Source organism: Methylobacterium sp. Leaf466, assembly GCF_001425565.1.
Taxonomy (GTDB): Bacteria; Pseudomonadota; Alphaproteobacteria; order Rhizobiales; family Beijerinckiaceae; genus Methylobacterium.
Genome location: NZ_LMRC01000004.1, coordinates 1 through 91,756 on the forward strand (window position 1 = coordinate 1; position 91,756 = coordinate 91,756).

General features: G+C 71.7%; 87 protein-coding genes, 3 tRNA genes and 1 pseudogene. 52 read left to right on the forward strand and 39 right to left on the reverse strand.

The genetic code is table 11. The annotated features are described in order from the left end of the window. Positions 1-569: 569 nt before the first annotated feature. Positions 570-890: a thioredoxin gene (trxA, locus tag ASG59_RS03500; protein WP_055886110.1), complete on the reverse strand. Its 321-nt coding sequence runs from the start codon at positions 888-890 to the stop codon at positions 570-572. Positions 891-1,253: 363 nt separating this feature from the next. Between trxA and ASG59_RS03505 the strand changes: the two genes are divergently transcribed. Then, on the forward strand, positions 1,254-2,408 hold the full coding sequence (locus ASG59_RS03505; protein WP_056407107.1) for a PQQ-dependent sugar dehydrogenase: 1,155 nt from the start codon (positions 1,254-1,256) through the stop codon (positions 2,406-2,408). A 51-nt stretch (positions 2,409-2,459) separates the two neighbouring features. Here ASG59_RS03505 and addA read toward each other — a convergent pair whose 3' ends face one another. The 5 genes from addA to ASG59_RS03530 form a co-directional block, all read right to left on the reverse strand. Further along, the gene (gene addA, locus ASG59_RS03510; protein WP_056407036.1) at positions 2,460-5,924 is read right to left on the reverse strand and encodes a double-strand break repair helicase AddA; all 3,465 of its coding nucleotides are present in this window, start codon (positions 5,922-5,924) and stop codon (positions 2,460-2,462) included. A 4-nt stretch (positions 5,925-5,928) separates the two neighbouring features. After that, positions 5,929-9,042, reverse strand: a complete 3,114-nt coding sequence (addB, locus tag ASG59_RS03515; protein WP_056407038.1) for a double-strand break repair protein AddB — start codon at positions 9,040-9,042, stop codon at positions 5,929-5,931. A 68-nt stretch (positions 9,043-9,110) separates the two neighbouring features. Further along, positions 9,111-9,854: a nucleotidyltransferase family protein gene (locus ASG59_RS03520; RefSeq protein WP_056407039.1), complete on the reverse strand. Its 744-nt coding sequence runs from the start codon at positions 9,852-9,854 to the stop codon at positions 9,111-9,113. A 26-nt stretch (positions 9,855-9,880) separates the two neighbouring features. After that, positions 9,881-11,401, reverse strand: coding sequence for a tRNA (adenosine(37)-N6)-threonylcarbamoyltransferase complex ATPase subunit type 1 TsaE (gene tsaE / locus ASG59_RS03525; RefSeq protein WP_055886460.1), 1,521 nt, complete (start codon positions 11,399-11,401; stop codon positions 9,881-9,883). Positions 11,402-11,717: 316 nt separating this feature from the next. After that, a tRNA-Lys gene (locus tag ASG59_RS03530) sits at positions 11,718-11,793 on the reverse strand. 270 nt (positions 11,794-12,063) lie between these two features. Between ASG59_RS03530 and ASG59_RS03535 the strand changes: the two genes are divergently transcribed. Continuing rightward, positions 12,064-12,879, forward strand: coding sequence for a phosphodiester glycosidase family protein (locus ASG59_RS03535; RefSeq protein ID WP_082528604.1), 816 nt, complete (start codon positions 12,064-12,066; stop codon positions 12,877-12,879). Positions 12,880-12,901: 22 nt separating this feature from the next. Here ASG59_RS03535 and ASG59_RS03540 read toward each other — a convergent pair whose 3' ends face one another. Further along, positions 12,902-13,606 carry a glutathione binding-like protein gene (locus ASG59_RS03540; RefSeq protein WP_056407041.1) on the reverse strand — a complete coding sequence of 235 codons (705 nt, stop codon included), beginning with the start codon at positions 13,604-13,606 and terminating at the stop codon, positions 12,902-12,904. 181 nt (positions 13,607-13,787) lie between these two features. Between ASG59_RS03540 and ASG59_RS03545 the strand changes: the two genes are divergently transcribed. The 3 genes from ASG59_RS03545 to ASG59_RS03555 all read left to right on the forward strand — a co-directional run bounded on the left by ASG59_RS03545 (position 13,788) and on the right by ASG59_RS03555 (position 14,562). Continuing rightward, positions 13,788-14,021 (forward strand): hypothetical protein, encoded by a 234-nt coding sequence (locus ASG59_RS03545; RefSeq protein WP_055886130.1) that lies wholly within the window; start codon positions 13,788-13,790, stop codon positions 14,019-14,021. 105 nt (positions 14,022-14,126) lie between these two features. Further along, positions 14,127-14,203 (forward strand) — tRNA-Pro (locus tag ASG59_RS03550). 47 nt (positions 14,204-14,250) lie between these two features. Continuing rightward, entirely contained in the window at positions 14,251-14,562 is a 312-nt protein-coding gene (locus ASG59_RS03555; RefSeq protein ID WP_055886133.1) for an ETC complex I subunit, read from the forward strand. Between the two features lie 7 nt (positions 14,563-14,569). Here ASG59_RS03555 and ASG59_RS03560 read toward each other — a convergent pair whose 3' ends face one another. The 3 genes from ASG59_RS03560 to ASG59_RS03570 are packed head-to-tail and all read right to left on the reverse strand — an operon-like array spanning position 14,570 to position 16,994. Next, a complete protein-coding gene (locus ASG59_RS03560) occupies positions 14,570-15,037 on the reverse strand; it encodes a nucleoside deaminase (RefSeq protein ID WP_056282192.1) in 468 nt (155 codons plus the stop codon). A 53-nt stretch (positions 15,038-15,090) separates the two neighbouring features. Continuing rightward, entirely contained in the window at positions 15,091-16,158 is a 1,068-nt protein-coding gene (locus ASG59_RS03565) for a spore photoproduct lyase family protein (RefSeq protein ID WP_055886136.1), read from the reverse strand. Between the two features lie 26 nt (positions 16,159-16,184). Then, positions 16,185-16,994: an SHOCT domain-containing protein gene (locus ASG59_RS03570; RefSeq protein WP_056407043.1), complete on the reverse strand. Its 810-nt coding sequence runs from the start codon at positions 16,992-16,994 to the stop codon at positions 16,185-16,187. Positions 16,995-17,215: 221 nt separating this feature from the next. Between ASG59_RS03570 and glgX the strand changes: the two genes are divergently transcribed. From glgX to ASG59_RS03585, 3 genes are all read left to right on the forward strand, one after another. Further along, positions 17,216-19,495 (forward strand): glycogen debranching protein GlgX, encoded by a 2,280-nt coding sequence (gene glgX / locus ASG59_RS03575; protein WP_055886469.1) that lies wholly within the window; start codon positions 17,216-17,218, stop codon positions 19,493-19,495. A gap of 249 nt (positions 19,496-19,744) precedes the next feature. Continuing rightward, the gene (locus ASG59_RS03580; protein ID WP_055886139.1) at positions 19,745-21,370 is read left to right on the forward strand and encodes a hybrid sensor histidine kinase/response regulator; all 1,626 of its coding nucleotides are present in this window, start codon (positions 19,745-19,747) and stop codon (positions 21,368-21,370) included. A 135-nt stretch (positions 21,371-21,505) separates the two neighbouring features. Next, positions 21,506-21,775, forward strand: a complete 270-nt coding sequence (locus ASG59_RS03585) for a hypothetical protein (RefSeq protein ID WP_055886142.1) — start codon at positions 21,506-21,508, stop codon at positions 21,773-21,775. Between the two features lie 12 nt (positions 21,776-21,787). On the opposite strand, the gene ASG59_RS03590 is transcribed toward ASG59_RS03585, so the two are convergent. Together ASG59_RS03590 and crtD are read right to left on the reverse strand one after the other, a co-directional pair. Next, complete coding sequence (locus ASG59_RS03590; RefSeq protein ID WP_056407111.1) at positions 21,788-22,651, reverse strand: carotenoid 1,2-hydratase; 864 nt, start codon at positions 22,649-22,651, stop codon at positions 21,788-21,790. After that, positions 22,648-24,207, reverse strand: a complete 1,560-nt coding sequence (crtD, locus tag ASG59_RS03595; protein WP_056407045.1) for a 1-hydroxycarotenoid 3,4-desaturase CrtD — start codon at positions 24,205-24,207, stop codon at positions 22,648-22,650. The genes ASG59_RS03590 and crtD overlap by 4 nt, the downstream gene beginning before the upstream one ends. A gap of 99 nt (positions 24,208-24,306) precedes the next feature. On the opposite strand from crtD, the gene ASG59_RS03600 reads away from it, so the two are divergent. From ASG59_RS03600 to ASG59_RS03685, 18 genes are all read left to right on the forward strand, one after another. Then, the gene (locus tag ASG59_RS03600) at positions 24,307-25,188 is read left to right on the forward strand and encodes a polyprenyl synthetase family protein (protein ID WP_056407047.1); all 882 of its coding nucleotides are present in this window, start codon (positions 24,307-24,309) and stop codon (positions 25,186-25,188) included. Between the two features lie 7 nt (positions 25,189-25,195). Beyond that, on the forward strand, positions 25,196-26,356 hold the full coding sequence (locus ASG59_RS03605; RefSeq protein WP_056407049.1) for a methyltransferase: 1,161 nt from the start codon (positions 25,196-25,198) through the stop codon (positions 26,354-26,356). A gap of 131 nt (positions 26,357-26,487) precedes the next feature. Next, entirely contained in the window at positions 26,488-27,426 is a 939-nt protein-coding gene (gene bchC / locus ASG59_RS03610; RefSeq protein ID WP_056282082.1) for a chlorophyll synthesis pathway protein BchC, read from the forward strand. Then, entirely contained in the window at positions 27,423-28,439 is a 1,017-nt protein-coding gene (locus ASG59_RS03615; RefSeq protein WP_056407051.1) for a chlorophyllide a reductase iron protein subunit X, read from the forward strand. Before bchC ends, ASG59_RS03615 begins: the two co-directional genes overlap by 4 nt. Before the next feature lie 7 nt (positions 28,440-28,446). After that, entirely contained in the window at positions 28,447-30,024 is a 1,578-nt protein-coding gene (gene bchY / locus ASG59_RS03620) for a chlorophyllide a reductase subunit Y (protein ID WP_056407053.1), read from the forward strand. Further along, positions 30,024-31,490 (forward strand): chlorophyllide a reductase subunit Z, encoded by a 1,467-nt coding sequence (gene bchZ, locus ASG59_RS03625; protein ID WP_055886160.1) that lies wholly within the window; start codon positions 30,024-30,026, stop codon positions 31,488-31,490. The genes bchY and bchZ overlap by 1 nt, the downstream gene beginning before the upstream one ends. Before the next feature lie 98 nt (positions 31,491-31,588). Further along, positions 31,589-31,813 (forward strand): hypothetical protein, encoded by a 225-nt coding sequence (locus ASG59_RS03630; protein ID WP_055886163.1) that lies wholly within the window; start codon positions 31,589-31,591, stop codon positions 31,811-31,813. 117 nt (positions 31,814-31,930) lie between these two features. Further along, complete coding sequence (pufB, locus tag ASG59_RS03635) at positions 31,931-32,161, forward strand: light-harvesting antenna LH1, beta subunit (RefSeq protein WP_055886165.1); 231 nt, start codon at positions 31,931-31,933, stop codon at positions 32,159-32,161. 13 nt (positions 32,162-32,174) lie between these two features. Then, a complete protein-coding gene (gene pufA / locus ASG59_RS03640) occupies positions 32,175-32,360 on the forward strand; it encodes a light-harvesting antenna LH1, alpha subunit (RefSeq protein WP_055886168.1) in 186 nt (61 codons plus the stop codon). Between the two features lie 176 nt (positions 32,361-32,536). Further along, positions 32,537-33,361 carry a photosynthetic reaction center subunit L gene (gene pufL / locus ASG59_RS03645; protein WP_055886171.1) on the forward strand — a complete coding sequence of 275 codons (825 nt, stop codon included), beginning with the start codon at positions 32,537-32,539 and terminating at the stop codon, positions 33,359-33,361. A 24-nt stretch (positions 33,362-33,385) separates the two neighbouring features. Then, a complete protein-coding gene (gene pufM, locus ASG59_RS03650) occupies positions 33,386-34,363 on the forward strand; it encodes a photosynthetic reaction center subunit M (RefSeq protein WP_056407054.1) in 978 nt (325 codons plus the stop codon). Next, on the forward strand, positions 34,360-35,475 hold the full coding sequence (gene pufC / locus ASG59_RS03655) for a photosynthetic reaction center cytochrome PufC (protein ID WP_055886176.1): 1,116 nt from the start codon (positions 34,360-34,362) through the stop codon (positions 35,473-35,475). The genes pufM and pufC overlap by 4 nt, the downstream gene beginning before the upstream one ends. Before the next feature lie 366 nt (positions 35,476-35,841). Further along, positions 35,842-37,590 (forward strand): type I secretion system permease/ATPase, encoded by a 1,749-nt coding sequence (locus ASG59_RS03660; protein WP_056407056.1) that lies wholly within the window; start codon positions 35,842-35,844, stop codon positions 37,588-37,590. A 22-nt stretch (positions 37,591-37,612) separates the two neighbouring features. After that, complete coding sequence (locus ASG59_RS03665) at positions 37,613-38,965, forward strand: HlyD family type I secretion periplasmic adaptor subunit (RefSeq protein ID WP_056407058.1); 1,353 nt, start codon at positions 37,613-37,615, stop codon at positions 38,963-38,965. A 10-nt stretch (positions 38,966-38,975) separates the two neighbouring features. Further along, positions 38,976-39,302 (forward strand): YciI family protein, encoded by a 327-nt coding sequence (locus ASG59_RS03670; protein ID WP_055886185.1) that lies wholly within the window; start codon positions 38,976-38,978, stop codon positions 39,300-39,302. 223 nt (positions 39,303-39,525) lie between these two features. After that, the gene (gene ykgO, locus ASG59_RS03675; protein ID WP_055886195.1) at positions 39,526-39,651 is read left to right on the forward strand and encodes a type B 50S ribosomal protein L36; all 126 of its coding nucleotides are present in this window, start codon (positions 39,526-39,528) and stop codon (positions 39,649-39,651) included. Positions 39,652-39,739: 88 nt separating this feature from the next. Then, a complete protein-coding gene (locus tag ASG59_RS03680; protein ID WP_055886198.1) occupies positions 39,740-40,348 on the forward strand; it encodes a tetratricopeptide repeat protein in 609 nt (202 codons plus the stop codon). Positions 40,349-40,355: 7 nt separating this feature from the next. Beyond that, positions 40,356-41,366 carry an alpha/beta fold hydrolase gene (locus ASG59_RS03685; RefSeq protein WP_056407061.1) on the forward strand — a complete coding sequence of 337 codons (1,011 nt, stop codon included), beginning with the start codon at positions 40,356-40,358 and terminating at the stop codon, positions 41,364-41,366. A 151-nt stretch (positions 41,367-41,517) separates the two neighbouring features. Here ASG59_RS03685 and ASG59_RS03690 read toward each other — a convergent pair whose 3' ends face one another. Then, positions 41,518-41,868, reverse strand: a complete 351-nt coding sequence (locus tag ASG59_RS03690) for a hypothetical protein (protein ID WP_055886203.1) — start codon at positions 41,866-41,868, stop codon at positions 41,518-41,520. A gap of 265 nt (positions 41,869-42,133) precedes the next feature. Here ASG59_RS03690 and ASG59_RS03695 point away from each other — a divergent pair, with 265 nt between their 5' ends. After that, positions 42,134-42,598, forward strand: coding sequence for a DUF805 domain-containing protein (locus tag ASG59_RS03695; protein ID WP_056407064.1), 465 nt, complete (start codon positions 42,134-42,136; stop codon positions 42,596-42,598). On the opposite strand, the gene cmk is transcribed toward ASG59_RS03695, so the two are convergent. Together cmk and aroA are read right to left on the reverse strand one after the other, a co-directional pair. Then, positions 42,590-43,222: a (d)CMP kinase gene (gene cmk / locus ASG59_RS03700; RefSeq protein WP_055886208.1), complete on the reverse strand. Its 633-nt coding sequence runs from the start codon at positions 43,220-43,222 to the stop codon at positions 42,590-42,592. The genes ASG59_RS03695 and cmk overlap by 9 nt on opposite strands. Before the next feature lie 5 nt (positions 43,223-43,227). Continuing rightward, on the reverse strand, positions 43,228-44,577 hold the full coding sequence (aroA, locus tag ASG59_RS03705; protein ID WP_056282096.1) for a 3-phosphoshikimate 1-carboxyvinyltransferase: 1,350 nt from the start codon (positions 44,575-44,577) through the stop codon (positions 43,228-43,230). A gap of 293 nt (positions 44,578-44,870) precedes the next feature. Between aroA and ASG59_RS03710 the strand changes: the two genes are divergently transcribed. From ASG59_RS03710 to ASG59_RS03720, 3 genes are all read left to right on the forward strand, one after another. Next, positions 44,871-45,263, forward strand: coding sequence for a TIGR02300 family protein (locus ASG59_RS03710; protein WP_082494409.1), 393 nt, complete (start codon positions 44,871-44,873; stop codon positions 45,261-45,263). A 187-nt stretch (positions 45,264-45,450) separates the two neighbouring features. Then, a tRNA-Ala gene (locus ASG59_RS03715) sits at positions 45,451-45,526 on the forward strand. Positions 45,527-45,659: 133 nt separating this feature from the next. After that, entirely contained in the window at positions 45,660-46,034 is a 375-nt protein-coding gene (locus tag ASG59_RS03720) for a lysozyme inhibitor LprI family protein (protein ID WP_200938177.1), read from the forward strand. 11 nt (positions 46,035-46,045) lie between these two features. Here ASG59_RS03720 and hisG read toward each other — a convergent pair whose 3' ends face one another. The 3 genes from hisG to hemH form a co-directional block, all read right to left on the reverse strand. Beyond that, complete coding sequence (hisG, locus tag ASG59_RS03725) at positions 46,046-47,047, reverse strand: ATP phosphoribosyltransferase (RefSeq protein WP_055886480.1); 1,002 nt, start codon at positions 47,045-47,047, stop codon at positions 46,046-46,048. A 13-nt stretch (positions 47,048-47,060) separates the two neighbouring features. Then, positions 47,061-48,188: an ATP phosphoribosyltransferase regulatory subunit gene (locus ASG59_RS03730; protein ID WP_055886218.1), complete on the reverse strand. Its 1,128-nt coding sequence runs from the start codon at positions 48,186-48,188 to the stop codon at positions 47,061-47,063. 308 nt (positions 48,189-48,496) lie between these two features. After that, positions 48,497-49,564, reverse strand: a complete 1,068-nt coding sequence (hemH, locus tag ASG59_RS03735) for a ferrochelatase (protein WP_056407112.1) — start codon at positions 49,562-49,564, stop codon at positions 48,497-48,499. A 185-nt stretch (positions 49,565-49,749) separates the two neighbouring features. On the opposite strand from hemH, the gene ASG59_RS03740 reads away from it, so the two are divergent. From ASG59_RS03740 to ASG59_RS03750, 3 genes are all read left to right on the forward strand, one after another. Then, on the forward strand, positions 49,750-50,703 hold the full coding sequence (locus tag ASG59_RS03740; protein WP_055886222.1) for a class I SAM-dependent methyltransferase: 954 nt from the start codon (positions 49,750-49,752) through the stop codon (positions 50,701-50,703). Between the two features lie 195 nt (positions 50,704-50,898). Further along, positions 50,899-52,431 (forward strand): bifunctional UDP-sugar hydrolase/5'-nucleotidase, encoded by a 1,533-nt coding sequence (locus tag ASG59_RS03745; RefSeq protein ID WP_056407067.1) that lies wholly within the window; start codon positions 50,899-50,901, stop codon positions 52,429-52,431. Continuing rightward, positions 52,428-53,120 carry a uracil-DNA glycosylase gene (locus ASG59_RS03750; protein WP_055886227.1) on the forward strand — a complete coding sequence of 231 codons (693 nt, stop codon included), beginning with the start codon at positions 52,428-52,430 and terminating at the stop codon, positions 53,118-53,120. Before ASG59_RS03745 ends, ASG59_RS03750 begins: the two co-directional genes overlap by 4 nt. A 229-nt stretch (positions 53,121-53,349) precedes the next feature. On the opposite strand, the gene ASG59_RS03755 is transcribed toward ASG59_RS03750, so the two are convergent. Beyond that, positions 53,350-54,834, reverse strand: a complete 1,485-nt coding sequence (locus ASG59_RS03755) for a glucan biosynthesis protein (RefSeq protein WP_055886482.1) — start codon at positions 54,832-54,834, stop codon at positions 53,350-53,352. Between the two features lie 261 nt (positions 54,835-55,095). Then, positions 55,096-55,746 carry an SIMPL domain-containing protein gene (locus tag ASG59_RS03760; protein WP_056407069.1) on the reverse strand — a complete coding sequence of 217 codons (651 nt, stop codon included), beginning with the start codon at positions 55,744-55,746 and terminating at the stop codon, positions 55,096-55,098. A gap of 269 nt (positions 55,747-56,015) precedes the next feature. Between ASG59_RS03760 and mdoH the strand changes: the two genes are divergently transcribed. Further along, complete coding sequence (gene mdoH / locus ASG59_RS03765) at positions 56,016-57,944, forward strand: glucans biosynthesis glucosyltransferase MdoH (RefSeq protein WP_082528608.1); 1,929 nt, start codon at positions 56,016-56,018, stop codon at positions 57,942-57,944. A gap of 15 nt (positions 57,945-57,959) precedes the next feature. On the opposite strand, the gene ASG59_RS03770 is transcribed toward mdoH, so the two are convergent. Then, entirely contained in the window at positions 57,960-58,388 is a 429-nt protein-coding gene (locus tag ASG59_RS03770) for a hypothetical protein (RefSeq protein ID WP_055886233.1), read from the reverse strand. A 59-nt stretch (positions 58,389-58,447) separates the two neighbouring features. Beyond that, a complete protein-coding gene (locus ASG59_RS03775) occupies positions 58,448-59,617 on the reverse strand; it encodes an aminotransferase class V-fold PLP-dependent enzyme (RefSeq protein WP_056407071.1) in 1,170 nt (389 codons plus the stop codon). Between the two features lie 157 nt (positions 59,618-59,774). Here ASG59_RS03775 and ASG59_RS03780 point away from each other — a divergent pair, with 157 nt between their 5' ends. Continuing rightward, entirely contained in the window at positions 59,775-60,290 is a 516-nt protein-coding gene (locus ASG59_RS03780) for a TspO/MBR family protein (RefSeq protein WP_056407072.1), read from the forward strand. A 120-nt stretch (positions 60,291-60,410) separates the two neighbouring features. Here ASG59_RS03780 and ASG59_RS03785 read toward each other — a convergent pair whose 3' ends face one another. Further along, positions 60,411-60,833: an organic hydroperoxide resistance protein gene (locus ASG59_RS03785; RefSeq protein WP_056407074.1), complete on the reverse strand. Its 423-nt coding sequence runs from the start codon at positions 60,831-60,833 to the stop codon at positions 60,411-60,413. Between the two features lie 596 nt (positions 60,834-61,429). On the opposite strand from ASG59_RS03785, the gene ASG59_RS03790 reads away from it, so the two are divergent. Beyond that, a complete protein-coding gene (locus ASG59_RS03790; RefSeq protein ID WP_082528609.1) occupies positions 61,430-61,936 on the forward strand; it encodes a MarR family transcriptional regulator in 507 nt (168 codons plus the stop codon). 133 nt (positions 61,937-62,069) lie between these two features. Here the strand turns inward: ASG59_RS03790 and ASG59_RS03795 are convergent, their stop codons facing one another. Then, positions 62,070-62,429: a cytochrome c family protein gene (locus ASG59_RS03795; RefSeq protein ID WP_056282113.1), complete on the reverse strand. Its 360-nt coding sequence runs from the start codon at positions 62,427-62,429 to the stop codon at positions 62,070-62,072. A 365-nt stretch (positions 62,430-62,794) separates the two neighbouring features. Between ASG59_RS03795 and ASG59_RS03800 the strand changes: the two genes are divergently transcribed. After that, positions 62,795-64,228, forward strand: coding sequence for an FAD-linked oxidase C-terminal domain-containing protein (locus ASG59_RS03800; protein ID WP_056282115.1), 1,434 nt, complete (start codon positions 62,795-62,797; stop codon positions 64,226-64,228). A gap of 248 nt (positions 64,229-64,476) precedes the next feature. Beyond that, on the forward strand, positions 64,477-65,706 hold the full coding sequence (gene chrA, locus ASG59_RS03805; protein ID WP_200945924.1) for a chromate efflux transporter: 1,230 nt from the start codon (positions 64,477-64,479) through the stop codon (positions 65,704-65,706). A gap of 16 nt (positions 65,707-65,722) precedes the next feature. Here chrA and rlmJ read toward each other — a convergent pair whose 3' ends face one another. The 5 genes from rlmJ to ASG59_RS03830 form a co-directional block, all read right to left on the reverse strand. Next, a complete protein-coding gene (gene rlmJ / locus ASG59_RS03810; protein WP_056282121.1) occupies positions 65,723-66,568 on the reverse strand; it encodes a 23S rRNA (adenine(2030)-N(6))-methyltransferase RlmJ in 846 nt (281 codons plus the stop codon). A gap of 4 nt (positions 66,569-66,572) precedes the next feature. Then, positions 66,573-67,211, reverse strand: coding sequence for a ribonuclease T2 (locus ASG59_RS03815; protein ID WP_244475621.1), 639 nt, complete (start codon positions 67,209-67,211; stop codon positions 66,573-66,575). A gap of 32 nt (positions 67,212-67,243) precedes the next feature. Then, on the reverse strand, positions 67,244-67,711 hold the full coding sequence (locus tag ASG59_RS03820) for a hypothetical protein (protein WP_055886259.1): 468 nt from the start codon (positions 67,709-67,711) through the stop codon (positions 67,244-67,246). Positions 67,712-67,900: 189 nt separating this feature from the next. Continuing rightward, on the reverse strand, positions 67,901-68,839 hold the full coding sequence (locus ASG59_RS03825) for a hypothetical protein (protein WP_156399097.1): 939 nt from the start codon (positions 68,837-68,839) through the stop codon (positions 67,901-67,903). A gap of 209 nt (positions 68,840-69,048) precedes the next feature. Continuing rightward, positions 69,049-70,044, reverse strand: coding sequence for an extensin family protein (locus tag ASG59_RS03830; RefSeq protein WP_055886262.1), 996 nt, complete (start codon positions 70,042-70,044; stop codon positions 69,049-69,051). A gap of 114 nt (positions 70,045-70,158) precedes the next feature. On the opposite strand from ASG59_RS03830, the gene ASG59_RS03835 reads away from it, so the two are divergent. From ASG59_RS03835 to glnT, 7 genes are all read left to right on the forward strand, one after another. Further along, positions 70,159-71,391 carry an amidase gene (locus ASG59_RS03835; RefSeq protein ID WP_056407083.1) on the forward strand — a complete coding sequence of 411 codons (1,233 nt, stop codon included), beginning with the start codon at positions 70,159-70,161 and terminating at the stop codon, positions 71,389-71,391. Between the two features lie 28 nt (positions 71,392-71,419). Further along, the gene (locus ASG59_RS03840; RefSeq protein ID WP_056407084.1) at positions 71,420-72,037 is read left to right on the forward strand and encodes a LysE family translocator; all 618 of its coding nucleotides are present in this window, start codon (positions 71,420-71,422) and stop codon (positions 72,035-72,037) included. 143 nt (positions 72,038-72,180) lie between these two features. Then, complete coding sequence (locus ASG59_RS03845; RefSeq protein WP_056407086.1) at positions 72,181-72,939, forward strand: methyltransferase domain-containing protein; 759 nt, start codon at positions 72,181-72,183, stop codon at positions 72,937-72,939. Between the two features lie 129 nt (positions 72,940-73,068). Then, a complete protein-coding gene (locus ASG59_RS03850; RefSeq protein ID WP_056407088.1) occupies positions 73,069-73,959 on the forward strand; it encodes a glutamine amidotransferase family protein in 891 nt (296 codons plus the stop codon). Positions 73,960-74,015: 56 nt separating this feature from the next. After that, positions 74,016-74,705, forward strand: a complete 690-nt coding sequence (locus tag ASG59_RS03855; protein WP_056407090.1) for a protein glxC — start codon at positions 74,016-74,018, stop codon at positions 74,703-74,705. Then, complete coding sequence (locus ASG59_RS03860; RefSeq protein WP_055886279.1) at positions 74,705-76,027, forward strand: FMN-binding glutamate synthase family protein; 1,323 nt, start codon at positions 74,705-74,707, stop codon at positions 76,025-76,027. Before ASG59_RS03855 ends, ASG59_RS03860 begins: the two co-directional genes overlap by 1 nt. A 57-nt stretch (positions 76,028-76,084) precedes the next feature. Continuing rightward, the gene (gene glnT / locus ASG59_RS03865) at positions 76,085-77,383 is read left to right on the forward strand and encodes a type III glutamate--ammonia ligase (RefSeq protein ID WP_056407092.1); all 1,299 of its coding nucleotides are present in this window, start codon (positions 76,085-76,087) and stop codon (positions 77,381-77,383) included. A gap of 25 nt (positions 77,384-77,408) precedes the next feature. Here the strand turns inward: glnT and ASG59_RS03870 are convergent, their stop codons facing one another. The 3 genes from ASG59_RS03870 to ASG59_RS03880 all read right to left on the reverse strand — a co-directional run bounded on the left by ASG59_RS03870 (position 77,409) and on the right by ASG59_RS03880 (position 81,032). Continuing rightward, positions 77,409-78,008, reverse strand: a complete 600-nt coding sequence (locus tag ASG59_RS03870) for a hypothetical protein (protein ID WP_056407116.1) — start codon at positions 78,006-78,008, stop codon at positions 77,409-77,411. Between the two features lie 56 nt (positions 78,009-78,064). Beyond that, positions 78,065-78,712 (reverse strand): DUF1214 domain-containing protein, encoded by a 648-nt coding sequence (locus ASG59_RS03875; protein ID WP_056407094.1) that lies wholly within the window; start codon positions 78,710-78,712, stop codon positions 78,065-78,067. Between the two features lie 91 nt (positions 78,713-78,803). Next, the gene (locus ASG59_RS03880; RefSeq protein WP_056407095.1) at positions 78,804-81,032 is read right to left on the reverse strand and encodes a PBP1A family penicillin-binding protein; all 2,229 of its coding nucleotides are present in this window, start codon (positions 81,030-81,032) and stop codon (positions 78,804-78,806) included. 337 nt (positions 81,033-81,369) lie between these two features. Here ASG59_RS03880 and ASG59_RS03885 point away from each other — a divergent pair, with 337 nt between their 5' ends. Continuing rightward, the gene (locus tag ASG59_RS03885) at positions 81,370-81,585 is read left to right on the forward strand and encodes a hypothetical protein (RefSeq protein ID WP_055886291.1); all 216 of its coding nucleotides are present in this window, start codon (positions 81,370-81,372) and stop codon (positions 81,583-81,585) included. A 100-nt stretch (positions 81,586-81,685) separates the two neighbouring features. Here ASG59_RS03885 and ASG59_RS03890 read toward each other — a convergent pair whose 3' ends face one another. Further along, positions 81,686-81,910 carry a hypothetical protein gene (locus tag ASG59_RS03890; protein ID WP_055886294.1) on the reverse strand — a complete coding sequence of 75 codons (225 nt, stop codon included), beginning with the start codon at positions 81,908-81,910 and terminating at the stop codon, positions 81,686-81,688. Between the two features lie 177 nt (positions 81,911-82,087). Here ASG59_RS03890 and ASG59_RS03895 point away from each other — a divergent pair, with 177 nt between their 5' ends. Together ASG59_RS03895 and ASG59_RS03900 are read left to right on the forward strand one after the other, a co-directional pair. Beyond that, positions 82,088-82,627, forward strand: coding sequence for a YcgN family cysteine cluster protein (locus ASG59_RS03895; protein WP_055886490.1), 540 nt, complete (start codon positions 82,088-82,090; stop codon positions 82,625-82,627). A gap of 129 nt (positions 82,628-82,756) precedes the next feature. Beyond that, positions 82,757-83,263, forward strand: coding sequence for a ferritin-like domain-containing protein (locus ASG59_RS03900; protein ID WP_056282164.1), 507 nt, complete (start codon positions 82,757-82,759; stop codon positions 83,261-83,263). Between the two features lie 85 nt (positions 83,264-83,348). Here the strand turns inward: ASG59_RS03900 and ASG59_RS03905 are convergent, their stop codons facing one another. The 6 genes from ASG59_RS03905 to ASG59_RS03930 form a co-directional block, all read right to left on the reverse strand. Then, positions 83,349-84,023 (reverse strand): NrsF family protein, encoded by a 675-nt coding sequence (locus ASG59_RS03905; RefSeq protein ID WP_347379668.1) that lies wholly within the window; start codon positions 84,021-84,023, stop codon positions 83,349-83,351. Next, positions 84,016-84,585, reverse strand: a complete 570-nt coding sequence (locus tag ASG59_RS03910) for a sigma-70 family RNA polymerase sigma factor (protein WP_055886493.1) — start codon at positions 84,583-84,585, stop codon at positions 84,016-84,018. Before ASG59_RS03910 ends, ASG59_RS03905 begins: the two co-directional genes overlap by 8 nt. A gap of 111 nt (positions 84,586-84,696) precedes the next feature. After that, entirely contained in the window at positions 84,697-85,389 is a 693-nt protein-coding gene (locus tag ASG59_RS03915) for a DUF1223 domain-containing protein (RefSeq protein ID WP_056407098.1), read from the reverse strand. A 64-nt stretch (positions 85,390-85,453) separates the two neighbouring features. Then, a complete protein-coding gene (locus ASG59_RS03920) occupies positions 85,454-86,242 on the reverse strand; it encodes a creatininase family protein (RefSeq protein ID WP_056407100.1) in 789 nt (262 codons plus the stop codon). 123 nt (positions 86,243-86,365) lie between these two features. Beyond that, on the reverse strand, positions 86,366-86,836 hold the full coding sequence (locus ASG59_RS03925) for a CsbD family protein (protein WP_055886311.1): 471 nt from the start codon (positions 86,834-86,836) through the stop codon (positions 86,366-86,368). 144 nt (positions 86,837-86,980) lie between these two features. Continuing rightward, complete coding sequence (locus ASG59_RS03930; RefSeq protein ID WP_055886314.1) at positions 86,981-87,193, reverse strand: CsbD family protein; 213 nt, start codon at positions 87,191-87,193, stop codon at positions 86,981-86,983. Positions 87,194-87,572: 379 nt separating this feature from the next. Between ASG59_RS03930 and ASG59_RS03935 the strand changes: the two genes are divergently transcribed. The 4 genes and pseudogenes from ASG59_RS03935 to ASG59_RS21165 form a co-directional block, all read left to right on the forward strand. Next, a complete protein-coding gene (locus tag ASG59_RS03935; RefSeq protein WP_056407101.1) occupies positions 87,573-88,337 on the forward strand; it encodes a fumarylacetoacetate hydrolase family protein in 765 nt (254 codons plus the stop codon). 333 nt (positions 88,338-88,670) lie between these two features. After that, positions 88,671-89,681: a 2-dehydropantoate 2-reductase gene (locus ASG59_RS03940; protein ID WP_055886319.1), complete on the forward strand. Its 1,011-nt coding sequence runs from the start codon at positions 88,671-88,673 to the stop codon at positions 89,679-89,681. 190 nt (positions 89,682-89,871) lie between these two features. Beyond that, on the forward strand, positions 89,872-91,401 hold the full coding sequence (locus tag ASG59_RS03945) for an acyl--CoA ligase (protein WP_056407103.1): 1,530 nt from the start codon (positions 89,872-89,874) through the stop codon (positions 91,399-91,401). A 229-nt stretch (positions 91,402-91,630) separates the two neighbouring features. Then, positions 91,631-91,756 (forward strand): annotated as a pseudogene (locus ASG59_RS21165) (flagellin); the annotation flags it as partial.

Consider the following 91,756-nt stretch of genomic DNA (forward strand, 5'->3'; position numbering starts at 1 on the left):
TGCTCGCGCACCGCGTCGAGCAGCGTCGTGCGCGTGTCGAGCGCGAGCGCGTGACGCTCGCCGTTCACCGTCAGGGCGACTTCGGTCACCACCGGCGCGCCGGCCGACGCGGGTGCGGCCCCCGCAACCGTCGGGACGGCGCCAAGGGTCGCGGCAGCCGACGCTCCAACCATCAGGTCTCTCCGATTCACGTCGCTGTCTCCAGGCCTTCGCATCTCGCTGTCCGGCCCCATGACGGGGGGCGACGGACAGGGCGCGGGCCCAGCCGTCGACGTCGGATGCCCGGGGGAAACACGGATATCTTGGATTGGCTCCAAGGTACCGGGAAGACTTTCGTCGATCGGGCCGGTCGCGCCGCCGCCGGCGGCGCCGGGGCAGCGGCGCACACTCTGCGCGGTAAGGGACCGGCGCGCCTCCGCCATCCGGTGCCAACTCCGCGAGACCGCCCTCCCTCGCCCGGCATCCATCCCTGCGCCGCGGACGATCGCAATCGGGCATGAAAAAATCGGGCATGAAAAAACCCGGCTCGAAGGCCGGGTTCGCATTCTCGTGCTGCCGGAGGGAAGCGGTTACGCGCTCGCCTGGATCCAGCGGGACAGGTCGCCCTTGGGGGCGGCGCCGACCTTCTGGCTCGCCAGCTGCCCGTCCTTGAAGATCAGGAGCGTCGGGATCGACCGGATGCCGTACTGGGCGGCGATGCCGGGATTCTCGTCGACGTTGACCTTGGCGATCTTCACGCGACCCTGAAGATCGGTGGCAATTTCCTCCAGCGCCGGACCGATCTGACGGCACGGGCCGCACCACTCGGCCCAGAAATCCACGACCACGGGCTCGACGGACTTCAGGACGTCCTGTTCGAAGCTCGCGTCGGTCACCTTTACCGTCGCCATCACGCAATCCCTTTCCGATTTCACGGACGGCCTCTCATCCATCGGCCGCCGCGACTGACGAGGAACGTGGCGATGCGACCGGACCGGGTCAAGGCGCTTGCCGGCCGGGGCGTGAGTGATGGCGCACCCGGCGGCGGTTTCCCCCAACCGGCGACCCGCCGGACGCGGTATCGGCGCGACGGGGGTCGAAGCGGAGCCCCGACCGCCCCATCTCTGCGTGACGTCGCGCCCTCGACGGCCCCGGTGGGGACGAGGCGCGAGCCCCGCCGCGGGCGGCCGCCACGGCCGCATGGAGGACCATCCCACGTGAAGCATCTCACACAGATCCTGCTCGCCACCTGCACCATCCTCGGCTCCGCGGCGATGGCCCAGGCCCAGGGTACGCCGGCGGAGACCGAAAGCCCGAACACCTCCTACACGCCGATGACCCCCGGCCAGACCCGTGCGCCCAAGCCCGCGACAGAGACCAAGGTCGCCACCGCCACCGCCGCGCAGGGCATCGCCAGCGGCTGGGCCTTCGAGTTCCTGCCCGACGGCCGCATGATCCTCACCGAGAAGGCCGGCACCCTGCGCCTGATCGCCAAGGACGGCACCCTCGGCAAGCCGATCGCCGGCGTGCCCAAGGTCGATGCCCGCGGCCAGGGCGGCCTCCTCGACGTGGCCCTCAGCCCCGGCTTCGCCTCGGACAAGATGGTCTACCTGAGCTACGCCGAGCCGCGCGAGAAGGGCAACGGCACCACCGTTGCCAGGGCCAAGCTGGTGGAGGACGGCGGCGGCGCCAAGCTCGACGACCTCAAGGTGATCTTCCGCCAGACCCCGGCCTACGAGGGCGACAAGCACTATGGCTCGCGCCTCGTGTTCGCGCCGGACGGCAAGCTGTTCATCACGGTGGGCGAGCGCTCCGACAAGGGCCCCCGCGTGCAGGCGCAGGACCTCGCCAGCGGCCTGGGCAAGGTGTTCCGGGTCGATCCCGACGGCAGCGTGCCCAAGGACAACCCCTTCGCGGGCAGCGACAAGGGCAAGCCCGAGGTCTGGTCCTACGGCCACCGCAACGTCCAGGGTATCGCCCTCGACGCCGAGGGCCGGGTCTGGACGGCCGAGCACGGCCCGCGCGGCGGCGACGAGCTCAACCGGCCCCGTGCCGGGCTGAACTACGGCTGGCCCGACGCGAGCTACGGCATCGAGTACGACGGCGGCAAGATCGGTGCGGGCAAGACCCAGGCGCCCGGCACCGTGCAGCCGGTCTACTACTGGGACCCGGTGATCGGTCCCTCGAGCCTGACGCTCTACCAGGGCGCGCTGTTTCCGGCGTGGTCGGACGCCTTCCTGCTCGGCGGCCTCGTCAGCGGCGGCCTCGTGGTGGTGAAGCTCGACGGCGACACGGTGGCCACCGAGGAGCGGGTGCCCCTGAACGAACGCATCCGCGACGTGAAGGTCGGCCCGGAGGGCGCCGTCTATGCCCTCACCGATGGCCCGGACGGCAAGATCCTCAAGCTGACGCCGGCCTCGGGGAACTGATCCCCTCGGGGCGAGGGCGCGGTCGTCGACAGGGAGCTCCAGCCGCGCTTCTCAGCTTTCGCGTTCCGCGAGAGCCTGCAGGGCCGCCGCCACCGCCGCCGCATCGAGGCGGCGGATGGTGGGGCCCGAGGTCCAGACCAGCATCGGCTTGACGGTGCGGCCCGGATAGATCTCCCCGAGCAGGGCCGCATAAAGCGCGATCTGGCCCGCCTCCGCCGGGGGTGGGCCGGCGTCGTCCGGCGGAGGCCGGCCGGTCTTGAAGTCGGCGAGCCAGACCTCGCCCTCCGTCACAGCCAGGCGATCGACCCGGCCGACGACCGGGCGCAGGCGCCCCCCCACCGTCACACGACCGGTGAGCGTCACCTCCGCCCGGGCCTCGCGGGCAAACAGCGGCGCGAGGTCGGGCTCCTCGATGAGCCGCAGCACCGCTGCGACGATGGCCCTGCGGGTATGGTCGTCGAGGGCGGGTGCGCGTGCCCGCACGAAGGCGGTGGCGGCGTCGCGGCGGAGGGCGGGGTCGAGGCGGGGGAGATGTTCGAGCAGGGCGTGGATGAGAACGCCGCGCCGGCGCGGTTCCGGGTCCGCCTGGCGCCGGGCCGGCATGCGCTGCCCGTCGGCGGCGGCGAGCGCGCCCGAGGGGCTCAAGGGCGGCGCGACCGCGATCTCGTCGGGTGCCGGCGCCGAGAGCCAGGCCGGCGCGTCCACCTCTGCCGCCGGCAAGAGAATGTCCGTTTCCGTCGACGCGGCGCCCTCGCCCTCGCGCCAGAGGGTCGCCGGCCCGTGGGGGGTCTCGATGGCCTGCCCGGCGCCGCGAGCGGATTCGAGGCCGGTGCGGATCATCTCGCACCAGGCCGCCGGTTCGGCGGCGGTACGCCCGCGATAGGGCGCGACCACGAGGCGGTCGGCGGCCCGGGTCATCGCCACGTAGAGGAGGCGGTTGTGCTCCTCGCGGGCCCGGGCCTGCAGGTCGGCCCTGGCGGTGGCCGCGGCCTCGCAGTCCTGGCTCTTGCTCGACCACACCGGGGGCAGCGCCTCGTCCCGGGCGGCCGACATCGGCAGCAGCGGCGGATCGTTGCCGCCCGGCTTCTCGCAACCGTCGATGATCACCACGAGGGGCGCCTCCAGCCCCTTGGCGCCGTGGACGGTCATGACGCGGACTTCGTCGCGGCCGGATTCGAGGTCGCGCTTGACGGTGTGGCCGGCCTCGCCGCGCCCGGAGGCCGCGAGGTAGCGCGTCAGGAACCCGCCGAGCGAGGGCGCGTCGCTGCCCTGCTCCACCTGCGCGGCGGCGGCCAGGAACACGTCGATGGCGTCGCCCGCCTCCTCGCCGAGACGTGCCACCAGGGCACGGCGCCCGCCGTGGGGCCCGAGGATCGCCGCGTAGAACCCGAACGGGCCGCTGGTGGCGGAGAGATCGATCCAGAGGCGCAGCGCGGCCACCGCCCGCAGCGCGGCGGGATCGCCGGCGGCGGCGTGGCGGTGGAGGGCGTCCTCCAGGGTCTCGGATTCCTCGCGCCGGGCGGCGAGCCGCACGAGGTCGTCGTCGTCGAGGCCGACCAGAGGCGTCTTGAGGGCCCCGGCCAGGGTCAGGTCGTCGGCCGGCAGCAGCCCGGCCCGACCCGCCGCAACGAGGTCGTTGACGGCGATATGGGCGGCGATGTCGAGCCGGTCCTGGCCGGCCACCGGCACGCCCAGGGCCTTCATGGCGCGGATCACCTCCTCGAAGGCGGCCGAGCGCTTGCGCACCAGGATCAGGATCTCGCCCGGCCTCCAGACGCGGCCGGTTTCGTCGCCGTGCAGGGTCCAGCCCCGCACCGCCCTGGCGATGCGACGAGCCGTGACGATAGCCGGCGCGTTGGCCTCCGGCGCATCCACCGGGGCCGCCCAGGCATCGGGCTCGACCTCGTCCACCGGCTCGACGATCGGCCAGAGTTCGACGGCACCGGGGGCGCCCCGGCGGGCCGTGGTGTGGATCGTGCCGGGCTTCGTCGCGTCGTCGAAGGCCAGCCCCTGGTAGTGGTCGGGCAGCGCGAAGGTGGCGTCCACGGCGCCCAGGATGCCCAGCGTCGAGCGGAACGAGAGCTGCAGCTCGACGTCCTCGAAGGCAAGTCCGGCCTTCTGCGCCGCCCCTCGCCATTCCTGCCGCACCGCCTCGAAGGCGCGCGGCTCAGCCCCCTGGAAGCTGTAGATCGACTGCTTGGGGTCGCCCACGGCGAAGCGCGTCCGCAGGCGGTCGCGCGCACCCTCGCCGGCGGCGAACTCGGCGGTGACGAGGCGCAGGATCTCCCACTGCTGCGGGTTGGTATCCTGCGCTTCGTCGACGAGGACGTGGTCGACGCCGCGGTCGAGCTTGTACAGCACCCAGGCCGCACCGGTCCGCGACAGCAGGTCGAGGGTCTTGTGGATGAGGTCGTCGAAGTCGAGCGCGCCGAGACGCGCCTTCTGGGCCTCGACACGGCGGTGGATCTCCCGCGCCAGGGTGAACAGGGCCTGCGTCCGCTCCAGGGTCCGCGCCGCGCGCAGGGTATCGAGCAGCAGCGCCAGCCGGTCGCGCTCGGCCAGGAGGTCCTGCTTCACGTCCTCGGGCACGCCCTTGGTGCCGAGGCTGCGGTCGGCCTTGGACGTCCCCTCGCCGTCCTTGGTGAAGAACACGCAGCGGTACAGGCCGAGCGCCGCGGGCGTTCCCCGCGCCGCCTCGGCCTGGACCAGGAGGTCGGCGAGCTGCTCGTCGGTGGATTTGCCCGTGCGCAGGCGGGCGGCGAGGCCGGGCCAGTCGGAAAGCCCGTCGTCGAGCATGCGCCGCTCGATCTCCGGGGCCGTGTCGCCGGCGCCGAGACCGAGGCTGCGGGCGAGCGCGGAGAAGGCGGCGTCGAGACCGCGCGGGTCGCCGATCACCCGGCGCGCACGGATCGCGTCGCGGATGACCTTGCGCAGGGCGTCGCCCGTGGCCTCGGGCCCGACCACGGCGAGGGCGGCCCCGAGATCGGAAGCGCGGGCGCCGATGGCGTCGGCGAGCACGTTGTCGGTCTCGATGGCAAAGGCGTCCCGCGATTGGTCGTCGTCGAGGACAACGAAGCGGGCCGGGACGTTGGCCTCGAAGGGAAACAGGTGCAGCAGCCGCTCGCACAGCGCGTGCAGGGTCTCGATCTTGAGCCCGCCCGGCGTCTCGACGGCGCGGGCGAACAGCCGGCGGGCGAGGTTGACGGTCTCGCGCCGGGGCACCTGCCCGGTGAGTTCCGCCAGCTCGGCCGACAACGCCGCCTCGTCGAGGGTGACCCAGCGCCCGAGCCGCTGGAACACCCGGATCGACATGTTGGCGGCGGCCGCCTTGGTGAAGGTGAGGCACAGGATGCGGGCCGGCGCCGCCCCGTCGAGGAGGAGGCGCACGACCCGGTCGGTGAGCACCTTGGTCTTGCCCGTCCCGGCATTGGCCGAGACCCAGGCGGAGGCGCGCGGATCGGCGGCGCGCCGCTGCTTGTCCTTGGTGAGGGCGTCGACGACGAAGGCGCGGTTCATGGGCCTAGTCCTCCTCGCCGCCGAGCGACCATTCCAGCACCCGGGCGAGGTGGTCGTAATCGCCGTAGGATTTGGCGTATTTCGGGTAGGGCCGCGAGGTGTAGGCGGCCTCGCCGGACAGGAAGCGGGCGAGCAGGCCGCGCAGGCGGGCGGTGTGCTCCTCGACGATGCCCTCGACCCCGCGGGCATCGCCGCGCGGCGGTTTGAGGGGCCGTGGCACGAACGGGTCGCGCCCGCCCGACGCGTGGACGTAGAGCAGGTCCGGCGTTCCCGCGGAGGCGGCGATCCCCGCGAAGGCACCGGCCTTGAGCATCGCCGCCTCCAGGGTGAGCTGTGGCGAGAACCCGGCGAAGACCTCCCTGTTGCTCGGCGGCGCCCCGGTCTTGAAGTCGACGATGCAGGCGGTCCCGTCGCGCGCCAGCTCGATCCGGTCGGCGCGGGCGCGCAGGGTGACGCTGTCGGTCCCCAGGGGGATCACCCACTTGCCCGACACCTCCGGATGGATGCGCCTCAGGCCGGGCCGGCGCTGCGCCTCCCAGTCGAGGAAGCGGCCGGCCATGCGCTCGTAGCGCGGCCACCACTCCGCGTAGAGCTCGGGATAGGTGTCGGCGATGCTTCCGAAGGCGTCGAGCGCCAGGGCGTAGAGGCGCTCGGGGGCATCGGCGGGCAGCGCCTCGGGGTGGTCGTCCGCGAACCGGCCGAGGATGTCGTGGACCAGGGTGCCGCGCTCGGCCGCACCCGGCATCGCCGCCACCGGCTCCAGCGGTTCGAGCCCGAGCACGTGGCGGGCGAAGATGACGTAGGGGTCGCGCACCAGCGTCTCGATCTCGGTGACGCTGAGGGAGCGCGGGAACAGGGCCGGATCGGGCCGTGGCCGCGGCTGGGCCAGCCGCGGCGGCGGCGGGCCGCCGTGGTCGAGCCTGTCGGCGAAGCCCGCGAGGCGCCGTCCCTGCCCCAGCGCCGTCTCCCAGCGCGCATCGCCGACGAAGGCGCGCAGGCGCTGGAGAAAGCGCGAGGGCACCGTCGGCGAACCGTCGCGCTTGCCCGCCCGCGTGATCACCGCGTCGCGGCAGCCCAGCGCCTGGACGAAGTCGTGGGCGCTCTGGCCGATCCGGCGCTCGGGCGGGTTCAGGCCCACCCGCTCGCGCATCGGCCGGTTGAGGAAGGAATCGGTCACCGTGCGCGACGGCCACACCCCCTCGTCGAGGCCGCCGAGCACGACGCGGTCGACGTCCATCAGGCGGGATTCGAGGAGGCCGAGGATGCGCACGCGCGGGTGCGGCGCCGGCCCGCCGCAGGTGACGACCCGCTCGGCGCAGAGCGCGGTGAAGAAGGCGGGGTACTCGGCGAAGGTGCCCGGCATCAGGCCGGGCTCGGCCATGGCGAGGTCGTCGAACAGGGTGTCGAGCCCCTCCAGCGACCCGTCGGCGGGCATCTCGGTCTCGGGGCAGGCCAGCAGCCGGTCGCAGGCGGCCCGGTGCCGGCCGGCGATCGCCACGAGGTTTTCGGGCGCGGAGACGTCGGGGACCACGAAGTCGGCCAGGGCGTCGGTCAGGCGGGCGATCAGCTCGGCGGCCAGGTCCCAGTCCCGGTCGGCGAGGCGGCGCTTGGGCCTCGGCCGGCGGCCGGTGGCGGCGCGCTGGTCGTCCAGCGCCTTGGCGATGCCGACAAGGCCCGGCCCCGGCGCGGGGCCGCGCAGCACGCCGATCTCCAGGGCGGCGGCGGCGCGCACCACGTCCGAGCGCGGCATGGCGAGGCGGACGTAGGGATGCGCCAGCAGGGCGATGAGCTTTGCCGGCTTCAGGTCGGTCGCGAGTTCCGCCACGAGGCGGGCGAAGCGCCCCGCCTGGCTGCGCGAGAGGGGTTCGCCCGCCGAATCCTCCGCCACGATGCCCCAGCGGCCGAGCTCCGCCGCGACCCGGATGGCGAGGTTGCGGTCGGGGGTGACGAGGGCGGCCGTGGCACCGGGGGTCTCCAGGGTCTCGCGCAGGGCGATGGCCGCGACCAGGGCCTCCTGGCGCTCGTCGGCGGCCTCCACCACCGCGAGCCCGGCGAGTCCCCGGCGGGCGAGATCGTCACGCACGGAGGCGGCGAGATCGGCCCAGGCGTCGGTGGTCTCGGCCGGGCGCAGGGCCTGGGACAGCAGCGCCGCGCGGGCGCGGGCCTCCTGCGAGGGCGCGCCGAGGACGACGACCTCGCTGCGGTCGAGGGCGAGCCCGCGCGGCCCGAGCAGGCGGTGCAGGATCGCCTGCGGATGGCCGTGGGCGATCTCCCGCTCCGCGCCCTCGCCGGTGTCGATGGCGGTCCAGCCGGGGGCGTCGAGGTCCTGGTCGAGCCCCGGCAGCACCACCGCCCCGCGCGGCAGGGCGGCCACCGCGGCGATGAGCCGGGCGGTGGCCGGGACCGAGCCGGTGGAGCCGGCCACGATCACCGGACCGGCCAGGGGCTCGCGCCCCAGGCGGTCGGCCTCGGCCATCACCATCAGGCGCGAGCGCACCACCGGGTCGCCGAGGCCGCGGTCATGCAGGATCGCCGGCCAGTTCTCGGCGGCGATACGCACGAAATCGAGGGTGAGCCCGAAATAGCGCGAGTATTCCGCCTCGACGGCCCCGGCGATCTCGGCCCAGGGCAGGCCCTCCACGGTGAGCGCGTCCATCAGGCGTTCGAGGTCGCCGGCCAGGGCCACCGCGTCCGCGGGGGAGGACGGCACCAGGAAGGGCACGTCGTCGTCGATGGGCAGGAGGGCGCGGTCCACGGTCTCGGCCCAGGACTGGACCAGGCGCGCCAGGATCAGGCGCCGCTCCAGGGGCGGCATCGCCGGGGCGAGCGGATCGGGGCCGTTCTCGAGGAGCGGCGTCGCGGCGAGGTCGAGTTCGGCCTCGTCGGCCTCGCCCAGCGGGATCATCCGCGGCAGCAGGGCGGCCCCGCCGAGGCGCTCGGCGAGGCACCCCGAGAGCGCCCGCGCCGCGCGGCGCGTCGGCAGGTAGAGGGTGACGCCGGCCAGCGCCAGGGGATCGCCCCCGAGGTCGCCCACCAGCCGCCCCCCGACGAGGGCCTCGGCGAGGGTCGGGAGGAAGGGGACTCCGGGGGGAATCGTGAAGACGCGGGAGGCGGGCATGATGACCTGTCATTCGGCCAAAGAGGGCCGGCGCGACGACTATTCCGGACGTGGCACCGCCTTCATCCTCACGGCACCCGCGCGCTCGCCTTCACCCGTGCCTCGGCCGCGACGATCGCCTGGGGCGTGCCGACGTGGAGCCATTGGCCGTCGAGGCGCAGTCCGAACAGGCGCTCGCGCTCGGCGGCGCGGTCGAACAGCAGGTTGAGGGAAAACGGGCCGTCGGGCGTGTCGGCGAACAGCTCGGGCTTCAGGATGGCGACGCCGGCATAGATGAAGGGGGCGACCTGGCGTTCGCCGCGGCGCTGCAGCCGGCCCTCGGCGTCCATCACGAAGTCGCCGTTACCGTCGTAGCCCAGGCTGGTGGCGGCGGAGGCGACCAGGAGTAGGATGTCCATGTCCTGCGGGCGCCAGGCGGCGATCTGGCGGGCGAGGTTCGAGCGTGGCCCCTCCAGCCAGAACGAATCGGAGTTGAACACCACGAAGGGGTCGGCGCCCACCAGCGGCAGCGCCTTCTTGATGCCGCCGCCGGTCTCCAGGAGCGCTTCGCGCTCGTCGGAGACCGTCACCGCGGGCGGCGCGGCACGGCGGGCCAGATGCGCCTCGACGAGGTCGGCGAGGTAATGGACGTTGACCACCGCGTCGGTGATCCCGCCTTCCGCGGCCCGGTCGAGGGCGTGGTCGATGAGCGCGCGGCCGGCCACCGGGACGAGGGACTTCGGGAGCGTGTCGGTGACCGGGCGCATCCGGGTGCCGAGGCCGGCGGCCAGGACGAAGGCGCGGGTGATCGCGGGGGCGGCGGGCTCTGGCATGCGGGTCCTGCCGTATCGGTGTGGGATCAGGGGGTCGGCGTCGCGTCGCGGGGGGCCAGCAGCGCGGGCAGGTGTTCCTCGTGCCAGAGGCGCAGGCGTGTCAACGCCGGATGCGCGAGGTTGCGGGCGAGATACCGCTCGATGCGCGGCAGGTGGGCGAGATAGCCGGGCTTGCCGTCGCGGCGGTCGAGGCGGGCGAAGATGCCCAGGATCTTGGTGGCCCGCTGCGCGGCCAGCACCGCATAGGCGCGGGCGAAGTCCTCGACGTCGAACTCCGGCTCGCGGGCGCGGCGCTCGCGGGCATAGAGGCCGAGCAGCCGCAGCTCGAGGTCCGGGCTGGCGTCGACCCGGGCGTCCTGCAGCAGCGAGGCGACGTCGTAGGCCGGGTGGCCGAGCACCGCGTCCTGGAAGTCGATGAGCCCGATCCGCTCCAGCCCCTCGCGGCCGGGCAGCCAGATCAGGTTGGGGGAGTGATAGTCGCGCAGCGTCCAGGTCGGGCGCGCGGGCACGACGGTGCGCAGCACCTCGGCCCAGAGGGCGACGAACTCGGAGCGGGCGGGCACCGGCAGGCTGGCCCCGCGCATCGCCGGGCAATACCAGTCCGGCAGGAGCTCGGTCTCGAACAGCAGGGCTTCGAGGTCGTAGTGGGGCAGGACGTGGTCGATCCCGTCCGCGACCGGCAGCACGCCGGGCAGCTGCGTCCCGTGCAGGCGCGCCAGCAGCCGCGTCGCCTCGGCGTAGCGCTCCGGCCGCGGGCCGTTGGCGTCGGTCACCGGCTCGGCCCCGAGATCCTCCAGGATCAGGAGGCCGGCGGCGAGGTCCTCGCCGTAGATCTTGGGCGCCGAGAAGCCCAGCGCCCGCAGGCCCCGGTCCACCGCGACGAAGGCGTGGACGCTCTCGGCGAGCTTGACGATGGCGCTGTAGGGCTTGCCGTTGCGCACCGGCGGCCCGTCGGCCCGGGCCGGCGAGATCATCAGCACCGCCTTGGCGCCGTCGGCCTTCACGAGGCGTTCGTAGGCCCGCGAGGAGGCATCGCCCTGCATCGGCAGGCGGGTGGCCTCGTCCCAGCCGCTGCGCTCGAGCAGGGTGCGCAGGGAGCGCGCGCGCAGGAGCCGGCCGCGCATGCCGCCGGTGCCGTCCATGCGGGCGAACCGGGCGCCGTCGCCGAACTGCGGCCGCAGCGACAGGTCGACCGACAGGACCGGGCCTTCGCGAAACCCCAGCCGCTCGGGCCATTCCACCAGGGTGATGGCCCCCTCCGTCATCTCGTCGAAGCCCAGCTCCACGAGTTCGTCGGCGCTGCGCAGGCGGTAGAGGTCGGCGTGCACGATGGCGCGCCCGTGTCGGCCCTCGTAGGGCTGGACGAGGGTGAAGGTCGGGCTCGGCACGTCGAGGGCGGGGTCGCCGGTCAGCTCGCGGATGATGGCGCGCGCGAGCGTGGTCTTGCCGCCGCCCAGGCCGCCGGAGAGGGCGACGATGTCGCCGGGCTGGAGCAGCTCGGAGAGGAAGCGGCCGAGGTCCTCGGTGGCGCCCTCTTCGGTCAGCATGATTTCCCAGGCCGCCGGGGCTTGCGCCTCCGGTCCCGCCGGGCCGTGGCCGTCGTCACTCACCCGCTCGATCCTCCAAGGCCCGCCTCCAACGCCCGTCGCTTCGTGAGGTGCAACGCACCAGGCCCCGCGGCGATACCGAACCCACGCGAGCAAATCGGACCCGCGCCACGCGGAGGCCGGAAGCCCCCATGCGGCGATCATGGTAACCGAGCTTCCTTAACCTGGGCTTGCCCCACCCTTCCGGCGGCGAAGCGGCGAAGAAGGATTTTGGTCCCTCGCGTCTCACGAGGACGATCCGAGCGACGGAAAAGATTGGTGAGCGCGTTGGGGTTCGAACCCAAGACCTACAGATTAAAAGTCCGTTGCTCTACCAGCTGAGCTACGCGCTCGCGTCCCCATGACGGACGGGCCTGGCGGCGGCCGCGGGTCCTGCGCATGGGGAAGCGGGCCTGCAATAGGGGGTGGGCGGAATGAGGTCAACCGGGCCGACCGGGCCGTGACGGATCGGCCGATCCGGGACGGCCGGCGGCGTGCCGCGAACCGCGCGGCGGCGATTGAGCCGGGGTCGCAGCCTTGCTATCGCAGGCCCGTTCGCATCGCCCGTCTGGCTGCGGAGCGGATCGCGACGCGGCAGGACTCATGCGGCAGGACCCATCCCGATGATCGCAGGCCCCATCCCGTCCCAGGCACTCGCGCCGGCCCGGCGGGTCGCGACTCCCGAACGCCCAGGGCGGGTCCGGCGGCGGCGGGCCGGGTGGGTCGCGGTGGTCGTCCTGACCCTGGCGCCGATCTCCTCCGGCCAGGCGGCGACACCGTGCAAGCCGGTCCAGTCCGACGGCGAGACCTTCACGGTCTGCACGGTGGACCTGCGCCGCGAGCGCCTGCGCCTGTTCTGGCTGGACGCGGACGGGCTGCCCTATTCGTCGCTCTCGACCCTGGCCACCAAGCAGGGGAGCCAGCTCGGCTTTGCGATGAATGCCGGCATGTACGACAAGGGCCAGGCGCCGGTGGGGCTCTACGTGGAGGAGGGGCGCGAGCTGAAGGGGGTGTCCACCGCCAACGGCCCGGGCAACTTCCACCTCAAGCCCAACGGCATCTTCTACGTGAAGGGCGAGCGCGCCGGGGTGATGGAGACCGGCCGCTACCTCAAGACTAACCCGAAACCCGACTTCGCCACGCAATCGGGCCCGATGCTGGTGGTGGACGGCAAGATCCATCCGAAGATCTCGACGGACGGCCCCTCGCAAAAGATCCGCAACGGGGTCGGCGTGCGCGAGGACGGCCGCACCGCGGTGTTCGCGATCTCGGAGCGGCCGGTGACGTTCGGCGCCTTCGCGCGCCTGTTCAAGGACGATCTGGGCTGCCGCAACGCCCTGTTCCTCGACGGCAGCGTGTCGAGCCTCTACGCCCCGAGTCTGGGCCGCTCGGACCTTAGCCGGCCGCTCGGGCCGATGGTGGGGGCGGTGGCGCGGTAAGGCCGCCCGCCCCCCTCCTCGGTCAGCCGTCGCGTTTGGCGGTCTGGCCGAACATCACCTTCTTGGCATCCTCGCTCATCGGCTTGCCGTGGTCGGGGTTGACGGCCGCCGCCCTGGCGTAGGCCGCCTTGGTGGCCGGGCGCCCGGCGATGTCGGCGAACCAGCGCGACAGGTGCGGGAAGTCGGACAGCGTCTGGCCCTGCTTCTCCCACGGCACGATCCAGGGGTAGGACGCCATGTCGGCGATGGAATAGGCGTCTCCCGCCACATAGGCGCGGTCGGCCAGCCGCCGGTCGAGGACGCCGTAGAGGCGGTTGGTCTCCTTGACGTAGCGGTCGATGGCGTAGGGAACCGGCTCGGGCGCGTATTGCGAGAAATGGTGGTTCTGGCCGAGCATCGGCCCAAGGCCGCCCATCTGCCAGAACAGCCATTGCAGCACCTCGGCGCGGCCGTGCAGGTCGGCGGGGATGAACCGCCCGGTCTTCTCGGCGAGGTAGAGCAGGATCGCGCCGGATTCGAACAGGGCGACCGGCGCGGTGCCCGAGGCCGGGGCGTGGTCGACGATGGCCGGCATGCGGTTGTTGGGGGCGATCGCCAGGAAGTCGGGCGCAAATTGCGCCCCCTTGCCGATGTCCACCGGCTTGATGGCATAGGGCAGGCCGGCCTCCTCGAGGAACAGCGTCACCTTGTGGCCGTTCGGGGTCGGCCAATAATAGAGGTCGATCATCGCGTCTCCTTGGACGTGCACCGTCCGCACCCTCAGGGCGCGCAGGTGGGCTCGGCGACGGCCGAGGTCAACGCCCCTCGTCGAACGAAGGCCCGCATCGATCGAATGCGACGGACATTGCTGACGCTCGCTTCACGGCCGGCGTGGCAGGGTCGTCCCCGGAGCGGCCGGGGACAGGGCGATGATCAGCGCGGTATCGATTTCGGCGGGCGGGCTGGCGGCGGCGACGCAACGCTATTCCGCGGCGGCCGAGACCGTCGCCACCCTCGGCACCAGCCTGCCGCAGGCCTCGCAGGTCGATCTCTCGACGACCGCAATCGAGCTCATCGAATCGAAGGCCGCCGTCGCACTCAACACAGCGGTCATGAGGTCCTCCATCGAGACCGAGAAGCGCGTCCTCGACATGCTGGTCTGACCGCGCTCGCGCGCCTGGGATGCCGAGGCTACCCGGCCCGCTTGGGCGAACGCCGCTTGCCCAGAGGGGGCGAAAACTCTATGCCCCAGGAGCGCGCGAGCGTGTCGGGGTGTAGCGCAGTCTGGTAGCGCATCTGGTTTGGGACCAGAGGGTCGTAGGTTCGAATCCTATCGCCCCGACCATTCGCCGCCTGTCCGTCCGTTGGTCTCTCGAAGGCTTGAACCGTCCGATGTCGAGCGCGCGCATTTACCGGCCCGCCAAGGATGCCTCCCAGTCCGGGCTCGCCCGCACGCACCGGTGGATCCTCGAATTCGACCGGACCGAGCCGCGCGAGACCGATCCGCTCATGGGCTGGACCGGCTCGGGCGACATGCTGCAACAGGTGCGGCTCACCTTCGACACGCAGGAGGAGGCGGTGGCCTATGCCACCCGCGCCGGCCTGTCCTACCGGATCGACGAGCCGCAGAAGGCGATCCCGCGCAAGGGATTGTCATACTCCGACAATTTCAAGTTCAGCCGCACCGCGCCCTGGACGCACTGAAGCGCACTCACGGCTTGGCTGGGTGGCGCGCCCGAAAGGCGGCATAGGGCTCGGCCGCGTCCGGCACGTCGAGATGCACGAGGCGCATCGGCTGCTCGTCGAGCGGCCGGCACAGTTCGGCGTAGATCTCGGCACCGAGGAGCCCGAACCCGGCGGCGGTCTCGGCGGAATTGGCGAAATAGCCCTCGCGGATACCCGCCAGACGCATCGCCGCATGGCACATCGGGCAGGGACGCCCGCTCGCGTACATCACCGCGCCCTCGAGCTTCGGAGTGCCGAGCGCCTGGCCCGCCTCGCGCAGGGCCCGCAGTTCGGCATGGTCGGTGGGATCGTTGGTGAGGTGGATGCCGTTGGCCGCGCGGGCGATCACCGCGCCGTCCCGGACGAGGACGGCGCCATAGGGCCGGCCGCCCTGCGCGACGTTCGCGGCGGCGAGTTCCACCGCCTCGCGCAGGTAATTCTCATGCGTGCTCATCGGCGGCGTGTTCATCGACGGGTCTCCTTCTTCGATCGGACAGCTTAGCGGGCTCAGAACGCGTAGCGGACCTGGCAATAGGGGATGCGCTCGGCCATCAACGCCTTGAAGCGCGCGATCCACTGGGCCTTCCAGCGGGCACGGTAGCGCAGGTTGTCGCCCCCGCCCTCCGACCTCTTGGCCTCCTGGATATCGGGGCGCCACAGCAGCGCCTCGGCCTTGGGGTGCCAGCCGAGGTTGACCGCGTGGAGCCCGGCATTGTGGGTGAGCAGGATGACCTCGGCCTTGAGCTGGGCCTTGGCCGCCGGCCCGATGCCGGCGTCGAGGGCCTCGAACAGCGCGCCCCAATCCGCCTCCCAGCCCTCGTAGAGGATCACCGGCGAGAAATTCACGTGGACCTCGTAGCCGGCGGCCACGAAGTCGTCGATGGCCGCGATCCGCTCCATGATCGGCGCGGTGCGCACGTCGACGATCCGGGCGATGCCCTCGGGCATCAGCGAGAACCGGATGCGGGTCTTGCCCCGGGGCTCGTAGGCGAGGAGGTCGCGGTTGACCGCCTTGGTGGCGAAGGAGGCCTTGGCGTTGGGGATGTCGCGGAACAGGGCGACGAGGTCGCGCACGCCGTCCCCGAGGAGGGCGTCCACGGAAAGGTCGCCGTTCTCGCCGATGTCGTAGACCCACCGCTCCGGGTCGATCGTGTCGGGGGCGGTGAGCGGCCCCTGCTTGCCGGCGTGGCGCCGGATCGCCTCGCCGATCGCCTCGACGTTGACGAACAGCGAGATCGGGTTGGCGAAGCCCTTGCGCCGGGGCACGTAGCAATAGGCGCAGGCCATGGCGCAGCCGTTCGAGGTCGAGGGCGCGATGAAGTGGGCGCTGCGGCCGTTGGGGCGCAGGCTCAGGCCCTTCTTGACCCCGAGCACCAGGGTCGAGCGCTTGATGCGGACCCAATCCTCCACCGCGCCCGCGTTGCCGTGGAGGGTGGGGATGTTCCAGTGCGAGGGCACTTCGATCCGGGCCGCGTCCGGAAACCGGTCGAGGATGGCCCGGCCATGCGCGAAATCCGCCACCACGGGCTCATGGTAGATGGTGGCGACGTCGATGAGGTCGCGCGGCAGGTCCATGGCGTCGCCAGGAGGTCCGTCTCGGATCAGAGCCGGGCCAGCAGTTCGGCCTTCTTGGACGAGAACTCGGCCTCGGTGAGGACGCCCTTGGCGTGAAGCGCCGCGAGCTTCTCCAGGGTGGCGAGGACGTCGCCGCCCGCCGTCTCGGGCGCCGGCGCGGGCTCGGGGGGCGCCTCGGGGGCCGGCGCCATCGGCACCACCGGGTCGGGATAGAACGGACGCGGCTCGGGCGGGCGGGACTCGGGTGGACGGGACTCGGGCGGGCGGGACTCGGGCGGGCGGGACTCGGGCGGGCGCGGCGGCGTCTGGCCGTCGAGGCGCGTCAGCTGGTCGAGCTCGACGGGGCCGCCGCGGCCGCTGAAGCGCAGCCTGGTGCCGCCGCCCTGCGACAGCGAGACGCCGGAGATGTCGTGGATGCCGGTGTCGTAGAGCGAGAGCGCGCCGTCTGACTCGACGGCCAGGCGCCGGCTCTCGGGGAAATACGCGTAGCGCAGGCCGTTCTGGGCGCCGGAGGTGGAGGGCCGCCCGAGGTTGGCGGGCCACCACTGGCCCGCCGCGCCTCCCGTCCGGCCCGGCGCCGGCAGGGACCGGCTGAGCTCGTCGCACAGGGCGGCGACGCGGGCCTTGAGGGCGGTATCGAACATCTGCCCGATCATGATCATGCCGCCCGCCGACCATTGCCCGAAGCCGCCGAGGTCGGGATGGTTGAACTGGGCCATGGCGCCGTGGCCCGCCTCCAGCGCCTGGGCCAGGTGGCGGACCGCATCGAGCCCGACGCCGTGCCGATCGGCCAGCGCCTGGAGTTCGCCCGCCGCCTCGAAGCTCTGATCGGTCATGACTCGTCTCCTCCCCCGAGGCCGTCGCGACCCGCGCGCGGTCCTTACGGGACGTCGGTTCTCAGGACTGGACGAAAGCCCGGACGGCCGCAATCGTCCCCGGTGCGACGCAGCAATAATTTCTCGTGCGCGGGAGCTTCGGCATGGCGGGACGCGTTCACGTCGGATTCAGGCTCGCGTCCGCCGCCCGGAGCGGAACGGAGCCGACCTTCGGAGCAATGATGGCCGACGATTCGACGTTCCAGGCAGCCAAGGCGTCCACGCAGACCCGTTCGGCCCGTTCCCGCATCCGCGAAGGCGCACCCTACCCCCTCGGGGCCACCTGGGATGGGCTGGGCGTCAACTTCGCGCTGTTCTCGGCCCACGCTACCAAGGTCGAGCTGTGCCTGTTCGACGAGGCCGGCGAGCAGGAGATCGAGCGGATTGAGCTGCCGGAATACACCGACGAGATCTGGCACGGCTACCTGCCCGACGCCCGGCCCGGCACCATCTACGGCTACCGCGTCCACGGCCCCTACGAGCCCAAGGCCGGCCACCGCTTCAACCACAACAAGCTCCTGATCGACCCCTACGCCAAGGGCCTGGTCGGCTCCATCACCTGGAACCCGGCCCTGTTCGGCTACCAGATGGAGACCGGCGACGACCTGACCTTCGACGAGCGCGATTCCGCGCCGTTCACCCGCCGCAGCCGCGTCATCGACCCGGCCTTCACCTGGGGCCGCGACCGCAAGCCCAACGTGCCGTGGGAGAAGACCGTCTTCTACGAGACCCACGTGAAGGGCTTCACCAAGACCCATCCGCTGGTGCCCGAGCGCCTGCGCGGGACCTATGCCGGCCTCGGCAACCCGGCGGTGCTGGACTACATCAAGTCGCTGGGCGTGACCTCGGTGGAGCTGCTGCCCGTCCATGCCTTCGTGCAGGACGACTACCTCCAGGAAAAGAACCTGGTGAACTACTGGGGCTACAACACGATCTCGTTCTTCACGCCGGCGCGGCGCTACGCGGCGGTGCCGGACTTCGCCTTCTCCGAGTTCAAGGAGATGGTGGCGCGCATGCACGGGGCCGGCCTCGAGGTCATCCTCGACGTGGTGTACAACCACACCGCCGAGGGCAACGAGAAGGGCCCGACCCTGTCGTTCAAGGGCGTCGACAACGCCTCCTACTACCGGCTTCTGCCGGGCCAGGAGCAGTTCTACATCAACGACACCGGCACGGGTAACACCTTCAACCTGTCGCATCCCCGCGTGCTGCAGCTCGTCACCGATTCGCTGCGGTACTGGGCGACGGAGATGCGGGTCGACGGCTTCCGGTTCGACCTGGCCACCATCCTGGGCCGCGAGGCGCATGGCTTCGACGAGGGCGGCGGCTTCCTCGACACCTGCCTGCAGGATCCCGTGCTGAACCAGGTCAAGCTCATCGCCGAGCCGTGGGACTGCGGCCCGGGCGGCTACCAGGTCGGCGGCTTCCCGCCCGGCTGGGCCGAGTGGAACGACCGCTTTCGCGATGACGTGCGCGGCTACTGGCGCGGCAACGAGGGCCTGCTGCCGTCGCTGGCCTCGCGCATCACCGGCTCGGCCGACAAGTTCAACAAGCGCGGGCGCAAGCCTTGGGCGTCGGTGAACTTCATCTCGGCCCACGACGGCTTCACGCTCAACGACACGGTGTCGTACGACGAGAAGCACAACGAGGCCAACGGCGAGGGCAACCGGGACGGCCACGGCCACAACCTCTCCTACAACTACGGCGTCGAAGGCCCCACCGACGATCCGGCGATCAAGGCGGTGCGCAACCGCCAGATGCGCAACATGCTGGCGACCCTGTTCCTCTCGCGCGGCACCCCGATGCTGCTGGCCGGCGACGAGTTCGCCCGCACCCAGCGCGGCAACAACAACGCCTACTGCCAGGACAACGAGGTCTCGTGGATCGACTGGGAGGCGATCGGCTCGGACGAACGCGACCTCGCCGAGTTCACGCAGCGCCTGATGCACCTGCGCACGGCGCTGCCGATCCTCACCCGCGGCCGGTTCCTGACCGCGGCCTACGACGAGGACCTCGGCGTCAAGGACGTGACCTGGCTGCGGCCCGACGGGGCCGAGATGAGCACCGAGAACTGGGGCCAGGGCGACGCCCGCGCCATCGCGGTGCTGCTCGACGGCCGGGCCCAGGCCTCGGGCATCCACCGGCGCGGCGGCGATGCGACGCTGCTGTTCCTCTACAACGCGTACCACGACATGGTGTCGTTCATCCTGCCGGGCTCCGTCGGCGGCGCCGCCTGGACGCGGCTTCTCGACACCAACCTGCCCGACAGCCAGGAGGTCGTTCATGTGGACATCGGCGCCACCTACGACGTCACCGGCCGCTCGATGCTGATGTTCGTCCTCAAACCCGAAGAGACCCAGGGCGACGAGGTCACCGAGATGGAGCGCTCCTACCAGCACGTGATGCAGGCCTTCGAGCGGGCAAACATCGACACGGTCCGGTTCGAACCGCCGGCCACCTGAGCCCGGCGCGACGGCACCGATTCCATCCCATCCACCGGGCGCCGCCTCCACGAGGGGCGGCGCCCGCTTTTTTCGAAGGCGACCACCAATCGGAACGGGTATCGGCCCGGGGACTTATCGCAGGGCAACACCGCGCCATCCGCCGTCATCCCGACAGCGAGGCCGACACGAAACAACCGGTCAGGTCGTCGGGCGCCGCCGCGACGGCCCCGACCCGGCGCCCGTCACCGATCGAGAAGCCGGCACAGCATGAACGACTCACCCGAGAAGCCTCCGATCGGGATGCATGCGCGGGTTCGGACGGGGTTCTCGTCGGAGGTCGCCGATCCTCACAGCGATCTCTTCTTCGCGGCCGTGGAAGCGACGCGGATGCCGATGATCGTCAGCGATCCGCGCCAGCCCGACAACCCGATCCTGTTCGCCAACCGGGCCTTCATCGCTATGACGGGCTACACGCCCGAGGAGCTGGTGGGCCGCAACTGCCGGTTCCTGCAGGGACCGGAGACGGATGCGGGGACGGTGGCCGAGATCCGGCGGGCGATCGCGCGGCGGGAGGAATTCGCCACCGAGATCCTGAACTACCGCAAGGACGGCTCCACGTTCTGGAACGCGCTCTACCTGGCGCCGGTCTACAACGCCGCCAACGAGCTGGTGTACTTCTTCGGCTCCCAGCTCGACGTCTCGCGCCGCCGCGACGCCGAGGACGCCCTGGGGCAGGCCCACAAGATGGAGGCGCTCGGCCAGCTCACCGGCGGCATCGCCCACGACTTCAACAATCTCCTGCAGGTGATCGTCGGCTACGTGGACATCCTCGGCGTCGCCCTGGACAAACCCGACGGCGATCGCGGCCGGATGCGGCGCGCCACCGACAACATCCGCGCGGCGGCGGACCGGGCGACGATGCTCACGCAGCAGCTCCTGGCCTTCGCCCGCAAGCAGCATCTCGAGGGGCGCGCGGTCAACCTCAACGGCCTCGTCGAGGGCATGGGCGACCTCGCCACGCGGACGCTCGGGACCGGGATCGACCTCGACCTCGACCTCGCGCCCGACCTCTGGACCAGCCGGATCGACCCGACCCAGACCGAGGCCGCGCTCCTCAACGTCCTGATCAACGCCCGCGACGCGATGCCGGAGGGCGGCCGCGTCACGGTGAAGACCGAGAACGTGGCCGCGGACGCCGACGCCGGCGGCCGCTCGCCCGGCCTTCCGGGCGGGCGCCACGTCAGCGTCTCGGTGAGCGACACCGGCACGGGCATCGCCCCGGACGTGCTCTCGCGGGTGATGGACCCGTTCTTCAGCACCAAGGACGAGGGCAAGGGCACCGGGCTCGGGCTCTCGATGGTCTACGGCTTCGCCAAGCAGTCGGGCGGCGCGGTGCAGATCGAATCCGTGCTGGGCGAGGGCACCACGGTCCGTCTGTCCTTCCCCGCCAACGCGCAGGGCGAACGGCCGATGCAGGCGATCGCCTCCCGGCCCGTCGCCCCCCAGACCGGCACCGAGACGGTCCTGATCGTCGACGACCGCGACGACGTCGCGGAACTGGCCCGGACCATCCTGCGCGACTTCGGATACACCACGCTGACCGCCCGCAACGGCCGCGAGGCCCTCGACATCCTCGACCAGACCGAGACCGTCGACCTCCTGTTCACGGACCTCATCATGCCCGGCGGCATGAACGGGGTGACCCTGGCCCGCGAGGCCCGCCGCCTGCGCCCGCGGCTGAAGGTGCTCCTCACCACCGGCTACGCCGAAGCGGCCATCGAGCGGACCGATGCCGACGGGGCGGAGTTCGACCTCCTCAACAAGCCCTACCGCCGCACCGACCTGATCCGCCGCATCCGCGCCGTCCTCGACGGACCGACCGGGATCGACTGATGCGGCCTCCGCTTGATTCAAGCGGTGGCCGTATCGGCGAGCCCGCGCGGCGCCTGAGCGATGCCCATTTCCGCATCGCGACGTGATCGTCCGGAAATGGCATGAGGCGGCACGGACGACACGAGAGACGGCGCGATGCCACGGGGCGACAAGGGGAAGTACACCGACAAGCAGGTCCGCAAGGCCGAGCACATCGCCGAGTCCTACGAGGCCCGCGGCGTGCCCGAGGCGCAGGCTGAGGCGCGCGCCTGGGCCACCGTCAACAAGGACGACGGCGGCGGCAAGAAGCCGGGCGGCTCGGGCCGGGCCAAGGTTTCCACCCGCACCGCCGAGGAGCGCTCGGCCTCGGCCAGGAAGGGGGCCGCCACCCGCAGGCGCAACGCGGCGGAGCGCAAGGCGGACTGACGTCCCGGCGCTTCATCCACCGAACGGGCGCGGCATCCGGAACGGCAGCATCAGGCGCACCAGCGGGTTCTTGAAACGATCGAGGGACAGGCTCTCGTGGACCGGTTTCACGGGGCGCCCGCACAGGGTCGAGGACAGGAGCGAGCGGGCGTAGAACGGCGTGTCCTCGAAGGTCCGCACCACGCTGGCGCGGCCGTCGTCGCTGCGCGTCGGGCGCGGCATCCGCCAGAACCCGGTCTTCGGCAGCTCGGCGGCCACCGGCGGCGCGATCTCGCGGGCGGTGCCGTCGGCGTCGAAGCGCAGGGTGAGGTTCTGGGTGGTGCCGTCGCGGCGGACCACGTCGTAGAGGATCGCCGCCCCCGGCTTGAGGTCGGCCCTGCACCAGGTCCACCGCGAGAAGGCGTCCTCCAGGGGCTCGTCGCCGTGGTTGGTGTCGAAATAGGCGGTGCCCGACCAGTTCACCGCGGGCTCGCTGAGCGCCACGGTGACGGGGGAGGCCGGCGCCATCGGCCACCAGCGGTGGCGGCCGGCGGCGTCGAGGGTCTGGGGCGCCTGGGTGATCCCGCCCGGCCGCACGGTGATGGTGCCGCGCACCGGCGAGGGGATCGGCGCGGTGACCTCGTCGAGGCGGATCGTCAGGCTGGTGCCGTCCCAGGCCATGGCGCTCGGGCCGATGCGGATGCTGCGCGCGTCCCGCGACAGGGATTTCGCGCCGCGCTCGGTCATGCAGAAGCTGTTGCGGCCTTCGCCGTAAAGGACGACGTTGACCGCGCAATGCGCGAACGGGTCCCGGCTCGTGTCCCAGGCGTAATAGGGCGAGAACACGCTGCCGATGAAGGCGATGACGGTGAGCCCCTGCGTGCCGTCTTCGCTCAGGGCGTCGACGTACCACCAGACGTAGCCACCCGGCCCGACCGGGGTGTCGAAGCGCGGCGCGAGGGCCGATCCGCCGGGAGATCCGCCAGGAGGCTGTCGGCCGCCAGCCGGCCCGACTGGGCCGCCATCGGCACCCCCGGCCCCGGATGGACGCTGCCCCCCGCCAGATACAGGCCGGGCAGGCGCGTGCGCGCCCCCGGCCGCTTGAACGAGGCCATCCAACCGTGCGAGGCGCGGCCGTAGAGGGCGCCACCCGTCGCCGGAAACAGGCCCGCGAAGCCCGCCGGATCGGTGACCACCATCCCCGGCTCCTCGTTCAGCGTCAGTCCGGCGGCCTGCAGCCGACGACGCAGGTTGGTCTCGCATTGGCGCAACTCCGTGGGGTCGAGGGGGCGCTCGCCGGTGGCGGGCGCGTTGACGAGGCAAAGCAGGCGTTCCGGGCCGTCGACCGCCGGCACGGCCGCGTCGCCACGGTCCTGGGCGCAGATGTAGACCGTGGGATCGGCCGGCAGGCGCCGGCCTTTGCGCAGTTCCGCGAACTCGCTGGCGTAATCGTCCGAGAAGAACACCGTGTGGCGCACGAGGGGAAACCCCTCGGGCCGGGCGTTCATGCAGAACGTCACCGCCGAGAGCGACCGCTCGGCGAGCGCCACCGGGTCGGTGACCCGCGCGGCCTCGGGTCCGAACAGGCCCGCGCCCAGGGCCGCGACATCGGCATTGGCCACCACCGCGTCCGCCGCGATGCGCTCGCCGCCGGCGAGTTCGACCCCGGCCACCGCACCGCCCTCGACCACGATCCGCGCCACATCGGCACCGTAGCGGAAGCTGGCGCCGCGCGCGGCGGCGAGATCGGCGCAGGCCTGCGCCAGCCGGCTGAGGCCGCCCTCGATGGTCCAGACGCCCTGCGCCTCCACATGCGCCACCAGCATCAGGGTGGCGGGCGCCTCGAACGGCGAGGCGCCGCAATAGGTGGCGTAGCGTCCGAACAGCTGGCGCAGGCGGGGATCGCGAAAATAGTCGCCCAGCGCCCCCCACAGGGTCGAGAAGGGCTGGATGCGCCAGAGGTCGCCGATCCCCGACAGGCCGACCCGGCGCCCGAGCTCGACCGGATTGGGCCGCGTGCCCCGGATGAACGGCCCCTCCAGGGTGCGATAGACCTCGCCGGCCCTGGCGCAGAACCGGCGGTAGCCCTCCGCCTCGCGGGCCCCGGCGAAGGCGCCGATGGCGTCCACGCTCGCCTCGTGGTCGGCGAAGAGATCGAGGCGCCGGTCGCCGCGCCAGGCGTGGCGGGCCAGGATCGCGGCGGGCGTGAGCGCGACGCTGGCGCCGAGATCGGCGCCCGCCTCCGCAAAGATCTCCTCGAACACCCAGCGCATGGTGAAGACGGTGGGGCCGGCCTCGATGGCGCGCCCGGCCACCCCGACGCTGCGCATCTTGCCGCCGGGCTTCGGCCCCCGTTCGAGAACGGTGACGTCGAGGCCGGCATGGGCCAGCCGCAACGCCGACACCAGCCCCGCGATCCCCGCTCCGATGACGACGACCCTGTCACCCTGCACCCGGTCCCCTCCCTGCCGCCGCCACGAGACGGCTTGACGAGTGTCAACTTAATCTGACACTTTGAAATGACAACTTGAAAAGACATGGGAGTGGCGGACATGGATGCCAACCGGCGCATCGAGCGGACCCTGGACAATGCCGTGGCCCATGCGGAGGCGCCCGGTGCGCCACCGCGCCTGGCGGAAGCGATTCGCTACGGGGTCTTTCCCGGCGGCCACCGCATCCGCCCGCGGCTCTGCCTTTCGGTGGCCCGCGCCTGCGGCGACGACGATCCGGTCGGGGCCGATGCGGCCGCGGCCGCGATCGAGCTCCTGCACTGCGCCTCCCTCGTTCACGACGACCTGCCCTGTTTCGACGACGCGCCGATGCGCCGGCAGAAGCCCTCGGTGCATGCGGCCTTCGGCGAGCCCCTGGCGGTGCTCACCGGGGACGCGCTCATCGTCCTCGCCTTCGAGACCCTGGCGCGGGGCGCCGCACGCCATCCCGCCCGCCTCGCCTCCCTCGTCGGCCTCGTCGCCCGCGCGGTCGGCTCGCCCGTCGGCATCGTGGCGGGCCAGGCCTGGGAATCGGAACTCACGGTCGGCCTCACCGAATACCAGCAGGCCAAGACCGGGGCCTTGTTCGCCGCCGCCACCGTGACCGGCGCGGCCGCGGCCGGCGCTCCCCCCCTGCCCTGGCGCCTGCTCGGCGAATGCCTCGGCGAGGCCTACCAGGTCGCCGACGACCTGAGCGACGTCGCCTGCCGCCAGGAGGAGATCGGCAAGCCGGTGGGCCGCGACGCCACCCTCGGCCGCCCCAACGCGGCGGCCTTGCTCGGGGTCGGCGGCGCCATGGCCCGGCTGCGCCACCTCGTGGCCGAGGCGGTGGAGGTCATCCCGCCCTGCCCCGGCGCGGAGGTCCTGCGCGCCGAGATCGTCGCCCAGACCCGCCTGTTCCTGCCGCCGAGCCTCGCCTCCGAAAAGCTCTTCGCGCTTGCGTGAGCGGGACATGGCGGAACTCCGCGCGCCGCCGGTCCTCCATGCGACCGGTGCGCCCCGTTCCTGGCGCGAACGCTGGCTCGCCTTCCGCAACCGCACGGTGGCACGGCCCGGCTTCCAGCGCTGGGCCGCGGGCTTTCCCCTGACGCGCGGCATCGCGCGGGCCAACACCCGCGCCTTGTTCGACCTGTGCGCCGGCTTCGTCTACTCGCAGACCCTGTTCGCCTGCGTTCGCCTCGACCTGTTCGCCGTGCTGGAGCCGGGGCCGCGCACCGTCGACTGGCTCGCCGTGCGCCTCGACCTGCCGCCGGAGCGCTGCCTGCGCCTCCTGAAGGCCGCCGCCTCCCTCGATCTCCTCACCCGCCTGCCCGACGGCCGCTTCGCCCTGGCCGACCTCGGCGCCGCGCTGATCGGCAACCCCGCCATCGCCGCGATGGTCGAGCATCACGCCATGCTCTACGACGACCTGCGCGATCCGGTCGCCCTGTTGCGGGGCGAGGCCGGCCCGACCCGGCTGTCCGCCTACTGGCCCTATGCCGACGGCGGCCGCCCCGAGGCGGTCGGCCCCGAATCGGTGGCGCCCTACAGCGGCCTGATGGCCGCCTCCCAGGCCTTCATCGCGCAGGACATCCTCGACGCCTATCCCCTGGGCACGCATCGGCGGCTGATGGACGTCGGCGGCGGCGAGGGCGCCTTCCTCGCCGCCGCCGCGGCCCGCGCGCCGGACCTTTCCCTCGTCCTGTTCGACCTCGAGCCCGTGGCGGCACGGGCCCGCCGCCACTTCGCCGCCGCCGGCCTCGCCGGGCGCGCCACCGCCCACGGCGGCAGTTTTCGCGAGGATCCCCTGCCCTCGGGGGCCGACCTGATCTCCCTGGTGCGCGTGGTCCACGACCACGACGACGACACCGTCCGGGTCCTGCTGCGCAAGGTCCGCGATGCGCTGGCATCCGGCGGCACCCTGCTCATCGCCGAGCCGATGGCCGGCACGCCCGGGGCCGCGCCGATCGCCGACGCCTATTTCGGCTTCTATCTCCTCGCCATGGGCACCGGCCGCTGCCGCAGCCCGGCCGAGCTGGCGCCGCTGCTGGCCGAGGCGGGCTTCGCCCGGCCCCGCGAGATCGCCACCCGCCGCCCGCTCTTGACCCGGCTCGTCACCGCGACGGCGGTTTGAGACGCATCCCGGTGCGAGTGACAAGCCAACTTGACACTCGCGGCCGTAAATAAGAGTTGACGTTCCGAAGTGTCTATCTAGGATGACACAGACAGAACCAGCCGGACGCAAAAGGCGGGGAGGATCATTCGATGCAAGCCCGAGCCGTCGTCCTCCACGAGCCAGAGCGGCTCAACCTCGAAGACCTCGCCATCGACGCCCCCGGCCACGACGACGCCGTGGTCGCGGTGCGCTGGAGCGGCATCAGCACCGGCACGGAGCGCCTGCTCTGGTCGGGCCGGATGCCGCCCTTCCCCGGCATGGGCTACCCCCTGGTCCCCGGCTACGAGTCGGTCGGCGAGGTGGTGGAAGCCGGCGAGGGCTCCGGCCTGCGGGTCGGCCAGACCGTCTTCGTTCCCGGCGCCCGCTGCTTCGGCCCGGTGCGCGGCCTGTTCGGGGGCGCCGCCTCCCACCTCGTCAGCGCCGGCTCGCGCCTGGTGCCGGTCGATGCCTCGCTCGGCGAGCGCGGCATCCTCATCGCCCTGGCCGCCACCGCCTATCACGCCCTGCGCCACGTGGTTCCGGGCCAACGCTCCCTCATCGTCGGCCACGGCGTCCTCGGACGCCTGCTCGCCCGCCTCACCGCCATCGCCGGCGGCCTTCCGATCGTGTGGGAGACCAACCCGGTCCGGGCCGCGGGCGACCACGGCTACGCGGTGATCGACCCGGTCTACGACGAGCGCCGCGACTACGCCGCCATCACCGACGTGAGCGGCGACGCGGGCCTCCTCGACACCCTGATCGGGCGGCTGGCGCCCGGCGGAGAGGTCGTGCTGGCGGGCTTCTACGAAGCATCCCTCTCCTTCGCCTTCCCCCAGGCCTTCATGCGCGAGGCCCGCATCCGGGTCGCCGCGCAATGGCAGCCGGACGATCTCGCCGCGGTGATGGCGCTGATCGAGGGCGGGCGCCTGAGTCTCGACGGCCTGATCACCCATCGCAGCCCGACGGCGGCGGCGGAGCAGGCCTATCGCACGGCCTTCGGCGAGCCGGAGTGCCTGAAGATGATCCTCGATTGGAGCACCCGTTCATGAACATCCCGCTGAACGGAGCCGCGCTCAAGGGCGCGGAGGCCATGCAGTCCCAGAACCTGCGCATCGAAGCCGGCATCGAGCCCGATCCGGTGCCGACCAAGGCCACCAAGGAGACGCAGATCATCGCGATCTACGGCAAGGGCGGCATCGGCAAGTCGTTCACCCTGGCCAACCTCAGCTACATGATGGCCCAGCAGGGCAAGAAGGTCCTGCTCATCGGCTGCGACCCCAAGAGCGACACCACCTCGCTCCTGTTCGGCGGCCGCGCCTGCCCCACGATCATCGAGACCTCGACGAAGAAGAAGCTCGCCGGCGAGCAGGTCGCCATCGGCGACGTCTGCTTCAAGCGCGACGGCGTCTACGCGATGGAGCTCGGCGGGCCGGAGGTCGGCCGCGGCTGCGGCGGGCGCGGCATCATCCACGGCTTCGAACTCCTGGAGAAGCTCGGCTTCCACGAGTGGGGCTTCGACTACGTGCTGCTCGACTTCCTCGGCGACGTGGTCTGCGGCGGCTTCGGCCTGCCGATCGCCCGGGACATGTGCCAGAAGGTCATCGTCGTCGGCTCCAACGACCTGCAGTCGCTGTATGTGGCCAACAACGTCTGCTCGGCGGTGGAATATTTCCGCAAGCTCGGCGGCAACGTCGGCGTCGGCGGCCTCGTCATCAACAAGGACGACGGCACCGGCGAGGCCCAGGCCTTCGCCGAGGCGGTCGGCATCCCGGTCCTGGCCTCGATCCCGGCCGACGACGACATCCGCAAGAAGAGCGCGAACTACGAGATCATCGGCCGGCCCGAGAGCCAATGGGGCTCGCTGTTCGCCGACCTCGCCCAGAACGTCCACGACGCCAAGGCCAACCACCCGACGCCGCTCAGCCAGGACGGCCTGCTCGGCCTGTTCAAGGGCGAGGCGGTGGGCCGCGGCGTGACGCTGGTGCCCGCCACCTTCGAGGACATGTGCGGCACGGCCCACGTCGTGAAGCCGTCCCTCGAAGTCATCTACGACGAGGTTTGAGGGCACCATGGCCGTCACCCTCGACATCGCCGACCTGCGCGCCCGTAAGGAGCGCCCCGCCTCGACGCTCGCCGCCCCCCCGGTTCCGGCCGAGGCGGTCAACCTGGCCGCCACCACCGGCGACGGCCTCGGCTGCCACTCCGGCAAGGCGGCGATGACGGCGGCGGCCGAGGCCGCCGGCATGTCCGAGACCCTCGATCAACTGCGGGCGGACTACCCGCAGGGGCCGCACGACCAGCCCCAGAGCATGTGCCCCGCCTTCGGCTCCCTGCGCGTCGGCCTGCGTATGCGCCGCACCGCGACGATCCTGTCGGGCTCGGCCTGCTGCGTCTACGGCCTCACCTTCACCTCGCATTTCTACGGGGCCAAGCGGACGGTGGGCTACGTGCCCTTCAATTCCGAATCCCTGGTGACGGGCAAGCTGTTCGAGGACATCCGCGAGGCGGTGTTCGAGGTGGCCAAGCCCGCCGACTACGACGCCGTCGTCGTCATCAACCTGTGCGTCCCCACCGCCTCCGGCGTGCCGCTGCGCCTCCTGCCCAAGGAGATCGACGGGGTCCGCATCATCGGCATCGACGTGCCGGGCTTCGGCGTCCCCACCCACGCGGAAGCCAAGGACGTGCTGGCCGGCGCGATGCTCAAGGTCGCCCGCACCGAAGTCGAGCAGGGCCCGGTCCAGGCGCCCCGCAGCGGCCGCTCCGAGCGCCCCACCGTGGCGCTGCTCGGCGAGATGTTCCCCGCCGACCCCGTCGTGATCGGGTCGATGCTGGAGCCGCTGGGTCTGGCCGCCGGTCCCGTCGTGCCCACCCGCGAATGGCGCGAGCTCTACGCCGCCCTCGATTGCGCGGCCGTGGCGGCGATCCACCCGTTCTACACCGCCTCCATGCGCGAGTTCTCGCTGGCCGGCCGCCCCATCGTCGGCTCGGCCCCGGTGGGCCACGACGGCACCGCCGACTGGCTCGACCGGATCGGCGAGGCCTGCGCGGTGCCCCGCGCCACCGTCGAGGCCGCCAAGAACCGGTTCCTGCCGATGATCAAAGGCGTGCTCGCCGCCGCCCCGATCGCGGGCCGGATCACCCTCTCGGGCTACGAGGGCTCGGAGCTCCTGGTGGGCCGGCTCCTCGTCGAGAGCGGCGCCGACCTGCGCTACGTCGGCACCGCCTGCCCGAGGACGCCCTATTCGGAGGCCGACCGCGACTGGCTCGAGGCCCGCGGGGTCGAGGTCCGCTACCGCGCCTCCCTCGAGGACGACCTCTACGCCATGCATCACTTCAAGCCGGATCTCGCCATCGGCACCACCCCGGTGGTGCAGAAGGCCAAGGAGATGGCGCTGCCCGCCCTCTACTTCACCAACCTCATCTCCGCCCGCCCGCTCATGGGCGTCGCCGGTGCCGGGTCGCTGGCCAAGGTCATCAACGCGGCGCTGGGCAACCGGCCCCGGTTCGACCGGATGCGCGATTTCTTCGCCGGCGTCGGCGAGGGCCATGCCGCCGGCATCTGGGAGGAGGTTCCGCAGCTCCGCCAGAACGTCGCCTCGGCCAAGCGCGAGAAGCCCGCGCACAATCCGATCGGGGAGATGGCCTGATGCTCGTCCTCGATCACGACCGGGCCGGCGGCTACTGGGGCGCCGTCTACGTCTTCACCGCCATCAAGGGATTGCAGGTCGTCATCGACGGCCCCGTCGGCTGCGAGAACCTGCCCGTCACCTCGGTGCTGCACTACACCGACGCGCTGCCGCCGCACGAACTGCCCATCGTCGTCACGGGGCTGGCCGAGGAAGAACTCGGCCGCCACGGCACCGAGGGCGCGATGAAGCGGGCCCATGCCACCCTCGACCCGGGCATGCCGAGCGTGGTCGTCACCGGCTCGATCGCCGAGATGATCGGCGGCGGCGTGACGCCCGAGGGCACCAACATCCAGCGGTTCCTGCCGCGCACCATCGACGAGGACCAGTGGCAGACCGCCGACCGGGCGATGTCCTGGCTCTGGCAGGAGTACGGCGCCAGGAAGTTCGCCAAGAAGGGCATTCCCGCACGGCCCGCCCGCAAGGACGGCGAGAAGCCGCGGGTCAACATCATCGGCCCGGCCTACGGCACCTTCAACATGCCCTCCGACCTCGCCGAGATCCGCCGCCTCGTCGAGGGCATCGGCGCCGAGGTGAACCTGGCCTTCCCGCTCGGATCGCACCTGGCCGACGTGCCCAAGCTCGTGAACGCGGACGCCAACATCTGCCTCTACCGCGAGTTCGGCCGCCTGCTGTGCGAGGCCCTGGAGCGCCCCTACCTGCAGGCGCCCATCGGCATCCACGCCACCACCAAGTTCCTGCGCAAGCTCGGCGAGATCCTGGGGGTGGACCCCGAGCCCTTCATCGAGCGTGAGAAGCACACCACCATCAAGCCGGTGTGGGACCTGTGGCGGTCGGTGACCCAGGACTTCTTTGGGACGGCGAGCTTCGGCATCGTCGCCTCCGAGACCTACGCCAGGGGCGTGCGCCGCTTCCTCGAGGACGAGATGGGGCTGCCCTGCACCTTCGCGGTCTCGCGGCTGGCCGGCGCCAAGACCGACAACGCGGCGGTGCGCGAGCTCATCGCCACCAACCCGCCGCTGGTGCTGTTCGGCTCGTTCAACGAGCGCATGTACGCGGCCGAGAGCGGCTGCCGGGCGGTGTTCGTGCCGGCCTCCTTCCCCGGCGCCATCATCCGGCGCCACACCGGCACGCCGTTCATGGGCTTCTCCGGGGCGACCTACCTCGTCCAGGAGGTCTGCAACGCCCTGTTCGACATGCTCTTCCACATCATCCCCCTCGCCCGCGACATGGATGCGGTCGAGGCGACCCCGGCCCGGCTCCACCGCGAGCTGCCCTGGGACGACGAGGCCCGCACGCTGCTCGACGACTTCGTCGAGCGCCAGCCGGTCCTGGTGCGGATCTCCATGGCCAAGCGCCTGCGCGACGCCGCCGAACGCGGCGCCCGCGGCGAGGGGCTCGAACGGGTCGCCGAGACCCACGTCGCCCGCGCGCACGACGGGCTCAAGCAGGGAGTCGCCGCATGACCGCGTCCGCCGCACCCGCGCACACCCCTCCATCCGCTTTCCCGCACACAGCATTCCCGGCGCCGCGCACCGCGTCCCGCGAACAGGAGCCCCACGTCATGCAACGCACGCTCAACCCGATGTCGTCGCGCCAGCACCAGGACGAAATTCAGTTCCGGGTCATCCTGGCCGCGACCTACCCGTTCTTCCTGATCGCGGCCGTGGCCCAGCGCCTGGCGCCTGGCGCATCCGACGCGCGCCGCCTGCCCGCCCAGCGCCGCTCGGTCTTCGCCGAAGCCAAGGCCATGGCGGTCCAAGCGATTCCCTTCGCCTTCATGGGCTGACGCAGCCGTCACGGCCGCCCCCATCGAAGGATCCCCCATCCGCCGGGCCGCACTCTGGTCCCGGCGATACCCGCCGCACCGCATCGGCGCGGCTTGTCAGAGCGGAGGCTCACAGCAATGGCAAATGGAATAGTCGAAAAACCGAGCAGCCTGTCCGGGCTGACGGAGCCGGAAGCCAAGGAGTTCCACGCGATCTTCTTGACGAGCTTCATCATCTTCACGGCGGTCGCCGTGGTCGCGCATATCCTCGTCTGGATGTGGCGTCCGTGGCTGCCCGGCCCCAAGGGCTACGCCGCCCTCGATACCGTCACGAGCGCCGCGCACGGCCTCGTCTCGCTGATCTCGTAAGGAGGAGCACACCATGCACAAGGTTTGGCTTCTTTTCGATCCCCGCCGGACACTGGTGGCCCTGTTCACCTTCCTGTTCATCCTGGCGCTGCTGATCCACTTCATCTTGCTCAGCACCGACCGGTTCAACTGGCTGGAAGGCCCCAAGGCCCAGAAGGCGGCGCACGCGCTGTCCATCGTCGCCCCGACTCCGACCTGATCGGATCACCCTCGCGCGTCCGGGCCGGTTCGCCGTCCGGACGTGCCGACCTCCCATCCCCTCATCGATGGGCCTGCCTCGGGCGGGGCGCCGACACTCCGTCGGCCCCGCCCGAGGCGTCCCATGCCGGCGCCGCAGTCCCATAGCGCGCCGGAAACCAAGTCGAGGTCTCCGCCATGGCGATGCTGAGTTTCGAACGAAAATACCGGGTCCGCGGCGGCACCCTCGTCGGCGGCGACCTGTTCGATTTCTGGGTCGGGCCGTTCTACGTCGGCTTCTTCGGTGTCACGACGCTGTTCTTCTCGGTGCTGGGCACCGCGCTGATCGTCTACGGCGCCGCCCTGGGACCGACCTGGAACATCTGGCAGATCAACATCGCGCCCCCCGACCTGAAGTACGGGTTGGCGCTGGCCCCGCTCAAGGAGGGCGGGCTCTGGCAGATCATCACCTTCTGTGCCGTGGGCTCGTTCGTGTCCTGGGCCCTGCGCGAGGTCGAGATCTGCCGCAAGCTCGGCATCGGCTACCACGTGCCGTTCGCCTTCGCGGTGGCGATCTTCGCCTACGTGGCGCTGGTGGTGATCCGGCCGTTCCTGATGGGCGCCTGGGGCCACGGCTTCCCCTACGGCATCCTCAGCCACCTCGATTGGGTGTCGAACACCGGCTACCAGTACCTGCACTTCCACTACAATCCGGCCCACATGCTGGCGGTGTCGTTCTTCTTCACGACGACCTTCGCCCTGTCGCTCCACGGCTCGCTCATCCTCTCGGCCACCAACCCCGGCAAGGGCCAGGTGGTGAAGACCCCCGAGCACGAGGACACCTTCTTCCGCGACACCATCGGCTACTCGATCGGCACGCTGGGCATCCACCGCCTCGGCCTGTTCCTCGCGCTCTCGGCGGGCTTCTGGAGCGCCGTGTGCATCATCATCAGCGGACCCTTCTGGACCCAGGGCTGGCCGGAATGGTGGGGCTGGTGGCTCAATCTCCCGGTCTGGCGCTGACGAGCGGAAAGGGAAACACCCGCCATGGCATATTACCAGAACATCTTCACAGCGGTGCAGGTCAGGCCGGTCGTCCCCGACCTCGGGGTTCCGGTGGACTCCGACAAGCGCTGGGGCAAGCCCTTCAACAGCTACCTGATGGGCCTCATCGGCAACGCCCAGGTCGGGCCGATCTACGGGGGATACCTCGGTATCCTCTCCCTGACCTGCGGTCTCATCGCCTTCGAGATCATCGGCCTCAACATGTGGGCCAGCGTGAACTGGGACCCGATCCAGTTCGTCCGCCAGCTGCCCTGGCTCGCCCTCGAGCCGCCCCTGCCCAGGCACGGCCTGCGGGTGCTGCCCCCGCTCAACGAAGGCGGCTGGTGGCTGATCGCCGGCTTCTTCCTCACCGCCTCGGTGATGCTGTGGTGGGTGCGCCTTTTCCGCCGCGCTCAGGCCCTGGGGCTGGGCTACCACGTCCCCTGGGCCTTCGCCTCGGCGATCTGGCTCTACCTCGTCCTCGGCTTCATCCGGCCGGTGATGATGGGCTCCTGGAGCGAGGCGGTGCCCTTCGGCATCTTCCCGCACCTCGATTGGACCGCCGCCTTCTCGCTGCGCTACGGCAACCTCTTCTACAACCCGTTCCACATGCTCTCGATCGTCTTCCTCTACGGGTCGACGCTGCTGTTCGCCATGCACGGGGCGACCATCCTGGCGGTGAGCCGCTTCGGCGGCGAGCGTGAGATCGACCAGATCGTCGATCGCGGCACGGCCACCGAGCGCGCCGCCCTGTTCTGGCGCTGGACCATGGGCTTCAACGCCACCATGGAATCGATCCACCGCTGGGCCTGGTGGTTTGCCGTCCTCACCACCCTCACCGGCGGCATCGGCATCCTGCTCACCGGCACCGTCGTCGACAATTGGTACCTCTGGGCGGTCAAGCACGGCGTCGCGCCGAGCTATCCGGAAGTCTACGCCCCGATCGTCGATCCCTTGAGCGCCACGGGGGCAGCCAAATGAGAGTCTTCTTCACCGTCGTCGGGGCCGCGATCGCCTTCTTCCTCACGGTCGCGATGTTCGGGACCGCCGGGTGGGACCGCCCGCCCCTCGTCACCAGCCAGAACGGCTATCGCGGCACCGCGATGGCCCAGGTCGAGACCAAGGCGGACGCCGCCGAGGTCAAGGCCGCCAACGTGGCGCCCGCCCCCGCCGATCCGGCGGAGCCGGGCGAGGAACTCGCCGGCAAGACCTACGAGAACGTCCAGGTCCTGCAGAACATCACCACCAACGAGTTCAACCGCCTGATGGCCTCGATGACGGAGTGGGTCTCCCCCGAACAGGGCTGCACCTACTGCCACAACACCGAGAACATGGCCGACGACAGCCTCTACCAGAAGAAGGTCGCCCGCCGGATGCTGCAGATGACCCAGCACATCAACAGCACCTGGAAGGACAAGCATGTGGGCGGCGCCGGCGTCACCTGCTACACCTGCCACCGCGGCCAGCCGGTCCCGGCCAACATCTGGTTCACCGACCCCGGCCCCAACGCCACCTCGGGCTTCGTACCCCGCAACAACGGGCAGAACATGGCCTCGCCCTCGGTGGGCCTCGCCTCGCTGCCCTACGACACCCTGACCGAGTACTTCTCGACCAAGAACATCGACGAGACCGCGATCCGCGTGAACGCCACCACGGCGCTGCCGACCTCGAAGGGCAAGCCGATCCAGGAGGCCGAGAAGACCTTCGGCCTGATGATCCACATGTCGCAGGGGTTGGGGGTCAACTGCACCTTCTGCCACAACACCCGGGCGGTCTCCGACTGGTCGCAGAGCACGCCCCAGCGCACCACCGCCTGGCACGGCATCCGGATGGTCCGGGACATCAACGGCGACTACATGGAGCCCTTGACCTCGACCTTCCCGGCCAACCGCCTCGGCGCCCTGGGCGACGTGCCCAAGGTGAACTGCACCACCTGCCACAACGGCGTCAGCAAGCCCCTCAACGGCGCCAACGTGATCGACGCCTACCCGGAACTCGCCGCACCGGTGGTGGCGGCGGCCGCGACCACCGAGCCGGCCCCCCCGGCACCGGCGCCCGCGGCACCGACCCCCGAGCAGAAGCCGCCGCAGTAGCCGCGCCCGGCCCAAGGCCCGAGACGACGACGAGGCCGCCGGACCCGAGGTCCGGCGGCCTTTCGCGTTGGCGGGCGAAGCCGCCGGCCGAGCCCCGCCGCGCGTGCGGCGGATGCCGCCGACCGGTGACGGCCCAAGACCCGAGACCCAAGACCCGAGACCCGAGACCCGACATCCAAAACTCACGGCCCACGGCCGGCGGCACGGGGGCGCCCCGGCCTAAGGTTGCGATGACGAATTTCTGCTATCGATCGGCGGTCCGATCGATTCGGCGGCTAACGTGTGTGACCAACGTCATATTCGTGATGCGGGCGGACGGTTAGGAACCGGTCGGACGAACGGACCAGCAGGGCGGGTGGGCGCAGCATGAAGACGCGCGGATCGACGGAGATCGTCTCGGCCCTGGCCCGCTGCCGCGCGGCCTTCATCGGCGTCGGCGTGATGAGCGGGCTCATCAACGTCCTGTATCTGACCGGCTCGTTCTTCATGCTCGAGGTCTACGACCGCGTGATCCCGAGCCGGAGCGTGCCGACCCTGGTCGGCCTCGTGGTCCTGGCCCTCGTCCTCTACGCCTTCCAGGGCGTCCTCGAGATGCTGCGCTCGCGCATCCTGGCCCGCGTCGGGGCCGCCCTCGACGAGGCCCTGAGCGCGCGGGTGTTCGACATCGTGGTGAGGGCGCCGCTCAAGGGGGCCGCCCCCGGCGACGGGCTGCTGCCGCTGCGCGACCTCGACCAGCTGCGCGCCTTCCTCTCGGGCACCGGCCCCTCCGCCCTGTTCGATCTGCCGTGGATGCCGATCTACGTCGGCATCTGCTTCCTGTTCCATCCGCTGATCGGCGTCGCCGCGGTGGCCGGCGCCGCGATCCTGGCGGTCCTGACCTATCTCACCGACCGCTCGACGCGGGAGCCCTCGCAGACCTCGACCGCCCACGGCATGCGCCGCAACGGCCTGGCCGAAGCCGGCCGGCGCAACGCCGAGGTGCTGGCGGCGATGGGCATGCAGGGCCGGCTCGCCACCCGCTGGGGGGTCGCCAACCGCGACTACATGGACTCGCAGCAGCAGGTCGCCGACGTGGCCGGCGGCTACGGTGCCGGCTCCAAGGTCTTCCGCATGGCGCTGCAGTCGGGGGTTCTGGCGCTGGGCGCCTGGCTCGTCATCAACAACCAGGCCTCGGCGGGCATCATCATCGCCTCCTCGATCCTGGTGGCCCGCTCCCTCGCCCCGGCCGAGCTCGCCATCGCCAACTGGAAGGGGTTCGTGCAGGCCCGCCAGAGCTGGGCGCGGCTGTCGGAATTGTTCGCGCGCATCCCGGCCACCGGCCAGCCCCATTCCCTGCCGGCCCCGAGCCAGTCGGTCACCGTGGAGGGCGTCAGCATCGCCCCCCCCGGTGCCCAGCGCCTCGTGGTGCAGGACCTCAGCCTCGGCCTGAAGGCCGGGCAGGGCCTGGGCATCATCGGGCCGAGCGCATCGGGCAAGTCCTCGCTGGTGCGCGCCCTCGTCGGGGTGTGGCCGCCGCTGCGTGGCAAGGTCCGCATCGACGGGGCCGCCCTCGACCAGTGGTCGAGCGCGGACCTCGGACCCCACATCGGCTTCCTGCCGCAGGAGGTCGAGCTGTTCGGCGGCACGGTCGCCGAGAACATCGCCCGCTTCGACCCCGACGCGTCCTCGGCCGACATCATCGCCGCGGCCAAGGCGGCGGGCGTCCACGACCTCATCCTGCGCCTGTCGGAGGGCTACGACACCCGGCTCGGCGAGAACGGCGCCGGCCTCTCGGCGGGCCAGCGCCAGCGGGTCGGCCTCGCCCGCGCCCTCTACGGCGATCCCTTCCTCGTCGTCCTCGACGAGCCCAACGCCAACCTCGACAACGAGGGCGAGAACGCCCTCACCCAGGCGATCCTCGGCGTGCGCCAGCGCGGCGGCATCTGCGTCGTCGTCGCCCATCGCCCGAGCGCGCTCGCCGCCGTCGACCTGATCCTGATGATGGCCGACGGCCGCGCCCAGGCCTTCGGTCCCAAGGACGAGGTCCTGAAGCGCGTCCTGCGCACCGCGCCGGCGGAGGCGGCGGTGCCGCGGGCGGCCACCCCCGGTGCCGTGACGCTGCAGGAAAGCGCCTGACCCTTTTCGAGAGAGCGCCCCCATGACCGCCGCCGTCCAGACCGTCGCCTTTTCCCCCGTCGCGCCGGCGCTGCCGCGGGACGCCGCCCACGGCTCGATCCGCCGTCACCTCGCCCTGGCGGTGGGCCTGAGCGTCGCCCTCGTGGTCGGCGTCGGCGGCTGGGCCACCTTCACGATGATCTCGGGCGCCGTGATCGCGCCGGGCCAGCTCGTGGTCGAATCCGACGTCAAGAAGGTGCAGCACCCCACCGGCGGTGTCGTCGGCGAACTGCGGGTGCGCGACGGCGCCAGGGTCAAGGCCGGCGACATCCTGATCCGCCTCGACGAGACCCAGACGCGGGCCAACCTCGACATCGTCCGCAAGGCCCTCGACGAGCTCTCCGCCCGCCGCGCCCGCGGCGAGGCCGAGCGCGACGGGGCCGCCGCCGTGACCTTCCCGCCCGAGCTCGTCGCCCGCAAGGACATGGACCCGTCCGTCGCCCATCTGATCGAGGGCGAGGGCCGGCTGTTCGCCGCGAGGGTGGCCGGGCGCGAGGGACAGAAGTCGCAGTTGCGCGAGCGGGTCGCCCAGCTGCGCCAGGAGATCAACGGGCTCACCGAGCAGGCCGCCGCCAAGGAACGCGAGATCGCCCTCATCGGCGGCGAACTCACCGGCGTGCGCGAGCTCTTCGCCAAGAACCTGGTCTCCCTGGCCCGCGTCAACGCCCTGGAGCGCGACGGCGCCCGCCTCGTGGGCGAGCGCGGCCAGCTCGTGGCCTCGATCGCCTCGGCCAAGGGCAAGATCGCCGAGACGGAGCTGCAGATCATCCAGATCGACACCGACATGCGCAGCGAGGTCGGCAAGGACATGGCCGAGATCCGCGGGCGCTGGTCGGAATACGTCGAGAAGAAGGTCGCGGCCGAGGACCAGCTCAAGCGCGTCGACATGCGCGCCCCCCAGGACGGCACGGTCCATCAGATGACCGTCCACACCATCGGCGGCCTCGTGACCCCGAGCGAGCCGGCGATGCTGATCGTGCCGGAGGCCGACCAGCTCGCCGTGGAGGTCCGCATCCAGCCCCAGGACATCGACAACGTCCGCCTGGGTCAGGCGGCGGTCCTGCGCTTTGCCGCCTTCAACCAGCACGTCACGCCGGAGATCAACGGCATCGTCAGCCGGGTCTCGGCCGACGTCACCCAGGACCAGAAGACCGGCCTGACCTTCTACACCGCCCGCATCGCGATTCCCGAGGACCAGAAGGCGCGACTGGGCAAGGTCCGCCTCGTGCCGGGCATGCCGGTGGAATCCTTCATGCAGCTCGGCGACCGCTCGGTGCTGTCGTATCTGACGAAACCGCTGGCCGATCAGGTCGCCAAGGCCTGGCGCGAGCGCTGAGGGACGTCCCATGCCGGTCTTCATCGTCACCCTGACCCACCCCGACGGCGACGGCTGGGAGCGCCATCTGCGCCCGCACGTGGACTACCTCCACGACCTCGTGGCGCGCGGGGTCCTCAAGGCCGCCGGCCCCCTCAAGGGAACGCAGAAGCGCATGGGGTTCCTGATCTTTTCCGCCGCCGACGAAGCCGAGGTCAGGGCCCTAGTGGAGGCCGATCCCTTCGCCGTCCACGGGGTCAACGAGGCGGTGTCGATCGCGGCCTGGGACCCCGTGTTCGGAACCTTCACGGAGGAGTCCAGCGGCTCCCTGCCGGGCATCGGGCCGGTCGGCCCGTAGCGGCCTTCGCCCCGCCCTGCCCCGGCGGCCGGCGCCGGCGAGAGAACCGCGGGCCGCAGCTCCCCGACACGAAGCGTCGCCGAAAGCCTTGCTTTTCCGCCTCGAATGCTGGTATGGCGACCGCCTTTCCGCGATGCGTCAGCACTCATCGCCGGGGCGGCCATGGGCGCTCCGTTCCCGTGACCCTTTGGACAGGCGGCCGGACCGGGCCGACGTGAGACCGATGAAGATTCGCAACTCCCTCAAGTCGCTGCGCGGCCGCCATCGCGACAACCAGATCGTGCGTCGCAAGGGCCGGGTCTACATCATCAACAAGACCCAGAAGCGCTTCAAGGCCCGCCAGGGCTGAGCCGGCCCTCGCGTCGACCGACGCGGATCGGATCGACGCGTCAGCGCGGCACGTTGACGGGACCGGCCGGTGCGGGAATGCTCGCACCATGTCGCGATCCTTCCTCGCCCGCTCGGCCGCCTCGCTTCTCTGCCTGGGATGGGCCGTCGCCGTCGTGCCGGCGGCCATCCCGCCGGCATCGGCGGCGCCCGAACCGGCCCCCGCGCCCAAGGCCCAGCCCCTCACCCTCGACGAACTGTACGCACGCCTGAGGGCGGCGGAGGACGACGCCGAGGCCAAGGGCATCGCCGGCCTGATCGAGCGCCGGCTCGACCGGTCGGGCAGCGCCACGGCCGACCTCCTCACCGAACGCGCCCGGCAGGCGATGAGCGGGCGGGACTTCCCCCTGGCCGTCGAACTGCTCGACCGTGCCACCACCCTCGAGCCCGGCTGGTCGGAGGGGTGGAACCGGCGCGCCACCGTGTTCTGGCTGCTGCAGGATTCCGCGAGCGCGATCTCCGACCTCAAGCGGACGCTGGTGATCGAGCCGCGCCATTTCGAGGCCTGGGCGGCGCTCGGGCGGATCTACATGTCCATCGACGAGAAGGGCCGGGCGCTGGACTGCTTCCGCCGCGCCGCCGCTCTCTACCCGCGCATGCCCAACCTCAAATCCGCCTTGGACAAGCTCGTGCCGGACGTCGACGGGCGCGACCTGTAGCGCGTCGGTGAGCCTCCTCCAGGGAATCGCGGGCCTCGCCGCGGGGCTGCTCGCCGTGGTGGCCGGCGTGCTCGCGGCCGCAGCCGTCGCCACGCTGATCATCGAGTTGCGCATCGGCGCGCGCCTGCCGCCGCAGGGGCCGTTCGTGACGGTGGAGGGTGGGCGCCTCGCCACGATCCAGGCGGGGCCAAACCCCTCGGCCAAGGGCACCGTGGTGCTGCTGCACGGCGCCTCGGCCAATGCCTCCGACCCGATGGAGGGCGTCGGGCGGCGCCTGGCCGCGCAGGGCTTCCGGGTGATCGCCTTCGACCGGCCGGGCTTCGGTTGGAGCGACCGCCTGAACGGGGGCGCGATGGCGACCCCGGCGGCGCAGGCCAGGGCCATCGCGCAGGCCCTCGACAATCTCGGGACCGGACCGGCGATCGTGCTCGGCCATTCCTGGGCGGGCGCGCTGGCCGCGGCCATCGCCCTCGACCATCCCGGCGCCGTGTCCGGCCTCGTCCTGGTCTCGCCGGTGGCCCTGCCGTTCCCGCAGGCGATCACGCTGCCCTGGTACTGGACCCTCGCGCTCGAACCCCCGGTGCTGTGGGTCCTCAGCCGGACCCTGGCGAGCCCGGTGGGCCTCTATGCCCTGCCGCGGGTCGGCGGCACGGTGTTCCGGCCGCAGGCGGCGCCGGACGACTACATCGACACCAGCCGGGCGGCCCTGGTGCTGCGGCCCGCGACCCTGCGGGCCAACGTCCAGGATCTCGTCGCCCTTCCCAAGGCCCTCGCGCGCCAGGCCCCGCGCTACGGCACCCTCGCCGTGCCCACGGTGATCGTGGCGGGGGATGCCGATCCGGTGGTGGTGACCGAACGACAGGGCAAGCCGCTCGCCGGCCTCATCCCGCAGGCGAAGCTCGTGGTGCTGCCCGGCATCGGCCACATGGTCCAAATCGTGGCCGCCGAGGCGCTGGCGACCGAGGTCGCGGCTTTGGCCGAGCGCATCGCCGCGGCGAAGCGGGCGGGCGTGCCGTAGCCCCGCGCGCCGATCCGGCGGCGGGGCCTCGCGTGGGGTGATACGGTTTCCGCTTCAATCAGGCGGGAACCGTATCACCGCGCCCGCGCGGCGCCTGAGCGAAGCCCATGTCCGCAGCACGACGTGATCAACCGGACATGGTACGACACGCCTACTTCGGCTTGATGATCTCGACGCCGAGCTTGGTCTCGCCGTTGAAGGCCCAGATGCTCTTGTAGCCGCCGGCGTCGTCCTCGACGAGGAGCGCCGTGCCGCTCGACCCGCTGCTGGTGAAGTTCGCCGCCATGATGCGGGCGTCACCGACCGCGTAGCCGACGTATTTGTCGCCGCCGATGTTCCAGTTCAGCCGGAACGTGTCCTTGCTGGTCTGGGTGATGACCAGCGTGCCCGCGTATTCGGTATCGGCGGTGCCGTTGTTGCCCTTCACCGAATAGGTGCCCGGGCCCCCGGCCAGGGCCGGCAGGCTCAAACCCATCGCCAGGGCGACGAAACCCGATCTCAAAACTCCCATCATGGTCAAAAGCCCCCAGTTCATCGATTGTTGGCCCGGACAGCACCGGGCGGATCGTCCCTAAACAGGTTATCGTCCCCTTGCACGCGCCAAGCTGCGCCGTACCCCGCGATCCTGCAGCATTTTTCGCTCCCGAGGAGGGTCGGCGGCGCGGTCGGCGGGCCTCGCGACGCCAGCCCACCGTGGGCGAGGGGAGCCGGGCCCTGCCCGCCGCCCTCGGCCCACCCGTCAGGTCCACCCCCGGATGCCCGCACCGATGATCGACAGGTTCAGCCATCACCGGCTCGCGGCGGCGTTCGATCCGCGTCCGCGGATCGGTGCCCGTGCCTTCCGGCGACACATGCTGCGGTCGCTCCTGGCCGTGGCCGTCCTGCTGTGCCTGGCGGTGTGGCTGGCCGGGCAGGGCTGGCGCGGCCCGGCGATCGCCGCCGCGGCCGGCCTCCTGCCCCTGGCGCTCACCGTGCTCGCGCGCACGGCCGGACGCCTGCGCGACAGGGACCGTAGCCCGTGGTGGCTGGCGGCCTACGGCGCGGTGGCGCTGGCGGGCTTCGCGCCGATCGAGGACCTCACCGAGGCGTATCCGCTGGAGACACTGGCCACCGCCCTGGCGATGGCGGGGTTCGAGCTGTGGTTCCTGGTCGAGACCTGGCTGCGTCCCGGCACGCCCGGCCCCAACCGCTACGGGCGGCAGCCGGACGAGGACGGCCCGCCGTCAGTGTGAGCGCATGCGGTCCACCACCGCGCGGGCGGCCTCGAAGGCCTCGTCGGCATCGAGATCGGTGGTGTCGAGCACCACGGCGTCGGCGGCGGCCTTGAGCGGGGCGGTGCTGCGCGCGGAATCACGGGCGTCGCGGGCGACGATGTCCTCAAGGATCGCGGCCAGCGTGCTCGTCTCGCCGCGGCGCACGAGTTCGAGGTGGCGGCGGCGCGCGCGCTCCTCGGGGGCCGCGGTGATGAACAGCTTCACCCGGGCATCGGGGCAGACCACGGTGCCGATGTCGCGCCCGTCGAGGACGGCACCGCTCTCGCCGCCGGCGAAGCGCTGCTGCCAGGCCAGCAGTGCCGCGCGCACCGCCGGCACCGAGGAGATGCGCGAGGCCGCCTCCCCCATCGCCCGCTGGCGCAGGCGCGGGTCGGCGAGGCGGTCGGCGATCAGGCTCGCGGCGGCGCGGGCCGCGGCGGCCTTGTCGTCGAGGTCGTAGCCGGCGTCGAGCACCGTCAGGGCCACCGCCCGGTAGAGCAGGCCGGTGTCGAGGTGGGGCAGCCCGTAGTGGGCGGCCAGGCGCTTGGCCAGGGTGCCCTTGCCGGAGGCCGCCGGCCCGTCGATCGCGATCACCATCGGCATCCGACTCACTCCGCGATCGCGGCGCCGAGGGCCTGCATCGTCGGCAGGAAGCTCGGGAAACTCGTGGCGATCATCGCCCCGTCGTCGACGGTGACGGGCTCGGCGCTGGCCAGACCCATCACCAGGAAGGCCATGGCGATGCGATGGTCGAGGTGGGTCGCCACCGTGCCCCCGCCGCGCGGCGGGGTACCGTCGCCGTGGACGACGAGGTCGTCGCCCTCCACGAGATGCGCCACGCCGTTGGCCGCCAGGCCGTCCGCCACCGCCGCGAGACGGTCGGATTCCTTCACCCGCAGTTCGTGCAGGCCGGTCATGCGGGTGGTGCCCTGCGCGAAGGCCGCGGCCACGGCCAGCACGGGGTATTCGTCGATCATCGCGGGCGCGCGCTCGGGCGGCACGTCGACGCCGGTGAGGCGGCTCGCCCGCACCCGCAGGTCGGCCACGGTCTCGCCACCCTCCTCGCGCTCGCGAAGCCGCTCGATGTCGGCCCCCATCTCGATCAGCGTGGTGACGAGGCCGATCCGCAGCGGGTTCATCATCACGCCTTCGATCGTCACGTCCGAGCCCGGCACGATCAGAGCGGCCACCAGCGGGAAGGCGGCCGAGGACGGATCGGCGGGCACCACCACGTCGGTGCCGCGCAGGGTCGGCTGGCCGGTGAGCGCGATGGTGCGGCCGTGGCCGCCCTCGCCGGTGTGCGTCACCGCCACCTCGGCCCCGAACAGGCGCAGCATCCGCTCGGTATGGTCGCGGGTGGCCGCCGCCTCGATCACGGTGGTGGTGCCCGGCGCGTTGAGGCCGGCCAGCAGCACCGCCGACTTGATCTGCGCCGAGGCCACCGGCGTCTCGTAGGTGATGGGGATGGCCTCGCGGGGGCCGCGCAGGGTCAGGGGAACGCGCCCGCCCTCGCCTTCCGAGACCACCTGCGCGCCCATGCGCAGCAGCGGGTCGAGGATGCGGCGCATCGGGCGCTTGCGCAGGGAGGCGTCGCCGTCGAACGTGGCGGTGACCGGCTGGCCGCCGACGACGCCCATCATCAGGCGCGAGCCGGTGCCGGCGTTGCCGAAGTCGAGGACGCCGGCGGGGTCCGACAGGCCGCCGATGCCGACGCCGCGCACCACCCAGCGGCCCTCGCCGAGGCGATCGACGCCCGCGCCCAGGGCCTTGGCCGCCTGCGCCGTCCGCAGGACGTCGTCGCCCTCCAGAAGGCCCTCGACCCGGGTCTCGCCGATGCTGAGCAGGCCCAGGATCATCGCCCGATGCGAGATCGACTTGTCGCCCGGCGGGCGCAGGGCGCCGCGCAAGGGGGCGCCGGCCGTGGCCGTGAGGGGATGGGGAGCGGAGGCGTGCGACACGGGGCTTTGCTTTTCGGCTCGATCGCCGGACCACGACGTCATGTCGGGGCCGGCGCGCGACGGGGTCGGCGGCCGGGTCCGCGCCGGGGGCGGACCGATCACCTCGGCGCCGGTTATCACGCAGGGGCTGCGCCGTCATCAGACCGCCGAAGACCGGCAAGGGAGAGACGAGGGACGGACACGGGACCGGCGAGCGGCCGGCAGGCGCGGCGCAGGAGCGATTTGACAGGACCTTTGCGCCCGACTAACGGACCCCCTCCCCCAAGCCCGCACATCTTTAGAGGTTTTCGCCCGTGGCCAGACCGGAACTCGGCTTGAAGCGTCAATGCATGAGCTGCGGCGCGAAGTTCTATGACCTCGACCGCGATCCGGCGACCTGCCCGAAATGCGGGACGATCTACCAGGTCACGGCCGCGTCGAGCCGCATCGCCGCCCCCGCCCTCGCCGCCCGCGCCGCCGCGGTGCCGGCCGACGACGACGAGGACGTCGAGGCCGAGAAGGGCGGACCCGAGATCGTCTCCCTCGACGAGGTCGAGGCGGCCGAGGACGAGGCCGATCCCGTGGCGGACGACGCCGACGGCGACACCGCCGATGCCGACGACACCTTCCTCGAGGAGGAGGATGCCGGGGACGACGACGTGGCCGACCTCATCGACGGCGACATCGAGAACGACGAGGAGACCTGATCGGTCTCGTCGACCCGGACCTCCCCCGACGAGGCCGGCTAAAAAAATCCTCTCCGATCGGCATCGAAGGGGTTGAGTCCGGGCAACGGCCCGAATATAGAACCGCCTCCGCCGGACGTCGCCCAAGACGCCCGGCCGGAACGACAGCCGGGACGGACCTTTTACGAGGGTCCCGGCCACTGAATGTGGGGCCTTAGCTCAGCTGGGAGAGCGCTTCCATGGCATGGAAGAGGTCATCGGTTCGATCCCGTTAGGCTCCACCATTCACTTCTTACACGTCAGCCGCCGTGACGAGGCTATCGCCGGCCGGGCACGTTCGGTGCCGGTGCTGGCCATCCCCGTCGGCTTTCCCCGATTCTCACGATGGTCGCCACGTCGATGCAACGGGATCGGTCGATGCACCGTTCTCGCTCCATGAGCATGCGCCCGTCCGTCCTCCCCGGCCTTGTCCTGGCCGCCGCCCTGTCCGGCGCGGCACCGGCGTCCGCCGCCAGCTTTCCTTGCGCCGAGGCCCGCACGCCCGACGAGGTCGCGATCTGCGCCGACCTCGGGCTCAACGACCGCGACGTCGAGATGGCGACGCGGTTCGAGATCCTGCGGGCGATGCTGCCGATGGGCGGCAACGCCAAGCTGCGCGAGGACCAGGAGGCCTGGCTGAAGGAACGGGCCAGCTGTGCCGGCGACAAGGCCTGCCTGCGCGGGGCCTACGACGCCCGTCTGACGACCCTGCGCGCGGTCTTCGCCGAATTCGCCAAGCAGGGTCCGCAGTAGGCGGCCGGCCTTCAGGCCGGCGGCAGGCGCGCGAGCAAGCGGTCGAGGAGCGGGTTCTCGGCGGTGAAGGCGTAGTCGGTCCGGCGCACGCTCACCGAGCTGGCGCCGGCCGCCACCAGGGCGTCGGCCAGGTCGAACACCGCGTCGACCGGGCACTGCATCACGATCTCGCCGTCGCGGCCCGTGGGCGCGCCGTAGGGCAGCGTGGCGTCGTGCAGGGCACTGATACCGGCCAGATCGATGTCGCCGCTCATCGGCATTCCGGCGCGCACCTCGCGGCCGATACGGGCGCGCTCCTCCGCGGCGATGCGGCCGAGGACCGTGCGCAGGGCCGCCCGCTGGGTCGCGCCCCACTCGGCCTTCAAGGAGGCCACGAGGTTGGCCTCGGAGCGCAGGATGGTGCCGTCGTCGAGCACCTTGAGGGCGTTGGCCGCCAGCGTCGCGCCCGTCGTGGTGATGTCGACCACGATCTCGGCCGAGCCCGCCGCCGGGGCGCCCTCGGTGGCGCCGAGACTCTCGACGATGCGGTAGTCGGCGACCCCGTGGTCGGCGAAGAAGCGCCGGGTGAGGTTGACGTATTTCGTGGCGATGCGCAGCCGCCGGCCCTGGCGGATCCGCATCTCGGCGGCGACCTCGTCGAGGTCGGCCATGGCGCGCACGTCGATCCAGGCCTGGGGCACCGCCACCACCACCGTCGCCTGGCCGAAGCCCAGCGGCGTGATCAGCTCGACCTGGCCGCTCGCCTCCGGCAGCGTCTCGCGGATCAGGTCCTCGCCGGTGATGCCCAGATGCGCCGCGCCGCTGGCGAGCTGGCTCGCGATCTCGGAGGCCGACAGGTAGCGCACCTCGACGTTGGGCACGCCGACGAGGCGACCGCGGTAGTCGCGCGCGCCGGTCCCCTGCGCGAGCTTGAGCCCGGCGCGGGCGAAGAAGGCGGAGGCGTTCTCCTGCAGCCGGCCCTTGGAGGGCACGGCGAGGACGAGGGCGGTGGGCATCTGGGGGCTGTCCGGCATCACCATGTCCCTCTCACGCCGCCATCCGGGCGAGCCAGAAGGCGCAGCCCACCGCCGGCACCGGCACCGGGCTGCCGAGGTGCTGCAGCAGGCCATCGTAGCGGCCGCCGCCGACCAGGACCGTGGCGGCGCCCGTGTCCGTCACTTCGAAGATCATGCCGGTGTAATAATCGAGGTTGCGCGCGAAGCCGGCCGAGAACCGGAACCGTTCCACCTCGAGGCCGCGCGCGGCCATGAAGCCGGTGCGCTCCTCCACGAGGCCGATGGCCTCGTCGAGCGGCGGGTGGTCGAGGCCCGCGTCCCGCGCCAAGGCCCTGATCTGGCCCGCCGCCCGGTCGGGATCGGCGTCGATCGCCCGGTAGCGCTCGATCAAGGCGCGGTTCTCAGCGTTGAGTCCGGCGCCGCCGTTGGCCTGGGCGGCGGCCTTGGCGAGGAAGCGCTCGGCGATCTCGCCGGCGCTGCGCCCGCCCACCCGCGAGATGCCGGCGATGGACAGCACGTCCTCGACGAAGGCGCGCACCCCGCGCGGGTCCTGGCCCTGGATCGCCGACAGCAGGCCCGCGTGCGGGTCCTCGACGCTGGCCGCGTTGGCGACCTCGTCCAGCGAGCGCCCGCCGGCGAGCGCCCGCAGGGTGCGGCGCTTGGCGGCCGGGGGCACCGCGAGGGCGTCGAGGAAGCTGTGGGTGAGGCCCATGTCGCCCAGGCGCACCACCACCTCGGTGCGGCCGAACAGGGCCAGCCCCTCCAGCGCCAATCCCACCACCTCGGCATCCGCCGCCGGGACGTCGACGCGTCCGATCGATTCGATGCCCGCCTGCAAGAACTCGTCGGGTTCGCCGCGCGCGAGCCGGAACACCGGCCCAAGGTAGCTGTAGTCGGCGCCGGCCCCGAGGCCGCGTGTCAGGTGATGGCGGCAGACGGGGATCGTGAACTCGGGTCGCAGGCAGTATTCGGCGCCCGCCGCATCCTGCGTGACGAAGATGCGCCGGCGGATGTCCTCGCCGGACAGTTCCAGGAAGGGCTCCACCGGCTGCAGCACCGGCGGCGTGACCGCGCCGTAGCCCTGCGCGGCGAAATGGGCGGCCAGGGCCGCCTGCCTCCGGCCGTCGTCGCTGGCGCCGCCCGCCTCCGGTCTCGTCATGGGTCCGCTCGCCGCCTTCGAGGTGGGGCATCGTGTCGATGGTGAGCCCTTATCAACCCGGGCCGTGTTTGGCGACAGAGGTCTTTTACCCGTCGTCGCCCCCTGCACCGTCATGGCGGTGGAAGGGCGGCGCCCGGCATATGGGCAGGCGCCTTTCCGGAAAGCAGCGCTTCAGCGCGACGCGTGAAACCCGACCCTCTCCCGGATGCCCGTAGCGACGGGAGGGATGATCCGGGACGCCGCCGAGGGAGTGCCGCGAAGCGGTGCCGTCGCTCGACCACCGCCGTCCTGCGGCTGACGGCCTTCCCTCACGCCCAGCCTTGCAACTCCCGGTTCACCACGTTGGCGATGACCTTCATGCCGAGGTCGCTGTCGTTGAGGCAGGGGATATAGGCGAAGCGTTCGCCGCCGTTGTCCTCGAAGTAGTGGCGGTTCTCGCCGTCGAGTTCCTCCAGCGTCTCGAGGCAGTCGGCGGTGAAGCCCGGCGCCACGATCGCCATGCGCTTGACGCCTTCCTTGGCCAGGGTCTGCACGGTCTCGTCGGTGTAGGGCCTGAGCCATTCCTCGTTGCCGAAGCGCGACTGGAAGGTGGTGCGCATGCGCTCGGGCGAGAACCCCAGCGCCTCGCGGATGAGGCGGCCGGTCTTCACGCACTGGCAATGGTAGGGATCGCCCTTGAGGAGGTAGCTCTTGGGCACCCCGTGGAAGGAGGTCAGGATCACCTCCGGGTCGAAGTCGAGCTTGGCCAGCCCCTCGCGGATCGATTGGGCCATCGCCTCGATGTAGACCGGGTCGTCGTGATAGGGCGCCGAGACCCGGACGGTGGGCTGCCAGCGCATCTGCATGAGGGCCTTGAAGGCCTGGTCGCAGGCGGTGGCCGAGGTCGCGGCGGCGTATTGCGGGTAGAGCGGCACCAAGAGGATCTTGTCGCAGCCCTGGTCGAGCAGGGCCTGCAGGCGGAGCGACACCTCCGGCTTGCCGTAGCGCATCGCCCAATCGACCACGACGCGGTCGCCCATCATCTCCTGCAGGCGCTCGCATTGGCCGCGCGTGATGGTCTTGAGGGGGCCCTCGTTGCGCTCGTTGTTCCAGACGCTGGCGTAGTCGCGGCCCTTCGGACCCGGGCGCTTGGTCAGGATTACGAGGTTGAGGAGCGGCCACCAGATCAGGCGCGGCACCTCGATGACGCGCCGGTCCGAGAGGAACTCCTTGAGGTAGCGGCGCATCGGCCAGTAGCTGGTGCCCTCGGGCGTGCCCAGGTTCATCAGGAGCACGCCGACGCGGCCCCAGCGCACGGGCGGATGTTCGGGCGGCAGGGTGCCGGCGACGGGCTGGTTCACCGGCGCCGACGCCGGATGCACCTGGGCCTGCTTCATCGGGGCCGGCTGCAGTTGGGCCGGATTCACCTGGGCCGGTTCGACGCGTTCGTTCATCACACTTCCCGCTGGGGCACCGACGCGGCGGCGGCCTGACCGGCCACATAGGGCACGGTTGTCTACCCGTGCATATCTAACTAGATCACAGGCCCTGCCAGCGATGCCCCGATCGATCAAGGCGCGACATGCCGTCTCCCCGGTACTTCCTGAACCACTTCATGCCGTTCACCGGCTATCCGTACAGGGGTGAGGCCACGGCCTGCAATCTCTGCGGCTCGGCCGAGGCGGTGGTGGTGGCCAAGAGCGACCGCCGGCTGAAGACGCTGCGCTCCGTCGCCTGCGCCCAATGCGGCCTGATCCGCACCGACCCGATGCCGACGCCCGACGAATTGGCGCATTACTACGCCCACGCCTACCGGGCCGACTACCAGCTCGCCTTCGCCGGCGGGCCGCCGCGCCACCATCTCAAGCGCAGCGCCCGGGAGGCCGCGTTCCGGGCCGAACTCCTGGCGCCCAAGCTCAAGCCCGGCGCGCGGGTGCTCGATTTCGGGTCCGGCTCGGGGGAGTTCCTGGCCGCGGCCCGCGGGCTCGGCTGCGAGGCGGTGGGCGTCGAGCCGGGGCGCGACTACGCGGCCTACGCCCGGACGCACCACGGCATCGAGGTCCTCGACGACGCCGAGGACGACCGCTTCGCGCCCGGCTACTTCGACGTCATCACCACCCACCACGTCTTCGAGCACCTGCGCGATCCCGCCGACGTCGCCCTGCGCCTCGTGCGCTGGCTCAAGCCGGACGGGCTGCTCTACATCGCCGTGCCCAACATGGCCGCCACCGGCAAACCGCCGCACGAGCGCTTCCACTTCGCCCACGTCCACGGCTTCGTGCGCCAGACCCTCGACCTCACGGCCCGCCGCGCCGGCCTGGTGCCGCACCCCGATTTCTGGCGCGAGGACACGACGGTGGTCTACCGGCGCACCGACGCGCCGATGCCGGCCCTCGCCAACCCCGGCCTCGCCGAACGCTTGGCGGTGGACCTGGAACCGATGGCGCCGGGCGCCTTCCTGGCCTCGGGCGCCTGGGTGCTGCCGATGCTGCGGCGCAATGCCAAGGCGGTGCGCGACACTTTCTCCTCGCGCTGAGCCGGTTTTTTCGCGGGAGCCGCCGCCCGGCTGTTGTCTGACCTTCATGATCGTCGGTCTAAGACCGACGGTCACCACCAGCGATCCTGTCCCGTCCGGTGTGCGGGTGCCCTTGACCGGACGCGGTCGAAGGTCGCTGGTATAAGGTATTCACCACATCGTGGTCGCAACCACGTTCCGGAGACGATCGCCATCATGTCCCCTCCCAACCGCCGCCAGACGTTCGGTCTCGGTCTCGGAGCGGGCCTCGCGACGGGCATCGCAGGGCCGGCGCATGCGGCGATCCGGGCGCCGGTTCAGGAGCCGACTTTCACGCTCCTTCTCGTCAACGACGTCTACCGGATGGCCGAGCACGAGGGGCGCGGCGGCTTTCCCCGCCTCACCGCCGTGGTGCGGGCCGAGCGGGCACGCGGGGTGCCGATGCTCTACGCCCACGCCGGCGATTCGCTCTCGCCCTCGCTGATGTCCGGCTTCGATCGCGGCGCCCACATCGTCGAACTCCTCAACATCGCGCCGCCGGACATCTTCGTGCCCGGCAACCACGAGTTCGACTTCGGCCCGGCGGTGTTCGTCCAGCGCATGGGCGAGGCGAACTTCCCGGTCTTCGCCGCCAACCTGCGCGATGCCGGGGGCCAGCGCCTGCACGGCCTGCGCGACAGCACCCTCGTCACCCTCGGCGGCGTCAAGGTCGGCCTCCTCGGCCTTACCCTCTCCACCACCGCCGAGAAATCGAGCCCCGGCGACCTTGTGTTCGAGCCCGAGTTGCAGGCGATCGCCCGGGAGGCCCCGGCCCTGCGCGCCGCCGGCGCCGACCTCGTCGTCTGCGTCGCCCACACCGGCCGCGCCCTCGACGAGGCGATCCTGGCCACCGGCCTCGTCGACATCCTGCTGTCGGGCCACGACCACGACCTCGTGGTGCGCTACGACGGCCAGCGCGCCATGGTCGAATCGAGCTTCGACGCCCGCTTCGTCACCGCCCTCGACGTCTTCGCCACCGTCACCGGCCAGGGCAAGACCCGGCAGGTCGCGTGGCGGCCGAGCTTTCGCATCCACGACACCAGCACCGTGCCGCCGGACCCGGAGGCCGCCGCGGTGGTGGCGCGCCTCGAATCGCGGCTGTCGCGCGAGCTCGACGTGCCGGTCGGCGTCACCGAGGGCGAACTCGACAGCCGGATCGCCACGGTGCGGGCCCGCGAGTCCAGCTTCGGCAACCTCGTGGCCGACGCCCTGCGCTCCTCCCACAAGGCCGAGATCGCGATCACCAACGGCGGCGGCATCCGCGGCGACAAGCTCTACCCGGCCGGCACCGTGCTGACCCGCCGCGACATCCTGAGCGAGCTGCCGTTCGGGAACACCACCGTGCTGGTCTCGCTCACCGGCGCCCAGATCCGCAGCCTGCTCGAGACCGGGTTCGGCGAGGTCGGCCGGCCGGCCGGGCGCTTCCCGCAGGTCTCGGGTCTCGCCGTCACCGTCGATGCCACCAGGCCGCCGGGCCGGCGCATCAGCGCCATCAGCGTCGCCGGCGGCGCCCTCGACGAATCGCGCAGCTACACGGTCGCCTCCAACAGCTTCCTGTTCGACGGCGGCAACGGCTACAGCGCCCTCTCGGAAGGCCGCACCCTGGTCTCTCCGAGCGACGGCAGGCTGCTCGCCAACGAGGTGATGGCCTTCATCCGCGAAAAGGCCCCCCTGGGCGTGGAGGCGCAGGGCCGCATCGTGATCCGGTGACGGGGCCCGTCGCCACCGCGCTCGCCCGCTTCCGCGCCTGCGGGTCGGGCTGGCTGGAACTGCCGTTCTTCAAGGGCGGAGCGGCCGACGCGGTGGCAACCAGAATCGATGCGCGCATCGCCGAGGGCGCCACGGTGCTGCCCGCCCCGGACGACATCTTCGCGGCGCTGGCGCTGACGCCGCCCGAGGCGGTGAAGGCCGTGGTCCTCGGACAGGACCCCTACCCGACGCCGGGCGACGCCCATGGCCTCGCCTTCTCCTACGTCGGCCCGCGCCGGCTTCCGGCCTCCCTCAAGGTGATCCTGGCCGAATGCCCCGGCGGCGCGCCGGTGCCGCCCACCGGCGACCTCTCCCCCTGGGCGCGGCGCGGCGTGCTCCTGCTCAACACGGCCCTCACGGTGGAGGCCGGCAAAGCCGGCGCGCACCTGCGCTACGGCTGGTCGGCCCTCACCGACGAGGTCGTGGGCCACCTCTCCGCCCAGGGCCGCCCGGTGGTGTTCCTGCTGTGGGGCGCCCCGGCGAGGGCGCGGGCCGCCCTGATCGACACGAACCGCCACGGCATCGTCGAGAGCGGCCACCCCTCGCCCCTCAACCGCCTGCGCGACTTTGCCGGCTCACGACCCTTCGACAAGGCGAATGACTGGCTGGTGCGGAACGGCGTCGCGCCGATCGACTGGCGTTTGGATTGAGCCTGTTCGACCAACGATATCAGCTCATCCCCGCGGGCCAAGACAGCGTGTCCCGGCTCCTTCCCTCATCCTGAGGCGCTCCTTGCCTTGGCAAGGAGCCTCGAAGGAGACCTCCAGGGGACGCCGCGATCCCTGGAGGTCTCCTTCGAGGCCGCCTTCGCGGCACCTCAGGATGAGGGAAAGCCTTGGAAATACAGATCAAACAGGCTCTGAGCGCGAGATCCTACCGCTACACCACCGCGTCCCAGGTCTCGCTCACCGGCTTGCCGCCGAACATCAGGCGGGCGCGCAGCACGATGTCGCCGGGGGGCAGCGGGGTCGGGGGACGCCATTCGACGTAGAGGCGCCAGCCGCCGGTGGGCGTGACCTTCTCCATCACCGGATCGACCATCTTGCCGGCGCTGGCCGAGACGCTGGCGGTGATGTCGGCCTCCGCGCTGTCGGGCAGGTTCGCGCCCTCGAAGTCGATGGCGAAGAGGCGACGCCCGGGGATCGGCGGCTTGACCACGCGCAACTGGTCGGGTGACCCGACCCGGGTCGAGACCACCCGCGCCAGGTCGCCGGGGATGGCCGGGTCGGGCTCCTGGCCCACCGTGGTCAGGGTGTAGTCGAAGGAGAGGCGCGCGCCCTGCGCGACCGGTCCGTTCGGGACGAAGGCGGCCACGATGTTGTCGGCGTATTCCTCCCGGGAGGGGATCTCGAACAGCTCCACCGCGCCCGGCCCGAAGCCGCCCGGCTGCTGGGGGGCCACCCACAGGCCGGGACGGGCCTCCTGCCGGGCCTGGACGTCGAGATAGGCGGCAAAGCGGCGCTCGCGCTGCAGAAGCCCGAAGCCCACGAGGTCGTCGGCCCGGAACAGGGACGCCTGCGGCCCGGCCCGGCCGTTGACGAGCGGCCGCCATGCCCGGTCGCCGGGTGTGGCCACCACCAACCCGTCGGAATCGTGGACCTGCGGCCGGTAATCGTCGAGGGGCACGGCGTTGCGCGCGCCCGGCCCGTTCTGGCCGTGCAGGAACATGCTGGTGAGGGGTGCGATCCCCAGCCGCCCGATCGCCTGGCGCGGGTGCAGCGAGGACGTGACCGTGATGCGCGAGGGGTCGCCCGGCGCGATGTCGAACCGGTAGGCCCCCGACAGGCTCGGCGAATCGAGCAGCGCCAGCACCGTCACCGCCCGCGCCTCGGGCTCCGGTTCACAGATCCAGAAGGCGGTGAAGTCGGGAAACTCCTCCGGGTGGCCGGGGTTGGCGGTGTCGATCGCAGCCGCGCGCGCCGACAGGCCGTACTCCTGGCCCTTGCCGCGCAAGCGGAAATACGAGGCCCCGAGGAAAACCAGGAACTCCTCCTGGCGGCCGGCATTCGCCGGGTCGAAGGCGTAGTGCAGCCGGAAGCCGGCAAAGCCGAGCTCGGTCGAGAAGCTCCGGCCGGCGAGTTTGTCGCCGAGCTGGAACAGGCCCGGCGCGTAGGCGATCCGGCGCGGCGCCCCGACGTCGCTCTGAAGGTAGAGGGCGACGCGCTTCCTCTGCAGGAAGCCGCGGTGGAACAGCTGCACCGAGAACAGGCGGTTGAGCCGGGGGGCGGCCTCGGGCCGGAAGATGATGGCGCGATAGGCGTCGTAGTCGAGCTTGGCCAGGGCCGGCGGAAGGTCGTCGGGCTGGGGCTGGTAGGGCGCCTCCGCCAGCGCGCGGGCCTGGGCGACGACACCCTCGAAGGTCATCGGTGCGCCTTCCTGGCCGAGGGCGGCGGCGGGCAGCAGCGCCCCGGCGGCCGTGGCGAGACCCGCCTGGAGCAGGCCGCGCCGGGAGAGGGCGTCGGGATCGGGCGGGAGGGAGGTATCCGTCATCGGTTCTTTCTCGGAACGATCGTGCAGGCTTCGAACGAACGTGGGGCTGTGACGCTTCGCACCGTCTCATGTCGGGGGCCGCCCGTGCGGACAAGGGCGGCCGGCAAGAACCGATCCGATCGCCGGACGATCGTTTCACGGCGCCACGATCTCCACCGTCACGCTCACCCGCGCCTCGATCGTGATGCGGCCGGGCCGGACCGGCAGGCGGATTTCGCGGTCGGCCGCGGGGGCCGCCGCCTTCATGGGCCTGCCGGCCCGACGCATGTCCATGCCCTCGTCGCCGGGGATGGCGATGGCCAGGATGCGGCCGGGCCTGGCGCCCGAGGCCGCGATCAGCCGGCCGGCCCGCTCCAGCGCGTCCTTCACGGCGCGCTGCTCGAGGGCGAGGAGGCGGCTGCGCGCGTCGCTCAGGCTGAACTCGACCCCGCTGACGAGGCCCTCGGCCTCGGACAGACGGGGCAGCAGCTCGGGCAGGCCCGCGAGGTTCGACGTGGTGAGGGTCAATCCGTAGGCGGCGCTGTATCCGGTGCGGCGGCGCTTCTCGACCTGCTCGCGGCCGCGCTCGTCGCGCACCGTCTCGTAGAGCTCCTGGACGGTGGGGCCGTCGCTCTCGGTGTCGGCCTCCGCGATGCCCGCCGCCGTCACGACGCCGAGCACCCGGTTCACCTTGGCCGCGAGGCTTCGGCTCGCCGCATCGGCGGTGGCCCCCGTCGCCTCGATCCGCAAGGCGATCCCGGCCCGGTCCGGCGCCAGCATCTCGCGGACCTGGCCGACCGACTCCATCGCGGGTGTCGGTGGCACGGAGACCTGCGCCCGGACCGGCACGGACAGCGGGCCGCATAGGAATGCGCCGCACAGGAGGAGGCGCCCCGCCGCCGTCGCTCGTCGTCCCATCGTCGAACCCTCGTCATCCGCTGCGTCGGGAGCGTTATGGACGCCCCGGCGCCTGAAGCCGAGCCCTCGCGCTCGTTCGGGCGACATTCAGGCGTGCGACCCCTATGTCGTCCCCAGGCTGCAAGCCGCCTTGTCCCGCTCGCGATTGTTGTTCCGCCATGTCGCTTCTCCGGTCGCCACACGATGCGCGCCACCCCGAGGTCGAGGCGCCCGAGATCCGGGACGAGCCCGGCCTCGCCGCGACCCTGGCCCGCCGCCGGATGGCGCTGGCGCTGGCGACGCTGGGCACCGCCGGCGCCATCGCCGGGCTGGCCCTTGCCGCCTACGGCCGCCCGGAGGGCGCCCTCGGCTGGAGCGTGTTCACGCTGTTCGCCCTTGTGATGACCTGGCAGTCCTTCGTCGCCTGGCAGTACCTCTACGGCCTGATCGCCGCGGGAATGGGCGCGCGTGCCCAATCGGCGCTGGAACGGCGCGCGGCCACCGTGCCGGCCCGGGCCTCGGGCGAGAGCCGCACCGCCGCGGTGGTGGCGATCCATGCCGAGGACGCGGTGGCGGTGTTCTCCGCCCTGCGCGTCATGGCCCGCTCGCTCCAGCGGGAGGGCGGGCACGGCGACGACATCGACCTCTTCGTCCTGTCCGACACCCGCGACGGCGCCATCGCCGCGGTGGAGGAGCACGAGTTCGCGCGCATCACCGCCTGGGCGGCGCAGAACGGGCCCGGCCTCCCGCGGTTCCGCTACCGCCGCCGCGAGCGCAACACCGGCCGCAAGGCCGGCAACATCACCGAGTTCTGCAAGACCTACGGCCCCGAGTACGATTTCATGATCGTGCTCGATGCCGACAGCCTGATGACCGGGGCCACCATGCGCCGCCTCGTGCGGCTGATGGAGGAAGCCCCCGCGGTCGGCCTGATCCAGACCGTCAGCTACGCCGCCGGCCGCGACACCCTGTTCGCCCGCATCCAGCAGTTCGCGGTGCGGCTCTACGCGCCGCTGGCCATCCGCTGCCTCGAGACCTGGCAGGGACCGGACGGGAGCTACTGGGGCCACAACGCGATCCTGCGGATCGAGGCCTTCGCGCAGAACGCCGAGCTGCCGGTGCTGCCGGGGAAGGCGCCCCTGGGCGGCGAGATCCTGTGCCACGACATCGTCGAGGGTGCCCTCCTGCGCCGGGCCGGCTGGGAGGTCCGCCTCCTGCCGGAGATGGGCGGCACCTGGGAGGAGATGCCGACCAACCTCGTCGATCTCCTCGGCCGCGAGCGCCGCTGGTGCCAGGGCAACATGCAGCACCTGCGGGTGCTCGGCATGCCGGGCCTGCGCGGCGCCAGCCGCTGGCACTTGGGCGTCGGCATCCTCTCCTACCTCGCCTGCCCGCTGTGGCTGGCCTTCCTGGCCGCCGCCGGAACCCAGGCCGCGCTCACCGGCGACCTCGGCCTGCTCGCCTACGGGCTGACCGGCACCGGCCTCGCCGCCCATGCGCTCGCCGCCCTGACCATCGGCACGATGGCGCTCCCGAAACTGCTCAGCCTCGGCCACGTCCTCGCCTCGGCCGAGCGCCGGGCGGCCTTCGGCGGCACCCGCTCGCTGCTGATCAGCGCGGCCCTCGAACAGGTGGTCTGGGTGCTGCTGTGGCCGGTGATGACGCTATTCGCCGCCGGGGCCGTGGCCACCACCTTCCTCGGCCGGGTGGTGCGCTGGGACGTCCAGGTCCGCGACGACCGCCAGGTGCCCTGGCGCGAGGCCTGCCGCCTGCAGGCCGACGCCCTGGTGGTGGGCGCCGTTCTCGCAGGCCTCCTCGTCTATGCCGGCGACCTCTGGCTCGCCCTGTGGCTGGGCCCGATCGCCCTCGCCCTTCTCACGAGCCCCGCCCAGAGCGTGCTCACGAGCCGGGCCGACCTCGGCCGCGCCGCGCGGTCCCGCGGGCTGTTCCTCACCGCCGACGACACCGCCCAGGCGCCCGAGCTCATCGATCTCGCCCAGAGCCGGGGCGGCGCCCCTGCCGCCGCGGGCGGGCAGCCGGGGCGCCCCACCCGCGCCGGCGAGCCGGTCTGGCGGCCGGAGGAGGTGCGGGCGGGCTCGCCGCACTGATACCCGCCGGTCGTCCTACTTCCCGGCGGGCCTGCCCAGGACGTCGATGGGGTTGGTGCGCTGCTCGGGAGCCGGCTGGACCGGCGTCGTCCGGCTCGGCTTGCCCTTGACGCCATCGGTGCCGGTGCCCTGGTTGCCGCTGGCCAGTTCGAGGCAGGTGACCATCTCGACGTAGCCCGGCGAACCGCCGAGCTGGGCCTGCTTGCCGCATTGGGTCTTGGCCGCCGGGGTGAACTCGCCCCACCGGCGCTTGACCTCGTCCCTCGCCTCCCGCTCGGAGCGCAGACAGCCGTCCCGGCTCTCCTTCTGCGTGCCGGTGCTGATCGACCCGGCCGAGCGGCAGGTGGCCTCGAGGTCGAGGTCGGGGGGCGCGCCCTGCGCATGCAGCGGCTGGGCGAGCGCGACGAGGACGGCGGCGCTCGTCAGGAGGCGGTGGAGGGTCATGGGCTGGCGGTCTCGCGAGAAGGGCCCTCCCCAACGCGCGAGGGGGGAATTCGATCGCGTCAGGATTGCAGCGCCGCGTCGAGATCGGAAAACAGGTCGTCGCCGTCCTCGATCCCCACCGAGAGCCGCAGCAGGTCCGGCGGGCACGGCGTGCCCGGCCCCTCGACGGACGCGCGGTGCTCGATCAGGCTCTCGACGCCACCGAGCGACGTCGCCCGCTTCCACAGCCGCACCCGCGCCGCCGCGGCGATGGCCGCCGCCTCGCCGCCCGCCACCCGGATCGAGAGCATGAAGCCGAAACCGCCCTGCATCTGCCGGGCGGCGACGGCGTGGCCGGGGTCGTCGGGCAGGCCCGGATAGAGCACCCCCGTGATGCGGGGATGGCGCGAGAACCGCTGCGCGAGATCGGCGGCCGTGGCCGATTGGGCCGCCACCCGCAGGGGCAGGGTGCGCAGGGAGCGCATCAGCAGGTAGGCCTCGAACGGCCCGAGGATCGCCCCGCCCCCCGAACGGATCGCCCCGATCCGCTCCCAGGTGGCGTCGCGGATGGCGGTGGCGAGCACCCCGGCGACCACGTCGGAATGGCCGTTGAGGATCTTGGTGGCCGAATGCATCACGATGTCGGCGCCGAGCGCCAGCGGCCGGGTGTGGATCGGCGAGGCGGCGGTTGAATCGATGGCCAGACGTGCCCCGGCTTCATGCGCGATGGCCGCGGCCGCGGCGATGTCAGTGATGGTCCAGAGCGGATTGCCGGGGGTCTCGATCCAGACGAGCCTGGTCCGGCCCGGCCGCATCGCCGCCCTGAGGGCATCGAGATCGTCCATGGCGACGGCGTCGATCTCGAGACCCCGCCGCGGCGCCTCGGCCATGAGCCAGCGGCGCAGGCCCCAGTACATCACGCGCGGCACCACCGCGTGGTCGCCGGGTTCGAGGGCGCCGAACACCGCGGTGGCCGCGGCCATGCCGGAGCCGAACAGCATCGCGGCCGGCGCGCCCTCGAGCATCGCGACCACGGCTTCGCAGTCGCGCACCGTGGCGTTGTCGGGCCGGGCGTAGGAATAGCCCGAGCTGTAGCCGTTGTCGGGATCGCGCAGGAAGGTGGTGGAGACGTGGAGCGGCGCCACCACCGCCCGCGTCGCCGGGTCGACGGCGCCCATCGCCTGCGCGGCGAGGCTGCGCCGCGCCCACACCGGACGGCCGGCCTCGTCGGGCGGGTCGGACTGCGTCATGGTCGATGCTCCTGGCGAGGCGGTGTCGATCGGACTGTGTCGATCGGGCCTTGTCGATCGGGCCTTGTCGATCGGGACTTGCAGAACGGGATCGGGATCGCAAGCTCAGGCATGACGCGCGGGCCCGCCCCGCCCCACCTGGAGAACCCGCGGTTCCATGACCACCGTCACGAGCGTGCCGAGCGCGCCGCCTCCCCTGTTTCCGCGCCTCGCCCTGGCGATCCTGCCGGTGGCCGCCACCGCGGTGATCGGGTCGATGGCCACGACCCCCAACATCGAGGGCTGGTACGCCCATCTGCAGAAGCCGAGCTTCAACCCGCCGAACTGGGCGTTTCCCGTCGCCTGGACGATTCTCGACCTGATGATCGTCGCCTCGGCCTGGCGGCTGCTCGGGGCGCGGCCCCGTACCGGACCCACCTCGCGCGGCTGGTGGCTGGCGGTCGCCGCCTTCGCGGCGCAACTCGTCCTCAACGCCACCTGGACGCCGGTGTTCTTTTCGGCCCACGCCATGGGCGCGGGCCTCGTCGTGGTGGTGGCGCTGCTCGTGATGATCCTGTGGACGATCCGGGCGAGCTGGCGCTACGACCGGATCGCCGCCTGGCTGCTGGTGCCCTACGCCGCCTGGGTCGCCTTCGCGACCCTTCTCAACGCGGCGCTCTGGCAGCTCAACTGAGCGCGGGCCGCCGCCTCATCCCATTTCCGGTTGATCACTTCGTGATGCGGACATGGGTTTCGCTCAGGCGCCGCCCGGGCTCGGTGATACGGTTCCCGCTTGATCCAAGCGGAAACCGTATCAGGCCGCCGAGATGTCGACCTGGATGTTGCCGCGGGTGGCGTGGGAATAGGGGCAGACCACGTCGGCGCGCTTGACGAGGTCGGCGGCGACCTCGGGGTCGACGCCGGGCAGGGTCGCCTTGAGGGTCACCACGAGGCCGAAACCGGCGCCGTCGTCGCGCTGGCCAATGCCGACGGTGGACTCGACCTTGGCGTCGTCGGAGATCTTCACCTTGTCCTTGGCCGCCACGAACTTGATCGCGCCGAGAAAGCAGGCGGCGTAGCCGGCCGCGAAAAGCTGCTCGGGGTTGGTGCCGTTGCCGCCGCCGCCACCGAGCTCCTTCGGAGTGGAGAGGCCGACGCTGAGCGCGCCGTTGTCGGTGGCCGCGGAGCCTTCGCGGCCGCCGGTGGCATGGGCGTGGGCGGTATAGAGAGCCTTCATGTCGATCTCCTGGTTGTGCGCGGGGGCCGGCTGTCGCGTGGGACGGTGGCGTCGGTAAAAGGCCCGAGGGCGGCCTGCCGTTCCGCGCCGATGCGGTGACCGGACGCGCCGACCGCCGCCTTGCCTCAGAACCAGATTGTGCGCAATCGAGTTCGTTGCAAGGGGGCGCGTGCGCTCCACCGCGGCGGCGTGCCCGTGCCAGGGACGGGTACCGTGGAACTCCGAACCCGGGTCGACGACGCGCCGAGCGAAACGGCGAGCCGTACCGGTCACGCCCCCTCCCCGTCTTTCCGGGGCGCCGCGCAGGCGAACCCGGAACCCGGGGCCGCCGACGCAAGCCGTCTTGGACGCATGTGGTGGTCCTGGATTCCGGGCCCTGCTCCCCAGACCCGGAATGATGGGATCGTGGCCGTCTCGGCCGCACCCGATGACAGTCCGCTGGGTTCGGAACTCTGACACGATCCCCCAGGGCGATCGGGTGAACCCGATTGCCCCGAACGATCCCCGCCCCTGGATTGTGCCGCATGCCGGATATCCCTAAGGTCCGGAATGAATGCAAAAAATCGTGGCGACATCGCCCGGCGGAACGGCGGATCATGACGGGCCGGCACACCATCGCAACGGCGCAGGACGCCCCCGCCGAGGCGCCCCCGGCCGGGGATGCCCAGCGGCTCGACGCGCAGCTCTGCTTTGCGGTCTATTCCGCCGCCCACGCTTTCGGACGCGCCTACCGCGCCCTGCTGACGCGCCACGACCTCACGTATCCACAATACCTCGTCCTGATGGTGCTGTGGGAAAGCGAGGGGCTGACCGTCAAGGAGATCGGCAATCGCCTCTTCCTCGATTCCGGCACGCTGACGCCCCTCCTCAAGCGGATGGAGGCGTCCGGCCACGTCCGCCGGGCCCGCGACCGCACCGACGAGCGCCAGGTCAGCATCTTCCTGACCGCCAAGGGCAGGGAACTCGAGGGCCGGCTCGACTGCATTCCCGCCAAGGCCGGCGGGATGAGCGGGATGAGCCCGGAGGCACGCCGCGACCTTCTCGACCTGCTCGTCGGGTTGCGCGGCTCCCTGCACGGCAGCCTCGAGTCCGACGACCCCTGAGGATGCCGCCCCGGACCATGAAAAAAAGCCGCCTCCGATCGATCGGAGACGGCTTCGACGTACGGTCTCTGCACGCTAGGTCTCGGCACGTCGGTACGGATCGAACGTCCGGCCGACGCGTCGAGGGCGGCGCTTACTTCATGGTGGCGAGGTAGGCGATCACGTCGGCGACCTTCTTCTCGTCCTTGAGGCCGGCATAGACCATCTTGGTGCCCTTCACCTTGTTGGCGGCGGGGCCGATCAGCCACTCCTTGAGGGTGGCCTCGTCCCAGGTCAGGCCCGAGTCCTTGAGAGCGGCCGAATAGCTGTAGCCCTCGACGGAGGCGGCCTTGCGGCCCACGACGCCGGTGAGGTTGGGGCCGACGCCGTTCTTGCCGAAAGCGTGGCAAGCCTTGCAGGCCACGAATGCCTTCTCACCGGCGGCGGCATCCTGCGCCTGAGCCGACAGGGGAAGGAGCAGCGCGAAGGCGGCGCCGAGAATGAGATGACGCATCGATGTATTCCTCCATGTGCGGCAACCGCCGCTTGCTTATGGCCGACCGGCTTATGGCAGAGCTTGCCCGTTTGGAACAGGTCGAAACTGAGAACGCGGACCACCGGGATCCGGCGCCTGCGGCGAAAGGAAGCCCTCGCCGCCCCACGCCCGAAGTCCGCACCCGCTCGATAACCCTTTGGCGCCCGACAGGTTCGCTCTCGATGACGATCGGGGCAAAACCGCCGCGCACTTTCGCGCAACCTGCTTTAGGATGCCGATCAAGGTTCGGCTTCGCCTCGCCCTCGGACGCCCCGTTCTAGCCGGGCGATGATGAGCGAATGCTGAAGGACGGACCGTCGAGGAGCCCCCGAGGAGAACGCCCGATGACGATCGCCTTCCCCGTTCCCGATGCCGCCATCCTCGCCCGCCGCGACGCCATCGTCGCCGGCCTGCGGCCCCTGGTGGCGGCCGAGGCGCTGATCGTCACCGAGGACGAGCGCCGCGCCTTCGAGACCGACGGGCTCACCGCCTACCGCCAGATGCCGCTGGCCGTGGTGCTGCCCTCCACCACCGCCGAGGTCTCGGCGGTGATGGCCTATTGCCACGCCCAGGGCGTACCGGTGGTGGCGCGGGGCGCCGGCACCTCCCTGGCCGGCGGGGCGATCGCGCAGGCCGATGCGGTGATCCTGGGCGTGGCCAAGATGAACCGCATCCTCGATGTGGACTACGCCGACCGTACCGCGCGGGTGGAGGCGGGCATCACCAACCTCGCCATCTCGGGTGCGGTCTCCCACGAGGGCTTCTTCTACGCCCCCGATCCGTCGAGCCAGCTCGCCTGCACCATCGCCGGCAACATCGCGATGAACTCGGGCGGGGCGCATTGCCTCAAGTACGGGGTCACCACCAACAACCTGCTGGGCGTCACCCTCGTCACCCACGACGGCACCGTGGTGGAGATCGGCGGCGCCCACCTCGACGCCGCCGGCTACGACCTGCTGGGCCTGGTGTGCGGGTCGGAGGGGCAGCTCGGCATCGTCACCGAGGCCACCGTGCGCATCCTGCGCGGGCCCGAGGGCGCCCGCCCGGCCCTGTTCGGCTTCTCCTCGGTGGAGGACGCCGGCGCCTGCACCGCGGCGATCATCGCGGCGGGCATCATCCCGGTGGCGATGGAATACATGGACCGCGAGGCGATCCTGATCACCGAGGATTTCGCCCAGGCCGGCTACCCGCGCGATGCCGAGGCGATGCTGATCATCGAGGTCGAGGGCTCGGACACCGAGTGCACCGACATGCTCGCGCGCATCGTCGCGATCGCCCGGGGCTTCAACCCCACGAGCTTCAAGGTCTCGCAGAGCGAGGCCGAGAGCGCGGCGATCTGGAAGGGCCGCAAGTCCGCCTTCGGCGCCACCGGCCGGATCTCCGACTACATCTGCATGGACGGCACCATCCCCACCGGGCAGCTGCCGCTGGTGCTCGAGCGGATCGGCGCGATCTGCGCCGGCCACGGCCTGCGCGTCGCCAACGTGTTCCATGCCGGCGACGGCAACCTGCACCCGCTGATCCTGTTCGACATCAACACGCCCGGCGAACTCCAGAAGGCGGAGGCCGCGGGCGACGCGATCCTCAAGCTCTGCGTCGAGGTCGGCGGTTGCCTCACCGGCGAGCACGGGGTCGGCATCGAGAAGCGCGACCTGATGCGGTTCCAGTACACCCAGGCCGACCTCGACCAGCAGATGCGGGTCAAGAACGTGTTCGACCCGCGCTGGCTGATGAACCCCGCCAAGGTGTTTCCCCTCGACAATCGCGTCGCGGCCTGAGCGGAAACGAAAAAGGCCCCGCGAAGGGATCGCGAGCGATCCGGTGGCGGGGCCGAGTGGTGGGACGGAGATCGGAAAGCTGTTGAGACTTGATCGCCGGCCGCTGTCGAAGCGCGCACCTTGGGAAGGAAGAGCACTCTGACGGGGATAATCGTTCCGCAGGCTATCCGTTCCGGCCGCAGTGCGACATCCGCTAAATCCCTTCGCGGGGGACGATTGCGCATCATGGTCAATATTTGCGGTGGACGGTGAGGCCGGCCCCTCCTTCCGGCGGCGGCGGCGAGGTCTTCCTGGCGTTCCTCAGGCTCGGGCTCACCGCCTTCGGCGGGCCGATCGCGCATCTGGGCTACTTCCGCACCGAGTTCGTGGAGCGCCGGCGCTGGCTCGACGAAGCAGCCTATGCCGATCTCGTGGCCCTGTGCCAGTTCCTGCCCGGCCCGGCCTCGAGCCAGGTCGGCATCGCCATCGGCCTCCTGCGCGCCGGCCCGCTCGGGGCGCTGGCGGCCTTCACCGCCTTCACCCTCCCCTCGGCGCTGCTGCTGATCGCCTTCGCCTACGGGCTGACGGCGCTCGGCGCGGGCCTCGGCGGCGGCTGGCTGCATGGCTTGAAGGCGGTGACCGTGGCGGTGGTGGCCCAGGCCGTGCTCGGGATGGCCCGCACCCTCGCCCCCGACCGGACGCGGGCGACGCTGGCCGTGGCGGCCATGATCCTCGCCCTGGCGCTGCCGGGGACGACGGGCCAGATCGGCGCCATCCTGCTCGGCGCCGCCCTCGGGTTTTTCCTGCCCGGCGCATCTCTCCTGCCCGGCGCCTCCCTCCTGCCTAGCACGCCGCCGGCGGCCACTGCGGAAGCGACCCGGACGCGCCTGAGCCGGACCACCGGGCTTGTCTCCCTCGGCCTCTACGCCCTCCTCCTGGCCGGGCTGCCCCTCGCCGCCGCCGCCGTCCCGAGCCAGGGCCTGTCCCTCGTCGATGCGTTCTACCGGGCCGGCGCCCTGGTGTTCGGCGGCGGGCACGTGGTGCTGCCCCTCCTCCAGGGCGCGGTGGTGCCGCCGGGCTGGATGAGCAACGACACCTTCCTGGCCGGCTACGGCGCCGCCCAGGCCGTACCCGGCCCGCTGTTCACGTTCGCCGCCTATCTCGGCGCGGCGATGGGGCCGCAGCCCAACGGCTGGATCGGTGGCCTCCTGTGCCTCGGCGCGATCTTCCTGCCGGCGGTGCTGCTGGTGTTCGGCGCCCTCCCCTTCTGGGAGTCTCTACGGACCCGGCCGCTGGCGCGCCGCATCCTGGCGGGCGTCAACGCGGCCGTGGTGGGCGTGCTGCTCGCCGCCCTCTACGACCCGGTCTGGACCGGCGGCATCCGTGGGCCCGCCGACGTCGCGCTGGCGGCGAGCGCGTACCTCGCCCTCGTCGTGTGGCGGGCACCGCCCTGGCTGGTGGTGATCGGCGGGGCCTTGGCGGGAGCGGGGGTGGGATGACGGCGGGCGAGGCCGCTCACGCCTCCACGCCGAACGGAATGCAGCGGAACGCGCCGTAGTCGCGTCGCGCCAGCCGTTCGGCGAGGGCGGGCAGGAACAGGTCGGCCTCCTGCGCCAGGCGCCAGGGCGGGTTGATCACGATGAGCCCGTTGCCGTTGAGCCGGGTCGGGTCGGGTTCGGACACCATCAGGTCGAGGCGCAGGGCCGGCCGGGGCAGCGCGCGGTGGAGGTCGGCCACCATCCGGTCGACGAGAACCACGTCCTTGATCGGGTACCAGGCGAGGTAGGTGCCGGTCGGCCACTTGGCGACCGCCTTGAGGAGGGCCGCGCCGAGGCGGTCGATCTCGCCGAGTTCCTCGTAGGGCGGGTCGATCAGCACCACGCCGCGCCGCTCCGGCGGCGGGACCATGGCGTTGAGCGCCGTCCAGCCGTCGAGATGCATCACCTTGGTGCGCGAATCCTGGTTATAGCGCGCCCGCAGGATCTCGGCGTCGGCGGGGTGCAGTTCGACGAAGACGCCCTGGTCGCCGGGCCGCAGGAACTCGCGGATCAGGGCGGGCGAGCCCGGATAGACCGACCCGCCGTGGCGGGCCTTCACCGCCGCCACCGCCGCCCGGTAGGGGGCGAGCAGGGCCTCGACCTCGCCTGAGAACGGCGCGTCGAGGCGGCCCCAGCCGTCGTGCCACTCGCCGGTGCGTCCGGCCTCGTCGCCGGTCAGGTCGTAGAAGCCCAGCCCCGCATGGGTGTCGATGGCCCGAAACGCGGTGGATTTGGCCTGGAGATGCACCAGCACCCGCGTCAGCACGAGGTGCTTGAGCACGTCCGCGAAATTGCCGGCGTGGAAGGCGTGGCGGTAGTTCATGCGCCTACCGCGCCGCCTCGATCGTTACCTCGCCGGCCCGGCAGTTCCGGCGGGCGACCTCGGGGCACGGCGTGAAATCGCGAAGGTCCTTCGAGAAGCAGATGCGGACCTCCTGCAGCCGGCCGCGGGTGCAGGTGACGGACATCATGTCCGGGCGCAGGCCGCGGTTGGCCGCCACGAACTGGCGGGCGACCTCGATGGGGGCGGCGCGCCGCTCCTCCGTGGCGCTCTTGAAGGCGTCGGGGATGGTGACGGCCAGGCGCGCCTGCTTCGCCGCCTGGAAATAGGCGGTCGGGTCGAGGCCCGAGCAGGTGCCGTGCTTGCGCCACTCGTGCCGGGCCAGCCCCTCCGAGGGATAGACCTCGCCGGCGACCTCGATCGCCTGGCGGGTCGGCGCGCGCACCACGCTCGAACAATCGGACGGGTAGCCGCGGGCGTATTGCGGCCACAGGCCGTGGACGACGAAGCCGAGGCCGCGCCCCGGCCGGCACTGGCCGTCGCCGTCCCGGCGCCCTCCCGTGCCCTCGCAATAGGCCGGCGACCACGACAGGGCGAGGACGTAGAAGTCGAACGTGCCCGGCGTGCCGCCGCGGTCCTCGTTGAAGCCGCCGCCGAACCCCTGCGCCAGCGCCGGCCCCGTCAGGAGGACGGCTGCGGCCAGCGCGACGAGGCGCCTCAAGGCCGGGCTTCGCGGCAGGCGGTGGCGTAGGCGAAGGCGAGGTTGCGGTCGAGGCCGTGGACGCAGAACTCGACGCCGAAGCCCGCCCCGATCAGGCCGAGCCCCTCGCGCACCGAATAATCGACCTTGCGCCGGACCCCGTCCGAGGTGGTGGCCACCGCCGAGCAGAACCGGCGCGGGTAGGTGTCGAGGCCCCAGGGCCGCCAGGCGGTACGCTCGACCCGGTCGTAGGACACGATGGTGAGCGAGGAGTTCCAGAACTTCGCCTCCTTCTCGGCGAACTGGGTCGCGACCTTCTCCAGGACGGCGGTGTCCTGGCAGCCGGGAATGTCGCCGTCAAAGGGAAACAGCCGCTCCTCGGCCGGGGTGATCTCCTCGCGGGCCGAGCGGGCGAGGGCCGGCTGGAGCGCGCCGGCCAGGGTCAGGCCGAGGGCGAAGGCGGTGAGAAGGGGATTCGGGCGCATGCCGGCGTCGTCCGCTGGAGGGCTTTTTCGGTTCCCCGGGACGATGGTCCCTGCCGCCCCGCTGTCAAGCGCACGGCGGCGGGGCACCGCGTTTTGGCGACGGCCTGGGGTTTGGCGGGCACAGTGCGGCCATGGCACCACCGGGGATCGCCGTGACGGGCGCGAATCCGGGCAGCGGGGCCAGCCCGGCTATTCCTTGATCGCAAAGCGCTGGCTGAACTCCACCGGGCCGCCGTTGTGGCTCAGATCGACCCGGTACTGACCGGGCGGCCAGCCGGTGTCGGGCTTGCTGACGCTGGACGAGACCAACGGACCCGCCCCCAGCGGGATCGCGACCGACGCGATCGTGAAGTTCGGCGGGGCGGCGGCGCCCGTCTTCTCCGCGACCCAGGTCGCCGTGAGGGTGTCGCCGGGCTTCACGCCGCGCACCTCGACGGCCACCAGGATCTTTGGGGTATCGCGGGCGAAGACCGCCTGAGGCGGAACGTCGCCGTCGCCCGGGAAGGTCATGGCCTGCGAGACGTGGGCGGAGGGGGTCGCGGCTGCGGGGGAAGCCCCCGCCGGGGCCGGTGCCGGTGGCGGTGGCGCCGCAGCCGCGACGGCCGCCGCCGGCGCGCTGTCGCACCGCCGCAGCGACTCGTAGCCCTGCGGGAAGCCGGCGAGGTTGAAGTCCGCGTCGGCGCCGTCCAGCTTCAGGATCATCGTCTTGGCGGCCAGGAGGTTCGGCACGATGGTGGCCGGCAGCTCCGCGGTCAGGGTCTGGCCATCGCCCGTCCAGGCGGACTTCGCGATGGCGGTCGTCTTGTCGAGGACGAGGGGGACCCGGATCTTCTCGTTCTTGTCCCAGATCCAGTGCTCGTAGACGAACGTCATCACGACCTTGTCGCCCGCCAGGGCGAAGACCAAGGCGTTCCCGGCGTTGTCGTCGGCCGGGTCCTTGTAGGACTTGCTCATCATGCAGGCCGGGCCGCGCGCCGCGCGCTCGATCTCCCAGCCCCCGGCCTTCTCGAAGGGGATTTCGCCCGCCGCCAGCGCCGGGCCGGCGAACAGGGCGAGGGCGGTGGCGGCGGCGACACGGCCGGACGCCCCGGTCGGGTTCGTCTTGGCCAACTCAACCGTCTTGGCCAACTCAACCGTCTTGGCCGACCGAGGTGACACCCGATGTCCCCGGGCGCCTGCCGTCTTCAACATCGCAAAGCTCCTGCTCGAAGCTTCAGTCATGCTTGAAACACGGAATCACCGTCAACGCACGAAGCGGGGCATGGACAATCCGATCGCCGGAATCCGTGGGATCGGCACGGATTGTCCGTCCGAACCGCGCCTGGAGGGCCTTATCTCTAGTAGATCGGCCCCGGCATCGCGCCGGGCGCGGCGAGCGGCAGCGGCTCGGCGAAGCCCGGGGCCGGTTCCTCGTAGGCGGCGATGGCCGGACGGCGCGGGGCCGGCGCGCGCGGCGGTGCGGCGGCGTAGGCCGACGGAGCCACGGGCGCGCGGGCGACCGGGTTGGGCGCGCGCGGCGCCTGCCGGGAGGACATCGGGCTGGCGCCGTAGGGGTCGTCCTCCTCGAGGTCGACCGGTCCCTGGGGCGGCGCCGGCTGGTAGGCCGGGGCGGGGCGGCGCGTGGCGGGACGGACGCTGCCGTCGGCGCTCAGTTGCGGCTCGAACTTGAGGATCGGCTTGCAGACCCGGCGCAGGCCGCGCGGGTCGTGGCGGGCGAGATCCACGTGGATGTGGTCGTAGTGGAACATGTCCGAGCCCGGCGCCAGCACGGTCGAGAAGCGCTGGCAGGCCCCGTAGAAGACCTCGCGCAGGAACCCCTGTTCGGCCTGCGTGCCGCGCCAGCCGCCCTTGACGGTGATGACGTAGCCGTCGGCGAGCTTGAACGACATGATGTCGAGCGCATTGCCGAACGAATGCTCGGAGAGCTTGGCGCCGACCTGGTTGTTGCGGCCGCGGCAGGCGTAGGAGCCGGCGTTGATCTCGGCCACCGGCTGCCCGAAGTACAGGCTGGCGGCGGGCTGGATGGTGTCGGCGAGCCAGGCCTCGGCCTCGGCGATCGCCGGGCAGGCCAGCGTCATGCGCTGCTTGAGCGCCACCGAGCCCTTGCCCAGGCGCGTCACCCGGAACGGCTGCTGCATGCCGCAGGTGCCCGGCCCCTCGATCGCCTTGGCGGGGGTGACGAACTCGGTCTGTTCCACGAGCTTCTTGGCGAGGCAGGCCTGTTCGGCCTGGTCGCGCCAGGGCTCGCGCTGCTCGAACTTGTTGAGCGCACAGCCGGTGAGCCCCGCGCCGGACAGCGCAAGGGCGGAAAACGCGAGAACGCTACGCCACATGACGGAGACAATGCGAGCGATCGCGTAAACGGGGCGTCAACGCTGACGGGCCGTTGCCAAGCGGCCTGTGGACGGCTGTTGACAGATCGTGCGCGGCGCAACACGGGAGGGGCCATGCTGTCCCTCGTCGATCTGCGCACCCGCATCGCCTCCGGCGCCCTCTCGCCGCAGGCCGCCGTCGCCCTGTGCCAGGAGGCGATCGCCGCCCGCGAAGCGGAGGTCGGCGCTTTGGTGCGCCACCTGCCCGATCCGGTGGTGGCCGCCTCCGGCCCGCTGGCCGGCATCGCGGTGGGGATCAAGGACATCATCGACACCGCCGACATGCCCACCGAGATGGGCTCGGCCATCTACGCCGGCTGGCGGCCCAAGGCCGATGCCGCCATCGTCTCGCGGCTGCGCGCGCTCGGCGCCGTTCCCCTCGCCAAGACCACCACCTGCCCCTTCGCCGGCCTCGACCCGACCGGCACCCGCAACCCGCGCGACCTGCGCCATACCCCCGGCGGCTCCTCGGCCGGCTCGGCGGCGGCGGTGGCCGCCGGCATGCTGCCCCTGGCGCTGGGCACCCAGACCGGCGGCTCGGTGATCCGCCCGGCCGCCTATTGCGGGATCGCGGCGGTCAAGCCGTCGTTCCGGCTGCTGCCGATGGTCGGCGTCAAGACCTTCTCCTGGGCGCTCGATACGCTCGGCCTGTTCGGGGCCGGCGTGCGCGACGTCGCCCATGCCTTGGCGCTCCTGGCCGACCGCCCCGAGATCGATCTTCCGCGAGCCCCCGGCGCGCCGCGCATCGGCGTGGTGCGCCAGGCGTTCGCCGGCACCGCCGAGGCGGACGCCTACGACGCCCTCGCCGCGGCCGTGCGCGCCGCCGAGGCCGCCGGGGCGAGCGTGCGCGACCTGGCCCTGCCGGATGTCCTGGCGGAGGCCTTCGCCGCCCACGGGATCGTGCAGGATGTCGAGGCGCGTCAGGCGCTGGCCTGGGAATACGCCCACCATCGCGCCGCCCTGGGCCCGATGCTGGGGCCGCAGCTCGATGCGGCGCAAGGGATCGGCGCCGCCGACTACGACCGGGCCCGCCGCAGCGCCCATCGCGGCCGGCGCGCCCTCAAGGACGTGTTCGGCGAGGTCGACGTGCTGCTCACCCTCTCCGCCCCGGGCCGCGCCCCGGCCGGGTTGACCAGCACCGGCGCCTCCACCTTCAACCGCCTCTGGACCCTGATGGGCGTGCCCTGCGTCACCGTCCCGGTGCCGGGGCCGGGCCTGCCGCTCGGCGTCCAGGTCATAGCCCGCTTCGGCGACGACGGCCGGGCGCTGGCGGCGGCGGCGATGATCGAGGCGGCGCTGGCCGCCTGACCGCGGGGCGGTCCGGGGAAGGAGCACCATGTCCGCCGAGACCCTCCTCGCCTTTGCCGGGACCTGCTTCCTGATCGAGGTGACGCCGGGGCCGAACATGGCCTACCTCGCCGTGCTGAGCGCGGGCAGCGGGCGGCGGGCCGGGTTCGCCGCCACCGCCGGAATCGCCCTGGGGCTCCTGGCGGTGGGGTCGGCGGCCGCCTTCGGCCTCGCCTCGCTGATCGCCGGTTCGCCCCTCGCCTACGAGGCCCTGCGCTGGGGCGGCGTCGCCTACCTGCTGTGGCTGGCCTGGGACGGCTGGCGCGACGCCGAGACCTCGGCGGTCGAGACCGAAGCCCCGGTGGCGGACATCCGCTATTTCCGCCGCGGCCTCGTGACGAACCTCCTCAATCCGAAGGCGGCGGTGTTCTACGTCGCAGTGCTCCCGAGCTTCGTCGACGCAGGCGCACCGGTCCTGCGCCAGACCCTGGTCCTGTCCGTCGTCTATGTCGCCATCGCCACCGCCATCCACGCCGGCATCGTCGCCCTGGCGGGGATCGCCCGGCCGTTCCTCGAAGACCCGGCCCGCAACCGCGTCCTGCGGCGCACCCTGTCCCTCGCGCTCGCCGCGATCGCCCTCTGGTTCGCCTACAGCACGCGACGCTGACCGGACCTTTCGCGATGCCGGATGAGGCAAGCGCCGCCCCCCCCCGAAGCGGGTGCCGTTTTCGGGGCGGATGGCATAGATCGACCCCTCCCGCGTCCCGCTGCCGGGGCGCCTCCCCTCTCGCCGGATGGACCGGATCTCCGATGCCACCCTGGAAACGCGCCGTCGCCCGGGCCTTCGACCGCGCCGAGGACTACGAATCCGCCGCGGCGATCCAGCCCGTGGCCGCCGCCGGCCTCGCCCGCTCCATCGCGGCCGAGACCCTCGCACCGGCCCCGCGCGTCCTCGAGATCGGCTGCGGCACCGGCCTCCTGACGCGGGCCTTGCGGGAAACGCTGCCGGATGCCGCGATGGTGGTGTCCGACATCGCCCCCGCCATGGTCGCGCGCTGCCGCACCCGCATGGGCCAGGGGTTCGCGGGGCGCTTCCTCGTGATGGACGCCGAAGCGCCGTGCCTCTCGCCCGGCTTCGACCTCGTCGCCTCCAACCTCGCCGCGCAATGGTTCGAGGATCTGCCCGCGACCCTGGCGGGGCTCGCGGGCCTCCTCGCCCCCGGCGGCCTCCTGGCGGTGACGACGCTGGCCGCCGGCACCTTTCGCGAGTGGGCCGATGCGCATGCGGCGCTCGGCCTGATGCCGGGAACGCCGGCCTATCCCGAGGTGTCCGAGCTGCGCGCGATGTCGTTTGCCGGCTGCACCACCCGCGTGAGCGTCGCCCCCCTCGTCGAGGCCCATGGGGACGGCCGCGCCTTCCTGCGGTCGTTGCGCGCCATCGGCGCCGGTACGCCGGCCGGACGCCGCGCCCTCTCGCCGGGCGCTTTGCGAAGGGTGTTGCAGGTCTTCGAGGCGGGCGGCGCCAGCGTCACCTATGCGGTCGCCACCTGCCTGATCCGGCGGGACTGAGCGGAACCGGCCTGCGACGACTTTCCTGTGAAGAAATATTCCTTCCTCGGATTGACCGGCGACAACCGGCGGGCTTAGGGTTTCGGCGACGGCAGCGAGCCGGTGTTCGAAAAAAAAAGCCCCCTCCCGATGTGCGGCATCGTCGGCCTCTTTCTCAAGGACCCGGCCCTGGAGCCGCGGCTCGGCGCCCTGATGGCGGGCATGCTCGGCACCATGACCGACCGTGGCCCCGACAGCGCCGGTTTCGCGGTCTATGGCGCCCCGGCGGAGGGCGCCAAGATCACGCTTCGCGGTCCCGATGCCGCCGGCCTGGAGGCGGCGGTCGCCGCCCTGCAGGTGGCCCTGGGCTTCACCCTCGCGTCGCAGGCGCGCGACACCCACACGGTGCTGGTGGCACCGGAGGGGCGGGAGGGCGAGATCAGGGCCTGGCTCGCCGCCCATCCGGGCATCGACGTGGTCGGCTCGGGGCAACGCATGGAGATCTACAAGGAGGTCGGCCTGCCGGCCGAGGTCGCGCGGCGGTTCTCCCTGTCGGCGATGGCCGGCACCCACGGCATCGGCCACACCCGCATGGCCACCGAGAGCGCGGTGACGACGAACGGTGCCCACCCCTTCTCCACCGGCCCGGACCAGTGCCTCGTCCACAACGGCTCGCTCTCCAATCACAACGCCCTGCGCCGGACCCTGCGCCGCGAGGGCCTGACCTTCGCCACCGACAACGATTCCGAAGTGGCGGCCGGCTACCTCACCTGGCGGATGCGCGAGGGCGCTTCGCTGAAAGGGGCCCTGGAGGCGAGCCTGTCGGACCTCGACGGGTTCTTCACCTTCGTGGTGGGCACGCAGGACGGGTTCGCGGTGCTGCGCGACCCCATCGCCTGCAAGCCCGCGATCATGGCCGAGACCGACGCCTGGGTCGCCTTCGGCTCCGAATACCGGGCGTTGGTCGGCCTGCCCGGCATCGAGGGCGCCCGCGTGTTCGAGCCCGAGCCCGCCACCGTCTATGCCTGGGAGCGAGGGTGAGGAATGAGCAGGATGGAACCCAAAAACCGCGCCCCACTTTTTGGCATCCTGCTCTGATGCCCCTGGTGAACTTGCGCGAAACGACGCTGCGCGACCTCAACCGCAGCCTCCACGCACTGCCTCCCGACACCAACGAGACGCATTGGACCGTGCGCCACCCCGACGGCCGCCACGCCGTCGCGGCCGGCCTCGACCGGGCCATCGCCGTCGAGATCGAGGGGCACGTCGGCTATTACTGCGCGGGCATGAACGCCCTGGCGCAGGTGGTCGTCCACGGCAACGCCGGGGTCGGGGTCGCCGAGAACATGATGTCGGGCCGCGTCCACGTGCGCGGCGACGCCAGCCAGGCGGCCGGCGCCACCGCGCACGGCGGCCTGCTGGTGGTGGACGGCAACGCCGCGGCCCGCTGCGGCATCTCGATGAAGGGCGTCGACATCGTCGTGAAGGGCTCGGTCGGCCACATGTCGGCCTTCATGGCGCAGTCGGGCACCCTGACGGTGCTGGGGGACGCGGGCGAGGCGCTGGGCGATTCGCTCTACGAGGCCCGGCTCTACGTGCGCGGCGCGGTGACGAGCCTCGGGGCCGATTGCATCGAGAAGGCGATGCGCGACGAGCACCGGGCGGAGCTCGCCGAAAAGCTGGCTGCGGCGGGGCTCGCGGGCGAGGTCGATCCGGCCGAATTCCGCCGCTACGGCTCGGCCAGGCGCCTCTACCACTTCACCGTCGACAACGCGGGAGCCTATTGATGAGCGAGCCGCCCCGCACCCGGCCGCGCCTGTCGGCGACCTTCACCCCCGACGTGATGGCCGAGATCCGCCGCGCGGCGGCCACCGGCATCTACGACATCCGCGGAGCTGGGGCCAAGCGCAAGCTGCCGCATTTCGACGACCTGCTGTTCCTCGGCGCCTCCATGAGCCGCTATCCCCTGGAGGGCTACCGCGAGCGCTGCGACACGCAGGTGGTGATGGGCGCGCGTTTCGCCGAGAACCCCATCACCCTGAAGACGCCGATCACCATCGCCGGCATGAGCTTCGGCTCGCTCTCGGGCCAGGCCAAGGAGGCCTTGGGGCGCGGCGCGACCCTGGCGGGCACCACCACCACCACCGGCGACGGCGGCATGACCGACGAGGAGCGCGGCCACTCGCAGACACTCGTCTACCAGTACCTGCCCTCCCGCTACGGCATGAACCCGGTGGACCTGCGCCGGGCCGACGCCATCGAGATCGTCATCGGCCAGGGCGCCAAGCCCGGCGGCGGCGGCATGCTGCTCGGCCAGAAGATCACCGACCGGGTGGCGGGCATGCGCAACCTGCCGCCGGGCATCGACCAGCGCTCGGCCTGCCGCCACCCGGACTGGACCGGGCCGGACGATCTCGCCATCAAGATCGAGGAACTGCGCGAGATCACCGACTGGCGGACGCCGATCTACGTCAAGGTCGGCGCGAGCCGGCCCTATTACGACACGGCGCTGGCGGCCAAGGCCGGGGCCGACGTGGTGGTGCTCGACGGCATGCAGGGCGGCACCGCCGCGACCCAGGACGTCTTCATCGAGAACGTCGGCCTGCCGATCCTCGCCGCCATCCGCCCGGCGGTGGAGGCGCTGCAGGACCTCGGCCTCCACCGCACGGTGCAGCTCGTGGTCTCGGGCGGCATCCGCTCGGGCGCGGACGTGGCCAAGGCCCTGGCGCTGGGCGCCGACGCCGTGGCGATCGGCACCGCCGCCCTCATCGCGCTGGGCGACAACGACCCGGCCTACGAGGACGAATACCGGGCGCTCGGCACCACCGCCGGCGCCTACGACGACTGGCACGAGGGCAACGACCCGGCCGGGATCACGACGCAGCGCCCCGAGCTCGCCAGCCGCTTGGACCCGGTGCTCGGCGGCCGGCGGCTCGCCAACTACCTCGCGGTGATGACGCTGGAGGCCCAGACCATCGCCCGCGCCTGCGGCAAGAGCCACCTCCACAACCTCGAACCGGAGGACCTGGTGGCGCTGACCATCGAAGCGGCGGCGATGGCACGGGTCCCGCTTGCGGGGACGGACTGGGTGCCGGGCAGGGGGTTCTAAAACCCGCCCCCGCTGCGGGGGAGGGTCCATGCGCCTGGATCAGGAGAGGACATTGCGATGACGCCGGACCTCGAAGCCGTCGCCCGGGAGCGGGGCATCCGCTATTTCCTGATCTCCTACACCGACCTGTTCGGCACCCAGCGCGCCAAGCTGGTGCCGGCCAGCGCCATCGGGGGGATGATGCGGGACGGGGCGGGGTTCGCCGGCTTCGCCTCCTGGCTCGACATGACGCCGGCCGACCCGGACGTCTTCGCGAGGCCCGACCCGGACGGGCTGATCCAGCTGCCCTGGAAGCCGGAGGTCGGCTGGCTGCCGGCCGACCTGTCCATGGCGGGCGAGGCCGTCGCGCAGGGGCCGCGCAACCTCCTCAAGGCCCTGGTCGCCCGGGCGGCCGAGGACGGCCTGCGCATGAAGACCGGCGTCGAATGCGAGTTCTTCCTGATCACGCCGGACGGCCTGTCGCCCGCCGACACCGCCGACCGCCAGGCCAAGCCCTGCTACGACCAATCGGCCCTGATGCGCCGCTACGACGTCATCACCGAGATCTGCGACGCCATGCTGTCGCTCGGCTGGGCGCCCTACCAGAACGACCACGAGGACGCCAACGGCCAGTTCGAGATGAACTGGGCCTACGACGACGCCCTCGTCACGGCCGACCGGCACGCCTTCTTCAAGTTCATGGCCCGCTCCATCGCCGAGAAGCACGGCCTGCGCGCCACCTTCATGCCGAAACCCTTCGCGGAGCTCACCGGCTCGGGCTGCCACGCCCACGTCTCGCTCTGGCGCGGGGACACCAACGTCTTCTCCGATCCGGACCGCGCGCTCGGCCTGTCGCAGGTGGGCACCCACTTCATCGGCGGCGTGATGCATGCGGCCCAGGGGCTCGCGGCACTGACCAACCCCACCGTGAATTCCTACAAGCGGCTGAATGCGGCGACCACGACCTCCGGCTCGACCTGGTCGCCCAACACCGTGACCTACGGCGGCAACAACCGCACCCACATGATCCGCATCCCCGACGGCGGCCGCTTCGAGTTCCGCCTCGCCGACGGGGCCGCCAACCCCTATCTGCTCCAGGCGGGGCTGCTGGCCGCCGGCCTCGACGGGATGCGCCGCGCGCGCGACCCGGGCCCGCCGCTCGACATCAACATGTACACCCACGGCCATACCCTGGAGGGCGTGACGCGGCTGCCGCTCAACCTCCTCGACGCCCTGCGGGCGCTGGCGGCCGACCCGGTCCTGTGCGAGGCGCTCGGGCCGTTCGTGCCGTCCTACGTCAAGCTCAAGACCCAGGAATGGGAGGCCTACGCCCGCCACCTGACCCAGTGGGAGCGCGACACCACCCTCGACTGCTGACGGCCCCGATCCGGTGCAGGCCCGATCAGCCGCCGGCCTTGGTGTCCTCGCCCGCCCCCTCGACGGTGCAGGACACCGCCTGGACGGCGGCGTTGGCGGCGGCGCGCTGGCTCGGCAGGTCGGCGATCACCCGGACCACGACGAACCCCTTGGTGTTGGGCGCGACCACCCGCACGTCGCGGCTGACCTCGTTCTCGTCCTCGTTGGCCAGGGCCTCGTCGAACTGGCGCCGGGTCAGGATCACGAGGTCGAGGGCGCCGCGCACCGCCGCCTGATCGGTGACGGCATAGAAGGCGCCCCGGCGCCCGTGGACCGCCACCGACATCATCAGCGGCCCGGTGCGCGCCGCAACCCGCAGGGGCCCGTCGGTGAGGTCGTAGGGGCACAGCCCCACCGCCACCACGGGATCGGGGATCGGCAGCCACGCCTCGGCCGCGGGCGGCGTGTCGCCGGTGGCGAGGGCGAAGATCCGCATGCCGCCCTCGCCCCCCTGGCCGGCACGCGCCCGCGACAGCGCGTCGGATTCCGACAGGCTCGGGATCGCCAGCACCACGACGATGTGGACGAGCCCGGCCAGCACCAGGCCGCAGGCGGTGGCGAGCCACAGGCGGCCGCGCGGGCTCATGCCGAAATCCTCGCCGATATCCTCGCCGGTGTCGCCCCCGGAGGGCTTTCTCGCGCTCACGAGCGGCACCCCGTCCGGCGGATCTCGGGCAGGGCCGACCGGTCGAGGGTGCCCGCGCTGGCGGCCACGGGGGTGTCGTAGAGGCGCAGCGCCAGGCGCACCGGCCCGCTCGCACGCGGCATCGGCAGCCAGTTGCCGGGCTGGACCTCAGGCGCCAGGGCGATGACGAAGTGGCCGTCCGCCTCGCGCAGGATCTCGGTGGAGGTGAAGCCTTCGCGCAGAAGCGGGGCGTCGGCGGGCCTCGGCCCGCGCCCGGCCACCGTCAGCGTCCAGGCGCGGGCCGGGGGGGTGGTGCCGGCCACGGCGTAGGTGCAGCCGGCGTCCATGGCGCGGCCGTCGGAGTCCTGCGAGGCGGTGAGGAGCAGGCCCTCGCCGACGCCCAGCGGGATCTCGCCGCGCCGCGAGTTCACCGCCCGGGTGTAGGGATCGGCGCCCACCGCCCCGGCCCGGGGCCATGCGGTCCAGGACCCGGCCACGACCCCGCCGAAGGGATAGCCGCCGCGGGTGGCGTAATCGGCGCTGGCAAGGCCCAGCCCCGCCCCCAGCGCCAAGGCGTAGACGAACAGGCCGACGTTCGAGGTCCGGCGCAGGAGGGAGCGGGCGCGTTCGGCCAGCGGCCGGCCACGCCCCGCGATCGAGGCCATCTCAGCCAGCCTGCTCACCAACGGCGCCTTCCTCGTCCCCTGGGTCTCCGGCGACCCGGTCGCCCCCTCATGGACCGGTCCGGCGGCGCTGTCACGGCATCCCGATGCGGCCGGAGACCGGGCGGGCGCCCTCGGCCAGCGGCGTCACCGGCTCGAAGCCGGCGCGGGGCGAGGGCCGCGCCTCCACGGTGCGGAACAGGCCGTTGAGGCCGCCGATGACCTCGAACGAGCGCCGCGACAGCTTGCCGGCGGCACTGGCCGCGGCGTTGACGGGGGCGGCGGCCGCGTCGACGCTCGCCTGGAGGGCGGGCCGGCCCGGCTCCTTCACGCCCGGCAGGGGCTTGAGCTCGATGCCCTTGTGGGCGCTCTCCATCACCTCGCGCCAGGTCATGGCCGGCAGGGAGCCGCCGGTCATCTTGTTGGTGGAGGTTGAATCGTCGTTGCCGAACCAGACCGCGCCGACGAAGTTGCCGGTGTAGGCCACGAACCAGGCGTCCTTGTAGGCGTTGGTGGTGCCGGACTTGCCCGCGACCTTGATGCCCTCGAGCTGGGCGCGCTTGCCGGTGCCCTCCTCCACCACCTTGTTGAGCATGAAGTTCATGTCGGCCACCACCTGGGTCGACAGGATCTGCTCGGGCTTCTCGTCGGCGTGCCGGTAGATGATCTCGCCGGCCGAGTTCTTCACCTCCATCGCCGCGTAGGGCTTGGCCTTGCGCCCGCCGTTGGCGAACACGGCATAGGCCGCGGCCTGGTCGATCACGTTGACCTCGGCCGAGCCGATCGGCAGCGACACCGTGTCGATGAGCGGCGTGGTGATGCCCATGCGGTGGGCGAGATCGATGATCTTGGCGCGCCCGGCCTTGGCCGCGTTGGCCTGGTGGCTGATGCCAAGCGCCTTGCCCAGCGCGATGGAGATCTGGATCGGGATGGTGTTGATCGATTTGGCCACCGCCACCGTGAGGTTGGTGGCGCCCGAGAACGAGCGGCCGTAGTTCTGCGGGCACCAGTTGCCGATGCAGATCGGCGCGTCGACCACCCGGGTCTCGGGCCGGTACAGGCCGGCGGCGAGACCCGCGGCATAGACGTAGGGCTTGAACGACGACCCGGGCTGGCGCAGCGCGTCGGTGGCGCGGTTGAACTGGCTCTGGCCGTAGTCGGAGCCGCCGACCATCGCCCGCAGGGCGCCGTCGGGGTCGAGGATGACCATGGCGGCTTCCTCGACCTCGTACTGGTCGCCGTACTGGCGCAGGGTGTTCTCCACCGCCTGGTCGGCGCGCTTCTGGATGGCGAGGTCGAGGGGCGTCTTGACGGTGAGCACGCGGTCGCTGCGCAGGCGGCCCGCGTCGGCCATGCCCTTGATCTCGCCGAAGGCCCAATCGAGGTAGTAGTCGGCGGTGATGTCGCGGGTCCGCGTCACCGGGGTGGCCGGGTTGCGCAGCGCCGTCTGGATCTGGCCCTCGGTGAGGAAGCCCGCCTCGACCATGTTGTGGAGCACGTCGACGGCCCGCGCGCGGGCGGCGGGCAGGTTGACGTGGGGGGCGTATTTCGTGGGCGCCTTGAACAGGCCGGCCAGCATCGCGGCCTCGGCGAGGCTGATGTCCTTGAGCCGCTTGCCGAAATAATAATCCGCCGCCGCCACGGCGCCGAAGGTGCCGCCGCCCATGTAGGCGCGGTCGAGGTAGAGCTTGAGGATCTCGTTCTTGGTCAGATGGCATTCGAGCCAGAGCGCCAGGAACGCCTCGTTGATCTTGCGCTCCAGGGAGCGCTCGTTCGACAGGAACAGGTTCTTGGCGAGCTGCTGCGTGATCGAGGAGCCGCCCTGCGTCGAGCCGCCGCCGCGCGAGTTCGAGACCAGGGCGCGGGCGGTGCCGATGGGGTCGATGCCCCAATGCTCGTAGAAGCGCCGGTCCTCGGTGGAGACCAGGGCCTTGATCATCGTGTCGGGGAAGTCGTCGAGCTTGAGCGAATCGTCGTGCTTGATGCCGCGGCGCCCGACCTCGGTGCCGTAGCGGTCGAGGAAGGTGACGGCGAGGTCCTGGGTCTTGAGCCAGTTGTCGCTGGTGAGGTTGAAGGCCGGCTGCGCCAGGGCGAGCATGGCGATGGCACCGCCCGTGCCAAGGGTCATCGCCTCGCTGGTGAGATCGAGGACGCCGCGCTTCCAGCCGCGCACGGAAAACACGTTCATGCGCCGGGAGAAGGTCTCGTACCCCTCCCCTGCCGAACGGCCGCTCTCGTAGAGGCTGGCGTTCACCCAGGCGTCGAAGGCCAGCGCCCCTCGCTTGATCCGGGTCAGCAATGCGGTGGCAGGGGGCAGGCGCACGGCGTCTCTCGTCCTCGGTCACCGCGACGGCGACCCGGTCCGACGGACCGGGTCGTGCCGCCCACCATTCATGCCGGAACAACGCGACCGGCGCAGCCCCGGTCCATCGCCGCGCGCCGGCAATCTTTCATTAACATTGATTCGCGATTGGGGCGCGGCAAAGACGGCGGCGTGGCTTTCCCAGGCGGGGCCGCCTGGCGGAGCGCGGGCCCCGTCCGCGATGAGGCGTAGGACTTCGGGTCGAAACCGGCTAGCGTCCGCCGATCATGGGCTGGCAGTGTCAGGCGCCGATGACAGAGAGCCTCGATGCTCCCGCCTTCCTGCCGGAGGCCCGCCCATGCCCGATCACCCGTTCCCGCGGGCGCTGCCGGAGGCGCATCGCTACCGCGCGCTCCTGCTCGACATGGGCGGACACGTCATCCGCGTCCGCATGTTCGCGGCCGGCGACGACGAGGAAGCGTTCGGGATCACGCGCACCATGCTCGACGGGCGGGTGCTGGAGCTCTGGGACGGCCCGCGCTTCGTTCGGAGGTTCGGGTCGGTCGAGCCCTGAGCCAAGCCCCGCGGCAGGCGCGAGGCGACCGATCGGGCCGTGATCGCCATCGGGCGGGTACGGCTGGGCGGGTACGGTTGGGGTGGAGCCCATGCCGGGGCTACATCCAGGTCCCGTCGTTGATCCGCGACCTGATCGGGTGCTGGTCCGCGAGGAAGTGGGCGTGGGAGATGCCCGCGGCCAGAGCGATGGCGGCGGAGGCATACGAACTCGCGGAGCGATAGGGGTGATACCCCGCGGTCGTCACCGCCCACCGGAAGCGGTCCCTCTCGCTGCGGCATGCGAAGACGGCCACGCTGTGGTCGGGGAGTGTGGGGATCTGCATGCCCCCACCATGCCACGGCGGTCGACCACCACCAACCGCGTCGCACGACGCCGGCCGGAGCCTCGAACGGATCCGGCCGCGCCGATGGCAACGCTTGCTCTGGCCTGCGCCATGCGGCAGGAGGGCGAGAGTCGGCCGATCGCCGATCTCCCTCCTGTGACCCTCAAGGTGGCGCCGATGCGCATCCGCACGGCCGCGCGCGCCGAGACCACTCCCGCCGGGCAGGCGAGCGACCCGGCCTCCGCGCCGTTCTGGAAGCGCAAGAGCCTGGAGGCGATGACGCCGTCCGAATGGGAGAGCCTGTGCGACGGCTGCGGCCGCTGCTGCCTCCTCAAGCTCGAGGACGACGACACCGGCGAGGTCTACCCCACCGACGTCGGCTGCACCCTCCTCGACGCCCACGCCTGCCGCTGCAGCGACTACAGGAACCGGCAGAAGCGGGTGCCCGACTGCGTGCGCCTGACGCCGGAGGCGGTGCGCACCATCCCCTGGCTGCCGCCGACCTGCGCCTACCGCCTCCTGCGCGAGGGCCGCGACCTCTACGACTGGCACCCCCTCGTCACCGGCCGGGCCGCCAGCGTCCACGAGGCCGGCATCTCGGTGCGCGGCCGGGTCTCGGGCAACGAGGAGGAGTTCACCACCGACGAACTGCTCGACCGCATCGTCACCTGGCCGGGCCGGACGCCCGAGACCGAGGATCCGGACGAGGACGCCTGATCGTCTTCACGCAAGTTAAGATGCGGCCCGCCTGAGGAACCCGGCAATCTCCACCCCGTTGCCCTAGCGACGATACGGACTGGATCGCGATCCAAATCCGATCAAGCTCAAGCATACAGGGTCGATACCATGGGTATTTTCTCCAAGCCGATCAAGACGCTCGACGATTTGTTCACGCACATGCTGCAGGACATCTATTACGCGGAGCAGCAGATCACCAAGTCGCTGCCGAAGATGATCGACAAGGCCACCAACGCGCAGCTCAAGAGCGGCTTCGAGCTCCACCTGCGCGAGACGGAAGCCCAGATCGGCCGCCTCGACCAGGTGTTCGCCAAGCTCGGCAAGACGGCCAAGGGCGTCGATTGCGCCGCCATCGACGGCATCATCGCCGAGACCAAGGAGATCATGGGCGACGTCGACGATCCGCAGGTGCTCGATGCGGCCCTGATCGCCGGCGCGCAGGCGGTGGAGCACTACGAGATCACCCGTTACGGGACGCTGGTCGCCTTCGCCAAGCAGCTCGGCCACCACGAGGTCGTCGGCCTGTTGCAGCAGACCCTGGACGAGGAGCGTGCCACCGACACGGTGCTCACCGCCCTCGCCGAAGGTAGCGTCAACAGCCGCGCCGCCGCCTGAGGGCCGAGCCCCGAGACCGAAGTCCAAGACCGAAGACCCGCAGCGCGATAGCCCGGGACCGTCAGGGGTCCCGGGCGTCGTCGCGTCAGCGCTCCGCGAGGAGGCGGCCGCCGGCCAGGGTGTTGGCGCAGATGACGGCGCCGACCACCACGAGATGGATGGCGAGGTCGGTGAGCGTCGCGTCGTGGGGATGGAACGGGATCAGCAGCACGGCCGCCGCCGCGGCCGCCGCGAGCCCCCCCAAGGCGGCGGTGAGGTTGGGCCGCAGCGGGCAGGCCCGGCGCAGCATCAGCACGAGGGCGAGCGACAGCGGCGCCGAGGCGCACAGCAGGAACACGAGGCAGCCGCCCATCTCGTAGGCGTCGGCGACTTCGATGCCGGTCACCGTCCAGGAGCGCAGGCAGCCGACGCCGCTGGCGCCGATCCAGACAACGGCCGGCCCCAGCGGTAGCAGCGCCCATGCGGGGTTGCGGCCCGGCACGCTGGTGTGGAAGGCGGCGACGGCCGCCGTCAGCGCGGTGAGCAGGGCGCCGAGCGCGGCCAGCCCGAGGTCCGGCACCGCCATGCGCACCCTGAGTCCGTCGAGGTCGGCGAGCGGCATCAGGACGAGGCCGACCGCCAGTGCCGCGCCGAGCCAGGACGACGCCCGCAGCCACGGGGCGGGCAGGCGCCGGACAGGCGCGAGCCGGCCGGTCAGATCCTCGACGAGATCGTCGTGACCGTCCCGACCGACGCGGGTCATGTTCCGCGTGTCAGACATCGGTCCCTCCCCTGGTGCCCGACAACGTCCCGCGCAGGGCCTTCAGGGCCCGGTGCAGGTTGACCTTGAGCGCGCCCTTGCTGCGCCCGGTGATGGCCGCGGCCTCCTCCAGGGACCGCTCTTGGAACGCCAGGTGCTCCACCGCCTCGCGCTGGCCCGGCGAGAGTCCGGCCACGGCCCGAGCCAGCGCGAGGTCGCGCTCCCCGGTCTCCAGGCGGGCGCCCGGCGCCGGCCCGAGATCGGCATGGGCCTCGTAGGCGATGGGATCGTGGACCTCCTGCGGCCGGCGGCCGGTACGGCGCATCGCGTCGATGGCCCGGCGCTGAGTGATGGCGCGCAGCCAGGGCAGGAACGGCCGGGCGGGATCGTAGGTCGCCCGCGCCCGGTGGATGGTGACGAGGGTCTCCTGCACGACGTCGTCCACCGCATCCGGGCGCACCCCTTGCGCCCGTGCCATGCCCGCGATCACCGGCAGGCAATCCTTGAGCAGGCGGCGATACGCGGCGGCATCGCCGCCCTGGGCGGCGGCCATCGCGGACGACAGCCTCTCGTCGAGCACCATGGTGGACCTGTCGCGGCTCCGCATGACAGTCGCCAGGGACGGCCCCGGATCGACGGACGCGATCATCATGGTTGCACCTCCGCTTGTCCAACCCGCGCCATGCCGCTCCCATCAGGACCCGGCGCCGGTCAGGCGCGCGGCCCCGAGGATGCGACCGTCGGCCGCCTGCAGCAGCACCGCGGCGTCGGACCCGGCCGGGGCAGGCTGGGTCACGGTCCTGGCCGCGCCGGTCCAGCCGCCGAGGTCGCGCACCGAGCGCACCACGTTCGACTGGACCAGGTCGTGCCCCGCGTTCTCGCCGCGGGCGACCGCGGTGCGGACCTCCCGGTCGAACCCGACGAGGACGATCCGGCCGCTGCCCGCGCCCGCCCCGAGGCCGACGACGAGGTCGCCACCCTTGCGCACCAGGGTCATCGCGGCGACGGGGGAGGCGCGCCGGGCCTCGGCGATGGCCGCGGCGACCTCGCCGCGCTGCGAGCCGAGGACGCTGCGACGGCCGTCGATCACCATCTGCGGCGTGAAGACGCGCGTCTCGCCGAGGGTTCGCGCGTAGGCCTCCTGCCGGTCCGTAGCGGCGGGCAGGGAGACGGTGTCGCGCCAGGACAGGCGGTTCCAGTAGGTGACGTGGAAACCGAGCGCCAAGACGTCGGGCTGGTCGCGCAGGTCGGTCAGCACCGCCTCGGCCGGCGGGCAGGACGAGCAGCTCTGCGAGGTGAAGAGCTCGACCACCACCGGCCGCTGGGCCGCGGCGACGGGGGCAGACAACAGCGTCAGCCCGGCGAGGGCGAGGAGGAGGGCGCGCATGGGAGAGGGCTTTTCTCGAACCGCGGGACGGGATGCCCGATGTTCGCCCGCCACCCGTGGCCGGTTACGTCGCCGGGGCGAGGTCGAAGCGGGAGACGTCGTGCAACAGCGCGACGAAGGCCCGCGCCCCGTGGTCGAGGGCGACGGCACCGGCCTGCGCCGTGCCGAGGCGGGCGTCGCCGATGGCGCCGGCGGGGTTGAGGTCCCCCGCCTTCCAGGCGAAGGCCGCCGGCCGGCCGGCGCGCAGGTGGGTGAAATCCCGCTCCATGACGAGCGTGCGCGGGGTGAAGTCGGCGATGGCCTCGGTGCGCACGGCCTCGGGCGCGAGCGCCAGCATCAGCGCCGTCTCGATGCCGCCGGCATGGATGCCGTGGCGGACCTCGGCGTCCGGAAACAGACCGTCGGGATAGCCGAACCGGCTCCAGGCGGTGGTGACGGCGATGAGGCCGCAGCGCCCGCGCAGCTCCAGGGCGACGAGGTCGATGAGGGCGCTGTTGCCGCCGTGCGAGGTGACGATGACGAGGCGGCCGCAGCCGGCCCGATGGACGCAGGCACCGATCTCGATCCAGGCGCGCAGGGCCGTCTCGGTGGTGAGGGTGAGGGTGCCAGCGAACTCGTCGTGCTCGTCGGATTTGCCCACCGCCTGCACCGGCAGGACCAGCACGTCGAGGTCGTCGGGGACCAGGGCGGCGACGCGGGCGAGATAGCCCTCGGCGATGGTGACATCGGTGGAGAGCGGCAGGTGCGGCCCGTGCTGCTCCACCGCCGCCACCGGCAGCACCGCGATCGTGCGGCTCATGTCGCGCGCGCGCATCTCCTGCGTCGTGAGGGCGGACCAGGGCTGCATCGGCATCGGGGACGCTCCTCGCGACCAAGCTGTCCGCCGGCCATAGGCCCTATCGGGCCGACGAAAAAGGCGCCCCCGCGCATGCGGGTGGCGCCTTTCGTCACCGGTGAGCTGCCGGTCGTTCGCGGGTCAGCGGGTGCGGCGCAGCAGCCAGCCCGCGCCGAAGGCGGCGGCGGCCACCAGCAGCAGCGTCACGGCCTTGTTCTCCTCGGCGCGGTCGGCGACGGCGCGACTGCGGCGGGCGGCTTCGTGGCGGAGATGACGGCCCCGGTCCTGAACGTCGTCGAAGAGCGCGCGACCGCGGTCGGTGGCCTCGTCGGCCAGGTGGCGGCTCCGGTCGCGCAGGTCGCGGCCCCGGTCCTGGACGTCGTCGAGCAGGGCGCGGCCGCGGTCGGCGGCCTCGTCGGCGAGGTGGCGGCCGTCGCGCTGCAGGTTCCGCGCGGTGTCGCGGGCATCGCCGTAGGCGTGCTGGGCGGCTCCGGCGACCTGATCGTAGGCGCCCTCGACCTGCTGGCGGGCGCGGCCCGTCACGGCGCCGATCGCGGTCTCGCCGCGGCCCTTGAGGTGGCGCAGGCCGCCTTCGAGATGATCTCTGTTCATGCTGAACGATCCTTCGTTCGTAGATGGTTCAAACGTGGGTACGACGAAGTCAGGCCCAGTCCCGCGCGGGACGGCACCGAGGCCGCCCCGCGCCATGGTCGTCGTGTCCGGCGATTCGTCGGGGATCTAATCGTCTTGGGACGATCAGATCTTCTTGACGGCGTCGGCCGCGGTCTGGGCGGCGCTCTTGGCGCCGTCCTTGACGTCGCCGACGGTCTTCTGGGCTTCGCCCTTCAGCTCCTGGGCCTTGCCCTCGGCCTGCAGCTTCTCGTTGCCGGTGGCCGAACCGATGCCCTGCTTGATGTTGCCGACGGCTTCGTTGGCGAGACCCTTGATCTTGTCCGTGGTGCTGCTCATGGGAAACGTTCCATCCTTGGTTGAGGAGGCGGCGACGTCGCACACCGTGCCCGCTCACCGTCGGCAACCGGAACGGTGCAGCGCACCGATTGTTCCCCGGACGACTGCGGGATCGGTTTTGCGGCAGCGCAGCGATGAGGAGCGGGCAGGGCGCGGCATGACCTGTCGAACGTCACGATTTCGTCAGGTCTAAAGAATTTTGTCCTTGGTCGACAAAATTTTTATGAGGGTCGATGCTGCCGCGATGCTCTATAGCGCCTTGAATCGACGATCCGGATCTTTAGAACCGCCGCTGGCGACACCGCCGACGAGGAAGAGCACGCCATGACGATGCACGCCGTGCGTCCCGCTTCCGCGCCCGCCCGGAGCCTCTGAGGCGATGGCGCGATGGATCTCCTACCGGCACGAGGGCCGGGACGGTTTCGGACACCTCGACGGCGACACCATCGCGGTGTTCACGGGCGACCTGTTCGGCACGCCGACGGCCACCGGCGAGACCCTCGCCGTCGCGGCGGTGACGACCGCCCTGCCCTGCCGCCCCTCCAAGCTCATCGCCCTGTGGAACAATTTCCACGCGATGGCCGACAAGCAGGGGCTGGAGCGGCCGGCGGCGCCCCTGTTCTTCGTGAAGCCGCCCAACACCTACTGCGCCAGCGGCGAGGCGGTGGCGGTCCCCGAGGGGATCGGGCGCATCCTGTTCGAGGGCGAACTCGGCATCGTCGTCGGCAAGGCCGGGCGCGACCTCACGGTGGCGGCGGCGGCCGGGCACATCTTCGGCTACACCTGCGTCAACGACGTGACCGCCCTCGACGTCCTCAAGGCCGACCCGAGCTTCGTGCAATGGACCCGCTCGAAGGGCCTCGACGGGTTCGGCCCGTTCGGGCCGGTCATCGCCACCGGGCTCGATTCCGACACCCTCACCGTGCGGGTCCGGGTCAACGGTCGCGAGCGCCAGAGCTATCCGCTCTCCGACATAATCCTCAAGCCCGCCGAGATCGTCTCCCTGGTCTCGCAGGGGATGACCCTGGAGCCGGGCGACCTCATCGCCTGCGGCACCTCGAACGGCGCCGGCCCGATCCCCAAGGGCGCGACCGTGGCGGTCGAGATCGAGGGCATCGGCGTGCTCGAGAACCGGTTTTCATGAGGAACGTCACCGCGGCCGCCGCGCGGCCCATCCCCGCCCATCGGATTCGCGCACCGCTCGGTGGACGACCACAGGGTGCGCGCCGAGGCTCCCTCTCCTGGAAGGAGAGGGTAGGGGTGAGGTGTGCGACCTCTCCGGACAGACCTCTCACCTCACCCTGTCCCTCTCCTTCCAGGAGAGGGGACCCGCGCTTCGACCGACGGCCGGCATCTCTCGCCGCGGGTGATATCCGTGCCGCCGCCCTCGGCCTGGCCCGGGCGGGGGAACCTCCGCGCGCCGGCCGTCTTCAAGCCCGGCAGAACGCCAAGCCCAGCAGAACGCAAGGTCAGTGACATGAGCATCGCCATCGTCGGCGCAGGCGCCATCGGCGGATTCCTCGGGGTTCGGCTCGCCCACGCCGGCGAGGACGTCACCTTCATCGCGCGCGGCGCCAACCTGTCGGCCATCCGCGAGAACGGCATGCGCCTGATCGAGGAGAACGGATCCGAGATCCACGTCACCAACCTCAAGGCGACGGCCTCGATGGCGGAGGCGGGCCCGCACGACGTGGTCCTGCTCACCGTCAAGGCGCACCAGGTCGGGCCGATCGCGGCCGACCTGCACCACCTCATCGGCCCTGAGACGATGGTGGTGACGATGCAGAACGGCATCCCGTGGTGGTACTTCTCGGGCGGCCACGGTGGCGATCTCGCCGGCACGCACCTCGAGACCGCCGATCCGGGCGGCCTCATCGCGAAACACCTCGACCCCAGGCACGTGATCGGCTCGGTGGTCTATCCGGCGGCCGTGCTCACCGAGCCCGGCGTGGTGCAGGTCATCGAAGGCCACCGCTTCGGCTTGGGCGAACTCGACGGCAGCATGAGCCCGCGGGTGCAGTCCCTGGCGCAGCGCCTGATCAAGGCCGGCTTCCGCGCGCCGGTCACCAGCGACATCCGGGCGGAGATCTGGCTCAAGCTGTGGGGCAACCTCAGCTTCAACCCGATCTCGGCGCTCTCCCACGCCACCCTCGTGGACATCTGCCAGTTCCCCGAGACCCGGGCACTGGCCGCCGACATGATGCGCGAGGCGCAGACCATCGCCAACGCGCTCGGCGTCACGTTCAAGCTCGGCATCGAAAAACGCATCGCGGGCGCCGAGAAGGTCGGCGCGCACAAGACATCGATGCTGCAGGACGTGGAGGCCGGCCGGCCCATCGAACTCGAGGCGCTGGTGGGCTCGATCATCGAACTCGGCCGCCTCACCGGCACGCCGACCCCGCACATCGGCACGGTCTATGCCTTGATGCGCCTGCTCTCCCAGAGCCTCGATCGCGCGCAGGGGCGTCTCGCCATCGCGCCGGCCTGACGCTTCTCCCCCCTCCCCTCCCACACTCAGGGAGGGGGCACGGCCCGGACGGACGCGGTCGATCCCCTCAGGCGGGTCCAGGTAGGCGCGGCACCGCCTCGCCCTGCTTAAGTCTTTGATGTGTCCCAGGTTTTTGACGCAGAACCGGTGGCCACTTTTGCGAAACCTGCTTAAGGACGGTGACAGATCCATGGCCGAGACCGCCACAACCCTCCATGCCCTGATCCAGGCCGGCGCCGACGAGGCCACGGCGCTGTCGAGCCCCGGCGGCGTGCCCCTCACCCACGGTGCCCTGCGGGCGCTGGCCACGCGCACCGTCGCCGACTTCAACGCCCACGGGATCGGACGCGGCGACCGGGTCGCAATCGTGCTCGACAACGGGCCGGAGATGGCCGCGGCCTTCATCGCGGTGGCGGCGGGCACGACCTCGGCCCCCCTGAACCCGGCCTACAAGGCCGACGAGTTCAAGTTCTACCTCACCGATCTCGGCGCCAAGGTGCTGGTGGTGGCCGAAGGCTCGGCTTCGCCGGCGGTCGCGGTGGCCGAGGCGCTGGGCATCGCGGTGGTGCGCCTGACGCCGACCCCGAACCGGGGTGCGGGCAGCTTCACCCTCGCCTTCCCGATGGCGGACGCCGCCCCGGCGGCCGGCGGCCCGGCCGAACCCTCGGACATCGCCCTGGTGCTCCACACCTCGGGCACCACCTCGCGCCCCAAGATCGTGCCGCTCACCCAGACCAACGTCTGCGCTTCGGCCGGCAACATCCGCACCGCGCTCGCCTTCACGGCCGAGGACCGCGGCCTCAACATCATGCCGCTGTTCCACATCCACGGGCTGATCGCCGGCATCCTGGCGCCGCTTTCGGCGGGGGGGCAGGTCGCCTGCACCCCGGGCTTCAACGCCCTCAAGTTCTTCGGCTGGATGGGGGAGGTGCGCCCGACCTGGTACACGGCGGTGCCGACCATGCACCAGGCGATCCTCGGCCGCGCCGCCCGCAACGCCGAGGTCATCAAGGCCAACCCGCTGCGGTTCATCCGCTCCTCCTCCTCCTCGATGCCGCCGCAGGTGATGAAGGAGATCGAGGAGGCGTTCGGCGCGCCCCTGATCGAGGCCTACGGCATGACGGAAGCCGCCCACCAGATGGCCTCGAACCCGCTGCCGCCCCGGCCGCATTATCCGGGCGTGGTCGGCCTCGCCGCCGGGCCCGAGATCGCCATCGTGGATTTCGACGGCGAGCCGCTGCCCGTGGGCGAGACCGGCGAGATCGTGATCCGCGGCGCCAACGTGATGGCGGGCTACGAGAACAACGAGGCGGCCAACGCCACCGCCTTCACGCCGCAGGGCTGGTTCCGCACCGGCGACCAGGGCACGCTCTCGCCCGAGGGCTACCTCACCATCACCGGGCGCCTCAAGGAGATCATCAACCGGGGCGGCGAGAAGATCTCGCCGCGCGAGGTCGACGAGATCCTGATGGACCACCCGGCGGTGTCGCAATGCGTGACCTTCGCGGTGCCCCACGACAAGCTCGGCGAGGACGTCAGCGCGGCGGTGGTCCTGCGCGAGGGCGAGAGCCTGACGGAGAAGGACCTGCGCAGCTTCGCCGCCGAGCGCCTCGCCCCGTTCAAGGTGCCCGCCAAGATCCTGTTCCTCGACGAGATCCCCAAGGGCGCCACCGGCAAGCTCCAGCGCATCGGCCTCGCCGAGAAGCTCGGACTGGCGTGAAGGCCTTCGCGCGCGTCTCGGACGGGCCGGCGGCGCGATCGCCGTCCGCCCATGCCGCGGACCGGACCCTCGGCTCACGGGAGGTCCGGGCCTCCCGCCCCGGCAACCCGAGGTTGGGGCGCGCGGCAGGCTTAACCGGAGGTCAAGACCTGACGACTATGGCTAACGGGGAGGGTATTCCAAGCCGAGCGTAACGTCGGCGCGGATCGTCGGGAGGACGCTGGAGCGTATGACCAGCCTGTTGACCAACCGGTCCGCGATGACCGCCCTGACGACCCTGAAGTCCATCAACCAGTCGCTCGACATGACGAGCAACCGGGTCTCCACGGGCCAGCGCGTCTCCACCGCCTCCGAC

What these genes read in the sequence shown, in the direction of transcription:
- ASG59_RS03680 (WP_055886198.1), top strand. Translation starts at nt 39,740, where the DNA reads ATGTCGCGATCCTTCCTCGCCCGCTCGGCCGCCTCGCTTCTCTGCCTG.
- ASG59_RS03775 (WP_056407071.1), bottom strand. Translation starts at nt 59,617, where the DNA reads ATGACGCAGTCCGACCCGCCCGACGAGGCCGGCCGTCCGGTGTGGGCG.
- ASG59_RS03740 (WP_055886222.1), top strand. Translation starts at nt 49,750, where the DNA reads ATGCCGTCTCCCCGGTACTTCCTGAACCACTTCATGCCGTTCACCGGC.
- ASG59_RS03565 (WP_055886136.1), bottom strand. Translation starts at nt 16,158, where the DNA reads ATGGACCTGCCGCGCGACCTCATCGACGTCGCCACCATCTACCATGAG.
- ASG59_RS03605 (WP_056407049.1), top strand. Translation starts at nt 25,196, where the DNA reads ATGGCGGAACTCCGCGCGCCGCCGGTCCTCCATGCGACCGGTGCGCCC.
- cmk (WP_055886208.1), bottom strand. Translation starts at nt 43,222, where the DNA reads ATGCCGATGGTGATCGCGATCGACGGGCCGGCGGCCTCCGGCAAGGGC.
- bchZ (WP_055886160.1), top strand. Translation starts at nt 30,024, where the DNA reads ATGCTCGTCCTCGATCACGACCGGGCCGGCGGCTACTGGGGCGCCGTC.
- ASG59_RS03770 (WP_055886233.1), bottom strand. Translation starts at nt 58,388, where the DNA reads ATGACCCTCCACCGCCTCCTGACGAGCGCCGCCGTCCTCGTCGCGCTC.
- ASG59_RS03915 (WP_056407098.1), bottom strand. Translation starts at nt 85,389, where the DNA reads ATGCGCGCCCTCCTCCTCGCCCTCGCCGGGCTGACGCTGTTGTCTGCC.
- ASG59_RS03900 (WP_056282164.1), top strand. Translation starts at nt 82,757, where the DNA reads ATGGGTATTTTCTCCAAGCCGATCAAGACGCTCGACGATTTGTTCACG.
- ASG59_RS03630 (WP_055886163.1), top strand. Translation starts at nt 31,589, where the DNA reads ATGCAACGCACGCTCAACCCGATGTCGTCGCGCCAGCACCAGGACGAA.
- ASG59_RS03840 (WP_056407084.1), top strand. Translation starts at nt 71,420, where the DNA reads ATGTCCGCCGAGACCCTCCTCGCCTTTGCCGGGACCTGCTTCCTGATC.
- ASG59_RS03545 (WP_055886130.1), top strand. Translation starts at nt 13,788, where the DNA reads ATGATCAGCGCGGTATCGATTTCGGCGGGCGGGCTGGCGGCGGCGACG.
- ASG59_RS03895 (WP_055886490.1), top strand. Translation starts at nt 82,088, where the DNA reads ATGCGCATCCGCACGGCCGCGCGCGCCGAGACCACTCCCGCCGGGCAG.
- hisG (WP_055886480.1), bottom strand. Translation starts at nt 47,047, where the DNA reads ATGCCGGACAGCCCCCAGATGCCCACCGCCCTCGTCCTCGCCGTGCCC.
- pufB (WP_055886165.1), top strand. Translation starts at nt 31,931, where the DNA reads ATGGCAAATGGAATAGTCGAAAAACCGAGCAGCCTGTCCGGGCTGACG.
- pufM (WP_056407054.1), top strand. Translation starts at nt 33,386, where the DNA reads ATGGCATATTACCAGAACATCTTCACAGCGGTGCAGGTCAGGCCGGTC.
- ASG59_RS03890 (WP_055886294.1), bottom strand. Translation starts at nt 81,910, where the DNA reads ATGCAGATCCCCACACTCCCCGACCACAGCGTGGCCGTCTTCGCATGC.
- ASG59_RS03520 (WP_056407039.1), bottom strand. Translation starts at nt 9,854, where the DNA reads ATGCCAGAGCCCGCCGCCCCCGCGATCACCCGCGCCTTCGTCCTGGCC.
- ASG59_RS03615 (WP_056407051.1), top strand. Translation starts at nt 27,423, where the DNA reads ATGAACATCCCGCTGAACGGAGCCGCGCTCAAGGGCGCGGAGGCCATG.
- trxA (WP_055886110.1), bottom strand. Translation starts at nt 890, where the DNA reads ATGGCGACGGTAAAGGTGACCGACGCGAGCTTCGAACAGGACGTCCTG.
- addB (WP_056407038.1), bottom strand. Translation starts at nt 9,042, where the DNA reads ATGCCCGCCTCCCGCGTCTTCACGATTCCCCCCGGAGTCCCCTTCCTC.
- ASG59_RS03860 (WP_055886279.1), top strand. Translation starts at nt 74,705, where the DNA reads ATGAGCGAGCCGCCCCGCACCCGGCCGCGCCTGTCGGCGACCTTCACC.
- ASG59_RS03820 (WP_055886259.1), bottom strand. Translation starts at nt 67,711, where the DNA reads ATGCGCCCGAATCCCCTTCTCACCGCCTTCGCCCTCGGCCTGACCCTG.
- glgX (WP_055886469.1), top strand. Translation starts at nt 17,216, where the DNA reads ATGGCCGACGATTCGACGTTCCAGGCAGCCAAGGCGTCCACGCAGACC.
- ASG59_RS03540 (WP_056407041.1), bottom strand. Translation starts at nt 13,606, where the DNA reads ATGATCGACCTCTATTATTGGCCGACCCCGAACGGCCACAAGGTGACG.
- ASG59_RS03660 (WP_056407056.1), top strand. Translation starts at nt 35,842, where the DNA reads ATGAAGACGCGCGGATCGACGGAGATCGTCTCGGCCCTGGCCCGCTGC.
- ASG59_RS03795 (WP_056282113.1), bottom strand. Translation starts at nt 62,429, where the DNA reads ATGCGTCATCTCATTCTCGGCGCCGCCTTCGCGCTGCTCCTTCCCCTG.
- ASG59_RS03695 (WP_056407064.1), top strand. Translation starts at nt 42,134, where the DNA reads ATGATCGACAGGTTCAGCCATCACCGGCTCGCGGCGGCGTTCGATCCG.
- pufA (WP_055886168.1), top strand. Translation starts at nt 32,175, where the DNA reads ATGCACAAGGTTTGGCTTCTTTTCGATCCCCGCCGGACACTGGTGGCC.
- ASG59_RS03585 (WP_055886142.1), top strand. Translation starts at nt 21,506, where the DNA reads ATGCCACGGGGCGACAAGGGGAAGTACACCGACAAGCAGGTCCGCAAG.
- addA (WP_056407036.1), bottom strand. Translation starts at nt 5,924, where the DNA reads ATGAACCGCGCCTTCGTCGTCGACGCCCTCACCAAGGACAAGCAGCGG.
- ASG59_RS03850 (WP_056407088.1), top strand. Translation starts at nt 73,069, where the DNA reads ATGTGCGGCATCGTCGGCCTCTTTCTCAAGGACCCGGCCCTGGAGCCG.
- ASG59_RS03670 (WP_055886185.1), top strand. Translation starts at nt 38,976, where the DNA reads ATGCCGGTCTTCATCGTCACCCTGACCCACCCCGACGGCGACGGCTGG.
- mdoH (WP_082528608.1), top strand. Translation starts at nt 56,016, where the DNA reads ATGTCGCTTCTCCGGTCGCCACACGATGCGCGCCACCCCGAGGTCGAG.
- ASG59_RS03855 (WP_056407090.1), top strand. Translation starts at nt 74,016, where the DNA reads ATGCCCCTGGTGAACTTGCGCGAAACGACGCTGCGCGACCTCAACCGC.
- ASG59_RS03755 (WP_055886482.1), bottom strand. Translation starts at nt 54,834, where the DNA reads ATGACCTTCGAGGGTGTCGTCGCCCAGGCCCGCGCGCTGGCGGAGGCG.
- pufC (WP_055886176.1), top strand. Translation starts at nt 34,360, where the DNA reads ATGAGAGTCTTCTTCACCGTCGTCGGGGCCGCGATCGCCTTCTTCCTC.
- ASG59_RS03760 (WP_056407069.1), bottom strand. Translation starts at nt 55,746, where the DNA reads ATGGAGTCGGTCGGCCAGGTCCGCGAGATGCTGGCGCCGGACCGGGCC.
- ASG59_RS03930 (WP_055886314.1), bottom strand. Translation starts at nt 87,193, where the DNA reads ATGAGCAGCACCACGGACAAGATCAAGGGTCTCGCCAACGAAGCCGTC.
- ASG59_RS03745 (WP_056407067.1), top strand. Translation starts at nt 50,899, where the DNA reads ATGTCCCCTCCCAACCGCCGCCAGACGTTCGGTCTCGGTCTCGGAGCG.
- ASG59_RS03845 (WP_056407086.1), top strand. Translation starts at nt 72,181, where the DNA reads ATGCCACCCTGGAAACGCGCCGTCGCCCGGGCCTTCGACCGCGCCGAG.
- ASG59_RS03870 (WP_056407116.1), bottom strand. Translation starts at nt 78,008, where the DNA reads ATGAGCCCGCGCGGCCGCCTGTGGCTCGCCACCGCCTGCGGCCTGGTG.
- ASG59_RS03935 (WP_056407101.1), top strand. Translation starts at nt 87,573, where the DNA reads ATGGCGCGATGGATCTCCTACCGGCACGAGGGCCGGGACGGTTTCGGA.
- ASG59_RS03785 (WP_056407074.1), bottom strand. Translation starts at nt 60,833, where the DNA reads ATGAAGGCTCTCTATACCGCCCACGCCCATGCCACCGGCGGCCGCGAA.
- bchY (WP_056407053.1), top strand. Translation starts at nt 28,447, where the DNA reads ATGGCCGTCACCCTCGACATCGCCGACCTGCGCGCCCGTAAGGAGCGC.
- ASG59_RS03945 (WP_056407103.1), top strand. Translation starts at nt 89,872, where the DNA reads ATGGCCGAGACCGCCACAACCCTCCATGCCCTGATCCAGGCCGGCGCC.
- ASG59_RS03505 (WP_056407107.1), top strand. Translation starts at nt 1,254, where the DNA reads ATGGCCCAGGCCCAGGGTACGCCGGCGGAGACCGAAAGCCCGAACACC.
- ASG59_RS03555 (WP_055886133.1), top strand. Translation starts at nt 14,251, where the DNA reads ATGTCGAGCGCGCGCATTTACCGGCCCGCCAAGGATGCCTCCCAGTCC.
- bchC (WP_056282082.1), top strand. Translation starts at nt 26,488, where the DNA reads ATGCAAGCCCGAGCCGTCGTCCTCCACGAGCCAGAGCGGCTCAACCTC.
- ASG59_RS03600 (WP_056407047.1), top strand. Translation starts at nt 24,307, where the DNA reads ATGGATGCCAACCGGCGCATCGAGCGGACCCTGGACAATGCCGTGGCC.
- ASG59_RS03830 (WP_055886262.1), bottom strand. Translation starts at nt 70,044, where the DNA reads ATGTGGCGTAGCGTTCTCGCGTTTTCCGCCCTTGCGCTGTCCGGCGCG.
- ykgO (WP_055886195.1), top strand. Translation starts at nt 39,526, where the DNA reads ATGAAGATTCGCAACTCCCTCAAGTCGCTGCGCGGCCGCCATCGCGAC.
- ASG59_RS03665 (WP_056407058.1), top strand. Translation starts at nt 37,613, where the DNA reads ATGACCGCCGCCGTCCAGACCGTCGCCTTTTCCCCCGTCGCGCCGGCG.
- ASG59_RS03800 (WP_056282115.1), top strand. Translation starts at nt 62,795, where the DNA reads ATGACGATCGCCTTCCCCGTTCCCGATGCCGCCATCCTCGCCCGCCGC.
- ASG59_RS03790 (WP_082528609.1), top strand. Translation starts at nt 61,430, where the DNA reads ATGACGGGCCGGCACACCATCGCAACGGCGCAGGACGCCCCCGCCGAG.
- ASG59_RS03925 (WP_055886311.1), bottom strand. Translation starts at nt 86,836, where the DNA reads ATGAACAGAGATCATCTCGAAGGCGGCCTGCGCCACCTCAAGGGCCGC.
- ASG59_RS03875 (WP_056407094.1), bottom strand. Translation starts at nt 78,712, where the DNA reads ATGGCCTCGATCGCGGGGCGTGGCCGGCCGCTGGCCGAACGCGCCCGC.
- ASG59_RS03905 (WP_347379668.1), bottom strand. Translation starts at nt 84,023, where the DNA reads ATGTCTGACACGCGGAACATGACCCGCGTCGGTCGGGACGGTCACGAC.
- ASG59_RS03885 (WP_055886291.1), top strand. Translation starts at nt 81,370, where the DNA reads ATGCCCGATCACCCGTTCCCGCGGGCGCTGCCGGAGGCGCATCGCTAC.
- ASG59_RS03570 (WP_056407043.1), bottom strand. Translation starts at nt 16,994, where the DNA reads ATGACCGATCAGAGCTTCGAGGCGGCGGGCGAACTCCAGGCGCTGGCC.
- ASG59_RS03560 (WP_056282192.1), bottom strand. Translation starts at nt 15,037, where the DNA reads ATGAGCACGCATGAGAATTACCTGCGCGAGGCGGTGGAACTCGCCGCC.
- pufL (WP_055886171.1), top strand. Translation starts at nt 32,537, where the DNA reads ATGGCGATGCTGAGTTTCGAACGAAAATACCGGGTCCGCGGCGGCACC.
- ASG59_RS03920 (WP_056407100.1), bottom strand. Translation starts at nt 86,242, where the DNA reads ATGCCGATGCAGCCCTGGTCCGCCCTCACGACGCAGGAGATGCGCGCG.
- glnT (WP_056407092.1), top strand. Translation starts at nt 76,085, where the DNA reads ATGACGCCGGACCTCGAAGCCGTCGCCCGGGAGCGGGGCATCCGCTAT.
- ASG59_RS03780 (WP_056407072.1), top strand. Translation starts at nt 59,775, where the DNA reads ATGACCACCGTCACGAGCGTGCCGAGCGCGCCGCCTCCCCTGTTTCCG.
- ASG59_RS03720 (WP_200938177.1), top strand. Translation starts at nt 45,660, where the DNA reads ATGCACCGTTCTCGCTCCATGAGCATGCGCCCGTCCGTCCTCCCCGGC.
- tsaE (WP_055886460.1), bottom strand. Translation starts at nt 11,401, where the DNA reads ATGCTGACCGAAGAGGGCGCCACCGAGGACCTCGGCCGCTTCCTCTCC.
- rlmJ (WP_056282121.1), bottom strand. Translation starts at nt 66,568, where the DNA reads ATGAACTACCGCCACGCCTTCCACGCCGGCAATTTCGCGGACGTGCTC.
- hemH (WP_056407112.1), bottom strand. Translation starts at nt 49,564, where the DNA reads ATGAAGCAGGCCCAGGTGCATCCGGCGTCGGCGCCGGTGAACCAGCCC.
- ASG59_RS03580 (WP_055886139.1), top strand. Translation starts at nt 19,745, where the DNA reads ATGAACGACTCACCCGAGAAGCCTCCGATCGGGATGCATGCGCGGGTT.
- ASG59_RS03940 (WP_055886319.1), top strand. Translation starts at nt 88,671, where the DNA reads ATGAGCATCGCCATCGTCGGCGCAGGCGCCATCGGCGGATTCCTCGGG.
- ASG59_RS03835 (WP_056407083.1), top strand. Translation starts at nt 70,159, where the DNA reads ATGCTGTCCCTCGTCGATCTGCGCACCCGCATCGCCTCCGGCGCCCTC.
- ASG59_RS03730 (WP_055886218.1), bottom strand. Translation starts at nt 48,188, where the DNA reads ATGACGAGACCGGAGGCGGGCGGCGCCAGCGACGACGGCCGGAGGCAG.
- ASG59_RS03535 (WP_082528604.1), top strand. Translation starts at nt 12,064, where the DNA reads ATGATCGCAGGCCCCATCCCGTCCCAGGCACTCGCGCCGGCCCGGCGG.
- ASG59_RS03910 (WP_055886493.1), bottom strand. Translation starts at nt 84,585, where the DNA reads ATGGTGCTCGACGAGAGGCTGTCGTCCGCGATGGCCGCCGCCCAGGGC.